Source organism: Bacillus sp. FJAT-45350 (assembly GCF_002335805.1).
In the GTDB taxonomy this organism is placed as follows: Bacteria; Bacillota; Bacilli; order Bacillales; family NISU01; genus FJAT-45350.
The window spans coordinates 1,351,838-1,467,180 of sequence record NZ_NISU01000001.1; the positions used below are offsets into that span (position 1 = coordinate 1,351,838).

Below are 115,343 nucleotides of genomic sequence, written 5' to 3' on the forward strand. Positions count from 1 at the left end.
CTTGTTCCATAATGACTAACAGATGCGGCTGTGAGTGCAGAAATATGAAACATGATCAACTTATCAGAAAACGTACGTGCAGTTGATGAAGTAGGTAACGTGTCCCAAGTCATTGGTGACGGAAGTTCGCCTTCACTTAGAATGGAACCAAATATTTCAATATGCTTTGATGAAATTTCCACGCCCCTTAATAAGTATTTCACAACTTCTTCCTTTTCAGCCACTTGACTAAAAGCTGTAATTAGAGATTTCCCAAGCTGGTTTCGTTCGATATTAAAAAATAAGTTCATGATCTCAATGCTCGTTAATGGTCGACGTTCACCTAACCAACCCGTTAGGAAGTTCTGTTTTTTTACATAATCTACTTTAGTTGGAGCTTCTATTTGTGGTGGTCTTAAAAATAGGCCCTTACTCAGCATAGTATTTGCACATGTATTAAATAACTTCATCGTTTTTTCTCCACACTTAGTGAAAAAATGTCTGATATCATCACGTGCTGAGTTTGCAAGAGCAAGTGTAAAAGAGTTTCCGCCAATTTTAGCCATATTATGTACATAATACAAGCAGAAAGTATCTGAAAATAGTTTTGGAGCTTTTAAATTAACATCATCTTGTAAATTAAATCCATGTGGAATTGCAATATGTTCTTTATTAAATATAACTTCAATATCTCGCACATGTTGCTCTGATATTTGTAAGGCAACCTGAACATTTTCTTTAATTTCTAGATCTTTAATATGCTGCAAAAAATGATGTAGTACACATATCGCCATACTGTCATTCATATATGCAGTCCAAAGATTTCCAATTTCTGACGTAGAAAGCTTAATGTTAGCTTCCAATATCCACACCCCTTATTTAAGCTATAGATTTAATGTAACCTAAGTAGTAAAACTTATGAATTATCGTGTATGTTTTATAAAAGATATCTGTTTGAAACATAAATTATGAAAATAGACTGAAAAATACACCTTTTATACTTACATAAGTGGTAGTAAAGTTTGGCATACTCAAAAGAGCAATGTAAATTAAAAAACGCACGATCGTTTTAAATTTAAATAGTTGTTAGAGGTGACCACAGTGGATAATGTATTTGATTACGAAGATATTCAATTAATTCCAGCAAAGTCTATAGTAAATAGCCGTACTGAATGTGATACATCTGTAACATTAGGTGGACATTCGTTTAAATTACCAGTTGTACCCGCAAATATGCAAACAATAATAGATGAAAAAATCGCCATTTTCTTAGCGGAAAATGGTTACTTCTATATTATGCATCGTTTTGAACCGGATAAAAGGATTTCATTTATAAAAGATATGAAATCAAGAGGTTTATACGCATCAATTAGTGTCGGAGTTAAAGAGGATGAATATGAATTCATACAACAATTATCAGAAAAAGATCTTTCCCCTGAATTCATCACAATCGATATTGCGCATGGACACTCTAACTCGGTGATTGAAATGATTCAATATATTAAGAAGTACTTACCTAAAAGTTTTGTGATAGCTGGTAACGTAGGAACTCCACAAGCTGTAAGAGAATTAGAACATGCGGGAGCAGATGCTACAAAAGTAGGTATAGGCCCAGGTAAGGTTTGTATCACTAAAATTAAAACTGGATTTGGTACAGGTGGTTGGCAATTAGCCGCGATTAGGTGGTGTGCAAAGGCTGCTAGTAAACCTATTATAGCTGATGGGGGTATTCGTACAAATGGTGATATCGCTAAATCTATTAGATTTGGTGCTACTATGGTAATGATTGGATCACTTTTTGCTGGACATGAAGAATCTCCAGGTGAAACTATTGAAAAAGATGGAAAGCTCTGCAAAGAATACTTTGGCTCAGCATCGGAATTTCAAAAGGGTGAAAAAAAGAATGTTGAAGGTAAGAAAATGTATGTAGAACATAAAGGAATGTTACAAGATACTTTGATAGAAATGGAACAAGACCTTCAATCTTCAATCTCTTATGCAGGAGGGAATAAGCTAGAGGCCATAAGGACTGTCGATTATGTAGTCGTTAAGAATTCGATATTTAATGGTGATGCAGTATATTAGAGGTTCATTTATGAATTTTATTTAGGAAACAATAGCAATGGTCACTTCTAGGTTTCTTTTTCAATAACAATAATAAGATAATACTTATATAATCTCTAAAGTCATATAATTAAAAACATATATCTTTTTCCACGCTGGAAGGGATATATGTTTTTTTATCTGTATTCTTACATTATCTATAAATGAGTTATTTATGATAAGGTATAGTAGATACTTGCAAGGTAATTATGTTGAGAGCTAATAGGATTTTTTAGTAAGATAAAATAAATGCTAAACATTAAGCTTAAGGGGGATTTGCGTTGAAATTAATTAGCCCTTCCGAAGTACAAAACAAACTAAATGAGTTCAATGAACAAGATCTATACTTACATTTAGAAACTACAAATGGAGCGTATGCTTCACACCAAAACAAATCTGTAATGACAGTTGGTGCTTATATTCGTAACGGTGTTATTCGTTATGAACATGCTAAAATTACCGGCAATGGACCATATCGTGTTGGGATGAAGATGAAGATCGGCTGGGTATACGCTGAAGGCTTGACTCATTGGGAAGTCGATTCAGAGAATAGACTATTATTAGCAGGGCATGATGCTGATGGGAAGCTCGCTGTCGCCTGTCAAATTAGTACGCAACCATTTTAAAGATTAAGAATGTAGCAAAGGAGTGTGTATACATGGAGAACCGTATTTTAATCATTTATCCTCATCCAGATGATGAAGCTTTTAGTGTTTCTGGGACAATTGCCTTACATAGAGAAAAAGGGGCGGAAGTTACATATGTTTGTTGTACACTTGGTGAAATGGGACGTAACATGGGCAATCCACCAATTGCTACACGCGAATCCCTACCCTTAATTCGAAAAAAAGAACTTATGAATGCTGTTAAAGCTATTGATGTTACCGATGTACGGTTGCTAGGCTTACGAGATAAAACATTAGAATTTGAAGATTTAGATGAATTAGCGAATCGCTTTCGCGCATTTATTGATGAACTAAACCCATCACTAGTGATTACCTTTTATCCTGGATATAGTGTACATCCTGACCATGATGCGACAGGTCGTGCGGTTGTCCATGCCATGCAACAGATGCCAGAAGCAACACGTCCTAAGCTACATTGTGTAGCATTCTCACATGATTGTGAAGAAAAACTGGGCAAACCAGATGTTATTGTAGATGTATCCGCTGTGCAAGATAAAAAAATTGCATGTTACAAAGCACATAAAACACAAACAAGTGGATTTATTAGCGGACTACCAGAAAAACTAAAAAATAAGGACCCGCAAATTCTTGCATGGATTAATACAGAACGATTTTGGACTTATTCATTTGATTAATATTTTTGTCGAGATAAAACAAAACCGACACTAGCGTACGAGTCGGTTTTGTTTATTTGATGGTATTTTTACAAATAAGAATAATCTATTTTCGGTTCTGTATCGATTAACAGTTTACCTTCTTTCTCGATTAATCCCATTCTAAAAGTGTTTGGATTTCCTGATATTGTTATATCGACAAATGTAGGTACGGAATCATTTTCGGTAGTTACTGTATTGTATTGAAGATATGTATGAGTACCAAAATTAAACCGCCGTAAAACTTTTTTATGTTTTTCCTCGCAAAACAATGCTTCATGGAGGTTTTTACTAGTTAACTCTTTGCCAATCAACGGATTTAATCTATCTAAAACATCAGCTTTTCTTATCATAATCTTTTCCCCTTCATTAATCTCTCTTTTATACTTGAACTTTAAGTAAAACAACATCATACATTAATTATAAGCATAGAAATTACTGACGCAACTAATTCAATATTTTCATTCGATTAGTGTAAAATATGATGGATTTTCAAAAGTGTGTAATAATAAAAGCAGACAGTTCTTACTGAAAAAATGAATACACATTTTTTATTGTCCAATTTGTTAGAATATTATACAAGACGTTTTCGTGAACGTTGTGAGATTTTCTACCAAGGTTTTTTAAATTTTTTAATTTTGGCTATCCAAAAATGTAATAAAAATGATAGAATTTATTGTGGATATAATTAGTGTATAATTGACAAATTCTTGGTGAGGTGAAAAATATGAATAGCACAGAGCAAAACAAAACAGTTGCAACTGCGTATTCAAGAACAAATCCGTTTCATGCAGAGGTTCTTGAAAATATAAATTTAAATGGAGAAGGCTCAAGTAAAGAGACTAGGCATATTGAATTATCATTAAAAGGGTCTGACCTGTCTTATGTACCAGGTGACTGCCTTGGAATCCTTCCTGAAAATGACCCTGAACTAGTAGCAACTCTTATTAATGAAATGAACTGGGATGAAGCGCAACCAGTAACAATTAATAAGCAGGGTGACACGCTACCACTTAAAGAAGCTTTAACAACACATTTTGAAATTACACTTCTAACAAAGAAAGTATTACAAAATGCTGTGGAATTAACAGAAAGCGAGAAACTTAAAGAGCTTGTTGCTGTTGAAAATGTAGTTAAGTTAAAAGAATATATTGATGGACGTGACTTACTTGATTTCTTACGCGATTTCGGACCGTGGAATGCAACAGCTGAGCAAATTGTAGCTCTTTTAAGAAAAATGCCTCCACGTCTATATTCAATTGCAAGTAGTATCGCAGCTAATCCAGAAGAAGTTCATCTGACTATCGGTGCAGTTAGATACACTACGCATGGTCGTGAAAGAAATGGCGTATGTTCTGTACAGTGTGCGGAGCGTCTACCTGAAGGTGATACACTGCCTGTATTTATCCAACAAAATAAACACTTTAATCTTCCCGATTCACGTGATACCGATATTATTATGCTTGGACCAGGAACTGGAATAGCACCGTTCCGTTCATTTATTCAAGAACGTGCTGTAAATAAAGGAGAAGGTAGATCGTGGTTATTCTTTGGTGACCAACATGCAGCAACTGATTTCCTTTATCAAGATGAGCTAGAACAATATCAAAAAGATGGTGTTCTAACAAAATTAGATGCTGCATTCTCACGTGATTCTGACCAAAAAGTATATGTTCAACATAAAATGCTTGAACATAGTAAAGAATTATTTGAATGGTTAGAAAATGGTGCTTACTTCTACGTTTGTGGTGATAAGCAATATATGGCGAAAGACGTTCATAGTGCACTTCTTGAGATTATTGAAAAAGAAGGTGCGATGAGTCCCGAGGCAGCAGAAGAGTACCTAAGTGATATGCAAAAACAAAAACGTTACCAACGTGACGTATATTAAGAAAAATAAAAAAGATAGGTGAGTAGCAACTGCTTTCCTATCTTTTTTAACTATACATCGTGTTTTGAATTTACCTTATACTTATAATTCACTTTTTTTGTGTTCCTTTCTAAAGGTATTATCATAAAGAGCCTGAAATCCATACATTAATACTGATTTTATAAGAAACACAACCGATAATTGAACTTTAGTTAATCTAACAAGTGAAGCGTAACCAATTTTCTTAAGCCAGTCCATAATAAAAAAGGTAAAAACGGAATCGATTAATAAATTAACTAAAAGATATAATTTAAACTTTCCAAAAGTATATTTTAAAATCCAAAGAGAACCAACAAAAAATGGCCCTATGATTAGAGGGATTTCTCCTAGTACATTAGGTTTTACATTGAAATGAAACCACCACCATTTTTTCTTCTCTCCTAATCGACCTTCATTAAATACATATAGGCACATGAATAATGCTCCAGGAAGAAATTTCTTTAATGACTTTGAACCGATCAGTGGAAAAGTAAGCCATGGTAAAATAGTCATTAAAAGAATATATTTATTAGTATTCTTCACCACAAAATCCCCCTTTTAACTATCATAGTAAAATTTTCCCCCTTTAAAAGAAAGTTATGTATTACTAATAGACTGATTTTAAAAAAGATACTAATGAAGGGATATTATAAATATAGAGATAATAAGGAAAGTGATTTGAAAATGGATATAAAAACAGGCTGGGACAATGTCATTATGACCTTTTGTCCCAGCCTCTAAGTTAGTTTGTTTCAATTTAAAAAACGTACATGAGTAATTAAACCATATTCAACTTTGTAAACAGCGACAACATGTTTTTCTTCTGTTAAGCCACGAGACCCAGTAACTCTTTCCTCATCGAGTACATAATTTTCAAGGATAATTCTTGAAACTAGTTGACAATGGAGATTGGGACTTTCGTGAAAAAGTAATTCATACCGCTTACGCATTGCTTCTTTATTCTCCATTAGCACATTACCTGCACCGTCTTCAACGAAGCAATCTTCTGAATAGCATTCCAAAAATGTTTCTAAATCTCTGTTATTATAGGCTTCTAATTGCTTTTGTGCTGGAGCTGATATATCACTCATCAAATAACCTCCAAAATGTCTTTTACATGTAGATTATACATTACGAATAGTTTGTACTAAGAGGGTAGGATGGTCAAGCTAGAATAACATCTCAACTTCTAATTGCATATTAATTTCAAAACTAATTTTACTACCTATCTATTATCCTATTAGGGTAAACTTAAATTACCAGTGTGAATTCTAGTGTTTTCAGTTAAAATTAAGTAGAATGAATATATGATAATCTGTAGTTCAAATAGACAGAGGGGTGAATACAAAGTGAAAAGTACAATCTTTACTCTTGTTGCACTCATTTCCATATTGTTATTGACAGCTTGTGGAGGAAACGAAGATAGTGCAAAAGATATTAAGGAATTGGTGAATGATTATAGTGTCACTAATATGGAAGGACAAATTGCTTCAATCACTTCCCATGAACTTATTGTCACTAATAGTGATGAAAGTCAGTTAACTTATGACCTTCCTGAAGATGAGTTTTTTGTTTCTATCGCGCCGTACCTGAACAATACCCATCCTTGACTTATCCATAACTTGACAGGTTGTCAAGGCGAATTAACAAATGAAGAGTTTGCTTTATACATTGAAGACAAGGAAGGCAACGCAATACTAGATGAAACCGTAACTTCATTAGCGAACGGTTTTATTGATTTATGGCTACCAAGAGACAATAATTATACTGTTAGAATTGAATATGACGAAAAAACAGTGGAGTCAGAGATTTCTACATTTGAAGGAGACGCCACTTGTATTACAACGATGCAGTTGATGTAGAGAAAACAAGGATTCATCACTAAGCGTTTCTGGAAAAAACAGGAGCGCTTTTTAAATTTTAGTCAAATTTGTAAAAGATAACGTGAAACTTATTTTAAGTATATTCGTATATTAAAATGATAGGTTGATAAAATATGAAATGTAGTTTTCAGAATAGAATAAGAGGAGAGATTCATAGTGGCATTAAAGCTAGAACGAGTAACGAAAAAATTTGGAGAGTTTACGGCAGTTGATGATTTGTCCCTTTCTATTCCTGAAAAAGAAATGTTCGGCTTTTTAGGAGCAAATGGTGCGGGGAAAACGACGACATTTAGAATGATTCTAGGACTGTTAAGCCAAAGCAGCGGATTAATCACGTGGGACAATAAACCGATTAATTATTCTACTAGTCACATAATTGGTTACCTTCCAGAAGAAAGAGGACTTTATCCTAAGTTAAAAGTAAAAGACCAAATCGTTTATTTAGCAAGACTTAGAGGGATGCAAAAAAAAGAAATTCTAACAGAATTGGATTATTGGTTAACCAGATTCAAAGTACCGGAAAACGGTGAAAAGAAAATAGAAGAGCTTTCAAAAGGGAATCAGCAAAAGATACAATTTATCACTGCTATTATACATAAACCAAAACTATTGATTTTAGATGAGCCTTTCAGTGGTCTTGATCCAGTGAATGTAGAAATGCTAAAAGAAGCAGTACTAGATTTAAAAGAAAAAGGGACGACGATTGTATTTTCAAGTCATCGAATGGAGCATGTAGAGGAAATGTGCGAGCATTTATGTATTATGCATCATGGTAAGCCGGTTGTTCAGGGTTCTTTAAAAGCAATTAAACGGTCATTTGGAAAGAAGAACTTAATCATTCACGCAGACTTTCCTTTAGATGTTCTAAAGAATTACTCTGGTGTCACAAAAACTAAACAAACTACTCAAGGGATTCATTTACAGATAGAAGGAGAACATGTGGCAGAAACCATTTTAAAGGATATTGTAGGCAAAGGATTCATTAGAAAGTTCGAACTTGAAGAACCTTCTTTGAATGATATTTTTATTGAAAAAGTAGGTGCTTCCTATGAATAATTTTTGGATTATTTTATTTCATACGTACTTCAGCAAGTTAAAAACAAAACAATTTATCATTTCTACAGCAATCACATTAGCAATTATTATTGGTTTAACGAATATGACGAATATCATTGATTTTTTTAATAGGGATGATGGAAAACAAACGATTGCAGTGATTGATGAAACAACAGTTTTATTCGAAACACTTGAATCAAATTTACAAGAGACGAATACTCAAATTGAACTCATTAATTACAATGGTGATGAAGCACAAGCACAAACGGAAGTGGAAGAAGGGGAATATACTGGATTACTTCTTCTTTCTACTGATTCAGAAAACCTTCCTGTTGCCACGTATAAATCGATGACAATGTCAGATTCCTTTTTACCTATGGAGTTACGTAATAGTTTACAGCAAATTAAAACAGAGATGATTGCTTCACAAATCAATCTGAGTAACGAGCAATTAACGAAGCTTTATGAGCCTGTTGTATTTGAGCAGGTAGCACTTGAGGAGAATGCAAAAACAGCTGAGGAATTAAATCAAGCTAGAGGCTTAGTCTACGTCTTATTATTTGTTATTTATTTCGCCGTTATTTTGTATGCTAATATGATTGCGATGGAAGTGGCGACGGAGAAATCATCTCGTGTCATGGAAATACTAATCTCGAGCGTGTCTCCAATTAAGCAAATGTTTGCTAAGATACTAGGGGTTGGTTTACTTAGTTTGACACAAATGTTCTTGATGTTAGGGGTAGGATATTTTTCTATTCAACGAAATCTCGCTTCAATGGAAGGTGGTTTTTTCGAATTTTTTGGATTTAACAATATCCCTATGAGTACAATTATTTATGCTGTTGTATTTTTCGTATTAGGTTACTTTTTATATGCAACATTAGCGGCATTTTTAGGTTCATTAGTGAGCAGGATTGAGGATGTTCAGCAAATGATTACACCGATGACATTAGTCGTAGTTGCTGGGTTCATGATTGCGATGTTTGGATTAGGTCAGCCTGATACAACATTTATTACGATAACGTCTTATATTCCTTTCTTTACACCGATGTTAATGTTTATGCGTGTTGGCATGTTAAACCTACCTGTGTGGGAGCCGATTTTAGGAATTGCTATTCTTATCGTAACTATTTTTATCCTCGCTATTTTTGGTGCAAGAGTCTACAAAGGTGGAGTACTCATGTACGGGAAATCTAGCTCCTTTAAAGATATTAAAAAAGCTTTAGATTTCACTAAAAATAAGTAAGTCAGTAACAAGAGTAACGATTGATGACGAACTTCTCATGAATCAAATAATAGAAGATTTTTCTACTATTAGACTCAAAGAAGATAGGGGAGCTCGTTTTCTAGATAGAAGGTATACAATTGCAATAACCACAAACAATGAGATTAAAGAGAATTTCTCAGAAACGAAAACTCTCTACCTATATATATTGATGAAGATTATATTAATAATTACAAAATTATAAGTGAAATATATCATTTAGAAACAATCGAATCACTCGTTGATAAGGATGATGTAGATTGGGAAATAATGAATGATAGGTAGAAATAGAGGGCCTGTTCTTTTGTACAGTAATGTACTAAGAACAGGCCTTTTTCTATAAAAAATACTAGATGAAATGTAGTACTGCTCGTCAAAATGATGAATTTTATTACAACAAGATCTCCTACAAATTACGTCTAAGAAAATTCGTTTTTTCTTAGTGCATGATTTGTCCAAATCCTGAATAGCTATTAACAAAGAAGTAGGACTGGCAAGTGCTCTTCAACAATTTGATTTTATGCTAACTAAGTTTTGACAGGAGGGATTTTCATGGTTGAAGCGATTCTTAAACTATTTACAAGTGAACAACAGGCCCAGTCGATTTTATCTAATTCCTTGATTGAATTAATTTTCATGGTACTATTTGTCACATTTATTGTGGCTATTCTCATTCATTTCATTTTGTTTAGTAAGTTAAGGAGAATTCGAAATTTTATAACTGATACGGGTTCTTTGGATATTGATCCGTTAAATCGGTTTCAAGCAGAGTACGAGCATAAGGCCAAAGAAGAATCTGTGAAAGCTGAGACATTTGTGCAAAATAAATTCTCTAGTTGGCGTATGTTTAACGTACCAGTTGTCAGTCTGATTAAAATGATTCAGATGACCGTCTCTGTTTTTATCCTAGTTGGGGTACTTGGAACATTCATAGGTCTTGCTATGTCTCTAGGAAGCATCGATGCAACTGGGGACCAGCTAGTCGAAAATGTAGCGTTGGTACTTGCGGGTATTGATGTAGCGTTCTATACAAGTATTGCGGGTATGGGATTATCTCTAATTATGACAGTAGTTACGAAAGTGGCGAATACGGAATTTATGCTAACCGATATTATGTTAAAGACAGAATCCCATTTAGAAGAACAGGAAGAAGATGGGATAAGTCGTCTTATTGATGTCTCAGAATCAATTAATTCTTCAATAGTTGAACTAAAAGAAACGAATCAGGAATCGTTAAACGAGGTCGTTCAATCGTTTAGAGGCTTTCAAGAATATACGGTTGGTTTGCAGCAATCTGCTCGAGATTTGGCAAAGTTTAATGAAGGTCTATCTAATAATCTCAAGGACTTCACAGTCATTTTTGATAGCATCAAAGAAGTTACAAATGACTTTGATAAAGGAGTAGGGAAGCTCAATAAGAACTTCGATCAGTTATTTTCTTACTTCCATAAAATGGACCAGAGAAACGAGCTCATGACAAATACTTTTACTGAAACATATAAAAATATGAAGCAACTATCAAACTCCCAAGTGGAAACATTAAACCAATTCCAACAAACAACAGTCGATTTAAAAGACTATTTCTCTTCCATTGCAGAAAGGCAGGAATCCATACAAGGGGCATTTGATAGAATGAACGCACAGAGCGAACATCTTGTAAAAGTAATGAAGGAAAACAATCAACAGTTTGAACGCATTTTTGGTAACGATCTTACTACTCAATTAACTGGAATTACCACACATTTAAGAGCATTGAAGAATGACTTTGATAAACTAGGAAACTCTATCGTTCGTCTTCCAGAAGCATTAGAAACGATTAACACTGTACAAGGGGAATATAAGAACCTGTTATCGGATCGGTTTGATGAATTGAAAGAGTTTAATAGGGAATTTAATACCCATTTAAAAACTCATGCTGCAGATTCACAAAATTTTGAGAAACATTTAAATGACGCAACTCGATCTTATGAGCAAATAGGTATGAAAAATAATCAATTACTAAATGAAATCAATCGTACGATAGCCCATATGACAGATTCGTTTAATCAAAGAGAGAATCAAATTGAAACAAGCGTTGGTGTACTCAAAGACACTTTATCTAGATATGTCGGCAATTTAGAGGGTACGCTTGGTGATAAACTAGATAAAGTGAGCAGAAGCATTGGCGACTATGTAGTTGATATGAATGACACAGTGAAGAAAGAATTTAAACAAATAGGAGAAATTACAGAAGATAACCAACAAAGAAGTGCTCGTTACATGCAACAAACCGTCAGTGATTTGAGTCAAGAGCTTCACCAGTTAAATCGCCAGCTTCAAGCTCTATACCAAGAAGCAATGAGACAACAACAAAGTAATCGTGTAAGGGTTGGAAGCAATGATTAATAAATATAAAAAGCTATTTAACGGTGAACAGGAGGAAGGACATTTTTGGCCATCATTCACTGACTTATTAACGGCGATTTTACTTTGTTTTATCTTGATTTTTATAATCATGATGGTTATTAAATCATTTCAAATTGAAGAAATGAAACGAACAATTGATCAAATAATGGGTGTCAGAGTCCATTTAATTACGGAGTTGAATGAAGAATTTAGTGATTCTACGTTAAGCATTGAAATCGATGAGCAAACAGGTGCGATGATTTTTAATACAGATATTTTATTTGAATTTGATTCAGATGTTTTAAAGCCAGAGGCATTTCAGTTTTTAGATGAATTTGTTCCCGCATATTTAGATGTCTTATTAGAAAGTGGGTATGAAGACTATATTTCAGAAATCATAATAGAGGGTCATGCAGATAGTATCGGTAGCTATTTGTATAATCTAGAGCTTTCTCAGCAAAGGGCGTTTAGTGTAGCAGAATATATTCTAAGCGACCAATTTCCATATAAAAACATCCAAGAACACCTAAAAGAGAAACTAACGGTAAATGGAAGGTCTTATACGGATGGACGTACCGATGAAGATGGGAATTACAGTAATCAAGCCTCTCGTCGTGTTGAGTTTAAATTCCGTTTAAAGGATGAAGAGATTTTAGAAAAGACACGGGAATTATTGGGAGGAACTTGATAACCTGAAATTGCTGAAAAGATAGAATAAAATGGATTCAAGAAGTGGTAATGGCTTCTCAGATTGCGCGCTTACAATGATTAAACAAATCATAGCAGCCACTAAATGATGTAACGGCTTCAAGCATTACTTAATAAGACTGCTGGAAAAGTGAAAATCACACTTTTTCAGCAGTCTTCATGTTCCTTAAGGGTTAGTAGAGGTTACAGAATATACACAGGAAAATTTACCTTTCATTTATTGATTATTCTACACGATTACTTTTTTCTGATTTTTCTGATTTTTAAATAAAAAAATAGTTGACAAGAAAAATAAATTTATGATATTATTAAAAATTTGATAATAAATAATTTACATGTTAAGATTAAGAAGGTTACGATATATGGGGGTGGGTTATTTGTTTCAAATTGGCGATAACATTGTTTATTCAATGCACGGTGCAGGTATAATAAAAGCCATAGAAGAAAAGGAAATCTCAGGGGACAAACGACAGTATTATGTCATAAAAATGTTAATCGGTAATATGCAAGTTATGATTCCTACGGGTAAAATATTGAGTTCATGTTTACGCCCTGTTACTGACATAATTGCATTAAAACAGATCATACACATTTTTCAGCATGGAGAATCAGATAGATTACTGCCGTGGAAACAAAGGTATAAAGTGAACATGGACAAAATAAAAACCGGTAAAATACAAGATTGTGCTGAAGTTGTACGTGATTTAATGCGTATGAAAAAAGAAAAAGCACTTAATACAAGCGAAAAAGAAATGTTAGATAACGCACATAAATTTTTGATTAGTGAACTAGGATTAATTAAAGGGATTACTGAAAATCAAATAAAAAGTTTCTATTAAGGTTAACTTTTAAATAATGTATTGCATCTCCCTACTCGAACGTTGAGTAGTTTTTTTATTGATATGCAAAAAACAAAAAAAACAGGCCCTATATAAAGAGGGCACTGAAAAAGTCCAATCAAGACGATTCGAGAAGCAGTAATGACTCCGAACGTTGCTCGCTTGCTATGAGAAACCCACTCATTGCAAGCTTTTGAAAAGAGGCAACGACTTCGCACATTACTTCAAGGCTACTCAGCATCCTCTATATAAAGAGCTTGTTTGTATATACGATTTAAGATTAAGCAACTTTTTGAACGTTAGCAGCTTGATCTCCACGAGCACCTTGCTCAACGTCAAATGTTACTTTTTGACCTTCGTCTAATGATTTGAAACCTTCACTTTGGATAGCAGAGAAGTGTACGAATACATCGTCTCCAATTTCACGTTCAATAAAGCCAAAACCTTTTTCTGCATTAAACCATTTTACTGTACCTTTTTCCATCTTTGTTGCCTCCTAGTGCGTTACCACACATTTAATACTACCCTTGCCCAAAGTATCATCAAGACGAAAAGTCGATATTCATACTATCCTTTACACCGAACAAAAATAATTCTTCTTTATTATAGCAGAAAACGGAAATAAATGCAAAAAATTGAAATTAAACTAAAATAGGTACAAAATCCACAAAGAAAGAAAGGCTTTATTCCATAGAAGCTAACACCTCATCTATTTTACCGGAGATAAGTGGATAGAAATATTTCTTTGCACTGGATGTTGAATTTCCACCGAAAAATCCTGTACCAGGGCAAGTTTTCACATTATAATCTGGCCCATTATCTAATACCTTTTCTCCTGTTTTTAAATCCCACCAATGATGGTATGTGATACTGTCTATGGAAGGAGATAAGCCGAACTTAATACAAAGTAAGGCATTAATATACACAATCGTTTCCTTTTGTTGTTCCGTCATTACATCATTCCCGATATCAAAGTTCCCAACATGTTCAATCGAAAGAGCTCCTGTGTTAGCAGTAGCACCAATTGAACCTTCTGGGGCTACATTAAAAGGTCTAGATACGGCTATTTTCCCATCTGGGAATGTCGTAATGTTTTGAGCGATATTACTCCAACCCATCTTGTTTATATGATGATTTTCCATCCCACTTAACATTCTAAAATGGTTTGAGCCATCAAAATGTTTGTATGACGGAACCCATGTGTGATGTTGCTGGATCTTTGTAATCGGTCTGTTGAATTCATTGTGAAATAACCAATCTTTAAATTCCTCTCTTGTCATAAGAATATGCTGTCCTTGCATGGTCATTTTTTGTGGAACAATTTTGATTATTTGTCCAGTATACAGCTCTTCTGATGACAGTCCGTTTATTGTTTTTATTAGTTCTATTGATGAATTATGTGTTATAGCAATGTCCTTTAATGTGTCACCAACGACAACTTCATAAGTTACCGGTACCCACAATTTTTGTCCGGCTAATAACGTATTAGATTGCAATCCATTTGTTATTATTAGTTCATCAACTGTCGTATCAAATCTTTCTGCGACTTTGGAGATTGTATCGCCTGTTTTAACGACATAAATATTACTAGGACCAGATTCTGCCGAAAATACAGGAGAATACGTAAGCAACACACAAAAAAACAAACAAATTATGAACACAATGTTTTTTTTCATATTCAATTTCCTTTCTTAAAAATCGTATTCGTAGCTTTGCGGGGTTTTGGTCATTCCTTAGTTTGTTGTACGATCATAAATATATTCTCCATAACATTTTTTTAATCTCCATTGTTATGTAAAAAACTACTTCTAGAAGAGAGAATTCTTCCAGAAGTAGTAATGTTTAAATCTCTATTGTAATGAGCTATTGTTTTGGTTTTGATATGAAGAATTTTGGAATTGATTTTGTTGTGATTGTTGGCCTTGACCTTGACCTTGACTTTGGTTTGTACCTTGACCTTGCTGTTGTTGTTGTTGTAATTGTTGCTGAGATTGGTTAATTTGTTGAGTAATTTGGTTAAGCATGTTAAATGATTGAAGTGACTGTTCAACACCTCCTAATGTTTGTGTAGCTTGTTGAATTGATTGTTGCAATTGCTGGAATGTTTTTTGTTGTTGCTGTTGTGCTTGGCTACTAAATTGTTGCATTTGTTGTAGTAATTCGTTTGAAGATTGCATTGTTTGGTTTGAAGCCGTACCACCCATACCACTTTGTTGTTGAGTAGACTGCATTTGTGTTAATGCATTTTGCATCGTTTGTAATTGATTTCTTAGAGGCATTAACTCATCTCCAATTTCTTCCTCGACTTTTGATTCAGTAATTCTTTCAATAACAGCCTTTTCAGCAGCAGCCTTTGTTTTTGCATCAACGTCTCTAAGTGTTTTTGTGTCCTTTTCCATAGCGAATTCCTCCTGAAATTTGTTTTGAGTGATTGGGACTGGTCTAACTAGATGGTAGTTAGACTCTGTTTCTCGTTTGCGACCTGTAGCATAAACAATACCAATTGCAACAGCAAAGCCCAAAAGTACTAAGAAGAATAACATTCCAAAAATGGTAATGCACCTCCAAGTTGACTGCACCATTTAAAATGTTTGGTAAAGCAGTACCTGAGTTATTATGGTCTTAATTGCGGTATGTATTACTTGAATTAATTTCCATAAATAAAATAATCTAATAAATCTTAAAATGAATTTTCCAGATAATTTGTGCAAAATCATTGGAAAAATGAGGCTAAGTCACTACACCAGTAATGATATAAGTGTTTTAATTTACGGGGGTGACTATGCTGACTGTAGACGAAGTAAAAATAAATCCAACATTCAATACATTGACTACTGTTTCTAAAAAATGTTTTCATTAATCAGTGAGCGTTTGAATGTACAGACAGCTTATGTAACAAAAAGAGGCGATACAGCTATGACTGTATTAAGTTCTTATAATAAAGAAGAAGAGATCATTCCAGAAGGTTACAGCGTTGAATACGGTGATACATACTGTAGACTAATTATTAGTAACAAAGGTCATGCTATGCACACAACTAATTTAGCAATAGATGAGTTAACAAAAGAATTAGAAGTAACAAAGCTTTTAAACACAAAAGGTTTTCTAGGTGTTACGTTAAAGGATTTAAAAGGGAATGTATTTGGTACATTATGTGTAATGGATCGTAGAGAAAGAACGTTTTCAGCTGAAGACATAGTATATCTAAAAAATATGGCTAATATTTTATCTCATATGATAGAGTTGGATTATATGAATTACAATATTGGTTTTTTTAGCGTTCCAATTATTCCTATTACTGAAGATGTTGCACTACTTACTTTGCAAGGTATTGTCGATGAGAAACGTACTGAACAAATCATGGTAGATGTGTTACATAGTGTCGCTGAAAAGGAATTTGATTATTTCATCATGGATTGGTCAAAGCTTCGTTTAGAAGATGATTCGTATAGTAATGTTCAAAATGTGCTTTTTAATATTATTAATGCCCTCAAATTAATGGGTGTAGAAACAATAATAACGGGGGTTACTCCAACTTTTGCAAGAAAACAAGTAAATAATTTTGATGTCAAAGAATTCAAAACAAAAATGGTAAAAGACGTACAAAGTGCACTTGAATACGCGGGTTATACATTAACAAAAAAATAATTATAAGTACGAGACGCTAGAAGCAATTCCTTACTAACTAAGGGGTTGCTTTTTCTATTTTCCTATCAAGAATAGATTTGATAGTATTTTTATTAAGAATAGGTTTATTTTTTTTTGAATAGGGTATTTAAGACAATTAGGTGTATAAAAAATAAAGTGAGGGAAACGCATGCTTACATTCAACACAATTATTTGTAAACTAACAAATAGTCCTTCCGTCATCAATAGTGGGGCACATATCCTTTACATGTATAATGATATTGATACATATATAGAGAATGCGATTAGCTTCATTTATGAAGGTATCCTACAAGAAGCATTCGTATTTTTAATTGAAAACGAAGAAATAACAATTAGAATAAAAGACCAATTGTCATTAATGAACTTGACAATTGAGCAAATGAACTATGTTACATACATAAAATCTGATGAGTTTTATCTTATTGATGGAAAATTTGACGGAATAGAAGCAGGAGCTAATCTGAAATCACTTGTACAACCTCTTATTGATAAAGGAGGTTCCATACGAACATGGGGGAAAATACCTGTTGCAACGGATAACATACTGGATTCAATTAAATTTTATGAATGCTCAAAGGATAAATATATTACCGAAAGAAACATGATTTCGGTCTGTTCATATAGCAATATATCTTCTCCAGCTTATTTACAAAATGAGTTACTCAAAACACACACACATATTATGACAGACGATGATTATAATCTATCACCTTTTTACAATCGGAAACATCATGATTATTCTTCCGTAGAGGTAGTAAGGTCACAGCTAGTAAGAAAAAAAATTAAAGACCTAAAATATCAAAAAAGCCATTTAGTATTTGAGAATAATAAATTTAAAATAAAAAATGAAGTAATTAGGAAAAGTGAGTTTAAACTTCGAACGATCATTAATGAACTTCCAATTCCTGTTATTATTAGAAGTAAATCAAAGATTCTTTATACGAACGATGTTGCGGAAGAGAATTTCTCTATTGCTTCCATAAATACAATAGGTAAAGATACGCTTGAGGATTTCTTTTCTAGTTATGAATTAGATGTACCCAATGCGTCAAATCAAACGGTGCATGAACATCAGTTTATTCACGAAAACGGTAAGAAGAAATTTTATTTAGTAAAGTCAATCAATATTATATTTGAGGAAGAACCAGCGATAATGCACTCTTTTGTTGATATTACTCAGGAAAAAGAAAATGAGAAACTCATTATTCGTTCTGAAAAAATGAATATAGCAGGTGAACTTGCAGCTAGTATTGCTCATGAATTAAGAAACCCACTAACAGCTATTAAAGGGTTCTTCCATATGTTAAGAAATACAAATGAAGATAAAGAGATGTATTATGATATTATTGAAGACGAGCTTTCACGTATTGAGCAAATTTCTAGTGAATTATTAACACTTGCGAAGCCTCATTCTGAGAACCGAGGTAGTCATAATATCATTCAAATTGTAGAAGACGTTATATTATTACTTACGTCCCCATCAAATATGAAGAGTATTGAAATAATCCTTGAAACTACTGAAGAAGAATTAAACATAAATTGCGAAGTAACAAAAATTAAACAAGTCTTTATTAACTTGGTCAAGAATGCAATTGATGCGATGAAAAATGGCGGTATTATCAAGATAAACGTTAAGAAAATTAATAAAAATATTGAAATAAAAGTCATTGATCAAGGTTGCGGGATTCCGACAGAATTAATTAATAAAATCGGAGAGCCTTTTTATACAACGAAAGAAAAAGGGACTGGAATCGGACTAATGATTTGCTATCAAATAATTGAAAGCCATGAGGGGACAATCCAGTTAGAAAGCAAAGTTGGTTGTGGTACGACATTCACTATTACTTTACCAGCAACCAGTGAAAGAGTAATTGCCTAATAAATATTATATCAATTACTCATTAAACGCTCAGTTTACTTATTGTAATAGAGCGTTTTTTGTGCTGAGTTTGAACAAATTATTAATTAGATCTATTAATGAAGTGGCATTATATGTAATATGAATGATATACAATTCAAAAAAATTGATGTTAATTGTTATTTGATAATTTGGGAGGTCTTTATTATGACCATATTAGAAACTAGAAATTTAACAAAAGAGTTCGGAAAATTTACTGCATTAGATGGAGTAAACATGAAAGTAAACGGTGGAGAAGTGTATGGTTTCATAGGACCAAACGGCTCAGGAAAATCGACTACGATCCGTATCTTGCTAGGAATTTTGAAACCGACTGAAGGTGAGGCGAAAATTTTTGGCAAAGATGCATGGAACGATGCAGTCGACATTCATAAACGACTGGCGTATGTACCTGGCGATGTAAATCTTTGGCCAAATTTAACAGGTGGAGAAGTGATAGATTTATTCATGAAATTGCGTGGCTCGAATAACAGGAAGCTTCGAGATGAATTAATCGAAAAATTTAAATTGGATCCTTCCAAAAAGTGTAGAACCTACTCAAAAGGAAATCGTCAAAAGGTTGCATTAGTATCAGCTTTTTCATCAGATGCAGAACTCTATATTTTAGATGAGCCTACATCAGGTCTAGATCCACTAATGGAAAAATTATTTCAAGAATGTGTTCTCGATGCGAAAAAAGCTGGGAAAAGTGTCCTACTTTCTAGTCATATTTTATCTGAGGTTGAAAAGGTATGTGACAAGGTAGGAATTATACGTGAAGGGAAAATGATTGAAACTGGTACATTAAATGAATTACGTCATTTAACAAGGACGAATTTAATAATCGAAACAAAGCAACCAATTCTTAATCTAGAAAACGTAAAAGGAGTTCACGAAATACAAAAAAATGAACAAACAATTTCCTTTCAAGTTGATGTTGAAGAATTAGATGAAGTGATCAGGCATGTTAGTCAATTCGGTTTAAACAAACTAGAAAGTTCACCACCTACATTAGAGGATTTATTTATGCGTCATTATGAGAATGTAGGAGGCGAATAACCAGTGTGGATGCAAACAGGAAGTATGATACGCTTCATAGTACGACGTGATCGAATCCGAATAACCACTTGGTTAATTGCATTGATAGCAATTACCGTTATTACAGCTTCGGCTTTTACTGGTTTATATCAATCAGATGCAGAAAGACAGGCAATTGCTGAAACAATGAAAAATCCTGCAATGATCGCAATGGTTGGTCCAGGATACGGATTGGATGATTATACTGAAGGACCAATGATGGCACATCAAATGTTATTATTCACTGCAATTGTAGTAGCGATTATGAGTATTTTACTCGTTACACGACATACTCGAGAAGAGGAGGAAGAAGGTCGAGTAGAATTAGTTAGATCTCTCCCGGTCGGTCGACTTGCAAATATAAGTGCAACAATAATTGTTTTATTCTCTATCAATACGCTATTAGCTATAATGATTGGATTTGGTCTTTTTAGTTTACAGTTAGAAAGCATGGATTTAGCTGGCTCCCTATTATATGGAGCAGCATTAGGAGCTACAGGTTTTTTCTTTACATCTATTACTTCGCTATTTGCACAACTATCGGAAAACTCTAGAGGTACGATTGGTTTTTCATTTGCAGTATTGGGAGGAGCCTATCTGATTCGAGCTGTTGGTGATGTTAGTAATGAAGCTTTATCTTGGCTTTCTCCATTAGGGTGGATTGTTAAATCAGAGGTATATGTCAATAATTACTGGTGGCCTATCATATTAACAATAGTTTTTTCCATAATACTAGCGGGTATTGCTCTTAAATTAAACGAAATACGTGATGTAGGATCAGGGTTTTTAGCAGCTAAACCAGGGAAAAAGTATGCCTCACCTCTTTTACAAAGTCCTATCGGGTTAGCCTTTCGATTACAACGTACAAGTATCATATCTTGGGCAATAGGTATGTTTGTGTTAGGTCTGACGTATGGTTCGGTATTGGGAGATTTAGAATCCTTTTTTGCAAATAATGAAATGCTACAAAACATGTTAACTCCTGTAGAAGGGTATTCATTAACGGAACAATTTTTGACTATGTTGATGGCAGTTATATCAATGATGTGTACTGTCCCTGCTTTGTTGTTTATGCTAAAGCTTCGCTCAGAGGAGAAAAAGAACCGTACTGAAAACTTGTTAACTAGAGCAGTATCAAGAAATAAATTAATAGGGAGTTATTTATTCCTTTCTGTTTCATTTGGTTTTGTCATGTTATTTCTTGCTTTACTTGGATTGTGGTCAGCAGGATCACTAGTGATGGAAGAGGCTATTTCTTTCACAGTTATATTTAAAGCAGCAATGATTTATTTACCAGCTATTTGGATTATGACTGGCATAACTGTATTACTTATTGGTGTTTTTCCTAAACTTATTAATATTAGTTGGCTTTATTTAGGATATTCATTTTTGGTTGTCTATTTAGGGGGCTTACTAGACTTTCCTGATTGGTTAGGAATGTTATCGCCATTTGGACATGTACCTCAGTATCCAGTGGAAGAGATTTCGATAGTTAAGCTGTTCATCATAACTTCTATTGCGATAGCACTATGTATCGTTGGATTTACTAGCTATAAAAATCGTGACCTTGAAGGGTAAATCAAGATAGGTCTCAGGATAAGTAATAGCCCATTGAAAAAAAGCATGCAATTCGCTTTTTCAGTGGGCTTTTGGTATTGCTTAGCGTAAATATAGGTAGTTCAATGTGGATAAATGAAAGCAAATTCCTCTTTGCGGATTTTATTCTTCAGTATTGAGATTCAACTGCCATATGACGCCAAACTTATCAGTGACTTGCCCATAGCATTTACTCCAAAATGTCTCTTGAAGCTCCATGCCAACGTTTCCGCCTTCTTTAATTTTATCGAAATAAGATTGAATATCTTCTTTGTTTTTACTTACCACCGCAAGACTTATATTGTTTCCCGTAACAAATGGAGTCCCTGGGAATGTATCAGAAAACATAACGGTACTTCCATTTATCGTTAGTCGTGCGTGCATGATTAAATTCTTGGCTTCTTCTGGTAAAGGGTATTCAGGATTCGGTGGAGAATCTCCAAATATCATAATTTGTGGTACTTCTGTTTTGAAAACATCTGAATAAAATTCTACTGCTTCACGGCAATTCCCATTAAAAGTAAGGTACACATCAATAGCCATAAAAAAATATCATTAAAAAATGATTTATCACAAGTTTATCCAAAATGTTTCATAAACAAAAGTTTTTACTTATACCATCATTCATTTTTAATAATTTGACTATACTTATTAAACTGAATTGAGGTGGCCTTACTCGAAAAAACTTATAAAGTCATACGAAAAAGGCAAGTACAGAAATTGTACTTGCCAACAACAATGTGAAACAGATACTTATTGAATAGCTAAGGCTCCACTCATAGAATGTATTCTTAATTTATTGTTTATCGTAGAAGTGATTTTTTTTATTAAGAAGACGATTCTCATTATCCTAAAAAACAAGGCTGGAAATAAGTGAAGTACTATGCTCAAAGGAATCCCTCCACATTGAAGTATAGTGCTTATTAAAAACACTATTACTATTGTTTACAAAATGTAAACTAATTATAGCTATTTTTAAAAAGTTTTATATAGATAGTTTATGTATTGTCTTTTCCTATTTGGGACATATTATTTTAGATGTTAGGAGGTTTCCTTATGGAAGATAAATCAAGTATACGTTTAACCGCTGCTGAAATGTCTACATTGTGGACACAGTATATTAACGATACACTAGCAACTTGTATGAATACATATTTTTTAGAAAAAGTAGAGGACGAGGAAGTACGTCCAATCATTGAATATACATTAAATGAAGCTAAAGAAAATCTGTCTCTCATGAAAGAGATATTTACAAAAGATAACTTCCCTATCCCAATAGGATTTACAGAGCAAGACGTTAATCCCGAAGCTCCGAAGCTTTTCTCTGATACATTCATGCTTGTGTATTTACGACATATGTCTATCCTCGCTTTGGCAGCAAGTAGTGCAGCACTAGGACTAGTAACACGTCCTGATGTAGTGACCTTCCACAAACGGGTACTGTCCAAATCGATAAAGCTACAAGACTTGACCCGTGACTTGTTGCTGAAACAAGGGACATATATAAAACCACCTTATATCTCTGTACCAGACCAAGTTGATTTTGTGGAAAGACAGCAATTTTTAGCTGGATTTTTAGGTAAAAAGCGTCAGATCTCTTCAATAGAAGTAACTCACCTTTATTTAAATGTACAAGGGAATGCGATTGGAAAAGCACTTATATCTGGATTTGCGCAGATTGCTCAAACACCTGAAGTTAAGGAATATATGGTAAGAGGGATGGATATAGCCCATAAACATATTAAGAGTTTTAGTAATTTTTTAATAGAAGAAGACTTACCAGCCCCAATGACTTGGGATTCAGCAATATTAGATTCGACTTCTAAAATTTTTTCAGATAAACTCCTTATGTTTCATATTTCCGCTATGAACGCTTCTGGAATTGGTAACTATGGTATGGCGTTAGCTGCTAGTCCAAGAAGAGATTTAGGATTGAAATATGCGTCATTAATTCCCGAGATATCGTTGTATGCTGAAGATGGAGCTAATCTTATGATTAAATATGGATGGTTAGAAGAACCGCCACAAGCAGATGATCGAGATGAATTAATAAAGAAGTAAAGCAATAAATAACCAGTAGGAAGCAACTCTATTTTTTGCAGTTGCTTCTATTAAATTCCATAAATAAAAATATGCGACCTCGTTACTTCAGTGAAGTTAAGGTTTGTAAGTTTAAAACTATTGATTAAATACCGATAGGGGTAGTAATATAATAAGTTATATTCTCATGAAGGAGGACAAAGCATTGATTAAGAAGTATTGGCAAGTCATTATACCTATTCTCTTAATAGTTGGTTATTTAGGATATCAATTTACGCTAACAACAGGAATTGCACAAATTAGTACAGAAGAATTAGCAACTCTGTTAGATGAAAAGCAAGATGAAGAAATTTTCTTTGTAGACGTTCGTGAAGTTAATGAATTTAATGACGGACATATACAGGGTATGGTTAATGTTCCTCTTAGCCAGTTAGAACAAACTCATCATCAAATACCTACGAACCAACAAGTAGTCATCTTCTGTAGAAGTGGAAATAGAAGTCTTCAAGCTGCTAATCTACTAAAAGATTTAGGATATACCAATCTAACCAATGTTAAAGGTGGCATATTAGCTTGGGAAGGGCATGTTATAAAGTGATAGAATGTAAGTATCTCAAAAGGAGGCAGTCTCTTTTTGAGATACTTACTATGTAATATCATCTACTCCATTATTATATTTTCCAACTATTATGAATTATCTCTTTTAATCCGCATGTAAAAATTTAATGTTACTATAGTAATGTAATGTTTATAGCTTTTGTAGGATGTGGATGTAATGGATGGATTTAAAGATGAATTGGCGATTTTTCTTTTAAATATTTCATTTGTTGGAACGTTATTCTTTATTTATTATAAATATATTGAAGAGAAATATACACAAAATTATAGTTCTGTTTTTATTACGTTTGTATCGGGTATTTCAATTATTTTGTGTATGATTTTTACGATTAATCCTATCGAAGGTTTTATCTTTGATATGAGACATATACCTTTTATTATAGGTGCATTATATGGTGGACGGACTGTTGGATTTATTTTATTAGTCATTTTACTAAGCTTTCGCATTTACATAGGTGGAGTTGGTATTTGGTTTACAGCCTTAGAGTTTTTCTTTATCTATAGTTTTCTATGGTTTTGTATCCCACGTTTTCAAAAATTAACAAACCTGCGACAGAAAATCAAATTGGCAACGAATATTTCATTAATTACTCCAATCATGTTTATCATTGTAGTAGCAGTCTATAATTTAAATTTAACACCACCTTTATTAATAATACTTATCTTTTTACATACTGTACCAGTATTTGGGGTCATTTTCTTCATTAGATTTATTGAAAAAGTACGTGAAGAAAACCTGCTTTTAAAAGAAGTAAAAGAATTAGAAAAAATGAAAATTGTGAGTGAAATAGCAGCTAGTATTTCACACGAGGTTAGAAATCCATTGACGGTTACAAGCGGGTTTCTTCAGCTTTTAAAGGACCCAGATATACCTCCAGAAAAAAGAAGTGAATATGTTGATTATTCACTAAAAGAGCTAAAACGTGCTGAAATCATTATTAATGATTATCTCACATTTGCAAAACCTTCATTAGACAATATCCAACTATTACATATTGAAGATGAGATTGAATATGTAATTAACATCGTGAATCCATATGCAGTGATGAATAACGTAGAGATACTCTTTGAAAAAAATTCAAATGTTGTGATAGCTGGAGAAAGACAAAAGCTTCATCAGTGTTTGATAAATTTAATGAAAAATGGAATTGAAGCGATGCCCGAAGGTGGTAGGTTAGATATAGAATTAATACTCAATGAAAAAACTCGGCAGGCAACCATTTCAATTTCAGATAGTGGTGTTGGCATGGACCAGGAACAACTTGAGCGTTTAGGTACGCCATATTACACGACAAAAGGTTCTAAAGGGACCGGTCTTGGTACGATGGTTGTTTATAGTATCGTTAAGGTTATGCGAGGTCATATTGAAGTGGAAAGTGAAAAAAATAAAGGTACGCGGTTTGTGATTACGTTACCTTGTCCTGAAATCCAAAATTAATGACTGTACTACAATCTGGAAAATCTCCTTATCGTGAGTAATCAATGTGTTATTGCGCAAAATAGTAACTCATCGGGATAATCATTAAGGAGGTTTTTCAACATGCCTAAAGTAGAAGTGTCATGTTCAATCGCAAACTGTTCATTTTATGGTGAAGGAAACGTATGCACTGCTGAAAAAATTATGGTCGAGATTGATAACCATGCAAATTATAATACAGAAATGTCATCAGAGCTAACTGAAAAAAATCACATTGATAAAGTAAATTCTTCAGCAGAAACATGCTGTAAAACATTTAAACCGAAAAATAAATAGCTTTTCGAGTGAGGAGTTGTCGATGAGACAGCTCCTTTTTACTTGGAATTTAGAAATTTTACGAGAACATGATGTAAAAGGGACGTTTTACTTAACTGGTCATGAAATTGAAAATTATTTTAAAGAGGCGATACAAATTGTAGAGGAAGGACATGAAATTGGAAATCATTCCTATTCACACACTCGTATGGTGTTTAAATCTCCATCGTTCATTAAAGACGAGATTGAACCTGGATCTATCATTCTATTGCATGTCATGTTTGAAAGCAGACGAGAATCACTAAATTCCGTCAGTCCAATGATAACAACACTACAAGAGCAAGGATATAGGTTTACAACTGTTTCAGAGTTATTGGGGTATAAATAATAACAAGATTATTCAAAAAGATTAGACACGTTTAACTACACTTTAGTGCTTTAGACTGTCTCAATTTCATTTATATGTTGAGACAGTCTTCAGTTGTTTTTAATCCCAATCATAAAAACAGTAAAAGGTTCCAAAAGTTTTCTTCGCCTCATACATTGCTATGTCTGCTTTATGAATTAATTCTTCAGAAGTCCTTCCGTGTCGACAAGAACAGGAGATACCAATACTAAATGTTGTTATATATTTTGTGTTAAGGGAGGGTATCTGGAATCCTGAAGTAAATGATTCAATAATGTTGGTCACAATCGTGTAAATCTCCTCTTTATCTTCAGTTGATAATAATACAACGAACTCATCTCCTGCTAATCTCGCAGTAAAATGGGATGGGACTGCTTGTGTTATTCGTTGCGAAATCTCTAATAACAATTCATCTCCGGCAATATGTCCGTACGTATCATTTATTATTTTAAAATCATCAATATCAAATAGCATCAAAGTTACATCATCTTCGTTTTTCAATCGTTCTTCTAATGTCTTTAATAAGTAGCGACGGTTTGGGATTGAGGTGAGGGGGTCGTAATAAGCCATTTCTAATGCATTTCGTCTAATTGTTACATCTGTTTGAATGCCTACGAAATAAAGAAGTTCGCCGTAATCATCAAAAATAGGACGAATTTTTAGCTCATTCCAAAATGGGGTTCCATCTTTTTTATAGTTTAATAGTTCCGTTGTAATAGGCTCTTTATTTTTTATCGCGATTCTAATATCTTCCATTGCTTGGCTGTCCGTATCTTTACCACGTAGAAACCTACAATTTTTTCCTATTACTTCTTCACGTGTATATTTTGTTAATTTCGTAAAACCAGGATTCATGTATATGACCGGATTGTCCACTTGATTAGGGTCAGTAATAATCATACCTTCATCAAACTGTTCAATAATATGCTGAAGCTTTCTGTATTCATTTCGTAATTGGTCCAGTTGAAAATCAAAAGTATGATTACTTATCATTTTTCTCTTTGATTGATTTGCATTGGTAGGCAAACCTGTGCTTTTTGAAAACTTCTCCATAGTAATCACCTCTTGAACATTTGAATTAGGACTTTATTAGTATATTAATACGTTATAAAGCTCGGGAGTATCACACATTACTTTTATTTTATACAAATAGTTATATTGTTGACACTCCCTATTCAGTATGTAATAACAACTAATTTTGTATCTTGTCACATCACCATTCAAAGAAATATTTTAACGATAGGGTAATAGCTGTATAGGAAATAACTCCAAAAGCGAAGGTACCGAAATGAGCTTCTTCATCAGGGGGTAGCTCGTATTTCAGTACATTCAAGATCATTGCCCCTGAAATAAATGCAAAAATTATCGATTCAGCCAGTGGTGTCAAATTTACAGTCATTCCCATAAGCCAACCACCAATAATTCCAAGAGCAAGTACATATCTTCCGATGCTATTATAAATATCTGCATACTCTCTCCATAAATCATGGGCAACTGCAACGAAATGAAGACCAACAGCTATGCCATAAAAAACAGCCTGAACACCAGCAACATCATGAGAAATAATTGTATAGGCAACGAGCATATTGTATACACCAAAAAACAGGATTTGTAGCCAGAAGAGGGTTCTTGCTTTACCAGTTTTATTCTTTGCCTGTGCCTTACGAACAACTTTTTGAATCCCATAAAATATTAAAACACCTAATAAACCAATAAAATATAACTCAGATTCCATCGTAAATAAATTTCTATGCTCCTTCACTAGTGTTTGCTCTTTGTGAAGGGAGGGCAGGACATAAACGAATACGTACGATACTGCCAAACCACCAGAAAATGAGAACCATTTTAACCTCTGAATTCTATCTGATGGGATTAACGTATTTGCAAATAAATGAATTAGTATAAAAGCAAAGCCCATAATTAAGGCATCGTAAGACATAGCAAATCTCCTTACTATCTAAATTCCTTTTTAGAATATCCAAACCTACAAAAAACATGAAATACTTGCCAAAGCATAAATAATAATACTTCTATTTGAAGTTACTGATTCCTTTAGTTTGTTGGATATTTTGTAATGTAATTTATTGGATAGGGAAATGTGGAAGGTAAATAATTTTTAATTTAATGGAAAACAATTTAAAATGGAATGATATAGCAATGTAATAATTTTAATATTTGGAGGACTTCGAATTGAACAATAAATATGAATCACTATTCGAAACAGTTACACTTGGCAACGGAACGAAATTAAAAAATCGTTTGATAATGGCTCCAATGACTCATTTCTCATCAAATCCTGATGGTACAGTGTCAGATGATGAGCTGAATTATTATGCTCGTCGCTCTAGTGGCGTAGGTATGGTAATTACAGCATGTATTTATGTTTCAGAAAATGGTAAAGGATTTAAAAATGAATTTGCTGGTAACAGTGATGAAATGGTACCTGGCTTAACTAAGTTAGCTTCAACAATAAAAGAACAAGGTGCCAAAGCTGTATTACAAATTTTTCATGGTGGGCGTATGTGTCCTCCTGAATTAGTACCGAATGGAGACATCGTCAGTGCTAGTGCCGTAGCAGCTGAGCAACCGAATGCCGTTACACCACGTGCATTATCAGAAGAAGAAATACAGTCTATTATCAAGGATTTTGGTGATACGACTCGTCGTGCAATTGAGGCTGGTTTTGATGGTGTTGAAATTCACGGCGCAAATGGATATTTAATTCAACAATTTTTCTCACCTCATTCGAACTGTCGCGAAGATGAGTGGGGAGGCAGTGTAGAAAAACGAATGAAATTCCCTCTTGCGATAGTTGATGAAGTAAAGCGTGTAGTTACTGAACATGCTAAAGAACCATTTATCGTGGGTTATCGCTTCTCACCTGAAGAACCAGAGACACCTGGTATTACAATGGGAGATACATTAGAGCTAGTTGACGTATTAGCAAGTAAGGAAATAGACTATCTTCATGTTTCTTTAATGGACTTCTGGTCTACTGCAAAACGAGGAGTAGAAGGTGAGCTGTCCCGTATGGAATTAATTAAAGAAAAGGTTAATGAGCGTGTACCAGTTATGGGAGGGGGCTCAATTCAAACAGCTGACGATGCACTTAAAGCACAACAAACAGGTATCCCGTTACTTGCATTAGGAAGAGAGCTAATAATTGACCCCGATTGGGTTCAGAAAATAGAAGAAGGAAAAGAAGCTGATATTGTTACTGAACTCAACCTTACTGAACAAGAGCGTCTAGTTGTACCAGATGGTTTATGGAATGTAATCGTGAATACACCAGGATGGTTTCCAGGGGTAAAGTAAAAGGTTTTAATATAAATCATTACAGATTTGAACTGCTCTCTATTGTTAGCTTCTTTTAACAATGGAAGGGCAGTTTTTCTGTTCATTAAAACTTCGTCATAATGAATCAAATGAAAATCACTCCGTCACAGATTATACAAACATCTGTAACAAAACTGTTTCTTTTGTGAATAAATTCACAATGTAATAAGGTATATACTGTGAGTATAGTATTTATGTTAAAAATGCGAGTTGTGAGGTGGAGAATATGGATTCAGTTGAATTTAGCCGCTATTTAACAATGTTGACGCTCTCGGTACATGTGATTTTTGCAACAGTTGGTGTTGGGGTACCACTTTTTATCATGCTAGCACACTGGCTTGGTTTAAAAAAAAATGATCCTCATTATTTATTAATGGCAAAACGTTGGGCTCGTGGTTATGTCATTAGTGTAGCTGTTGGGGTAGTAACTGGTACTGCCATTGCCCTGCAACTAGCATTATTATGGCCACGGTTTATGGAGTTTGCCGGTCAGCTAGTAGCATTACCGTTATTTATGGAAACATTTGCCTTTTTCTTTGAAGCTATCTTTCTAGGAATTTATTTATATACGTGGAATCGATTTAAAAATCCGAAACATCATTTTTATTTACTAGCTCCAGTAGTAATTGGTGGAGCAATGTCAGCACTATTTATCACATCAGTAAATGCGTTCATGAACACACCACAGGGCTTTGTCCTATTAAATGGTGAATTAACAAATATTCAACCATTACTAGCAATGTTCAACCCTGCGATGCCGACGAAGGTAGCGCATGTGTTAACGTCTGCCTATATGACATCTGCCTTTGTGCTTGCTTCGATTGCAGCTTTCCATATGATGCGTGGGAACCGTCACGAGTATCACCGAAAAGCATTGTCTTTAACAATGAAAGTTGGATTTATCTTCTGTATTGCGACTGCTCTTGTTGGTGACTTATCAGGTAAATTCCTAGCAGAATACCAACCTGAAAAACTAGCAGCTGCAGAGTGGCATTTTGAAACAGAAGGGGAAGCACCACTTGTACTTTTTGGAATATTAACAGAAACGAATGAAGTCAAATATGGAATCAAAATACCTTATGCACTAAGTTTCCTAGTTCATAACAACTTTTCTGGAGTCGTAACAGGCTTAAATGATATTCCAGAAGAATATCATCCACCATATATCGTCCATTATTTCTTTGACATTATGGTATCGATTGGGATTGGGCTTACAGTATTGTCGATGATTTACCTGTTAGCACTTAAATTTAAGTGGAAGTTTATAAAAACGAAAATGTTCCGTTATTCACTAGTAGCTTCTGGACCATTAGCAATGCTAGCGATACAAGCTGGATGGTGGTTTACAGAGCTAGGTCGTCAACCTTGGATTATGAGAGGGTTCATGACGACAGCAGAAGGTGCGACAGATTCTCCTTATGTTTGGGTCATGTTTATTGCCTTTGCTGTACTTTATTTCATCTTACTGGCTGGTACTGCCATTGTGTTAACTCGTATGTTTAAAAATAATCCAGTAGAAAAAGAGTTAGAGAAGAGCGCTGAACAAGGGAGGGATGCTGTATGACAATCGAAATTCTAGGAATCTCAGTATTATGGCTATTCCTATTCGGATATGTTATTGTCGCTTCCATTGACTTTGGGGCTGGTTTTTTCAATGCTTCTACGATTGTGACAAGAAAACATCATATCGTTAACTCTGTTATTCAGCGTTATTTATCTCCAGTTTGGGAGATTACGAATGTTTTCCTTGTTTTCTTTTTCATTGGGATGATTGGATTTTTCCCACAAACAGCCTATTATTTCGGGACAGTGCTGTTAATACCGATTAGTATCTCAATTATTTTACTAGCGTTGCGGGGAAGCTATTATGCTTTCAGTACGTACGGAACGAAAGGGCATTTCGGATATACGTTGATGTATGGTGTGACAGGGGTACTCATTCCTGCTTCATTAACAACAGCATTAATCGTTTCACAAGGTGGTTTCATTCGTGAAATGCCTTCTGGAAGAATTGACTTAGACTATGTAGCATTGTTCACTAGTCCATTTGCGTGGTCAATAGTAGTACTAAGTTTAGTGAGTGTCTTGTTTATCTCAGCAAGCTTTTTAGCGTATTATTCATCTGTCGCTGAGGACTGGAAAGCACTTAAATTATTTAAGAAATACACATGGATTTGGAGTTTTCCTACCATAATCACAGCCGTAGGAATCATCATTGAAATGAAATGGCATAACCCTTCTCACTTTGAAGGTTTGGTATCACTTTGGTGGCTATTCGCATTATCGTTTGTATCTTTTCTAGTAAGCTTATGGTTCTTGAAAAAAGGACAGTACGGATGGTCATTTATTTATGTAGTCTTGCAGTTCGCGATTGCCTTTTACGCTTACGGAGTATCACGATATCCGTATTTACTGTATCCGTATTTGACGATTTATGATGGCTTTACGAATGAAACAATGGCGTATGCATTAATCGCTGTATTTATTTTAGGTCTAATGTTACTCATCCCTTCTTTGTATCTCGTTTTCAAGCTGTTTATTATGAATAAGCCTTATATAAAAAAAGGAAAAGTGTGAGGAGGACGTAACGATGCATAATTTCTTATTATTCTATGCACCACTCCTAATTGTCTTGGTGGCGGTGGTTGTTTCTTTTATCGTCGCAACAAAAAGCACGAAGTTTGAGGAGTAATAAATGAAAACACTACAGAAGCTAGCACGTGCACAGAAGGGATGTTATTATGCGCTTTATGGCATGGCAGTAGCTTTCGGTCTTGTCGTTATTTCACAAGCTTATTTGATTGTTTCCATTGTAGACGATCTATTTCTTGGCAAATATGCTTTTCAGCAAGTAGTACCACTATTAATCGGATTATTATTCGTGCTGCTTTTACGCGCTCTTTTATCATATGGAACTGGAATGATTGGGGTAAAAATGGCGTCCGTAGTCAAAGCTGATTACCGGAAGAAGCTCTTAAAGGCCTATTCCTGTCAGTCGGTTCTTACCTCTTATAAGGAGCAGTCAGGTAAAAAAGTAAGTGTTATGTTAGATGCAGTTGACGAGCTTGATAGTTTCTATAGTAAGTACATTCCACAAAGAATTGTTTCATCGATTGTCTCTGTCATGATATTGATTGTTGTCTTTTCACAACATCTCTATTCTGGGTTGATTATCCTTGTGACAGCACCATTTATACCGATTTTTATGATTATAATCGGAAAAGCGACTCAGCAAAAATCCGAGGAGAAGCTCGATAGTTTATCATCTTTTTCAGGCAGGTTTTTAGATACACTACAAGGACTAGTTAGCTTGAAATTATACGGACGTTCTGGTCATTACAAAAATGTGATTGAATCTAGTAGTCTGAATTTCAGAGATTCAACGATGAAAATATTGAAGATAGCATTTACTTCTTCATTAATGTTGGAATTCATTTCGATGCTTAGTATTGGCCTTGTTGCATTGGAGCTTGGACTTCGACTTGTTGTATTTGACCAAGTTAGCTTTTTTACAGCCTTTTTTATCCTGTTACTAGTTCCTGAATTCTTTCATCTGTTAAAAGAGTTAGGAAGTGCCTTTCATGCTGGTCGTAGTAGTACAGGAGCAGCCTCTAAATTAGAAGAAGCACTTGATAAAGATACAAAAGTTGTATCGTGGGGGAATGAGTCATTAAAAACTAGCCCTCTAAAACTCGAGTTAAAAGATGTGAACTATAGCTATGAAAATACAAATTTCTCATTAACAAATGTAAATGCTAGTCTTCCAACTGTTAGTCAAGTTGCGATCGTCGGGAAGAGTGGAGCTGGTAAAACTACATTACTTCATCTAATTGCTGGTCTATTAAAGCAATCCTACGGTAATATTTTGGTGAATGGTCGTAATCGTTCAGATTACAACGAGAAGGATTGGTTTAACAACGTTAGTTATATTACTCAGCATCCGTATTTGTTTTCTGGTTCGATCGCTGAGAACATCTCACTCGGACTTGATGTATCAAGACAAGACATCCTAATTGCAGCAAAAAAAGCCAAACTGATAGAGCTAATTGATTCTTTACCGAATGGGTTAGAAACAATAATCGGTGAAGATGGGAGAGGACTATCTGGTGGTGAAAAACAACGAATCGCCTTAGCACGTGCCTTTTTAAAGGAGCCATCAATCATCCTATTTGATGAACCAACATCGGGACTTGATTTAGTGACCGAAAGAGTGCTTCATCAGTCTATTAAAGAATTATCTACTTCTTCAATAGTTGTGACTGTTGCACATAGGTTACAAACGGTGAAGCAAGCGAATCATATCCTACTTCTTGAAAATGGAAAAATTATAGCTCAAGGAACACATGAGCAGTTAAGCAACTCGGAACATGCTTATCGTCAGTTATTTTCTAGAGAAAGGGGAGGAGAAGAGCAATGAAGGAACTCATCCAAATCGTTCGCGTAATGATTAACAAAAGAAGAGATATGGTCTTGTCAATTGTTTTCTGCTATTTAGCAGGAATAACAGCAGTCGGTCTATTTGCAGCGAACGGTTACTTAATTTCTCAAGCTGCTCTTCAGCCTCCATTATATATATTAATTGGGATGGTCGCTGTAGTAAAAATAGGTAGTATCATTCGTGCTGGTAGCCGATACGGTGAACGTTATTATTCACACCGAGCGACCTTCACAATGCTCAGTGATTTACGTGTATTCTTTTTTGAAAAACTAGAAAAAATGTCACCTAGTACTATTCAGCAGTATAGAAGTGGTGATTTACTTGCTCGAATCGTAGGGGATGTCGAAAGCTTACAGAACTTTTTCCTTCGAGTGTTGTATCCACCAATCATAATGGTGACAGTGTTTCTAAGTACGATTCTATTCATCTCTTTCTATACCATAGAGGTTGTCTTGTTACTGACAATTGGTTTACTTCTAACTGGACTCATCATTCCAGCGTGGTTTGCAAAAAGACAAAGAGCAGTATCTACTAACATTATTGAGGAAAGAGCAAACCTGTCTACAGAGATTACAGAGTGGTTCCAAGGATTTCGAGAATTGAAAATTCATCAACTGGTTAACAAGAAAGAAGAGCAATTAGTTCGAGCTTCAAATGCTTATATTTCTGAGCAAGAAAGGGCGAGTAAGCAGGCAACAGTAAACCACACTGTAAACCTCGGGACTTCCTTTCTCATTTTTTGGTCGGTCATAGCCGTTAGTGGATATTTGGTAGCAACTGGTCAACTAGATGGACTATTCTTAGCAATGATTGTAATGATAAGCCTTACATTATTTGATCACTCTACACCGATGGCGACATTGCCTATCTATTATGAAGAAAGTGAAAGAGCGGCAAAACGACTTCATTCAGTGGCAATGGGACAGAAAGAACCGGAACAGAAGAAAAAAACTGTATTATCAGAAGATTTTTCATCAATTACGTTTGATAATGTAAGCCTCACTTTTTCAGGAGAACATAGGGAAGCAGTTAAAGGAGTTACATTTAATTTACCAGCTGGTAGTAAGACAGCAATCGTTGGGCCAAGTGGTTCTGGTAAATCTACAATACTGAAGCTACTCTTGAACTTGTACCCACCTACTAGTGGAGAAGTATTGTTAGGTGGAATTGCTGTTAGTGACGTAGAACATGAGCAACTATGGGCCAAAACAAAGGTCGTCTTACAAGAAAATCATTATTTTGCAGGCACAATAAAGGATAACTTACTATTATCAAATGACTCACTAACTGATGCTGAACTTGAAGAACTGCTAGCGGAGGCTCAGCTTTCACATTTCACTCTATCTGATCAAGTAATGGAGAAAGGGGAAAATCTTTCTGGCGGAGAAAAGCAAAGACTTACGATAGCTCGTGCAGTCGCAAAAAAAGGCTCGTTGTGGTTACTTGATGAGCCTACATCTTCACTAGATACTTGGACTGAGCAACGAGTATATGATCTTCTTTTCAGTCGTGGGGAAGACGATACAATGGTAATAATCAGTCATCGCCTATCTGGTCTTGAGAAGATGGATCAAATTATCGTCATGGATCAAGGGAGTATCATCGAGCAGGGAACATTTTCAGAGCTAATGGAGAAGAATGGCTATTTTTATCAGTTGAAGCAAATAGAAGACTCTTATTTGGAGAATTAGATTATCGTAATTATGATGATTTTTATCAAAATGTAAGTATATTCAAAATACCCTAAAGAAATCGAATTTGACAAAGAAAAATTAATAACCACTTAGACTTACTAAGCTCTAAGTGGTTTTCTCATTAACTCTATTCATCTTCAATCAATACAGCTGTCCCGTATACTAATACTTCTGATGAACCATCCATAATCGAAGAAGTTGTATAGCGGACATTAACTATTGCGTTAGCTCCAAGCTTTTCCGCTTCTTTTATCATTTCACTTTCCGCAAATTCTCTTGATTCGATAAACATTTCTTCATATTCTGTCATCCTACCACCAACAAGATTTCGTAATCCACCGATGATGTCCTTACCAAGATGCTTTGCCTGTACAGTGTTTCCTTTGACGACTCCTAGAGCCTTCACAATTCTTTGCCCTGGTACCGTTTCAGTATTTACAATTAACATGTAAAATTCCCCCAATCTTTCACTATCATAACATACCAATTCTTATGTAATTCAGAACTTTGAATTATCTTCACAATTTCACAAAAAATAAAGCTACCAACAACTAAGAACAATTTTTTAAAAGAATTTGAGCTACATAAATTATGTGAAATATTCAAATAATACCCTTGACATTTCAAGAAAGAAGGTACAGCTATTGGAAAACGAAATGAATTATGGAAAAGATTATAAAGTTATTCCTGCTACTTCAGTAGCAAGTGGAATGAGCTTGGAGTTAGTCCCAGATATTACTTGTCATACAATTCAAATCGTAAACATTAGTTTAGTTGGAAATCCTGACGAGAAAGACTTTGTATTGGTAGATGCAGGGATGCCCGGCTCAGCTAACGAAATTATTTCAGTTACTGAAGAGAGGTTCGGCACTAAAAGTCGTCCCAAGGCTATTATTTTAACTCATGGGCATTTCGATCATGTTGGGGCAATCCTGGAGTTAGTTAAGCATTGGGATGTTCCGGTGTACGCACATGAGCTTGAGATGCCATTTTTAACTGGAAAAATGAAATATCCTGAACCTGACCCTTCAGTAGAAGGTGGAATGGTAGCTAAAATGTCTCCAATGTTTCCAAATGACCCTATTAACCTTGGTTACCATATTAGGCCACTTCCTGCTGATGGTACTGTACCTCATATGACAGGATTCCGTTGGATTCATACACCAGGACATACTCCTGGTCATGTATCATTTTTTAGAGACCGGGATCGTGCATTAATTGTCGGTGATGCTTTTGTTACTGTAAAACAAGAATATCTCTACAAAGTATTAACTCAAGAACAGGAGATTAGTGGTCCTCCAAGATATTTAACCCCTGATTGGGTTGCTGCACGTGAGTCAGTTAGAAGGTTAGCTGAATTAAACCCTTCAATTGCTGTTACAGGACATGGTTTACCGATGGCAGGGCAAGAGTTAACAACGAACTTAGATAAATTAGTAAATAATTTTGATGAAATTGCCATTCCTGACTACGGTAAGTATGTTGACCAGAAGTTAAAACATTAAATTAATTAGAACCAGTTAAGGCGACTGTAAAGTTTTCAGTCGTCTATCATGCATAGTTACTGAAAATTTGTCTTACTTCCTTTTTAAATTATTTGCATGAGCCTGGTAAAAGTTTGTAAAACTAATCTCAATTACTAATGGGGTGAGAAAATAAATGACGGTATTAGAAATCTTTATCAGAACAACAGTTAGCTTTGTTATCCTGTATATACTGTGTCGTTTACTAAATAAAAAGCTCATTGCACAAATGACATTCTTTGATTTTGTAGCTGGTATTACAATTGGGTCCATTGTAGCAAGTTCCATGCTTATGAATGATATCCCTATATTAATAGGGATGACTGGATTAATTCTATTTTGTTTCTATACCTTTCTTAGTAGCATTGGGGCATTAAAAAGTTTTAGGGGAAGAAAAATTTTAGAGGATGAAACAACCTACCTTATAAAAGATGGACAAGTCCTTGAGAAAGGACTTAAGAAAGTAAGAATGACCATGGATGGACTTACCACCAATTTGAGAAAAAAGGGATTTTTTTATATTGACCAAGTTGAAACCGCAATTATGGAAACAGACGGTACTGTATCAGTACTTGCCAAACCTCCATATTTAAGGGCCATGCAAAAAGACGTTTTTAATGTCCAAATGAGCCGAGGAATAGCACAGGCTTTTATCATTGATGGAAAAGTACTACAAGAAAGCCTAAAAATGCTCGATAAAGATATGGACTGGGTAAATCAAACACTTCAAAATTTTAATATTTCTAAGGTGGATGACGTCTTCTTTGCCCAAATAGATCAACTAGGCAACATCTATATTGATAAGCGAGAAGATATTCTTACAAGTCGATTTGATTAATCGTACATATCAATTTAATTTAAGTTAAGTTTTAAAGAATTACGTTAAAAGAGTGTCTCCAATAAACTTTGGAAACACTCTTTTAACGTATAACCCCACCTACGCTAAATAACAAAAATAGCCCCTGTGATAAAACAGGAGCTATTAAGCGGTGTTAAGTATTAATTGTTGTTGTTATTATTGTTATTGTTGTTGCGATTATTGTTGTTTAAGTTTACTGCTTCATTCTCACTAGCAAATTCAACGTTTGCATTTTCTACGTTTAATTCTTGATTGTTATTGTTATTGTTGTTGTTGTTGTTGTTGTTGTTACGATTACGGTTGTTTCTGTTATTGTTAGCCATTGTTTTCACCTCCTAGAAAGTAGAATATCCCATTTATCAAATTAATATTAAAAATAAAAACAGTATATTTTCACTTAATGTGTTTATTGTTATCGATGTATAAATATACATACGTGATTCAAAATACTATCAATATAAATTATCTTTGTCTTAAATTGTTATAATTTTTGAGAGGTGTATCATCATAAAACCAATGGCATTAACCTTGTTACTAGATAAAATATTTTTCACCCCACAAATTCCTCAATTGGCAGAAATGGAACCAGTGACATGGTGGAAAGGTCTAATTGCAGGAGTGCTATATGGAGGAATTATTGAAGAAATAGGTGTACGTCTTTTTATCATGACTTTAATTATATGGGTACATGTCCTTTTGTATGTGATTTTGTATAACATTTTCAACTTAATAAATTGAAAGTGAGGACATTGATTCCAGGCTATTCAAAGTTCTAGGGTTTGTCACAAAAGGTTGTTCTACCTTTTGGACAAACCCTTTTTAGGTTAAATCGATTCATTTTCAACAGTACCTAAAGTTTGCAAAGCTGGTTCAAAGAGTGAATCAGGAATTCTCCCCATCATATTCCCTTTTATTCGGGTGTACATGCGGTTTTTCTTGTAATTAAAATAGACGATTAACTAGAATAGGAAGATAGTGTAGCAATGAGAATTACTCCTTAATATATATATCTTACACACTAAAAAAGGAGTGATTTAATTTGGCTAAACTTTCTCCACCGTGGATTACATTATGGAATGAAATAAAGTATTCCATCGGTAAAGATAATGAGGTAAGTGTTTTACCTATAGATACAGTAAAACAGCCTTATGTGATAAAAGTCATTACCGCTAATGAAGAAAAAGGGAGAGCTCTAGCTACGATACTAACACAGGTTCATCAACTAGGTAACATACAAATTCTAGTTGTTGTTGAAAATGGCAACGGGTTATCTTATGAAGGACTACCACTGTATGCCCATGATGAAATTCCTTCTATTATAAGAAAAGCGCTAAAAAGTAATCAATGGTTTGTTGACGTTATTGTTAAGCAAGTTGCGCCATACCCTAATGCTCCCACCGTTTTCTATCCGGTTTTTAAGAAAAGTGTAATTCAATTTTTTAATGATGATCTGACGGATGTATACAACAACTACAATAATGTAGTGGCTGATGTTTTCTCGAAGGTTTTAATAGATGCAATCAGTGGTATTTCGATTAATTGCTCTACTAGTAATAGCTAAAAAGTACAAGGTGTCTTAAATGAAGTACAGAAATCCCTTCTTTGTGACACCTTTTTTAGTTTAGCAGACACTGGTTACCTGTGTGAAAAATGTAAGTTACATATATATTTAACTGGATGTTCAAAAAGGGTACTAAAAAGTGATTTTCACTTTTTAGTACCCTTTAAGTAAAGGTTGTAATTCACCTTTTTTAACAACTCTACTCCTCAATTAAAAGTACTTTTTTGCCAGCATCTCAGCGGTTTTCGTTGCCAGTGCTTGTGTCGTTAATGTTGGATTGACACCACCGATCGAATTAAAATGAACACTATTATCAGCAATATAAAGACCCTTCACTTGATATGCTTCACATGACGAATCCACAACATAGCCCATTCGCATCGTACTTTCTAAATGGATGTAGAGATTTGGTGGTAAATCACTTCGGATAATCTTTCTAGCTCCAGCTTTTTGTAACATCTCTGAAGCGATGTGGGTCAACTGTTCTCGTTTTTCTTCGTCAGCTTTACTTGGTCTATAGATGACTCTAGGAATATAACCATGCTCATCTTTAATAGCAGGATCTAATTCTACTCTATTTTGATACTGTACTTCATCTTCCGTAATAACTAATAAGGAGAGTGTGTTTCGGTAATCTTTCATACCTTCTAATAAATCATTCCCAATAACTCTTCCTCTCTTATCAGCGATAGGATCAATTTGGCGGCTGAGTTCACTATAACCTGCTTGACTAAAGCCAAATAAAAACTCGGCAGATAAGCCAGGACTATTACCGAGGTTTTCTATCATACCGAGTCCCGGATAGTCGAGTCGTGCTCCAGATGTGTGACCGACAAAAGGATTGATAGAGGAGCTCCCTAGAATCTGTTGCAGTACATGTTCATCAAATATACCAGTTACAGCATCCATATAATGATTCGTCAAACCTCTACCGACCCAGGGATTGTAAGGTAAGTCAGAATTTAACCAAAGACGAGGTGTTTCAATACATCCAGCAGCCATAATGACCACTTTTGCATATAACTCTTCAATTTCTCCGGTCCACGTATCTCGAAACCGCACTCCTTTTGCAATTTGATCACCTTCAGGCGTCATTTCAGTTAAAACTTTTGTTGCAAAGGCGTTTGGGCGAAATGTAACATTCCCAGTTTTCATGGCAAGCGGTACATAGCTTACGTTTGTAGAACGTTTTGCCATTCTTTCAACGGTTGGCCCATAAGGACAACCATGTTCACAATGTCCACTGAGCGTACACCCCTCCATATGGCTTAATTCTTCTAATGAATAGCTAGGATCCATGAGATGTTCATTAGGAGGTAATATTGCATTTGGTTGAGGTCTGAAGCCAACACTCATCACGTCTAAAGTAGGTAATAGTGAAAAGCCTGCTTTTTCTGCACCATAATAAAAAAGTTCTTCTTTAGCTGTTGTAGGTGCAAATTCAACAGGAAGCGTTTCTTCAACTTTTTGATAATAAGGGATTAATTCCTCATAGCTAATCGGCCATTCTTCAATAGAATGTGGGTAGGCTCTAGGACAGTTCCCATAATAATGAAGCGTTGTACCGCCAACACCTGCATTTTGCCAGAGCAAGGCTTGATCTGGTATGTTTCGGTGCCAAGGGGAACGTCTTCGATCAGCTGGACCCCAACGAAACTTCCCAGAAACAAGGTCATTCATATCATTTTCTAGTCGTGTTAACTGTTTTTTATATAGTGAAGCGTCTAAGTCACTGGGATTAGCGCTTACCTTTGCCCCGTGTTGAGAATTAGGTTCTGGCCACTGTTTGTTTCCGTACCATGGACCAGCTTCAAGTACTGTCACCTTTAGCCCTAATTCTCCAAGTTCCTTTGCTGCAACCGCACCACCGCCACCTGCACCAATAATAAGTACATCTGGATTCTTCATCACACACCTCCTGTTCTATTCATTTTTAATAGAAATCCACGAAAATCTCGATAACCGTATGAGGGACCAGGGTAACCAACCTCACTCCAACTAACAGGAAAATGTTCTAGTTTTCTATTTTGGGGAGGATACAGTCTAGTAGTACCATAGGCTGACCACTCAGAATAGTAAGCAAACATTGCAAATCGATTGAGAGCATCTATTATATGTTTTACAAGACCTCCATCGTTATAGTATGGATTTGGAAGTAAGAACAAATCTACATCAAGGTTCTCTAATAGAGCCAAGGTATGAATTCGATCTTCACGAGAAAGAGAAGCGTAAAGACCAACGTTTAATTGATTCGTGTTTATTAAACGGGCTGCCCCTATATCAAGCATTTGCGCGGTAGGTAGTGCAAGTGGTACACGGCAACGATACAGTTGTTGTTGAATTGAAATGTAGTGTTCTAACGAATAAATGATATATTCCGCAACTAACTCAGCATGATTGTATTGTACTGATGATGAATAATCAGTTTGCAATGTAGTTGGGATTATAGCGTCAGCAAGAGCACGGAAAGTTATTCGTGTATAGTCTTGTTCAACTGGAGGAATTAACATATTTCACCTCGTTCCAAACATTTCCTGTCACCATTATCTTATTTTTTCCAATTCTAGTTTATGATTAGTAATAAAAGTAAGGAGTTTGGTTGGAGTTGATATTATCAAAAAGGATGAGATACTAAAATAAAGGAAAAGGGGGGTGTCGAGTGACGAAGCATTCTACTATAGGAAAAATAATATTTTGGCTTGGATTTCTTTTTTTTATGTTGGGAATTGGATTTAACGAGAGGGTCGAAATTATAACAAATGCACCTGACTTGTACACGTCACTTTCTACACCAGCAATTATAGTTGGTGTAGTGTTATTAGTTCTATCAAATTATTTCAAAAGTCATTAATAATATACAAGAAGTAGGATGCTTTTTTACCGATTGAGATTGTGTATGAAAGATTTCCTTTGCTTACGAGTACCCCTTGATTTCATTAGTTGTTCATTTATTTGATCTAATGCAATGTTTTTGACGGGATAGTTTGTGCTGGAATGCTTTTTGTAGAAATCGTATAAAAAACGAGCAATTCCTTATTGTGCAATTCTACGCTTTTTTAAGCTTCATTAACCCAACTGATTGAAATGCTACGAGCTCATGAATTTCCAACGTTTCATGCCATGCTAAGTACCTCGGTGTTCACATATGCTTTTTCTCCAATTATAGATAACCTCCTAAAAAGCACCCTGTTTCCATTGACAAGGTGCTTTTCTAATCGTGCCTATGCGAAATTCGGTGGTATATTTGGACCTCTTCCAACCATTGTATTATGCATGTAAGGAGGTGCTGGCTTAAGTTTCGGTTTAGGAGCAAAAGGATAAGGTTCTTTAATATATTGGAATTGCCCAAGAGAGTCCATACTAGGACCACTTGCCCAACGCCCAGTACTAGCCTCATCACCAACAGAGAAGCTAAAATACGAATATGCAACTTCTTGTTTTTCTAACTCGCGAGGAAAAGTGCTGGGTACGACAATATTTTCTTTTGCTTCTAACTCACAAATAGCAGCCTTCCACATATTTTGATGCATTGTATCTCGTGCGATTAGGAAAGAAAGCATATCCTTTACACCAGGATCATTTGTCATTTCATAAAGGCGAACAGCTTGAAGTCTACCTTGTGATTCTGCATTTAAATTTGCACGGAAATCTGAAAGTAGGTTTCCACTCGCAATAATATAATCAGCTGTCCAACGGTTACCATTACTATCAGCTGGAAGTGCCCCTAGGCCTGAAACAATTGCATGTTGGGGGTTCATCCCCCCAAGTATTGCTGCAATGACAGGATCCTTTGCTGCTTCCTCAAGGTCACCCACAGGTGCACCTTCTAATAAACGTGCAATCATCGTTGCAAGCATTTCAATATGAGCTAGCTCTTCCGTACCTGTATCCATTAGTAAATCCTTATACTTTTCTTCTCCGCGAAAACTCCAACCTTGAAATAAGTATTGTAGGGCAACTGATATTTCACCAAATTGTCCACCTAATACTTCTTGAAGCTGTCTAGCAAACAAAGGATCAGGCCTACTAGGTTTTGCATGGTATTGTAATTCTTTTACATGATAAAACATAGAAAACACCTCCTATAGAAGATATTTCATTTGGAGGTTGTTCTATAACTATATAGTTGAACTTTATAACAAACAAGAAAAAAGCCCATTGAAAGAGTGAAATTCACTTTTTCAATGGACACGAGTACTTTTACTGTTCCCTAAGATGTCTTGTTAGCATTCTTCGCCTTTATTATGATTTAATGGAGGAGGAATTAACCAGCCTTTTTCTTTATTTAGACGAAGTACTTTAGCTCCAAGTGCAGCCTTTTGCAGATGGAATTGTCCAAACATCATAGCAACGTCCTCTCGAATCGATTGACCAATAATCTGGCTACAAGAAACTAATCCAGCAGCAATATCCATTGATAAACAAGATGCAATAGCCGGATCTTGAAAACGTGCTCCTGTTGGGATATCTTCAAGACAAGCCTTTGGAGGTTCCGGTGGAGTTGGTGGTAAGCCGATTCCATTTTCCTTTAATAATGTCTCAATTTGTTTGATTTCTTGTTGCCCACCCTGAATTGCTTCTTCTAATAATTTTTTTAAATCATCATCACCAGCATGATTAAGCTTAGTTTGATATGCTGCCACCATACCTTTAGCAGTTAAAAGGTATGACCACGTACCAAATACTTCACCATAATGCAACGGTTCATTTGTTGGATTCCCACTTAAAATACCCATAACAGCACCCCTTATCGTTTTTGTAAGTTCCATAAGCAACTCCTTATTGAATCAGACAACAAGTAAAGTATTTGTACTGCTGCGTAGGAATATTCGAAGGCTCAAAAATAAATGCTATATGCTATTTAACAAAAAATATTTTTTGTAAATACTTCCTTTAGATGTATTATTTTTTAAAATTTTGAGTTATTATTAACTCAAAAAATTATTTTTTTTATATAGAAGGGAATCTAAAAGAGATGCCAAATTACATTGACATTTTATTATTAAATGTGTTGTTCCTCTTATTTTCTTAATATTTATTCCACACTTAATTAATACAAATTCTAGAAGTTTATCAGCCAGGCAACGGTATTGGTCATTAATAATGTGCTGTGTAGGTGCAATAATTGTCTGCATGTCCTATCCTATCCACCTCAATGACGATATAATAATGGACTTGCGCTCAATTCCTATTATTGTTGGAGGGTTGTATCTAAGGCCTTTAGCAGGTGCAATTTTACTTATTATATCAGTTTTGTATCGTTTCATATTATTTGGTTTTGGGGTAGGGTTTTTAACGAGCATCTTAGTTAGTGTCGTCACAGTTATTGCACTGATTTTTGTTCAAGTAAAATTTAGAACTGGAACTACAAAAGCAAAACTGAGGTCCGAAATCCATTAACTGTTGTTAAGGGATTTTTGCAAGTATTAAAACAAAACGATATACCAGCAGATAAAAGGGAAGAGTATATTAATATTTCTCTACAAGAGATAGACCGAGCTAATGACATTATCGGGAATTATCTTACATTTGCAAAACCCGCACCAGAACGGGTTATTGTAATGGACATTAAGCATGAATTGAACCGGGCGATTAATATTATTATGCCGATGGCTAACATGAATTGTGTTGAAATTCAAACGACACTTAACTCGTATTATATAAAAGGAGAATCACAGCTATTACAACAGTGCCTATTGAACATCACAAAAAATTGTATCGAAGCAATGCCTGAAGGAGGAAATCTTTCCATAAGTACAAATAAGGAAGGGTCAGGTAAGCTTGTGATTAAGGTAAAAGATACTGGAAAAGGAATGACTGATGAACAACTTGCAAGGATAGGTGAGCCTTATTTTACAACAAAAGGTAGAGAAGGTACTGGTCTTGGAATGATGGCTGCAATACAAATCATCTCAATTTTGAATGGTACACTCGAAGTAAAAAGTGTAGTAAATAAAGGTACAGAGTTTACGTTATATTTTCCTTTAATAAATTCTTCACTTAACGAAGTAGCAATTACACAAGACTAAACGAACATGTTTGGAGGACTCATAATGATAATTTATCAGGCCACGATGGAACAGATGTCCTTAAAGTGTCTTTCTTAATAGCATTGTTTGGAATAGTAGCTGGTGCAGTTGTATTACCATTGCAATTATATTTAAATAATACATGAAAGGAGTTAGCTGAATTGGTTAAAAATATAAGGATGCTAAACAGTGATGACTATCCATACCTAGAAGCAATGGATACTGGATTAGAAGACGATTATGTAGAACGTATATTTGATAGATTAACTTCAGAAAAAGATCATCACCGCTTGTTTGGATTATTTCTTGATAATCAAATGGTCAGTATGGGAGGATACTCAATCTTTGCAGGACGTTATGCGATGTTAGGTAGATTACGAAGCGATCGAAGGTTTAGAGGTAATAATTTGGGCACAGAACTGATATCTTACATTATGAACGAAGCATTAAAGCTGAATGGCATTCAGTGGGTCGGTGCAAATACACAAGAAAGTAACAATCCCGCACGTCGTGTCGTTGATAAGCTTGGTTTAAAGCCTTATGTCATGTTACATGGTGCGATTACAAAGGATACATCTGCACTTGTATCAGGTGCAAAGCAATGGAGCCCGGTCGTTTCAAGCGAACGAAAGTTGTTTTGGATTAGAGAAGTCTTTCTTAAACCGAATGCAGTTTTCCCTTATGAATGCTATTATTCATTCCCGGCATCTGATGAATTATTTCAAAGACATGTTATAGAGAAATGGTCCTTTTATGAAAATGAAGACCAGACGAGAGTACTTATAACCAAGTACGACCAAAAAGGCGATCATTATCTACATGTAGTTTATCCTTGGAGCGATATCGCGTCACAAAAAGGGTTGTGGGAAACGATATCTGATGATTACGATAAGTTAAAGCAACAAACAGAAGGGGATACATACATATGGATGGATTTAACGAAGGAGGATGCGGAATCACTCCCAGTAGGACACAAATTTGAACTACCATCTCCTTGGATATTATATGGAAGAGAAGTATAACCTCCTCAGATAGTTGAGGAGGTTTATTTGAATTCTTCTGTAATCTTATAAAGTCATTTCTTTGGAACGTCACAATGTGATTTCTATGATTCTTAATACATATGGAAGATATAACTTGAATAAAGTGGATCATACTAAAATCGTTCTGAAGGGAAGTCGACATTTTGTGGAATCATCCAATTAACCATACCGGTCCGTTTAATACGTATAGCTACTTTGTAGGTTTTAATCCTCCAACTTCATTTAATCCATATAGTAAATTCCCGATGATAGATCAATCCGTATTTTTAAGTCCTTTTACTTATATTGTTGGGGATGTCATGATCCAGAAAAATGTTTATATTGCACCTTTTGTTAGTATAAGAGCAGATGAAGGAACTCCATTTTTTATTGGAAGTGATTGTAATTTACAAGATGGTGTAATCTTACATGGATTAAAAAATGAATGTGTGGTCGTGAACAATGAAGAATATTCGATTTTTATTGGCCGTAATGTTTCTTGTGCACATAGTTCTCTAATTCATGGACCGTGTTTAATTGAAAACGATGTATTTATTGGGTTTCAAGCAACAGTATTTAATGCTTGGATCGGTGAAGGAAGCTTTATATCGTCTGGTGCAGTTATAACGAATGGGGTACAACTTAAACCAAAAAGTTTTGTACCACCTGGTGCAAGTATTGATACACAAGAACAAGCGGATTCTCTATCAACAGTACCAAAAGATAAAGAAGAGTTCGCAAAACAGGTTCAAAGAGTGAATCAGGAATTCCCTCCATCCTATTCCTTGTTATTTGGTAAAACAAAGTGTACATGCGGTTTGTCCTGTAACTAAAAAAAAGATGATTAATTTCTAAAAAGTATAAAGACATAGATGTTCTTTTATTACAAATTGTTGGTCAGGAAAATATAGTTGCACAAGTACATTAACAGGTATTTTGTCATATAACCACTAGTTTAGTCGAAGCACTTTATTTTTAGGTTAAAAGTTTGCATAATGATTAAGGGAAAAGACAAACTGATTAGTCGTTCATTTAAGGAGTGGAAACTGTAGTATGTCAGAGCTTAATAATTTATTTTTAATTGAGTGTTATCAAAGAGCAATTAAAATAGACAAAATAGATAAACATTTTATTTCATTGCTCAAAAAGGAACTAGAAAGAAGAAATATAAATATATAAACGTAGTTTGAAAGTTGTGATGTCTCAGCTATTTGCTGGGGCATTTTTTTATGGCTTAGCAGGAAATTAAAAAACACTTAAGCTGTGGATAAGGGTGAAGCTTATTCAAAGAAGGGCAATGGCTCCGCACATTGCTTTAAACAAAAGACCGCTTTGCCTTTTTTGTTCCTTAATGCACTATTCTTATAGCGACTAGAAAACGACAATAAGAAATAGTATTCAAAAGATTAAGGCTTCAGGCAAAATACTTGCATAAACAAGTATTTTGCCTGTAAGATTAAAAAGGTGTTACATCAGGGGTATTAGTGAAAGATGTCGCGACAATTAAACTTGTTTATATTAGAGTGAATTAAAATAGTGAAAAATAATATATAGAGAGTAGGGGGATTATGAATAAAGTCTTATTAAAAATGGCGATTCTTTCCGTTTCGTTATTAACAGTAATGGCTGGAGCGGCAATATCGCCAGCATTAGGAGACATTGCCCTTGCTTTCCCAGATGTCAATGAAACTACCATAAAATTAATTTTAACGTTACCTTCAGTCATGATTATCCCCTTTATCTTTGTTTCTAGTAAGCTAACAAGCCGTTTTTCAAAAAAACATATTTTGTTTGCAGGAATGCTTTTTTACTTAGTTGGTGGTCTAGGGGGAGGCTTTGTATCTAGTATTGAACTCCTTTTATTTTGTCGTGCCATTTTAGGTATCGGTGTTGGATTGATGATGCCGATTTCAACCTCATTAGTGGCAGATTTTTTTGATGGAGAAGAGAGAACTACGACAATGGGTCAAGTAAGTGCTGCGAATAATCTAGGTGGAGTAGCTTTGTTCTTAATGTCAGGAGTGTTAGCAGCAATAAGTTGGAGAATGGCGTTCAGCGTATATACGTTAGTTATTGTTGCTGCTTTAATTGTGTTTTTCTTTCTACCAAACAAAAAGCCAGATTTTCATAGTACGAGTAATCCGTCGGCACCACTCCCGAAAAAGTTATATGCTTATGGTGCGGCGATGTTTTTAATTGTATTAGCATTTTATTCAATTCCAGCCAATATGGCTTTGTATATCCAACAAGAAGGAATTGGAAGCTCTAAAAACGCAGGAGCAGTTATTTCTGTAGCAACAGCAGCGGGATTTTTTGCTGGATTATTATTAGGTAGGGTAAAGAGATTATTGCAAACGTATTTTATTGCATTCCAATTAATGTTAATGGGACTCGGCTTTTTAATTACTGCAATGACTAATAATCTTGTTTTTATTGGTGTAGGTGTTGGGTTTATGGGCTTTGGATTTGGGTCAATTCTACCAATTGTATTTGACCAAGTGTCACGCCAAGTACCAAGAACACAAACAGTTCAAGCGATGGCGATTGTGACAAGTATGCTGTTTTTCGGACAATTTTCTTCTCCTATCTTTCTCGATGGTATTGGTTTGTTATTCTCCAATGATTCTATTCGCTTCATGTATATGTTTCTATCTGTCGGTATTTTTATTGTAGCTAGTATCTTTTTCGTAATCGCATTCAAAACAGCACTCACTCAAAAGAAAGTTTATGAAGAAGTAGAAAATACGACATTATGATTTATGTATTGGTGCAATTTCCTAAGTGAAATTGTGCCTTTTTGATTTGCATTAACATTTTATTACACTATCGGAACTGGGTGCTTAAATTATTACGGATAACGTACTTGCGGGCGGTAGTGTAGCAGATGAAACGGTTAAACTCTAGACAATACACTGATTTAATGAAAAAATTTAATTAGTCAAAGCTCTTAGTAATTATTTCCACAGGGCATTTAATCCAATTTTACGGGCTTTCCAAAGTGCATATAGTGAATATTTGGAATATAATGATAAATAATTGCTTGTGCTCATAAAAAGTTGAGCTATAATTAAAAAATGGAATATGTAGTAAAGAGATTAATAGGAAATAATATCTTTTTTAAAATTATTATCTAAAAAAATAATTGGAGGACGAGCCGATGGATAATTTTATAAAATCTGAACCGCTTCATCTTCAAGCGTATACTATCATTAAATCCTCCATATTAAATGGAGAATTCCCGAATGGAGAACGGGTGGTTGAGTCTAAGTTAGCAACCAAATTTGGAGTGAGTAGAGGACCGATTAGGGAAGCGATTCGGATGTTGATTCAGGATGGGCTTCTCATTCAAAATGATGGAAGTATCCAAGTGTTTCAACCAACTACTCAAGATATTGTAGACATTCTACAATGTCGAAAAGGATTAGAAGCCATAGGGGTAAGGTTAGCTACGAAAAAGTTCTCTGCTAATGAACTTAAGAAACTATCGAAATGTATCGAAAAAACTAATCAAGCATACAAACGAAATGACTTTAAAGAATTAGGGTTATTAGACCAACAATTTCACGAACTAATCATTCAAGGATCAAGAAATAAACAACTAATTCAACTGATGGAGGTCATTAAGTCAAAGGTTATCTACATTCGCAATACGATCGTACCGAATGAGTATATTCAATCGATTGCTGATGAACATGAACGGATTTACCAGGCGATCCTTGAAGGGGATGAAGAAAAGGCAGAAAGAGAAATGAACTACCATATCCGAAAAGGAACTGAAAATATGGTGAAAGTATTACTTGCTAATAAGAGTGGTTAATAGACTTGATTACATCAAACCTCGGATGGAGCAACACGATATTAGGTTTGATTATATTTTGATTGTTGACTGTTAACAGTTGACATTATATCTCAATCTATGTTAAATTCTGAATATATTAATTATTTAGGTTTGTTTGATTTTTATAGATAAATAAATTCATTATTTAAGAGGAGGAAGAATTATGGGAGTAATGTTAAAGGGGAAAGTTCAAGGAGCATCAGCATGGAAAGGAAAGGAACTTTTAAAGGACGATTCATGGATTTATTTCTGGTCTGAAGAAGCGATTGCTTCTCTTGAAAGCGCTTTAAAAAATGTAGAACAAAAAGGATTACAAGCACCGGATTTTACGAAAGAGGATTTCCCGATTCCAGATCTTGCGGATGAAATCGCTTACTTTGTCGATGAATTAGAAAATGGAAGAGGATTCCTATTGCTTCGTGGATTACCGGTTGAAAATTATACAGAAGAACAAGCAAGCATCATTTATTATGGTATCGGGCTACATATGGGTATACCTGTTTCTCAAAACATTAAAGGGGACCTATTAGGTCATGTAAGGAATATTGGGGCAATTGATACTTCAAATGTTCGTGTGTACGAAACGAATGAAACTCTACCTTATCACGCAGATTTATCTGATGTCGTTGGTTTACTTTCTCTTCGTAAAGCGAAGTCAGGTGGCTTAAGCAGTCTAGCAAGTGCGATGACGCTCTATAATGAAATTCAAGAAAGATATCCAGAACACCTAGGAATTCTTTACCGCTACTTCCTAATGGAACATCTTGGTGATGGTGAACCTGCTTTTACACCAATCTTTAGCTACCATGATGGTAAATTAAGCGCTCGCTATTTACGTAAGTATATCGAGATTGCACAAGAAATTGCAGGACATCCGTTATCGAAAATTGAAGTGGAAGCTCTTGATATTATAGACTCGATTCTTCATGATAAGGATATTCGTATCGATATGATGCTTGAACCAGGTGATATTCAATTCGCGAATAATTATACGGTATTCCATTCTCGTACACAGTTTGAAGATCACGAGGACCTAGAACTAAGACGTCATTTATTACGATTATGGTTAAAAATGCCTAACGCAAGAGAACTCGCTCCTGACTTCCCAGGTCGAAATGGAATTGCGAAACGTGAAGAAGCAGCTGGAGTGTAATAGCTGAACATATGAAATAAAAAAGCATAATATGAGATGACTTCTGAATTTATAAAGACCGCTGAAAAAGTGTGATTATCAGCGGCCTTTTATTTATAAAGAGTCATCTTTTTTGTATAGTTTACTATTTTGCGCTAATTACTTTTCTACTAACTTGTATGAAAGTATTTCATGGTGGCAATCTACATAGAATAGTTTCCACTAGAAAAACAAACATCCATTCGCTAAAATAGAGAGAGTATGTTTTATGAAATGGCTGAGGTGAAGAAGATGCAGTTCCGAAAGAGTCTACCAGAACTGATTAAAGATATTAAAAATGATGAACTAATTAGTAGAAATATTGTTCACTGGCATGAAATAGAACCGGTAGAAGGGAAAACGTCTCCTTTTCCGATTGAATTAGATGAAAGAATTGGCTTTGCGTTAAAAAAGCGTAGTATCGAGGAACTTTATACACATCAAGCAACCGCGTTTGAAACGGCAAAACGAGGTGAGAGTTTTGTTGCGGTTACACCAACTGCTTCTGGGAAAACACTCTGCTATAATTTACCTGTTCTTCAGGAGATAGTTGAGAATGAAGAAAGTCGGGCATTGTATCTTTTTCCAACAAAAGCATTGGCTCAAGACCAAAAAAGCGAAATTAATGAATTTATTGAAGAGATAGGACTCGATGTAAAGTGTTTTACATATGATGGGGACACAGCTCCAAACATTCGTCAAGCTGTTCGAAAAGCTGGTCATGTCGTTATTACAAATCCTGATATGCTGCATTCTGCGATATTGCCTCATCATACAAAATGGGTTGCTTTTTTTGAAAATCTTAAATACATCGTAATTGACGAGCTCCATATTTATAGAGGCGTTTTTGGAAGTCATGTCGCGAATGTGATTAGGCGTCTAAAGAGAATTGCCAACTATTATGGTAGTAATCCTGTCTTTATATGTACCTCAGCGACGATAGAGAACCCGAGAGAGCTTGCACAAGAGTTAACGGGTAATGAGATGACATTAATAGATAACAATGGTGCTCCACGAGGGCGGAAGCATTTCGTTTTTTATAATCCACCAATTGTAAATGAACCTTTGAATATTCGAAAAGGTGCTACTTCAGAAGTTAATCGATTAGCAAAACGGTTTCTTAAGGAGAAGGTTCAAACGATTGTGTTTGCAAAAAGTAGAGTAAGAGTTGAGATTATACTTAGTCATCTACAGTCCTTAACGAAAAGGGAAATTGGAAAGAAAACAATCCGTGCGTACCGAGGTGGATATTTACCGAAGCAACGGAGAGAGATTGAAAGGGGATTACGAAACGGGGAGATTATTGGAGTAGTTAGTACAAATGCGTTAGAGCTTGGTGTAGATATCGGTCAACTTCAAGTGTGTATTATGACTGGCTATCCTGGAACAATTGCCAGTGCTTGGCAACAGGCGGGCCGAGCAGGGAGAAGACAGGATGAGTCGATGATTATTATGGTCGCGAACTCGACTCCAATTGATCAATATGTTATTCAAAATCCTGATTATTTCTTTAACAAAACTCCTGAATCAGCACGAATTAATCCTGACAACTTAGTAATTTTAGTCGATCATTTAAAGTGTGCTGCTTATGAGCTACCATTCAATCAAGGTGATCCCTTTGGTGGTATTGAGGTTGATGAGATTTTAGAGTTTTTAACTGAGGAAAATGTTTTGTATCAGAAAGGGCGTAAGTGGTTTTGGATGAATGATGCATTCCCAGCTCATAACATAAGTCTCCGTTCGGCTTCTCAGGAAAATGTAATTATTATCGACCAATCTGATATTGCCAACGTAATGGTTATTGGTGAAATGGATCGGTTTAGTGCGATGACACTACTTCACGATGAAGCAATTTATTTACATCAAGGTGTTCAATACCAAGTGGAAAAGCTAGATTGGGAAGAAAAGAAAGCCTTTGTCCGAGAAGTAGACGTCGAATACTTTACTGATGCTAATCTGGCTGTTCGGTTAAAAGTCTTAGAGGAAGATAAACATAAGGAGAGAGCTCGTTCAACGATTACGTATGGTGATGTAATGGTGAATGCGATGGCAACAATTTTCAAGAAAATAAAGCTATCTACGTTTGAGAATATTGGTTCAGGTCCTATTTCTCTTCCAGAGGAAGAACTCCATACAAATGGAATGTGGATTTCCTTTTCGGCGGATGTACTAGAGGAGTTTGGGAAGGATCCTTTGGAACAAGCGTTAATCGGTTTTGCAAATGTATTAAATCATGTCGCTCCTGTCTTTGTCATGTGTGATCGAAGTGACTTACATGTCGTGCCACAAATTAAAGCTGATCATTCTGAGTTACCGACAATTTTCCTTTATGACCGCTATCCCGGTGGTGTAGGTCTATCTGAACAAGTTTTTAAAAATAGTGAAGAGATTGTAAAAGAAGTAGGGAACCTGCTAGATCGTTGCCGATGTGTAGATGGGTGCCCTTCCTGTGTTGGTTCAACTGATGAAGTAGGCAAGAATGTAAAAATCATGGTAAAAAAACTACTGTCGATAACAACGAAAGAAGGAGATTGATGTGTCTCTTAAGGCGAAACTATCTCGGATGAAAAAACACCTTGGCTCAGAAACAACTGAAAAAGAGGTCAAACCATACGTAATAGAAACTCCATCGCTAGACGTTCCTTTTCTATCAAAATGGGAGGAGCTAGACGCAAAGCCTTTTTTTCTAGAAGATAATTACTCAATAATCCGGGAAAAAAGCTACCCGATTGACCATGTTCATGGAAAGTATGCCTTTTCAGAGCTACATTCAATTCAAGAGAAATGGCAGAAGTTGAAGGCAAGCCACCCTTTATCGTCGTCTGATATTTCGGTTTCCGAAATGGTCTTTTTTGATACGGAAACAACAGGACTAAGTGGAGGCGCAGGAAACTATATATTTTTACTAGGCTATGCAAAAGTGTTAGAGAACGAGGTTATTGTTAAACAGCATTTCCTTCCTAACCCTGGTGCAGAGGTCCCTTTATATTATGGCTTTTTAACAGATATAGGAGAGTCTATTAATCTGCTAACTTCATTTAACGGAAAATCATTTGATTGGCCTCAAGTTAAAACTAGACACACGTTTGTAAGAAATGAAGTACCGAACTTACCTAAATTTGCTCATTTTGATTTATTGCATGGTTCGAGACGACTATGGAAGGAGATTCTTCCATCTTGTAAGCTTTCAGTCGTTGAAAATGAAGTCATTTCATTTAAGCGTGAAAATGATACCCCGGGCTATTTAGCTCCAATGCTTTATTTTGATTTTTTAAGTGAGCAAAATCCAGAGTATGTTGAGGGGGTAATTCAGCATAATGAGTGGGATGTACTATCGCTTATTAGCTTATATGTTCATATTTCATCTTGTATATTAGAAATGAACTCTAATTTGACGACGATTGAACAGTTTGAGATAGGTCGGTGGTTCGAACAGGTGGGGGAGATAGCTCTTGCCAAAAGATACTATCTACAAGTGAGTAACCAGTTAGGTACTAAGCAAGTACCAGCGTTAATGCAGTTAGGGGTCTTATCAAAAAAAGAACAGCAATATGATGATGCCATCCGTTACTTTGAAATGGTCATTGATATAAAGGATTATGGAATAGAAGCACTTATTGAGCTTTCGAAAATATATGAGCATCAGAAAAAGGATTATGAAAAAGCTCTTTATTATGCGTACCTTGCCTCTGAAGTCTTTGAGTCAAAAGCAATCATTGTGAAAAAGCTTGATAAAGAGGAAGAGACATTACAAAAAAGAATTGAGAGATTGGAAAGAAAATCGAAATAACCAATACATAGAGGGCAAAGAAAAGTAGTCTCACCTTTTTTGTTTGCCCTCTAACATAATGATAATTGATTGGTTAAGTATTATTCCTCAGGACGAGGGCCAGCGTCTTTGCCAGTTTCTTTAACTGTCATCAGTGGCTTTACAGTAGCGTCCCCTTGAACTTTTACCTGACAGGAAAGTCGAAGGTCTTCAGTTACACCCTTTGCTGTAAAAGCATCTTTTTCAATACTAGTATGCTCTCCAAAATCACCATCGATTACTTCAACACGACAGGTTGTACATTTCGCTTTCCCACCACAGCGATGTAGGATATCAACTCCATTATCCTCAAGAACATTAACAAGCTTTTGTCCTTCTTTTACATCAAATTCACCATAACCCGGTACTGTTAATTTCGCCATATTATCCCCTCCTATTTTAGACTATGTTACCCATTAAACTAAGATGATAAACAGAAAATACTTAATGATTTATTCCCCGAGGAAGCGCAAAAAGAACGATGATTCGAGCGAAGATTCTGATAACTTTGTCATATGTATAAAATTTAGTTGGGTTTTGTCGAAAGTAGGTGTAAGGAGCTAATAAAAATTAGATAAAGTCCTTTTATAAAAGAAAATCTATCAATATTCCGTCAATAGTAGTGAAAATAATTAAACTATCGGAGAAAATGTTTCATTTAAAACTTTTATTTGGTAATATTATAATAGATAAATATTCACAACATTTTTAATTATTGAAATGTAAGCGTTATATTATAAGGGAGGGTGTTATATTACAAATCAACATATGAATAAAATGAGCGCTCGTTCAGTCTCGGAAGAGTTTACAGAAATTATAATGGCTTCGTCATTAAAGAGGGTAATAAAAGGAAGATTCTCTTTTCTTTGCCTTCTGACATCGTAGTATATATTTGGGGGGAATATTGATGAAGAGTTTGCGTTATAAGTTATTAATTGTTGTATTACCAGTTTTATTTATCGCACTAGTGTCAGTTGCCTTTATTAATCACAACAAAGCAAAAGAGTTCCTTGAAGTTGAATTTAATGAAAAAACAGAAGTAAGCCTTGAAAAGGCGCGCAATGATATTAATAATTTCTTTGTTCAGAAAATTAAAGAAGTTGAAATGATGGGTAACACAGACATTATTTTGAATCTAGATATCGAGGAAATAGTCCCATATATGCAACGTGAGAATGAACGTTTACAAGACTTTGAAATGTTTCTTGTAGCAGGCCTTGATGGAATCGCTACTTCTCATGCAGGTACAGAAGCTAATGTTCTAGACCGTAATTATTTCTCTGATGTTTTGGAGATAAAACAAACTGTTCTATCCGAACCTATAATCTCTAGAGCAACTGAAGAAATGGTAGTAGCAATTGCAACACCAATTTTAAATAATGGTGATGTTGAAGGGGTATTGATAGCAACGGTTCCAATTGAAGAAATTGTTCAACTTGTTTCTGAGTTTCGTATTGGAAACGAAGGGTACGCATTTCTAGTAGATGATAATGGAATTGTTATCGCACATCCAAATCGTGAGTTAATAATGGATGTTAGTTTATTAGAAAGCTCAAACAGTGACATACAAACGATTGTAGCTAGTTCGTTAAATAATGAAACAGGTTCGACTACATATAATGACAATACAATTAACAGTTTTGCTTATTATACAATGATACCATCTACATCATGGGGTTTAGTAATTTCTGCACCTGTAGCTGAAGTTACTGGAAATTTATCATACTTAGCAATGTTGTCTTTTGTTACAGCTGCTATTGTGTTAGGTTTTAGTGTAATTGTCGTGATTATTTTTGCTAGACGTCTAATTGCCCCAATTCAACACTTAAGTGACCTAACATCAAAAGTAGCATCTGGGGACTTAACCGTACAAGCTTCCGCGTCAAACTCGAATGATGAGGTTGGTGTCCTAAGTAAAAACTTCGATCGAATGATTTTTCGGATTCAAGAGTTGTTAGGGAAAATCGATTCTGTATCGGCAACGGTAAAAGAGTCTTCAGATACGTTACTATTGACTAGTAAAGAAACGAAAGAAGCATCAGAGCAAGTAGCTATAACAATTTCTGAGCTTGCTTCTGGTACTACGGATATTGCTGATTCAGTTACGAATGCAACCGATCGTATGAATACGATGATTGGAACTGTTCAACAAATATCTACTTATACGAATGAGGTCGTAGATACTTCAACAAATAGCAAAGTTTCTGCTAAAAAGGGTCTAGACGCTGCGCAATCAGCGTTAGAGAAGATGGAAGAAGTAAGACAAACGGTACAGGATACGACACAGACGATTATGAATCTCGACCAGCAATCCAAAGAGATTGGAAACATCATTCAGATGATTACTAATATCGCCGAACAAACAAACTTACTTGCATTGAATGCTTCAATAGAAGCAGCAAGAGCTGGAGATCACGGCAGAGGCTTTGCCGTAGTTGCTGATGAAGTGCGAAAGTTAGCAACTGAAACGAGTGAATCAGCAGATAAAATATCAAATCTCATTAACGACACCCAATTAGAAAGTCAGCGTGCTGTTACTTCAATAAAAAAGGGAGCTAAGGTAGTGGAAGAAGGTACATTAACAGTCCACTCAGCAAGTGATGCCTTTACTGAAATTGCCTTATATATAGATGAAGTATTAGAAAAAAATAAATCAATTTACCAATCAGTACGTGAACTAGAGGAAGTTGGTTCTGAAATAGGATCTACAATGGAAAGTATTTCTGCAGTGACACAAGAAGCATCGGCGGGTGCTGAAGAAGTAAGTGCAACAACTGAACAACAATCCGCAGCAGCAAATCAGATTGCTTATGATGCTGAGTCACTTGCTGAATTAGCAGAACAATTGAGAGAAGTAATGTCAGTATTCAAAACAAAATAATGTTTTTGAGAGAATGAGTCAGAGCACTTAACGAAGTGAGTTGATTCAAGGCTGCTGAAAAAGTGTAAAATCACACTTTTCCAGCAGCCTTTTTGAGTAATTAGTGAAGCCGTTGCATCTTTTAAAGCTTGCTATGAGTGATTTTCTCAAAACAAGCTCACAACGTGCGGAGCCATTACCGCTTCACTGAATCCACTATATTTGAAAATATTTAATTATAGTAAATAAAATCATTGTCGGATGATGTAAAAAGAAGTAAAATAGCGTTTGGAAGTTAAATAAAAGAAACATACATGTAAGTACAATTAATGATAGTAAAAGAATTCGATTTTATATAATGGAGAGATGGAAAATGATTCGCTATATGGTTGTGTTATTTTTTGTGATGATTGGTTTAACCTTTTTTATAATGTCTGGTATCAGTGAATCCATATAATTAATACAAAAAATAGGTGAAAACCCTAGTACATGTACTAGGGTTATTTCATACGTTATTAGTGTACCAAATATTAAAGGAGGAATTAATTATGCATCATTGTCACAAACCACAAATGCATCATAGCCACCAACCAGTAGCGAGACCAACATCTCAGGTTATGCCTGCGGTCGTACACCCAACACAACACCAACAGGTTCAAAAATGCTGTGAATATATTGTTCCAGAAGTACACCCAAGTCACACTGACTATATTACTCAACACCACTATAAGCACGTTCACAGCTTCCCGCAAACGTACTCTCAACAGCAATTTGTAACGAACCAACAATTCGTTCAACCACCAACTCCACCAAGACCAGTTCCAGGCCCAGGTATGGGACCAGGCGCAGCAGGTATGGGACCAGGTATGGTAGCAGGTGCAGGAATGGGTCCAGGTATGGCTCCAGGTATGGCTCCAGGTATGGGAGCACCAGGCGCATGGGGTGCAGCTGGTAGATCACGTCGTTTTTGGTAATTATATGTAGAAAGCGGGCTGCCATTGCAGCTCGCTTTCTACATATTATAATACAGATGTGATAGGATAGAAGATATCTCTCTATGTAAAATGAGGTGACATAGTGATAAAAGTAGTTGCTGTATCTGGTTATAAAGGTCATGAATTAGGTATTTTTAATCAAAAACATGAAGGTATTCGGTATATAAAAAAGGCAATTAGACAACGTATCATCTCATTAATTGATGAAGGATTAGAATGGGTTATTATTAGTGGACAACTTGGTGTTGAGCTATGGGCAGCAGAAACTGTATATGATCTGCAAACAGATTACCCAAACCTTAAAGTAGCAGTGCTTACCCCTTTCTTAAATCAAGAAAAAAATTGGAATGAAGAGACACAGGAATATTATCAGCATATACTAGGACAAGCAGATTTTGTAGAAAGTATATCAAAAAAAGAATATGAAAACCCTACGCAATTACGGATGAAAAATGAATATATTATACAAAAAAGTGATGGACTTCTTCTATTATATGATGAAGAAAAAGAAGGTTCCCCATTATTTTATCTAAAACCAGCTAAAAAGAGGCAAGCACAAGAGAACTATATAATCGTTATGATTACACCGTATGATTTAGAATTAATAGTTGAAGAAGAAAGAGAAGCTCAACAGGACTTTTGGTAATTGACAATCATTGATTCTTTTGAAAGAATAAGAGAAAGTCTGTATATTCGTTAGATAATAGAGGTGTTTAATATGAATAGCCAAGTTCGATTAAAAACAAAAGACATATTAGAAAAAGAATTTAAAACAGCATTAAAAGGATACAATCAAGAAGAAGTAGATAAATTTTTAGATCTAATCATACAAGATTATGAGATGTTCGAAAAAATAGTTGAACAACTTGAGTATCAAAATCAACAATTACAAAAGGATATGAAAAAGTTATCAGAAAAAACAACCCGTCAAAGTCCAGCTCCTATTGCTGCAGGTAATACTAATTATGATATTTTACAACGTTTATCAAATTTAGAGAAAAAGGTGTTTGGTAGTAAGCTGTATGAGTAAGGAGTTACATAAATCGTGATAATTTCTGCTATACAAATGAAGTCTGAGCAAGGAAATATTTTAGCCAATTATGAAAAAATGGAGTCTATGGTGCGAGAAGCTGCATCTAACGGAGCCCAAATAATTTCATTACCTGAACTATGGAGCTCAGGCTATCATTTAACAAAGGAAGAATTTTTTCGTTTTTCGGAAAGTAAGGATGGACCGACTACCTCATTAGGTATGAAGTTAGCAAAGGAGTTAAGTGTTGTATTAATCATTCCTTTTCCTGAACTGGATAATTCCAAACATAAAGTATATATTTCGTGTGCCGTAATCGATGCAAATGGAGAGGTAACTGGCATTCATCGAAAGGCATTCCTTTGGGGAAATGAACGTGAACGGTTTTCACCTGGACCGTTCTCTTTTTCTGTTTATAACACATCCGTTGCGCGAATTGGCGTGTTAATTTGCTATGATATTGAGTTTCCAGAACCAGCACGATTATTAAGCTTGGCTGGTGCGGAACTAATTGTCTGTCCATCAGTATGGAGTATAGAGGCAGAACAAAGGTGGCAGATCCAGTTACCAGCTCGAGCTTTAGATAATACCTGTTTTGTAATGGGAACAAATACGGTCGGTGAGGGTGCTTGTGGGCGCAGTATGATTGTTGACCCTTCAGGTAAGATTCTAACGGAAGGATCTGTAACCGAAGAAATGATTGTAACATCACAAATAGAATTTGATAAGATAGAAGAAATCCGTCAAAGAATACCTTATTTAAAAGATTTACCAATTGAATTAATTCCTCGTGGAGCAAATATACTAGAATAATAGGTATATTTGCTTTTTTAGGTAGAAAATAGTGTATTTATTAGTTTTTACTAGCTATTACTCTTAAATCATAAACTAGAGTGATTTTTTAGAATATTTCTTTTTATGTTATAATTTACCTTAATGGAGCATAGATACATACATAGATTTATAGTCTACTATAAGCTCTATAAAAAAATTAGGGGGTATTACACAATGAAAAAAGGTTTATTTTTTCTGTTCCTAGCATTCATGCTGATGGTAATGGCTGCTTGTGGATCGACAGAAGATGCTTCAGGTGGAGATACTGAAGAAGCTCCAGTAGAGGACACGACAGAAGAAGCACAAGAAGAAGATGGTGATGCAACATCTGATGCTGATTTAGAAACATATCAAGTTGTTACAGATAACAACTACAGACCATTTGAGTTCCTTGACGAGAGTGGTGAACTTGTAGGTTTTGATATCGATTTAATGAATGCAATTGCTGATGAGGCTGGTTTCGTCGTTGAGTTTGAACAAATGGAATTTGCAGGTATCGTAGCTGCGATTGCATCAGAGCGTTTTGACGCAGCGATTGCTGGTATGACAATTACTGAAGAAAGAAAAGAATCAATTGATTTCTCAATTCCTTATTACGATGCTGGTTTAATTCTAGCTGTTCAATATGATAATGAAGACATAACGTCAATTGACGATATTACTGCTGACCATTCTGTAGCAACGAGAACTGGTTCGACTAGTGAGAACTTCTTATCTGAAAACACAGACGCTTCAATTGAAGCATTCCCAGAAATTACAGAAGCATACCAAAACACAATTCAAGGACGTTCAGACGCTGTATTGTATGACTTACCAAACGTACTTTACTATGCAGAAACTGCATCTGAAGGTCAATTAAAAATTGTAGGTGAGCTTTTAGCAGGGGAGCAATATGGTATTGCATTTCCACAGGGTTCTGAATTAAAAGCAAAAGTTGACGCTGCATTAGAAACGTTAATGGAAGATGGTACTTATGGTGATATCTACGAAAAATGGTTTGGTTCAAGACCAGAAGGAATGTAAGTCCTAAGTAACTAATATGTATAGAAAAGAAGCGTGACAAATTAATTGTTGTCACGCTTTTCTTCTAAAGATTACGAAGAAATATTTCAGAGAAGGGCAATGGCCTAGTATTGCTTTTATGGGAAGGCGCATAGCGTTTTTCTTAGAGAAAAAGAGGTGAAAGAGAATGTTAGAGAATTTTATTAGTCCCCATTTCACTAATGTCATTCCCTTTTTATTACAAGGGTTAAAGTTGACATTACTTATTACATTTGTCGGTGTTGCATTAGGGTTTGTTATCGGTGTATTCGCTGGTTTTGGGAGATTATCTAAGAATAAATTAATTTACGCCATATCAACAGTTTATGTTGAAGTAATACGTGGTACACCAATTCTTGTTCAAGTATTGTTCCTATACTTTGGTGTTTCAGATCTGTTTGGTGTGAACCTTGATAAAGTAACAGCATCAATTATTGCGATTGCTTTAAACGCAGGTGCATACATTGCTGAAATTGTGCGTGGTGCAGTACACTCTGTTGAAAAAGGACAATCAGAAGCAGGACGTTCATTAGGGTTAACTAAGATTCAAACAATGCGTTATATTATTTGGCCACAAGCATTTAAACGTATGATTCCTCCATTAGGTAATCAATTTATCATCAGTTTAAAGGATACATCGCTATTTTCCGTCATTGCTGTTCATGAAGTCTTGTACCAAGGTCGTATGTATTCTAGTAACACATTTACGTACTTTGAACCGTATATGATGGTCGGTATAATGTATTTAATGATTACAATACCAGCTATGATAATATTGCGTCGTATTGAACGGAGGTTAGATGTTTAATGATAAAAGTAAATGATTTACGTAAGTCATTTGGTGATACTGAAGTATTAAAGGGAATTACAACTGAAATTCATGAAAAAGAAGTAGTCTGTGTTATAGGACCTTCAGGCTCAGGAAAAAGTACTTTTTTACGTTGCTTGAACTTACTTGAAGAAGTGACAAGTGGACAAATCATTGTTGACGATTCCGATTTGACAGATCCAAAAACAAATATAAACGATGTTCGCTCAAGAGTAGGAATGGTGTTCCAGCATTTTAATCTATTTCCTCATATGACAGTCCTTCAAAATGTGACATTAGCACCGATGAAAGTTAAAGAAATGAAAAATGAAGAAGCAGAAAAAGTGGCGTTGCAGTTATTGGACAAGGTAGGATTGGCTGATAAGGCAAACGTATACCCAGGTAGTCTATCAGGTGGTCAAAAACAACGGGTAGCGATAGCAAGAGCGCTTGCTATGAATCCTAAGATTATGTTGTTTGATGAGCCAACATCTGCCTTAGATCCTGAGCTAGTTGGAGAAGTTCTTAGTGTTATGAAGGACCTTGCAGAAGAGGGGATGACGATGGTTGTTGTTACTCATGAGATGGGGTTTGCTAAGGAAGTTAGTGATAGAGTCTTTTTCATTGATGAAGGGATTTTTATGGAAGAAGCTCCCCCAGAACAATTTTTCGAAAATCCGACGCACCCACGCTTAAAAGGGTTCTTAAGTAAGATCCTATAAAAAAATCAGATTCTATGATACTATAATAACGGAGCAAGCTTATGTGAAGCTTAGCTTCGTTTTTCTTCTGTTTATACACCCTTTTATCGGAGGTGTTTTTAATGATTGAAATTTCTATAGATGGTGCAAGCGCAGGTAATCCTGGTCCATCTGGGGCAGGAATTTTCATAAATTATAAAAATGGGCAAGTTGACAGACATTCAATTCCACTTGGGGAAATGTCTAATCACGAGGCTGAATTTTTGGCACTAATACATGCACTCGATATTTGCATTGAAAAAGGAATTACTTCTGTTTCTTTTCGTACGGATTCTAAATTGCTAGATGACGCTATAGAAAAGCAATATGTAAAAAAGTCACTTTATCAGCCGCTATTAGAGCAAGTGTTAGAGCGTATAAAAAAGTTCGATATGTTCTTTATGAAATGGATTCCTAGTAATCAAAATAAAAATGCAGATGAGCTATCACGCCAGGCAATTCGCAAAAATGACAATACCAATGATTAACAGTTGAAATATGATAGAAAACAGTGTAATATAATAGTTGTCTCATTGATGAGAACCGATAGCGTTCAGGTAATCGCTGCATCTTTAGGATGTAGAGGAAAGTCCATGCTCGCACGACCTGAGATGGTCGTAGTGTTCGTGCCTAGCCAATCAATAAGCTAGGGTAATCTGGTTTCGACTGGATTAACGGCGAGGTAAGCACCTAAGTCCAATAGGATATGGTGTGATGCTTCTGAAAGTGCCACAGTGACGTAGTCCGTGAGGAAACGAGCGGAGTGGAACGGGTAAACCCCTCGAGCGAGAAACCCAAAATATGGTAGGGGCATCCTCTTCATGGAAATGAACTGAGAAGAGGGCCAGGCGAAGTTACTTCGTCTGTAGACAGATGATTACCACCGGAGTACGAGGCTCATCACCGTTTGCAGTACTAAGGTACAAAACATGGCTTATCGAACGCTATAGGGATGATAAAAATCGCCACTTGATTGGCGATATTTTTATTTTGAATACTTGCCATAGGATTATACCTCTCATTGCAGAGGTTTTTTTGGTTTTAGGAAACTATAAAATACATATTTGTGGATAATCATAGATGAGCAATGACCACGCACACTACACGCTTAACACAAGTAGTGACTCCGCACATTGCATCAAACAATACCGCTTTTGCGGTTTTGTTCTTACTTAAGAATCCTTAATCTACGTCAATGGTATACGTGAAATCATAGTTGTTAAAAACCGAATCTTCAGAAATAGGGACAACCCTTTTCATTCAATGTATTTATCTATATAATTGACAGAGGTATTTTATTCCTAAAGGAAGTCTCACAAATAAAAAGAATGTCAATAATACTAACAAAAGTTATTATATTATGTAGTATTTATTTCTAAATTCAAGGAGTTTTTTATATGGGAAAAGTTACACTAATTGCAACAGCAACAATGGGACTTGAATCACTTGTAGCACGTGAGGTAAAGGACCTTGGTTATGAAGATGTTCAAGTTGAAAATGGTAAGGTTACATATACCGCAGACGAAGCTGGGATTTGTCGTTCTAATTTATGGTTACGTACATCTGATCGAATTAAGTTGAAAGTTGGAGAATTCAAAGCTTTTACATTCGAAGAGCTTTTTGAAAAAACAAAAGCATTACCTTGGGCAGATTTAATCCCAGCTAATGCAGAGTTTCCTGTCATTGGACGCTCGGTAAAATCAAAATTATTCAGTGTTTCTGATTGCCAAGCTATTGTAAAAAAAGCGGTAGTAGAAAGTATGAAGAAAAAGCATAAAACCGACTGGTTCAAAGAAGATGGACCTCTTTGTAGAATTGAAGTTGCCTTACTTAAAGATGTTGCGACTTTAACTATTGACACTAGTGGAATAGGATTACATAAGCGTGGGTATCGTTATTTACATAGCCAAGCTCCAATTAAAGAAACGTTAGCATCAGCAATGATTATGCTTACAAATTGGAGACCAGAAATGCCGTTTATTGATCCATTCTGTGGTTCAGGAACACTTCCAATTGAAGCTGCTTTAATTGGACAAAATATCGCACCAGGCTTTAACCGTGATTTCGCTTCTGAGGATTGGCCATGGATCAGTAAAGACGTATGGGATAAAGCGCGTCAAGAGGTTGAAGATGTAGCAAATTATGATCAAAAGTTAACGATATTTGGTTCGGATATCGATCATAAGATGGTTGAGTTAGCAGAAAATAATGCAATGGAAGCTGGCTTTGGCGACATGCTGAAGTTTAAGCAAATGCAAGTAACAGATTTACGAACGAAGCTAGAATACGGTACTTTAATCGGAAATCCTCCATACGGAGAACGACTTGGGGAAAGAGATGAAGTTGAGCATATGTACCGTAATATGGGGAAACTATTTAGAGAAGAATTACCAACGTGGTCTGTATATATGCTAACGTCACACGAAGGCTTTGAAGAGCTATACGGAAAACCAGCTTCAAAAAGACGCAAGTTATACAACGGAAATATTAAGACACAATATTATCAATATTTTGGACCAAGACCGCCAAAGAACTAATCAGAGAAATTAACGATACGAGACACATCCTTTCAATTATCTAAGGATGTGTTTTTGTTTTTATACACTCAAGGTATAATAGTTTCAATAATATTATTATGTTAACTAAATAATATGGATAAGATCCAGATATTTTTCATATGCTAGTACTGTTACTAATGAAAGGTGGTATGGATAAATGTCTGAGCCATATAATGATTTAAAACAAGTAGAAATGGCAATAAAGTCTGCCCAACGCATGGTAGGACAAGCTACTATGAGCATGGATGAAGACCAATTACAAGCAGCAACTGATGCACTTAACCAAGCAAAACAGCAATATCAACACGCCCTAAGTCATAAGACAGGGGTTGATGAGCAATTCTTTGAGTTCTCTTCTGAACTGATTGAACGAATCGATCATCAATTAACGGAAGCAAAGGATTAATAATTATCCAAAAGAATTAGTTTCTTTTGGATCTAAAGCAATGAGTATTACGGCTGTTTTTTCCGTACATTCATGACGGAAAGTACAGTCTAATGCCATTGCTTATTTTGTTATTTACCACTTCTGTAGCTATTATTAGCATACATAAGCCAAGCACTGTATAATATGTAGTTACATGTACATAATTATTTCATATTGAATTGGGGGAACTTTCATTGACTGGTAGTAAACAAATTGAACAGGATTTTCTTCAGTACGTGAAGAAAATGGAGAACTATAATGAAGCTACATCTTTATTGTTTTGGGATGCTCGTACAGGTGCACCTAAAAAAGGTGGAGACCAACGCTCTGAGGTAATTGGTACCCTATCAACAGAAATTTTCAAAATGTCTGTCTCAGATGAAATGAAACAATTTCTAACTCAGCTACAAGACCAAGCTATTCAAGGTGAGCTCTCAGAAATCACAAAGAAGACGGTAGAAGAATGCAAAAAAAACTATGATCGAAATAATAAAATACCAGAAGCAGAATATAAAGAATTTGTTATTTTAAAAGCAAAGACAGAAACAGCATGGGAAGAGGCAAAAGAAGCTTCAGACTTTGCGATGTTCCAGCCATATTTAGAAAAAATCGTAGCTACAACAAAGCGTTTCATCGATTATTGGGGCTATGAAGATAACAAATACAATACATTATTAGATGATTATGAGCCGGGAATTACAGTCGATATTTTAGATGATGTATTTGGAAAATTAAGAGATCAGTTAATTCCGCTTGTTAAAGGAGTTACTGAATCAAACCATAAGCCGAATACAAAATTTTTATTTGAACATTTTCCTAAAGAAAAACAACGTTCGTTTAGTTTAGATATTTTAAAGCAAATGAACTATGACTTTGATGCAGGACGTTTAGATACCACAATGCATCCATTTGCTATTAGCTTAAATCCAGGGGATGTTCGTGTAACAACAAAGTATGATGAGAAAGACTTCCGTACGGCTGTGTTCGGAACAATTCATGAAGGTGGTCATGCTTTATATGAGCAAAATATTTCGAAGGATTTGATTGGAACACCTCTATGTGACGGGACTTCAATGGGAATTCATGAATCTCAATCACTTTTCTGGGAGAACTTTGTTGGACGTCATGAATCATTCTGGAAGTGTAATTATGACCTACTTAAGAATCACTCAAATGGACAGTTTGATGATGTGAGTCAGGAAAATTTTTACCGTGCCATTAATGAAGCCAAGCCATCGTTAATTCGAATTGAAGCCGATGAGATGACGTACGCTCTTCATATTATAATGCGTTATGAAATTGAAAAAGCTTTAATTAATGATGAAATTGAAGTGAAAGACTTACCCGCTATTTGGAATGATAAGATGGAGGAATATTTAGGGGTTCGTCCATCTAATGATGGAGAAGGTGTACTTCAGGATGTTCACTGGTCCTTTGGGGCATTTGGCTACTTCCCTTCATATGCATTAGGCTATATTTACGCAGCGCAAATCAAGAATGCGATGGACAAAGATATTTCTAATTACAGTGACTTACTTGAAAAAGGAGAACTGATACCTATTAAAGAATGGCTTACTGAAAAGGTCCATCAATATGGGAAAATGAAAAAGCCAATTGAAATATTAGAAGATACAACGGGTGAAGGAATTAATCCTGAGTATTTGGTGAAGTATTTAGAGGAAAAATATAAGAAGCTTTACCAGTTTTAAGAGCTTGTTAGGTCGGAATTTCATTAAATTCCGACCATTTTTTTATGTTAAAATAAATATGAGGTGAAAAGATGGATTGGTATATTTACGTACTTTTATTTTTAGCAGTGGCTTATTATTTAACGGTGTATATTCGGTTAAAATATATGATCGTTGGACATGCCTTATTAGTTCGACATGGTTTTAAGCGAGTGTCTATTTCAATTGATGAAATTACAGCAGTAGAGCTAGCATCGAATGAAGAAATTCAGCAAGGGATAATCATAATAGGATTGCCACTTAAGAAAAATGAAAAATTAATTATCCGAACAAATGAAAATGTATATATGCTAGCTGGAAAGAACATTTCTTCTTTAGCAGGAAAGTTAAAGGAACAAAATAAACGTATAAGAATGAAAATGTAACCTTTTTTATTTTTGCTAGGAAATAAGTAATCCTACTAAATTAAAATTAAATACTATTTTGAGTTGCTAGGGAAAACAAACTAGTGATTAATAGTAGAGAACGTTTGATTCATATGAAATCCCGGATAATTTTAAGCTGAAAGGCATAAATTTCAGCTTTTTCTTTACTTAGAAGATAATTAGTTCGTATCTTGTGACTGCTTCTCTATTTTCTTATGATGGTAGTAAGAAAAAAGGAGGAGCAGCCTTTCATGAATACCTTAGATATTTTACCCTATTACGAGAAAGAGTGTACTTGTCCCGTATGTAGCGGTGCTTTTACAACTAGAAAAATTAGAAGTCGTTTTGCACGTGTGGTGAAGACTGATTCGGACTTTGCTCCTGTCTATGAAGATAAATATAATCCAATCTATTATCGCGTGAATGTTTGTCCTCATTGCGGTTATTCTTATAATGATCATTTTAATGACCGGTTAACAGCAAGAGATAAAGAAATTATTCAAGTGAAAATTTCTGATGGGTGGAACAATGTTGATTATGGTCATGAACGGACTTCAGATCATGCTATTGCAACACATAAGCTTGCACTGTTATCGGGAACGTTGACTAGTGAGAAATCACTTGTGATCGGTGGTATATGTTTACGCTTAGGATGGTTATACAGGGAAATCAATAATCAAAATCAAGAAAGGCGATTTTTGAATCATGCTCTATCTGAATATAAAAAAGCTCAAAATAGTTTTGAGATTTTTGAATCAACTATGTCAGAAATTCGTTTAAAGTATTTAATAGGGGAATTGCACCGAAGACTTCATGATGATGAAGCAGCTATACATTATTTTACAGGTGTTTTAAAGCATAGAGACCTTTCGAGCGAACGAGATGTTATGACATTAGCAGAGTTACAGATGAGAGAATTAACTAAGGAAAGTAAAATAGCATTGTAGGAGGACCCACTATTTTCAGTGGGTTTTTTATTTTCGAATAATCTAATAAAATAGCGTAAACACCATAATTATAGTGGTAAATATCACTTTATAGATTTATAATATTTTATATACAAAATAAATCAATTATTTGATTCATTATAAAAATTCAGTATGTTTCTTGTATATATAATTAAAATAGGAGGAAAATGAATGAAATGTTCTGTAATAGATGTTACCAACGAAGGGGTCTTGGAACAACTAAGATTTTTAGATTTAACTAGCGAAGATTTGCTTGTTGTGAAAAGAATGCAACCATTTATTACGAAGCATATTGACCTACTAGTAGATTCCTTTTATCAAGTTATTATTCAAGTTGAAGAATTAAAAGAAATTATCGGTACTCATAGTTCAATGGAAAGGCTAGAAACTACGTTGAAGGTACACTTAATTGAATTATTTAACGGAAAAATTGATGAGCAATTTATTAATAAAAGATTAAAAGTTGCAGAAATTCATTTTAGTATAGGATTAAAGCCTAGATGGTATATGGGCGCCTTTCATAACTTACAAAATAAGTTATTTAGATTAATCGAAGAACAAATCACTGACCCAAAAGAAAACACACTTTACATAAATGTTGCAACTAAAATTCTTAATTTAGAACAACAGCTAGTATTAGAAGCATATGAAAAAGAAAGTAAGGACTATCATACAAGACAAAATGAATTGTTAATAAAAGCTGAAAAATTATCGGTAGTTGGTCAGCTTGCAGCGGGATTTGCTCATGAAATTCGAAATCCATTGACAACTCTTAAAGGCTTTACACAATATTTTAAAGCGGAAGCAAAAGAAAAGCACTTACCTATTTATGATTTACTACTTTCGGAATTAGATAGACTGGAATCGATCACGAATGAATTTATGATCGTCGCAAAGCCACAAAAAAATAATTACAAAGATGCTGATGTTAAACAAATATTAGTGCAAGTCTTATCTCTCTTAAACCCACAAGCTTTAATGAATAATATACAATTTATCATACAAACAGAAAAAGAAATTCCTATTATTAGCTGCAATGAAAATCAACTAAAACAAGTTTTCATAAATCTATTAAAGAACGCCATGGAAGCAATGCCAGATGGTGGCGATATACTATTACAAATGGAAACTTGTGAAAAGAAAGTGATTCTAATTAAAGTGATAGATAGTGGGATAGGTATTTCAAAAGAATGTATCAGTAAAATAGGAGAACCGTTCTACTCATTAAAAGAAAAAGGCACAGGACTTGGATTGATGGTTACTTATAAAATAATTGAAGCTCATAATGGAAAAGTAGAGTTCTTTAGTCAACCTAATAAAGGAACTACAGTTACTATAACTCTTCCATTTCTATAGACACATTCTAAAATGTAAAAAGGGTGAACATAAAATTGTTCACCATATAAATATTATGTTAACTCGAGAGCTTCTATGGCTAGTTTCTTTGCGTCCTTTTTCACATGTGAGTAAATTTGTGTAGTCGCAACCGATTCATGACCTAGTAAACTTTGAACTGTTAGTACATCAATTCCTCTATGAACAAGTTCCGTCGCAAAACTATGTCTTAATTTATGAGCACTTATATTTTTATAGCTTAAAAAGGGAAGATAGGTTTTCGCACGCTCGATATGACGTTGAATCATTTTTTGAATCGCACTCACTGTTACTTGCTCAGTATATTGATTTTTCTTGAAATCATAGCCGACAAATAATGATTGCTCATATGATGTAGGGCGGTGTTGCTTAGGTAGGGATGTCATGTATTGATTAATAATCTTCAATGTTCCCTCATTTAATGGAATTGTTCGTTGCTTATTTCCTTTACCAATAACGGATAGCTCTCTTTCTTTTGTGTTAAAGTCTTTTACTTTGATTTGACAAAGCTCTGAAATACGAAGTCCCGTCATAATCATTGTGTGAATGATCGCCCCGTCTCTTTCTTTTAAAAGAGTATGATACTTTATTTGCCTCTTTGACATACCTTTGTCAGAAAGAATAATAGAAAACAGCTCCTCGTATTCATCACGATTTAAATAGATAGGATCTTTCCGTATGACTTTTGGTCGTTCCACATCATTTACTGGATTCAAGGTTGTGTACTTTTGTTGTTTAAGAAAATCGAAAAGAGACTTTAATGCTGATAGTTTTCGATTAATTGATTTCCCATTATTCTTTGCATGTAATGAAAGGAATTGTATATAGTCTTCTATCATTTCACGATCAATATCTATAAAATCCTCTAACGTAATATCCTTTATTTGAAAGTCTTCACCAGTCACTTCATGAACATAATCAAAAAAACTTTTAAAGTCATATATGTAACGTTGCAACGTAGTCATAGAATAGCCAAGTGCCATTCTACTAATTACATACTCTTGGATGAAGGGAGGCATTTTCTCAACGTAGCGAAATTCAGCAAGGGCAGATCTCGTTGTATGACCTAATCTATGGCTGTTTTCCTTTTGCGAGTTTTTTAGCTTTTTTAAGACCGACATAGGCAGAACTCCTTTCAGTTTCATTATATCACGTTCTGTGAAATATATGTTTCACAGAAGGTAAAATATCTTTATTAGTATGTAAGTTTCATAGAAGTGTATTACTAGAGCTTGAATTATAAAAATGTTGAAAAACAAGTTACGGGCACAGCTTTAAAGTAGAAAAACATATTTAGCAGTTTAATTTAAAGTAGTTTTAACATACTGTATATAAGAGGCAGTTTAGTGGATTGGTGATAACAAGCAGAAACTATGTCTACAATGTGATATTATAAATAAAAGAAGTAGGCGTAAGGAGGAATTATTATGGCTGTGAGAAGAGAAGATTTGTATAAAATCATTGACAAAGTTTCAGAAAAAAATTTAGAGAAGGTAAAAGAAATCCTTGAAACCTTAACTAAATATGAAGAGGAATTTGATGAAGTTGAACCAACTAAGGATGAAAAAAAAGCAATTGAAGAGGCAATATATGGGGAATTTCATTCTTTTGAAGATGTTTTTAAAGATGACTTAGATGTTTGAAATTAAAGTTTCAAATAAAGCCAGGAAGTTTATTCAAAAGCAAGATACTCCTACAAGGAAAAGAATAAAAAATGCTTTAGTGCACTTAGCAGAAGACCCCTATAACCGAAAAGAAAATGACATCAAAAAGATGAAAGGGTACACCGATACATTTAGACTCAGAGTTGGCGATATAAGAATGATTTATAAGATAGAAGATGAAAAAGTAATATTATACGTATTAAACATTGATTTCCGAGGTGACATCTATAAATGAATACAAGGATAAAAGGTTAGGAGGGAGTATTCTTAACCTTTTTTTAATTATATTGTTAATTTTAATTTTCTCTCCCAAAACCGACCCGTTGAAAAACAAGTCTCATTTCTTTATTTTTACCTTGTAATAGGAGATAATCTTTAGCAACTAATAAAAGGAGCTGATTTAAATGAATGAAACTATCGAGATGCTTTTAAAGCATAAATCGATTCGAAAATTCGAAGAACGTTCACTGACAGAAGAGCAAATACATACAATCGTTCAAAGTGCACAAGCTGCTTCTACTTCAAGTTATATTCAAGCGTATTCGATCATTGGTGTGAAAGATGTTGCGAAAAAGGAAGAGTTGGCAGAGCTTGCTGGGAATCAAAATTATGTAGCATCAAGCGGTCATTTCTTTATCTTTTGTGCGGATCTTCATCGACATGAAATTATTGGTGATATGAAGGGAACAGATTTGAAAGAATCATTAGATAGTACAGAGAAATTTATGGTTGCTGTCATTGATGCAGCACTTGCTGCGCAAAATGCAACTGTAGCAGCAGAGTCATTAGGCCTTGGCATTTGCTATATAGGTGGAATTCGTAATCACGTGCAAGAGGTTAGTGAGCTATTAAATCTTCCTCATCGTGTGATCCCATTATTTGGACTAACTGTCGGTTATCCAGCTCAAGACCCAGGTGTAAAACCACGTTTACCACTGGAGCATATTTATTATGAAGATGAATACCCACAGGAACAAACTCTATATAAACAGCAATTAAATGAATATGATAAAGTAGTTTCAGCTTACTACCATGAGAGAACAGGTGGAAAGCGCGCTAATACATGGTCCGAGCAAATGTCACAAATGCTAGCTGAACCGAAGCGAATGTTTATGAAGGATTTCGTAGAGAAAAAAGGGTTTTCAAAAAAATAAGAGTTAGGTACTATTATTGAAATATGTTTTTTGGAGCAAAACATATAACACTTACACTATATAACGTGATGTAAGCGTTATCATTAATTTGAGAGAGGTATTCTAGTAAAATAGATAAGAAAAGTATTGATTGATATTTTGGAGTTTATTCGAGCAGAGGGACGTATTTTCTCTCTGCTTTTTTGTTCTTTTTATACAATAAAGCCTGTAGCTACTGGATTCCTTTTTCGCTTTTAGTAGTAATTCCCTTTATATCCTTAGAATGATGCAAAAACGACAAACTTCTTATTAAATTCGACTATATTCTCTGTTTTTCTAAATATTTTATATTTGCAGAAAGTTCTATATTTTAATATAATGAAAACGTTTACTATAACTAGATTAGAGATAAAAGTGATATATCTATTTGTAGTATTTACAAGATGGAAAAGTGTAAGTAGGAGAATAATTTGGAGGAGGGAGAATGTTATGAAAAAAGAAAGAGAACACGGTGGTATCCAACCAGGTATTAAGTGGGGACCATTTACAATGAGAATTCCTGGGGTGCATGTTGGGTTATACCCAAGCCAACATCTACAAGGAGGGCTCTTGCTATTAGCAGCAGGGGGAGCAACAGCCCCATTGTTAATGCAATATTTTGATGTATCATTTGAAATTGCATGGACAGTGATGTTAGTTTTATTCTTTTGGGTAATCGCACAGAATGTGTTGTTTGGGGATGTGTATGCGGGTGGAGCAATTACTGCTGCATTACCATTAACGATTGTATATTTAAATGGCTACAGTGTTGGGACTGAATCTATTCAAGCGATGATTGCAGTCACGATCGTTGTAACTTTATTGTTCTTGTTCTTTGGGGTAACCAAATTAGGAGAAAAATTCAATAATACGGTTCCTGCCCCTTTAAAAGCAGGTATTATCATGGGTGCCGCTATCGCTGCATTTCAATCTGAAATAAACCGAGTGGAGCAAATGCCGATTACACTAGTGACAGCATGGATTATCGTCATGGTGTTAATGTATTCAATTCCATTTGCGAAACTTCCGAATACGAAAACAAAAGTTTTTATAGGTGCAAACGCATTAGTATTGACATTTGTTATTGCTGGTATTGTTGGTTTTATAGTAGGTGAGATTAGCTTCTCGCTTGAGTGGGGTATTTTTATTCCACCATTTGCTGAAACATTAGGAGCGCTTGCACCTTGGTCTGTTGGACTACCTTCGTGGAGTATGATCGTTGCAGCTATTCCGTTAGGTGTAATGATTTATATTCTAGCATTTGGTGATATTTTAGTAGCCGATACATTATTAAAAGGTGCAACTAAAAAGAGACCTGATGAAGAAGTGGAACTAAATACGACTCGCAGTCACTATGTTTTAGCAATTCGTAACTTTGTTCAGTTACTAACTGCTGGTCCACTTATTACGTTACATGGTCCAATTTGGACTGGTGCTCAAGTATTTTTAGCTGAGCGATATAAACAAGGAAAAGAAGTTATGGATTCAATTCATACAGGGACAATTAACTTTTATATTGCTGCAATTCCTTTAGGGATTTTATTACCAATCATCACACTGATTATGCCACTACTTCCCGTTGCCTTATCAGTTACGATGTTATTAACTGGTTTTGCTTGTGCGTATGTTGCAATGGAAATGGTAAAAGACAATATTTCAAGAGGGCTAGTGATTGCGATTGGTATGTTAACGGCCATGATGGGACCCGCGTGGGGAATCGGTGCAGGTATTGTTTTATACTTACTATTAATCGGTAAGAGTTCAAATAAAGATGAAAGCTTTAGTGAAGAAAGCGCAAATACAGAGTCTGAACATAAGGTTGGATAATAAAAAGTATAAATTAGGTTAGTTGAGGGGGAGTAGAAGATGAGTTTTAAAAAGGTCTTAGTAGCAATCGACGGCTCTAATAACGGCTATCGAACTCTACAAAAAGCAATTGAGCACGTACAGGATGTTTCAGGAGAATTAACTCTTGTTCATATCGCCAAATCTCATGACCAAGCTGCACCAATTATGTTGGGACATTCGACAGCTGTTGAATACAATCTAAGAGAAAAGATGCAGGAAGCAGAGCAAGAGCAAGGAAAAGAAGTGCTAAACATAGCAGTAGAAGATGTTAAAAAAGCAGGTCTTACTTGTGAAACTGTTCTATTAGAAGGTGATGCAGCTAGAGAATTAACAAAATATGCTGAAAACGAACGTTTCGATATGATAATGATCGGGAGCCGTGGTCTAGGAACATTTAAAGAACTGATGCTAGGCAGCGTCAGTCATAAAGTTTCACAGATTTCTACTATTCCAGTATTAATAGTTAAATAAGATATGAAAAGAAGTTCACACTAGTTTGTGAGCTTCTTTTCTTTTCAGTCGGCTCGTATACCCTTTAATCTTGTAAGATACATTAGTGATGATATAGTCTGTTTTTTTACTTTTCTGGATTCTACTTATAGTAGAATTCAATTATTTTAAGAAAATTTTATGAATAATAAATTTTCAATATTAAATATTGTTGAAAATTGTGATAATATTAGTATAATTCTTATAATAAGAGTTTAAGTAGAGTTAGAAGACAGTTTTATAGCTTTGGATATAATATTTTAATTGTGTAACGATTAATTTATGTACTCTTTTATGAAGGTTCATATGGTCGATGCCCTTTTGAATACTCTCTAAACAAAGAATAGTAAATAGAAGAAATTTAACTTTAGTACACGGAGGAACAAACAATGTCAAATCCAACAATTGAAATTCAGCTAAGTGAACAGAAGAAAACAAAACCACAACCGGAAGAGTTGGTGTTTGGTAAATTTTTTAGTGATCATATGTTTATGATGGATTATACAGAAGGTACAGGATGGCATGATCCAAAAATTGTACCCTATCAACCAATTTCGATGGATCCTTCAGCAATGATTTTACATTACGGACAGTCTGTATTTGAAGGTTTAAAGGCCTACTTATCAAATGATAATGAAGTATTACTATTCAGACCAGAAAAAAACTTCGAAAGATTAAATCGTTCGAATGAGCGTTTATGCATTCCAGAGGTAGATGAAGAATTTGTACTTGAGGGACTTAAAGAACTTTTGAAAGTTGATAAAGAGTGGATTCCAACTGCGGAAGGAACTTCTTTATATATACGTCCTTTTATTTTTTCAACTGAACATAATTTAGGCGTTGCTCCTTCAAAGAACTATAAGTTTATGATTATTTTGTCACCAGTAGGTGCTTATTATAAAGAAGGAATTAACCCTGTTAAGATAGCTGTTGAGCATGAATATGTTCGTGCTATTCGTGGTGGAACAGGCAATGCGAAAACTGGCGGAAACTATGCTGGTAGTTTAAAAGCACAAGTAAACTCAGCTCAGCAAGGCTACTCTCAAGTTTTATGGTTAGATGGGAAAGAGAAAAAGTATATTGAAGAAGTAGGAAGCATGAACGTATTTTTCAAAATTAAGGGTGAAGTTGTTACTCCTGCTATTAATGGTAGTATTTTAGAGGGGATTACAAGAGATTCAATCCTTCAGCTGTTAAAACATTGGAACATTCCTGTTTCGGAACGTAGAATTTCATTTGATGAAGTGTACGAGGCGTATCGAAATGGTGAATTAGAAGAGGCATTTGGTACTGGTACAGCTGCTGTTATTTCTCCAATTGGTGAATTTGCTTATAATGGTGAGAAGCTAATCATTAATGACGGAGTAACAGGTGATTTATCAAAGAAATTATATGATACATTAACTGGTATTCAAAAGGGACTAATTGAAGATCCATTTGGCTGGCGTGTAACATTATAATCTGCAAATAATAATACTAAGTCCAAATTTGAGGCCACTGATTAGAACGGAAATCACCGTTTTTCAGTGGCCTTCTTACTAGATTCAATATTATCATGTGCTTTATCAAATATATTTTACTTAAACTAGTAAAAAAATAGTAACTTTCACACATATAGTTGTCCGACTCTGAATATATTTTGAAGGTAGATTTAGTTTTACATATACAGCTCAGCAAAAAAAAAGCAGGATATACACTTTTAAAAATCTAGTAAACTATAGGGGGATTTAATTATGAGAGAAGTTGTTATTGTAAGTGCGGCGCGTACACCGGTTGGTGCATTTGGAGGGTCACTATCATCGCTATCAGCAGTAGATTTAGGAGTAGTAGCAGCGAAGGAAGCAATTAAGCGTGCTTCTATTCCAGCTGATATTATTGATGAAGTATTAGTAGGGAATATTCTATCAGCTGGTTTAGGACAAAATATAGCAAGACAAGTATCAATTCATTCTGGTTTACCAGAAACAACACCTGCTACAACGATAAACAAGCTATGTGGATCAGGGTTACGTACTGTAAGCATGGGAGCTCAGTTTATTGCGTTAGGTGATGCAGATGTAATTTTAGCAGGTGGGACAGAAAGCATGAGTAATGCTCCGTATATATTACCTAATGCTCGTACAGGGTACCGTATGGGACATGGGGATATTGTAGATACAATGATTCATGACGGTTTAACAGATGCTTTCAACAATATTCATATGGGAGTCACTGCAGAGAATATTGCTGAGCAATGGGAGCTGACAAGAGAAGAACAGGATGCTTTTGCACTCGAAAGTCAGCACCGAGCTGAGAGAGCACAAAAAGAAGGGCGTTTCCGTGATGAAATTGCTTCAGTTGAGATACCTCAGCGAAGAGGAGAGCCAATTGTAGTAGATACGGATGAACATCCTAAGCATGGACTTACAATTGATAAACTTGCAAAGCTACGTCCTGCATTTAAGAAGGATGGCACTGTAACCGCTGGAAACGCGTCTGGAATTAATGACGGTGCTGCGATGGTTGTCTTAATGGCAAAAGAAAAAGCTGAAGAGTTAGGCTTAACTCCGCTAGCAACAATTAAGTCTTACGCAAATGCAGCTTTAGATCCTAAAATTATGGGTTATGGACCAGTACCAGCTACGAAAAAAGCATTAGAGAAAGCAGGCATGAACGTTGCTGACCTTGATTTAATTGAAGCAAATGAAGCCTTTGCTGCACAATCACTAGCAGTTGTAAAAGACTTAGAGTTAAACCCTGATAAGGTGAATGTAAATGGAGGGGCAATTGCTTTAGGCCATCCAGTAGGAGCTTCTGGAACAAGAATCCTAACAACGTTATTGTATGAAATGGAAAAACGTAATGCGAAAACAGGTCTAGCAACATTATGCATTGGCGGCGGACAAGGTACGTCACTAATTGTTGAACGTGGATAAGGCGTAACAACTAAATTTTAAAAAAGCGCAAACACTAAGCTTATTACCATAGGCCATTAAAAGACGGAAAATTCCCGTTTTTTAATGGCCTATATTTATTTTTTATAAAATTTTTATAATGGTGTTTAGGACAATCTTTGTATTGGGAATAACGATACTACTTCTTCTTACTATTTACCAAATGAGGTATGGTAAAATGAATCTAACTTAAATAAATCGGACTTACACACATTCATACCGAATAGGATATATTTGTAATGTAGTATTGAATGGCAATTCATTTGATGTGTGGTGGGTAGCTCCTTCTTGTTGTTCAGTTTGGAATGATATTTTGTGAATTTATTGGTTATATGCAGATGGAAGTATGTTGAGTGACCGCTTAGCGTTTTCAAAAACAAAAGACCGCTTTGCGGTTTTTGATCTCAGGAGGGGATTAACGATGAGATTACAAGATAAAGTTGCAATAATTACTGGTGGCGGACGTGGAATCGGTGAGGCAACAGCAAAGAAATTTTCACAAGAAGGAGCTAGGGTTGCTGTAGCTGATTTAAATGATGAAGATATCAAACGTACGGTGGACGAGATAAATGAATCAGGAGGTAACGCGATTGGATTTAATGTGAATGTAACAAAGCGTGAACAGGTAAAAAGCTTACTCGATAACGTTTCTGAAAAGTTTGGGAAAATTGACATTGTTGTCAATAATGCAGGTATAACAGCAGACGCCCAGTTACTCAAGATGACAGACGAGCAATGGGACCGAGTCATTGATGTTAATTTAAAAGGAGTTTTCATTGTTGGTCAAGAAGCTGCTACTTACATGAAGGAACAAAATGGAGGGGTCATTCTTAATGCATCTAGTGTCGTTGGACAATATGGAAACTTTGGTCAAACAAACTATTCAGCGACGAAATTCGGTGTAATCGGTATGACAAAAACATGGGCGAAGGAATTAGGACGCTTTGGTATTCGCGTTAATGCAGTCGCGCCAGGCTTTGTATTGACACCTATGACAGAGAAAATGCCAGAAAAGATTCTTTCTATGATGAAAGATCAATCACCACTGAAGGACCTAGCATCTTCAGAGGATATTGCAAATGGCTATGCTTTCTTAGCATCTGATGAAGCACGATTTATAACAGGTACTGTTTTAAATATTGACGGCGGTGTCGTTATTTAACGCTAAGTGTGTGCTCAGTCTTATTAATATCGTGAAAGTAGTAAAGCCCACTATCCAGATTAGTGGGCTACTTATGGTGTATCTTTATTAATTTCATCAGACGATTCAATTAATATCATTAAAGCTCCTCCATGAGCTTTTGCACGAATAAGGATGGGCTGATTATACGTATTCTTAAACATAAAGTCAGAACCGTACCAACTAACATTGGCATCACGTCCAGGGGGCACATAGGGTACAGGTTTACTGTGTGAATGACGTTGAACTATTTGTAGCCCTGCCTTATCGGCAGCATTATATAGCGTCGAGGATACTTGACAAATCCCACCACCAAAATCTTGATAAATCTTCCCTTTAATAATGATCGGAGCTGGGAGATACCCCTTTTCTTTCGTTCGTTTACCAACGACTTCGTTAAAAGAAAACACTTCGCCAGGAAACACAACGTGATTGTTAATCGCCTCTGTTGCGAGCGAAATATTTTGTGCTCGAGCTTTTTTTCTTGAATTAAAATATGTAGTAAATTGGCCAATTCGCTTTACTCGTATTCTTGAAAGTAATTCACTATCTACACGGGGATAATTTCCAACGATTGGCACGTCAATAGTAGCAGGACCCTTTTTAAAAAAACTACGATAAAACTGTTCTCGAAACCTTTTTTCGTCAAGTTTATGTCCGGCTTCTTCTGCAACAATGCCACCATTTTCATTAATGGTAGCGTTAATTGGCTCTTTATATATTTGTTCATTTATTTGACTCATCAGTTGTTCTAAATTTTCATGTTCAGGTAGCTCTTTTCCTAGAACGGATTCAAAATTAGATCGATCTATCTCCATTAATTTCTCACCGTCAAAAACGATAGAAATGCCTATAGATTGGGAAAAAATTTGTGTGAAAAGCAAAAGGATACTAACGATTTTCATGGTGGTAATCCCCCTTTCTAAGAGTCGACTGAAATAGTGTGGTTTTCACTTTTTCAATCCACTTAAAGTAATGCGTGCAACGTGCGAAGCCAATACCGCTTCTTGAATCATCTAATTCGTACTTTTTCAGTGTCTTGCTTTCTATTAGTATGACTTGAAGTAAGCTTTTTCATGTGAATAAGGGAAATTCGATATGAAATTAGCTGGAAATCTTGTAATTAAGTTGTAGCAAGGGTAGGTATTATTTAGAAGAAAGTTCAATTTCATGCAGGAATTTCACATTTCATTTAGAAAATGTATAGGGAAATACTAATTGAGTACAAAATGACAGTAAGATATAAATTCAGGATAATTGGAGGAACTTACATGGCAATTGAAAATCCAACACGAGAAGAAATTGGTGAAATTTTAAAGAAAAGCAAACGTATTGCAGTCGTTGGCTTATCAGCGAATCCAGAGCGGACCTCTTATATGGTATCAGAAGCGATGCAAAATGCTGGCTATGATATTATCCCAGTAAATCCAACAGCGGATGAAATTCTTGGGGTTAAGTCAGTTAAATCATTAAATGATATTGAAGGTCACGTAGACATTGTGAATGTTTTCAGACGAAGTGAGCACTTAAATGATGTGGCAAAAGAAGTTGTCGCAATGAAAAATAAACCAGATGTATATTGGGCTCAGTTAGGACTTGAAAACGAAGAAGCGTATGATTTGCTACAGGAACATGGGGTAACGTCAATTATGGATCGTTGTATAAAAGTGGAGCAAGCACTTACAAAATAACGGTTAGAAAAGTCCCTTACATCATCCAAATGTTAGGGACTTTTCAGTTCTTAAGACACAAAAAACTAGAATAATGGTTGCTAAACCAAAATATAAAGATACAATGAATAAAAGAATGTACGTATGATATTTGGTGAGTTACTTTCTGCTATAGCACAAAACGATACAGAAACATATGTTCTTTTGTGCTATAGTAGAATGAACTGTACGTGTGAAAGGGGTCTCCCAACTTGGCAACGAAAAAAAGAGAATTTGAATACAACGATGATGCAATCCAAGTACTTGAGGGGCTTGAGGCTGTTAGAAAACGACCAGGGATGTATATTGGTAGTACCGATAGTCGCGGGCTGCATCACTTAGTATATGAAATTGTAGATAATGCCGTTGATGAAGCGTTAGGTGGATACGGTAATGATATTAATGTGACAATTCATAAGGATAATAGCATTAGTGTAACGGATGAAGGTAGAGGTATGCCAACAGGGATGCATAAGATGGGTAAGCCAACTCCTGAGGTCATCCTAACGATCCTTCATGCAGGAGGGAAGTTTGGACAAGGCGGTTATGCGACAAGTGGTGGTTTACATGGTGTAGGTGCCTCTGTTGTTAATGCCTTATCAGAATGGCTTGTCGTTGAAATTAAACGTGATGGTCATGTATATAAACAGCGTTTTGAAAATGGTGGAAAACCTGTTACTACTCTTGAAAAAGTAGGAACAACAAAGAAAACAGGAACGAAAATCCATTTCAAACCTGACAGAACCATTTTTAGCACAACAACGTATAATTTTGAAACATTAACTGAACGCCTAAGAGAAGCAGCATTCTTATTAAAAGGCTTGAAAATCGAGTTAATCGACCTACGTAAGAACAAAGAAAATACTGAACTATTCTGCTATGAAACAGGAATTAAAGCTTTTGTTGAGTATTTGAATGAAGACAAAGAAACGCTACATCCTGTTGTATTTTTTGGTGGAGAGCAAAATAATTTTAGTGTGGAATTTGCTTTTCAATTTAATGATGGATACACAGAAAACTTCCTCTCCTTTGTAAATAACGTACGAACTAAGGACGGCGGTACTCATGAAGCTGGGTCAAAGAGTGCAATGACTCGGGCAGTTAATGAATACGCAAGAAAAGTGAAAATGCTAAAAGAAAAAGATAAAAATCTTGACGGTTCAGATATACGAGAAGGGTTTACAGCAATTGTTTCGATCAGAGTTCCTGAGGCAAAGCTTCAATTCGAAGGTCAAACAAAAGGTAAGCTAGGTACTCCAGAAGCTCGTTCAGCTGTAGATGCGGTTGTTTCAGAGCAACTTTCCTACTTCTTTGAAGAAAATCCAGATATAAGCACGATGCTCATTAAAAAAGCCATCAAAGCAGCTCAAGCAAGAGAGGCAGCACGTAAAGCAAGAGAAGACGCTAGAAGCGGAAAAAGAAATAAGCGAAAAGACGTTCTTCTTAGTGGAAAGCTGACACCAGCTCAATCAAAGAATCCGAAGCGCAATGAATTGTATTTAGTCGAGGGTGATTCTGCCGGTGGTTCAGCTAAACAAGGAAGAGATCGTAAATTCCAAGCTGTTCTTCCATTACGTGGTAAAGTAATTAACACGGAAAAAGCAAAAATCGATGATATCATGAAAAACGAAGAAATTCGTACGATCATCCATACAATTGGTGCTGGGGTAGGGTCAGATTTTACAATAGATGATATTAATTACGATAAAGTCGTGATTATGACCGATGCCGATACAGATGGAGCTCATATTCAAGTACTATTACTAACATTTTTCTATCGTTATATGAAGCCTCTTGTGGAAGCAGGAAAAGTATATATTGCCCTTCCACCACTATATAAAGTTAGTAAAGGCTCAGGTAAAAAGGAAGTAGTAGAATACGCATGGGATGAAGATGGAATGAAAGAGGCCATAAAGAAGGTTGGAAAAGGCTATACAATCCAACGTTATAAAGGTCTTGGTGAGATGAATGCAACTCAACTTTGGGAAACAACAATGGACCCAGAAACAAGAACACTCATTCGAGTGAAGATTGATGATGTAGCTAGAGCGGAGAAGCGAGTATCTACATTAATGGGTGACAAAGTAGAGCCTCGCCGTAAATGGATTGAGAGCCATGTAGCATTCGGATTAGAAGAAGAAACGAATATACTAGAGAACGAAAATCTAACGGTAATTGAGGAGGAGTAAGCTTGTCACAAACAGAGCGCTACTTAGATCTTCCTTTAGAAGACGTAATTGGTGACCGTTTTGGTCGATACAGTAAATATATAATTCAAGAACGAGCTTTACCTGACGTAAGAGATGGCTTAAAGCCGGTACAGCGTCGTATTTTATATGCGATGTACAAAGATGGAAACGTTTCCGATAAACCTTTCCGTAAGTCAGCAAAAACAGTCGGTAATGTAATTGGTAATTACCATCCACATGGTGACTCATCGGTATATGAAGCAATGGTACGGATGAGCCAGGATTGGAAGGTTCGAAACGTACTAATTGAAATGCATGGGAACAATGGTTCAATTGATGGAGATCCACCTGCAGCGATGCGTTATACTGAGGCGCGTCTTTCATCAATTGCTTCTCAATTATTACGTGATATTGATAAAGAAACAGTTGATTTTATTCCGAACTTTGATGATTCTATTGAAGAGCCAGTCGTGTTGCCTTCGATGTTTCCGAATCTACTTGTAAATGGTTCAACAGGGATATCTGCTGGGTATGCTACTGATATCCCGCCGCATCATCTAGGAGAGGTTATCGACGGTGCTATCTTACAAATGGAGAAGCCTGATTGTACCCTTAACGAATTGATGGATCATGTAAAAGGACCTGACTTTCCAACAGGTGGGATTGTGCAGGGGCTCGATGGTATCAAACAAGCCTACCAAACTGGTAAAGGAAAAGTAGTCGTACGTGCTAAAACAGAGATAGAGGAAATTAAGGGTGGTAAGAAACAAATTGTTATCACTGAAATTCCATATGAAATTGTAAAAGCGAACCTTGTAAAGAAGATGGATGAAATACGCTTTGATAAAAAGGTAGAAGGTATTGCTGAAGTACGTGACGATACAGACAGAACAGGTCTACGAATTGTTGTTGAGCTGAAAAAAGAAGCTGACGGAGAAGCAATTTTAAATTATTTATTTAAAAATACCGACCTACAAGTTACATATAACTTTAATATGGTCGCAATTTGTAACAAAACACCTCAATTACTTGGCTTAAAGAAGATGCTAAGTGCTTATGTCGACCATCAGAAAGAAGTTGTGACGAAGCGCTCTCAATATGAGTTAAATAAAGCGTTAGAGCGTGAGCATATTGTAGAAGGTCTTATTAAAGCAATCTCCATTCTTGATGAGGTGATTGCAACAATTCGAGCTTCAAAAGACAAACGAGATGCAAAAAACAACTTAATCTCACAGTTTGAGTTTACAGAGGCTCAAGCAGAGGCAATTGTTACATTGCAATTATATCGTTTAACAAATACTGATATTACAACACTCCAAGATGAAGCTGACGAGCTAGCAAAAGAAATTAGCAAGCTTCGTGAGATTCTAGGTAGTGAGAAGAAGCTTATTCAAGTCATTAAAAGAGACTTGTTAACAATAAAGAAAACCTTTGCTGATTCACGCCGTACTGTTATTAAAGAAGAAATTGAGGAACTTAAGATTAATCTTGAAGTACTTGTTCCTTCTGAAGATGTTATTGTAACAGTAACAAAGGAAGGCTATGTGAAGCGTACGAGTCTACGTTCCTTTGCAGCTTCAAATGGAGAAAAGCCAGGTATGAAGGAAACTGATTATCTACTATCTCAATTTGAAATGAATACAACTGATACTTTACTAGTATTCACTAATAAAGGGAATTACTTGCATATTCCTGTCCATCAATTACCTGATATTCGTTGGAAAGATAATGGTCAGCATGTGGCCAACATTGTTCAAATTGACCGTGAAGACGATATCATTAAGGCAATGCCTATTAAGGAATTTAATGAAAAAGAGTACCTCTTATTCATTACTAAATACGGTATGGTGAAGAAATCTCAGCTTTCCCTATATAAAGCACAACGTTTTACAAAAGCACTAGTTGCGGTGAAATTAAAGGAAGCTGATGAAGTTATTAATGTCATTCGAACAGATGGCGGCAAAGAAGTATTTCTTGCAACTCACCAGGGCTATGGATTAAGGTTTAGTGAAGAAGAAATTAATATCGTAGGTCAACGTGCAGCTGGGGTAAAAGGAATAAATTTAAAAGAAGAAGATTATGTAGTAAATGGTGATGTCTTTACATTGAATGAAAAGGTTCATTTCCTCGTAATTACACAACGTGGAGGATTAAAAAAGGTGCCGATTTCTGAGTTTGAAAAGTCATCTCGTGCCAAACGTGGCTTAGTATTGCTAAGAGAACTGAAATCAAATCCACATCGAATCATCTATTTCGAAAAAGTAGTAGAAAATATTCAATACATCCTCCAAACAGAGAAGGGTACTGTCGTGTTAATAGAGCCTCCTACTCTTAGAAATAGCGACCGCTATAGTAACGGCTCCTTTGTTGTAGATATTGATAAAGACGGAGCAATTGTCGCGTTAAATAAAGAAGAAAAAAATACTGAATAAATAAATACCGCTTTGCGGTATTTATTTATAAGCAATGTGCGGAGCCACTACATGTTTTAAAGTATAGCGACAAGCGCTTTTGTTGTCGCTATACGAGTAGTGCGCGGAGGCATTGCCCTTCTTTGAGTCTACTACTTATACTTATCTTAAAAAAGGTGTCTCATAAGGTCAACAATACCTTAAGGGACACCCTTTTACTTTGAAACAGAATTTTTTAGGCAGCATGACGTTTTTCTTTCTCCTGAACAAATTTCTTCTCTAATTTTACAACATAAGGCATGAAGAAATTAATTACAGCCCCACTGAAAAAGGTAATAAGGATCGTTCCAATTCCGATAGGCCCATTAAACAGAAAAGCTAAAATAACAAAGCCAATATTCATAATTCCTCGTGAATAAAAGAGATTTAGTTTTGTCAAATCACGTATGATAAGCATAAGTCGATCCATAGGTATCGGTGCAAAATTAGCTTGTAGATAGGCAGCTATTCCAAATCCACTAATGACAATACCTACTAATAAAATAATAAATTGACCTATTAGAGTCGTAGGTTCAACCCAACCAGATAAGGTAAATAACCAAAAATCAATCCCTATTCCAGTAATAATCGCGGTTACTAGCGCTAAAAACTCCGGTCTATTTCGAAGCAAAGCAGCATTGAAAAAGATAAGAATAAGAGCAAGAATGACTTCCCAGCTCCCAACAGTTAAACCAATCGTACGATATAATCCAACTAGTAGGGCATCAAATGGGGAAGTACCAAGCCTCGATTGAATCGTTAATGCAATTCCGAGTGCTAAAAGGAAAATCCCAAGCACATAAAATATAAATCTTCTAGGTGATATGTGCATGAAAACCCTCCAAATTAAAACTAATTAAGACACATACGAGTAGTATAAACGAAAATATTGGAAGTGTGAATGGGTAAATGAAGTGAAGTGATTATAAGCTATAATAATATTATGTTAACTAGAATTTAGTTAATGATAGAAGAGTGGAAAGTGTTTGTAGAATTATGAATTATGGGTTATGAGTTATGAATTGCTAATTGATAATTGTTAGTTGTTAATTAACTTTGAATCTTAGTTAGTTGGGGTTAGGTGTGAATTAAAAAGTAAAATGATATTAAGTTTAATAATTCATTTAGTAATCTAAGAAAAATGGTTTTGTTTAAATCTCATTAAATTTTTATTCTGTCTCATTATCAAAAGTTTACTTATCAATTGAGACAGAATAAGGTGATAGTAAGTAGTTGTATATAAGGAGGTATGAAAGCTTCTTTATTGTAGCTTTCTTTTTTATGTTTATTACGTCAAAACTATATTTTACGTAATAATGTATAGCACATCAGTACAGCTAATTATTACTATAAAACAACAATAATTAGTACTACCTACACCCCTATCTTTCCCAGTACATATATATAATTAATAAAGGTGGTGTTTTCGTGAAAAAAGATAATATCATTCCCTTCCCTCAGCGAAAAGTAAAGCTATACGAAGATGAATATATAGAATTTCAGTCTCATATGGAAAAAATGAAGCAAGCTCGTACGTTAGCCGAAGTAAACTATTATTACTCCCTTGCAAAAAGCGTCATTGAAAAAGCAAAAAATCGAAATATATAATGGGTCATGTATTGGAAAGACAACAACTCCCTCCCCTTTCTCAAATTCCGCATAGCGGATTTTGTTAAAAGCAATGTGCGAAGCCACTACCAGTTTGAAAGTACAGTGGCAAGTGGTTTTCTTGTCACTGTACGAGTAATGCGCGAAGCCATTGCCCTTCTTTGAATAAGCTTTCACTTATCCACATTTAAGTATTTTAAAATTTCCTGGTAAACAACAAAAAAGTCACATCTAACTGTGACTTTTTCAACCCATATTTATTCCTCATCCTTAGGCATATCCATTTTATCAACGGCACTTTTTAAATCGTCGTTTCTAATATGAGTGTAAATCATCGTAGTTTGTATTGAAGAATGTCCTAATTGCCTCCTTAATTTCGGTACATCGTTAATTTCTGTATGATACCTAGTAGCAAATGAGTGTCTTAGCTTATGTACGGATAATGAAGGCTTACCAAATGCTGTCGCATACTTTTCTATCAGTTTTTCGATTGCTCGTGCTGATAGCCTCCTGGACGTCCCTTTAGGTCCCATTGGAGCGGATACAAACAGTGACTTGTTGGTTTTCTCTACCTTGTATCTATTGGCTCGTATAGATAAGTATTCTTGAAGATCATCCATTGCTAGACTACTAAAGTACACATATTGTTCTTTGTTTCCCTTACGAACAACACGAGCTGAAGACTTGGTAAAGTCGATATCATCTATATCTAGGTTTACAACCTCTGATAAGCGAAGGCCAGAACCTAATATTAAGGAGACTATCGCTGTGTCACGTTCTCGGTTAAAAATATGAAAGTTTAAGAGCTTTTTGTTATCTTTATTCAACTGACCGTAATCATTTGCTATAAATAATCGGAAGCTTTCATATTCATCACCTAATAAAATCTTCCCTTCCATCTTATTAGCAATTGTTTCCATACTATCCTTTAATTCATTAAATTCTACCTTAGCCATTACATTTCGCTGTAGATAGGGTTGTAAGTCATTTGTTTCAGCAATGTTTTGAAGATAGTTAAAGAGAGATTTAAGTGCTGATAGCTTACGATTGACCGTTATTTCTTTGTTATTTAGTTGGTACTGAAGGAAGTTTAAGAAGCCCTCCACTTGCTTTATAGTGAGTGATTCAAGTAATTCAAGGGGTATATTTTTTATTTCATCAGTATGTAAGCTTTCTGTTAAAAGCCAATTGAAAAAGATTTTGTAATCATGAGCATAGTTAAGTAAAGATGCTGCAGAAAGCTTTCTCTTCTTATGATCGATGTATTCTTCTACATACCAAGGCAATTCTTTAAGTAAGCTTTGTAGTTTTATATAGTATTTCTGTTGGGCTTCGTTAGCCATTGGATAATTCACCTCAATATTTCTGTTAACTATCTCTTAGTTTAGTATATGATAAATTTAAATACCATGCTATTTCTTGATAGCCAGCTACTATTTATATTTTGCTATAAGGTGTGTAGAGCATTTTATTTTCATGAACACTTAGCCCAATTGTTACATACCTTATCTATATAAACTTGGATTAAGGATGGTTTTTATGCCTGCAATTGTAGGAGCAATTAAACTAATAAGTGTAGGAAATAGTGGAGTTTTTAATATTGGAGATGTATATAACATCTCACCGGTGAGTACGGCGAAAACATTTGCCGGTGCAGGCTCTTTTAATACGGGAGATGGATTAAGAGTTAATAATCAGTATAGTTCAACTAATACGTATGACCGTGATCTTACTGATTCAAATATTAGCTCATTTTTATAAAGCGAGGTCATAAATATGAATTATTATATTAACCAAAGTATTGTAATTAACAACTTAAGAGTAGATGGAATTACTAACTCTTCAGTGCTCCAAATCGGGAGCGCTGGAGTTATAAAAGCATTATCAAACCTTTATAATACAGGAGGATTCACAGAGCCCGCTCCTGAAGCTGAAGTACCAGTACCACCAATAACTCAAGCTAGTCTTGTGCCACTTGCACCTCCTACACCTTGAAGGACTATTAATTTGTTAAGAGGGAGGAAGATTCATGTATTATCCTAATCAGCATAATCATTATAGTCACATAGAAAATAACCAAAACATATATGATTATTTTCATTCTCAAGAGGAAAAAATTTCAAGGTTAGAGAATGTGATTCATCAACTTCAAAATGAAATTAATATGATTAAATCTCACCCCCCCTCTGTTAACTATAAATTTGATCAATTAAAAGTTGAAAGATTGGAAGGAACTTTAAATATAGGACTTTCACCAAATCACGCTGGTGGGGAAAACTCAATAGAGGATTTCAATGTCAATCAAGATAATCAAGTACTCCCTTCTGTTAACAATCCTAATCCATACCCAAAAATTAAACATGAAATTAATGAGTATTTAAATGGCGAGTGTTACCAGATATTAGAGTCGATTGAACAGAAATACAATTACCAATTGGACCTTCCCTATCGGCAATTTATAATTAGTGATGTTAAGAATCAAATTGATAACCGTATAACTCACTATTTAAATCAAATACCAACAGAAAATATGAATGAACAACAATTATTGGACGTTGAACAAAGAACAACCAGTAAATTAAAAGAAGATATTAATAAAACATTTGAAGAGTTTATAAGACATTTACCAAGAGAGGGGTATTAGTTAATGAATTTTAATGTAGTTAATCGAGAGCTATCTGTTGGAGATATCCGTATTATGGCTGTGGCTACTTCTTCGGTGTTTTTAGTTGGGGATACTGATACGATTAATTTATCGTCAATTTTTGATACACCTCCAGAATCTTTAATAATCGGGCCGTTCGTTCCCCTAGCACCAGAATAAGGAGACTATTATTATGAGCAAACGAGTTTCAATGGTTAACAACATCAAAGTTACAAATGTTTCAAGTAGCTCGGTATTTCAAGTTGGTGACAGTAACAAGGTATCCCCTCGCTCCCGAGCGTTAGCTGTTCAACGCCAAGTGGAGCTCTTTTTTTCAGACGAAGGAAACTTTGAAATGTTTCCTCTTTTTACAAGACCAATTCCGAAGATGAGTTTTTTTGAACCAATTTCTATAAATAGATACAATGATTCACGCTTTATAAACGTAAAGAATATCAATATTATTAGTGCAGCCTCTTCAGGTGTGTTGCATATTGGTTCTACTAATGATATTCATGCAGAGGCAAGAATAAAGCATATAAGACAATTACAATCAACTGAATAACAAAACGAATCTATGAGGTGATTTAGCAGCTTCTTAGAATGTATTATAATAAATACGAAAAGGGTGTTTATATGCCTTCAATAGTTGGTGGACCATTTAAAATTAATGAAAATAGTGGAGTTATTAACTTTGGTTCCTCCATAAATATCTCTCCCAAAAGTACTGCAAAAGCGTTTTCTGGCTCTGGTGCTGGGAACACAGGAGACTTTATTGTTACAAATAATGGAGTAAATGCTAATAATACATTTGATCCTGATGTTGTTGATCAAAGTCAGGGTGCAAATGTTTAATGGTTTCATAAGTGAATAACCAGCTAATACTCACCAAAAAAAGCGCTTCTATTGAAGTGCTTTTTTTGGTCCAGAAAAATTATTAAGTACTATACTTGATTTTTATCATAATGTTCAAAATATGGATTTGAACATTATCAAATAATTCAAGTAATCTTTATAAATAATTTTGGAAGGTATTACTTTCCCTCTTTGTATTCCCTCTTTAAAATAGAAAATACGAATACATCATCATATGTTCCATTTAGAAGTTGATGATCTCGAAGGATGCCTTCTTGTTGAAAGCCATGTCTATTTAATAGTTTTAAAACATTTTTGTTTTTTGCATTTGTATAACCATAGATTTTATTTAAATACATTTTAGTAAACCCGTAATCAAGTAAAAACTTCAGTGTCTCTGACCCATAACCTTTACTCCAATAATTACTTGAGATATTGCCACCTATTTCTGCATGGTGAGATAATCTATCCCAATTTTTAAATCCACAAGACCCAATTACTTTTTTTGATTCCATTAATTCAACCAACCAAATAATTGAGTCATGCCTTTGATTCATTTGCTTAAAAACTCTTATCAATTCTTCTGCTTCAATCAAATTCTTAAAAGGTTCACTGCGGTCTAAACTTAGAACGCCAGGATCTGAATAGAGACAAAAAATATCGGATGTATCCTCTATTTTCGGCTCCCTAAAAAGCAACTCTTTCGTTTTAATAGGTTGTATGGAAAACTGTTTCTCGTTCATCCTTTGACACATCCTTATTGATCTGTACACAAAAGACAATGGCTTCACTCTTTATGGACTAAAGTGACTCATTGATTTCTTTAGCTGTCCGTGCCATTGTTGGCATATTAATTTTAGACTTCAGTCAAGTCATTATTATTAATTATAAAATACTTCAATGTGGATAAATAATAGCATATTCGAAGAAGGGCAATGACTTCGCGCACTACTCGTTCAGTGACAAGAAAATCACTTGTCACTGAACTTTCAAAAAAACATGTAGTGGCTTCCCACATTACTTTTAACAAATTCCGCTATCCGGATTTTGTTCTTTAATAATAATATGGTCCATGGTGGTGGTGATGAAAGGGTCTTCTGCGAAAACGAAAAGCTGCAATTGATACTAATGCAACGGCAGTTAATGCAGCAGCAGCAAAGAAATACATCCCATGTCCGTGATCAGTTGACGTAGGTCCTATCGGACGAAGATAAACAAATTCAGGATCTACTCTCTCAATTGTACCTACATACATTTTTCCATGATGGTCCCTAATCTCAACTTCTGCACCTACACTTTCTTTACACAAGTTATAATAATGTTGACAAGACATTCTTGTTACCTCCCTCTAATAAGAATTAAAAAGGCTAGCCCTCTTAACTACTAACTTATGTAAAGAACAATAATTTGGTATAGGGATTTTCCCTAGCTCTCTAAAATTTGTATTATTAATAGGTTCTATTTCTTCTTTTCCATACATAACATAGCTTTGGTTGAAAAATTTAAATAAAGTCATACTCTTTCTATAAAGGAATGTAATGATTTACAAATAGAGAAGTTTCATTAAAGGGAGGGTCTAGATTGAAACAACAAGTAAAATCATCGATTGACTACCTTTCAAACAATTTAAGAACGATGCAATCAAATGATGGTTCTTGGCGTTTCTGCTTTGAAGGTGGGCCAGTAACCGATGCATATATGATTATTTTGTTACGCTCTTTAGAGTACAATGACGAATGGCTTATTCAAAAGCTAGTAGAAAGATTGCTTAAAACTCAAGATAAGAACGGAACTTGGAAGATATTTCACGATGAGAAAGAAGGAAATCTTTCAGCGGCTGTAGAAGCATATTATGGACTACTATTTTCAGGTTATGTTGATAAATCATCAAGCACCATGCAACAAGCAAAGAGATTTATTAACGAACAAGGTGGTCTTACAAATACAAATAGCCTCACGAAAACAATGCTTGCTCTAACAGGACAAATACCATGGCCAAAACATTTACAACTCCCGATTGAATCTATACTTCTCCCTCCTTCTGCACCAATTAATTTTTATGAATTTGTGGGTTACACTCGTGTTCATATTGCTCCTATACTTATCACCTCTAATTTAAATTACCAATATAAAACGATACGAACTCCTGATTTATCAGACTTAATTAACGACCGTTTTCCAAACGATATAGAATTTAATTCAGAAAATACCAGGTTTATCTTAAGCACAATAAAGAAAGAAATAAATAAGTTACTAGAATTGCCTCAAAATATAAGGAAACTAGCGATAACAAAGGCTGAGCAATATATGTTAGAACGTATCGAACCAGATGGGACACTTTACAGTTATTTCGGAGCAACTTTCAATATGATTTTTGCCTTACTAGCACTTGGCTACCCTAAAGACCATTATTTAATTAAAGGTGCAATAACCGGATTAAATAATCTACTATGTCTTTCTAATAAAACATATTTAATTGAGTATAGTACATCGACTGTTTGGGATACTTCATTAACTAGTTTCGCACTTCAAAATGCTGGAGTAGATGAGTCGGACGACATGATTCAGCTAGCATCGGAATACCTACTTTCTCGGCAACAAATCAAGTTTGGAGATTGGGCTTTAAATAATCAAAACACCCTACCTGGTGGATGGGGATTTTCTGATATTAATACCATTCAACCGGATGTGGATGATACGGCTGCTTCGTTACGAGCACTAAAAAAAACAATCCTACATCAACCACAATTTAAAGAAAGCTGGTCCCTTGGGCTAAACTGGGTATTATCCATGCAAAATAATGACGGAGGTTGGGCAGCTTTTGAAAAAAATATAGACAACAAACTAATTTCACTTCTACCTTTCGACGCTGCTAGTAGAACCTTAATCGATCCTTCTACTATTGACTTAACAGGACGAACGCTTGAATTTCTCGGAGACGATGCTAATTTACGCTTACCTCATCCTCAAGTTGAAAAAGCGTCTCAGTGGTTACTTGCAAATCAAGAAAAAGATGGCTCTTGGTACGGACGTTGGGGAATTTGTTACATTTATGGCACCTGGTCAGCGATAAAAGGTTTGATAGCGTGTGGAACTAGGTCCACCCACCCATCTATAATAAAAGGGGTTGAATGGTTACTCTCTATACAAAACGATGATGGAGGTTGGGGGGAATCCTGCTATAGTGATTTGGAAAAAAAGTATATACCACTTAATGCGAGTACTCCTTCACAAACAGCATGGGCATTAGATGCATTAATTACAGCTCACGACCAACCAATAGAAGCTATCGATAAAGGAATATCTAATTTGATAACGTCAATTGATAAAGATAAATGGACTAAAGAATACCCAACAGGGGGGGCATTCCAGGGTATTTTTATATTCGTTATCATAGTTATAACTACATTTGGCCTTTGCTCACTTTAAGTAACTACAAGAAGAAATACCTATAGTTTGTACACACTAATCTTATACTCTTTCTTATACGTTTATATTTATTAAAAACGCGTTGGTACTGTCACGTTTGGGGTAATGCCTAATATAATGAAATGGCAAACTTCTTTCAATGTTTCAAATTAACAACGAAAGGATGATGAACATGACCGACAGAAAAAAATTTATTAAGAAATTAACGAAAAGAGTACAGAAGCAAAAAGAAAAAGAAATGCAACGGACATTAAAGAGGTTGGAAGAGTTTAAAGAATTAATTTATAAAAACTAGACATAGACATCGACTGCCTTTCAAATTTCGCCCAAGGTTGAACTACTCATTCTCCTTGGGCATATTTAACTAATTCAATTATTTTACTTATAAATCAAAACTTTTATCATTAAAGTTGTAAAATTGTCCAAGAGTCATGGTAAAGTTGTGGATTCCATATACTTCATAAAACAAATAGAATACGATGATATGGTATCTATTACATAGTGAACAATAATTAAGATTTAAACATTGCTAGGAAAGGTGGTTGGTATACTTGAGTAGAGATTTAACCTTACAACAAATTGCAGAAGGTCTTCCAAAGTCAGTATTAAATGCATCTGAAAAAGATTTAGAAGGGTTTCAAAAGATTATTGAAGCAACCCTTGAGATAAGAGAAGCGCACAAAGACTTACAAAAAATGATTCAAAGCTATTCATCTTCAGGAATCCAACGCTCGTAAAACTTTATTTGTGGATTACGTGAACGGAACTATTTATTCTTACAGTATATATTAATATATATCAATATAGTTTTATATTCAGAAAATGAAAAATATCACGGGGTTATACAAATTTATAATTATATTAATATAATTATAAATCCAGTAAACACTTTTTAATCAAAAAAACATTCACCAACTATAGTGAATGTTTTTTTGATTAAAGTTTGTATGATTCGTTAGGAAATTTTCGCTTCTTCCTCATTCCCCTTCAATAACTCTTTTTTATTAGTAATTAGATGTAAATCGTTTTTCTTTATTAAATGATGTAAGTGCTCGATAGGCATGGCACCATGGCCTTTTCCTTTATCAAGTATGAATTGTACAGTGTGTCCAAAAATGCTGATAACTGTGAGCGTTTCAGCTGAATTAAAATGACTAGTTGTATCTGTAGAAATACGGTATGCAGTTCCTTTTGCAATTGACATAAGTATACTCCTTTTTGACTTCTTTTCTTTAGTATTCCTTATATCAATTTTATACATACATATATTTACCAACTAACTTTAAGAGAACTGATTACCACTAATCAATTTCTCATGATATCTGGAAGCCATGTTACGATTGTCGGGAATAAGATTACAAGAACTAACAATAGTACTTGCAACAAAATATACGGAACTGCAGCCGTATATATGTCTAACATTTTTGTTCCTTTTGGAGCAACACCTTTCATGACAAATAACCCAACACCAAAAGGTGGAGTGATGGTACCTATTTCAATCGTAATCAATAAAAGTACTGCAAACCACAACAGGTTAAAATCTAACGCTGCAACAATCGGGAAAAAGATCGGAATGACTAACATCATTATTGATAAAGACTCTAAAAAAGTACCTAATACAATAACGGTTAGAAGAAGGATTAGTAAGATTATTACTGGTGCAAACTCAAACCCTCCCACTAAATTTACTAAATTTCTAGTTGCTCCCGAGAATGATAATATTTGACTAAAAGCAGTAGATGCAGACACAACAATTAAAATCATTACAGTTATCTTCATTGTTCCAGATAGGGATTGAATGAGTACGTCCAATGTAAGTTTACGATAACATATAGCCAGAATCATACTAGCAATGACGCCCATCGCAGCAGCTTCTGTAGGAGTAGCAATTCCTAAAAACATAAACCCTATCACAAAAAATACAATTAGTCCTAAAGGTAAGATATATTTCATTGTTGCTGTTACCTTTTCAATAAAAGGAGTTTCTTGTATATCATAGGCTGGTGCTAAGTGAGGGTTCATTTTAGCCCAAACAATGATAAATATCGTGTATAATACTGCCATTAAAATGCCTGGAATGATAATAGCAATTAAGAAAGCACCAACTGATATTTGCCCCATAGAGGCAAGTAACACACCCAGTGCACTCGGTGGGATCATAACTGCAAGTACACCACTTCCTAGTATAGGTCCCATTGCCATTGATTTATGATATTTTTGCTTTTCCATCTCTGGAATCAATGTTGAACCTAACATAGCTGTACTCGCCATGGTTGAAGCCGTTAGTGTAGATAGGAGCGTACCACCACCTACCGCTAGCAAACTTAATCGTCCTGGAAGCTTTCCGAGCCATTTATCAACTGTTTCTATCATTCTAGGAGCTATACCCGCACGAAACATAATCTCTCCCATTAAGATAAAAAGTGGAATAGGGAGAAGTGAAAAATTGGTTAACGAGTTTTCAATACTCGTAATTAATAGTGTTAAACCTTTTTCTCCGCCCCATATAAAAAAAGAGGCTACAATATTTACCATTAAAAATGCAAAAGCAACTGGCACTCTTAAAAACATCAAACCTATCAAACTAATTAATATGACTAATAAAAGTTGCCACCACTCCACTTTATCCCTCCTCTATCTCTATTAATCTCTAAACTACTTAAGAGGTGAACCTAAAATGGTCAAATTACCTTTTAGTTCAACCTCTAAGTAGTCCATCAATGAAATAAGTCAGCTCAGCGAACTACCCTGTTTAAATAGATTTATGAGTTTCCCCTACACTTTTGTATATCGATAAGAAGTTTCCGAGTAAATTCTAACCCTAAGACGAAGGAACCTATTGGTATAATTAAATAGACATAGACTTGGGGGATACTTAAGACAGATATACTCGTTACACCACGTTTGTAGAGGTCAAGAGTGGTGACCGTCCCAAAGTAAACTAAAATACAGCTGATAAACAATCCTACTAGGGATACAAAAATACTTATTATACGTTGTACTTGAGGATTAGTAGCCATGTCGATTATGTCGATTGTAATATGTCCATTTGTACGCAATAACCACGCTGCACCTAAAAAGGGAATATATAACAAACTATATTCTGTTATTTCTTTTGTCCATAGAAAAGAATGACTGAAAAAATATCTCGAGAAGATTTCGAATACGACGGAGAAAGTCACAAATAGTAACAGTATCGCACCAATTGCTGCGAGAAGATTTTCAGTGATATCAAGAGCCTTTGATACTTTAGTAAGCATACTAACCCTCCTTTCAAATCCAGTGTGTTAATTAGTTAAAAGTTTCTTAAGCGTTGTTACTTGGTCCGGAGACGTTTTTTCTAACATATCCCAGTATACTCTTTCTACAGTGTCTTGAAATTTTTGACTATCCTCGGAACTTAATGTTAACCTTTCAACTCCAGCAGCCTCTATCGCTTTCCATTCACTATCGTTCATATCGTTAAAATATCTAACCATCTCTTGTTCAAATTTTACAGTTGTTTCAAAAATAATTTCTTGTAATTCTGGTGAGATTTCATTGAACGCATCTTTGTTGAACAAAATCGTCGCATTTTGATTTAAAAATGGTTCATCAATAATATATTTAGTTACTTCAGTCCAAGCTGAACGATGAGGACCTAATAAAGGAAATCCAAATCCATCAACCATATTTCGTTCAAGAGACGTGTACACGTCACTAGGTGTTATCTCCATTGGATTTACACCTAACTCAAGTAAAATTTCATGATAAGTAGGATTTGATCTGAAACTTAACCCTTTTAAATCATCCAAATTCTCTATTTTTTCATTACTCCAGAAGTAAAACGGGGAAGGACTCAACCATCTTCCAGCATAAACAAACCCTTCTCCTTCAAATCTCTCGCTTAAATAATCAAAATACCCATTATCTCTTTCTTCAGCAGGTGTATATGGAGAAATATGCAGCGAATGCGACTCAGGCATTAAGTGTCCATAATAGGAACTAACATTAAAGCCGACATCTACAATCCCATTCCTAACTGCATCAAACTGGTCAGTAATTGGAACCGATTCATCGCCTCCAAGCCAGTCAAATGTAACAGAACCATCAGTAGCCTCTTCAATCATATCCATCCACATTGGAATAATATCTTTAGTAAACGCATGGTCCATAGCTAAAAAACTGACAACAGAAAACTGGACTTGTTCTTCTGATTCATGGGAGTTACTTTCTATTTCCCCTCCGTTCCCAGCATTCTGAGAACATGCAACACTAAACAGTAGAAGACTAATAAAACCTAAAGCAACTGTAAGTTTTCTTTTCATCCATATTGCCCCCTATTTAAAGTGATAACCTTTAGTTAAATAAAATCCAATTATTACAAAAACATTGGTAAGAAAAGAAATTGGTAATTCCACTCTTTAGAAAAAAACATATCAGCTTCAATCTAATGAACGAATTACCAATTCATACATATTAGTAACTTTATCGAGGAACCAGAGCTTTGACTCTTAGTGGACTTACACTTCCACCTGTTATCTTAAAAGGAGTTGTGATAATGACAGATCCTCTTGGTGGTATTGTTCCAAGTTCGTCAAATGTGCTAATTCATATTTGTTCGCTGCATGCATTTCCCCTTTTTAACCAAATTTTAAATTCATCTTCATTAGAGAAGGACTCAACCATTCTTTCAATTTCTAATTTTCGGTACCATGCCTTTTTTCTTGATTTACCATAATATTCTTGATGGATAATAGATCCCTTGTTGTCTTTCACATAAAGAGTGGTCTTTCCAAGTTCAATAGCATCGCCAGCTCTAAATAACGTCTCAAACAGTTTCACAAATGGCTTTCTCCAAGGATGAGAAGTGACTTCGATATCAACTTGATAGATTCTACTTTTAATCACATTTTGCATAGCTTCAGTAACCTCTTATATTTAGAATCAACACTCTCTTGTAGCTCATTAATATCCCTCTCAGTCAAGTGTGAATATTTTTGCATTGATTTCGTATAATCACTTATCGGTCTTCGTTTTCGTACTTTATGAGTGAGTTTAAATTTACCATTCTCGCATTCCCATAATGGGTATAAATTTGTCTCCACAGCAATATTTCCAATTTCTATTGTTTTTTCTGTTGGGAACTTCCAGCCTGTTGGACAACCAGAGTATAGGTGTATATAAGACATACCATTCTTAACTTTCATTGCTTTTTTAAGCTTTTCAATATAATCAGGAAGGTACGATGGATTCGCCGTTGCTACATATGGAATTCCATGCGCTGCCATAATCATTGGCATATCCTTTCCTTTTTGTGATTTCCCACTACTTTCTTCCCCAATAGGTGTGGTTTGTGTCCAAGACCACTTTGGAGTTGTACCACTTCTTTGTACCCCTGTATTCATATAAGCTTCGTTGTCGTAGCATATATAAATGATGTTTTCTCCCCTTTCCGCTGCACCTGAAAGGGATTGGAAACCAGCGTCAGCAGTACCTCCGTCTCCAGCAAATGTCACAACATTTATATCTTCTACTCCTCTTCTTCGCCATGCACGTTTTATCCCACTTAACATGGCTGCGGTATTATCTAGTAACGGAAAGAATACAGGTATCTTAGCACCAGAACCACCTTGGAACCCTACAACTCCAACTCCACCCATACATCCAGGCGGAATAGCAAGAATAGTATTTGGACCTAATACCCGAAGTGTAGTCCTTAGAGCCAGCTCCGCATGACACCCAAGACAAGCGGAGTTCCCTGGAGAAAGTAAATCTTCTACTTTCGTTACTTCCTTATAAGCATTTTTTATATCCTTTTCTTCATTGAAAATAAAGCCAAAACGCTTCTTCGTGAAAAATGCATCATTTTTAACAAGTGTAGGTTTAGCCCCCTTTGGTATAGTTGAATAATTGGTATTATCCCTTTTTCCATCCTGTGTTCCCATTAACCTATCACTCCTTTTAATTTCGAATTTAACTGAGAGTCTTCAACGATGATCCGCTCGATGTCAATATCACCATCTTCTAAACCAAACCAAGTTACATCCTTATATGAACCACCATTTGCTACGTATTGAGTAATGATAATCGTTTGTTTTATATGTTCTATCGTCACATCTGAGCCTCCAAGTCCGCCAATAAAGTCCATCATTGGAGGCATTTCAATCCCTCCAAAACTATTTTTCAACTCTATATAACTAGTTCCATATCCACTTGCAAACGAGACATTTCGATCAATGACACCAATTGCTTTCATATCTTTAAGCAAACCCCTTGCTTCCTCAGATGGGAACGGACGAAGAACACGAATACGTAACATCCCAACTTTTATCCCTTGTTCTCTCATCTCATCGATGACAACACGTGCCGTACCTGCTGGACTCCCCATGCATACAATCGCAATTTCTGCATCATCCATACGATATAAATCAAGAAGTCCCCCATGGTCTCGCCCAAAAAGCTCAGCCCATTCTTGGCGAACATCCTCAATAACCTCTTTCGACTTTCTCATAGCTGTGACCTGTTTATGTCGGAACTCTGTCAACATCGGTCCTGCTGTTAAAGGGTCAACAGACATTGGATTTTTCGGGTCCAATAATACATGAGTGATATCTGGAGGGGGTAAAAACTCATCTACTTGTTCTTGTTCTGGTATTTCAACTCTTTCTGCCATGTGTGATAACGAAAAGCCATCGTAACAAACATTTACAGGCAAAAGAACGTCTTTGTTCTCAGCAATTTTGTATGCTTGCACGACAGTATCTAGCACTTCTTGATTACTTTCACACCAAATTTGAATCCAGCCGGCTTCTTTTACTGTCACGGCATCTTGTTGACCTCCCCAGACTGTTTGTGGAGAAATGACCTCTCTTGTTACTAGTGCCATTACGATAGGCAAGCGCATAGTACTTGTTCGAATATAAGGTTCATACATTAAGGCCAACCCTTGTGAACTAGTACCCGTAAACGTTCTAGCTCCTGCAAATACTCCCCCTTGTAAAACACTGAGAGCCGTATGTTCACTCTCTACCTCAACCAAATCAGCATCTATTTTTTCCTCAGCTACAAATTGAGCTAAATACTCTACTAAAGGGGTTTGAGGAGTTATAGGATACGCTGCTAGTAAGCTAACTTTTGCTAATGAAGCTCCCCATGCAGCAGCTTTATTTCCGTTTAGAACATCTATTTTTCCCATTACTCATCTCCCCTTTCTTCGTACATTGTAATTGCATTTGCAGGACATACCTCAGCACATATCCCACATCCCTTACACCAATCTAAGTCTGTGTCATAATGTGTAGTTAATTCGATTTTACATCCTACTGGACAGTACATATAACAGGCAGAGCAGCGTTTGCAAAGGTCTGGGTCAGTCACTGGACGTTGATAACGCCATAAACCTGTATTAACGACATATAACCCTTTTCCAACTGATGCAACGTCATCACCGGTCTCTTTATAGAGCTTTTTCGCTAAATTTAATAACATTTTTACTCACTCCACTTTGTTAGACTTTACTTCTAGACACAACAACTGCTTCTCTGTAACCTCTCTCGACTGCAAGTAGATTTTTTTCAATAATTTCTTTAGGAAAATAGTTAGATATCGCTTCTTTTAATGATTCAATAGTAATTAGACTAGTTGTTGAAGCAAAGGCACCAAGTAAAATAGTGTTTGTAATTGGAGCTTTAAATATATCTAAAGCAATTCGATTAGCATCAACAAATCCTAACGTATCTATCATGGAATCTACATTTTCTAACAGAATGTTTCTACGGGAATTAATTATCGCAAATGATCCTTTTTTCATTCCTTCATAAATAGGGATTTGCCCTAGTAATGATTCATCTAAAACAATAATACCGTCTGGTTCCACTACTTGAACTCTTTCTCTAATCGGCTTATTGTCCATTTTTACAAAAGCTTGTAGCGGAGCACCTCGTCGTTCAAATCCATATGCAGGAATGGATTGACCATACTTACCTTCCATAATAGTGGCATGCACCAAAAGTTCAGATGCCATTACCGCTCCTTGACCACCTCTACCATGAAAACGAATCTCTTTCATTTGCCTCACCACCTTCTAAAACGAGTGTTGTATAACTTAATAGATAACGAAAATAAGAGTCTCAAAGCAGTTATAAACAAATAGTCAATTTATTGTAATACTTTGACTACAAATCACCTATCGTTTATAATGTAAGCGTTATCATAAAGTAGTTTCTAAGCTTTCCATATTGGCAATTATATAATCTTTTTATATATTTAAATATTAACCAATTAACATTGTTAACTTTTTTCTTTAGGAAGGATGATTGTATGCAGAAAAGCCTACATCATAAATGGGAACCATTTTTGAAATATGGCAGAAAGAAGTTTATAAAAAAGAACACTGTTTTATTTCATCAAGAAGATATTGGAGATGGCTTCTACTACTTAAACAGTGGCGAAGTGATTATTAAATTAAACCTTGAAAATGGTGATGAAAGAATCATTGATTTTGTAACATCGAGTGAATTATTTGGTGAGCAGGGAATAAAATCAGATCCATATTTTGCTACAAGTATCGCGAATACCTCTTGTGTAATCTATTACTTTTCAAACGATACATTTAAGCAAATGTGTAAAGATAATCCTAAAGTGTCCGAACTAGTCATGCTTACACTTATTAAAAAAGTTCGGTTATACGGAGAAACTGTTTCCTTATTAGAAACACCAATTGAATATCAATTATCACATCTCTTACATAAACTCTATCAAAAGCGCGGGAGTTTTGAAATTACACTAAATCAAACCGCATTAGCACGCTATATCGGTACTTCTAGAATAACAATTTACAAGATACTAAAAAAGTGGAAAGAAAGTGGGATTATTACTATAATAGACCGAAAAATAATTATCACGGATATAGAGAAACTGAAATCTATTTTATAAAACGAAAAAACGGATTGAACACCCGTTTTTTCGTTTTTTTTTATAAATTTCGTATTACACATGCAATTTATTGTGCATTCAAAAGTTTTGTCTGTAAAATATTTGCTAAGTATTGAGGATTTTTTATGAAAAAAGTTCGGTTTTCTACAAAGACTGCCTCTTCCTCCTTCCATTTTTTTAGCGTTTTATACACTGTAACCCTAGTTAGACCAGTATAACTAGCCAACTCTTGTTGGGTAAAAACTATCTTATTTTTTCCGGTTATATAATAAAGCTTTAATAAACAGTAAGCAATACGTTGTTCTGATGTAAACATTTTGGAAATCATTTCTTTTAACAAATTTACTTTTTGTATCACAGAATCAACAAAAAGTGCCAGTATATCAGGGTATTTTCTAGTTAGTTCCTTAAATGTCTCAGCGGAAATATAGTATACAGCTGAATCTTCTAATGCAACTGCCGAGGTAAAATAATGCTGTTCGTCTATAGCTTGTTCACCAAACACGCGTCCCGACCCACTTACATCCAATATTTTATCTTCTCCACCTACAGTTGAGGTGACAATTTTTATTAACCCTTTTTCAACATAATAGAACCCTGTCCCTTTATTCCCTTGAAGATAAATGGTCGATTTTCTTCTAAAAAACAACCTTTTTCCATATTTAAGATAAGGCCCCCATTTATTCTCGATATTATAAGTCTGCTTTAATAATCCTTCCACAAAATCCTCCTCCAATAACTTATAATATATTTGAAGACGTTTCATAGATTGTAATAATAAGTTCAAAAGCTCTATCTTTATTATACTAAATATTCCGAATTTAATAACTGTATTTAATTATCAAATGGTTAGTTTATTTGTCAAATACTAGGAGGGGGAAAATGCATAAGTATCAAGCAATGGAAAGTTTTGTCGATCAAGTAGAAGCTACTAAAAATGGAAAGCTAGAGTTAACGAAAGCAATTTGGGAGGATTTCAAAAACAATTTAAAACATTACCATGAAGAAGAAGTAGCCGATGTCTTAATGCAAATCGAGTTGAGGACAAAAGTTAATCCGGCTTTTATAGCTTTTCACTTTGATAATCAAGAACTATTAACTCGAGATGACATTGAATCCTTTATCTAATTAATTAAATAAAAGAAGCTGCCGATAAAGTTGTTACCCTTTATCAGCAGCTTCTTTTTTTGAAGTTCGTACATTTTTATTCTTTTACAGTAGAAGTGACACCTAATAATTTATCACGAGCATATTTTGGAATTGTATGTGCTTTTAATTTTCCATCTTTACTAAAATGTACCCATCCTTTTATTTCATAACCTTTACCAGTGAGATCGTCGCCACGGTATAATTCGTGTTCCATCCGAAACACTTTATCATTGACTTCCGCTATTCTCGTCACTATTTTAATTTCATCAAAATAATAAAGTGGCAATTTAAATGTTCCGTTCGTATCAATAATAGGATGGGCAATTTTTTCGTTTACCATCATATCTTTGGGAGGTAAGCCAATTAATTGAAGTAATGTTTGGCTGCCTGTATCAAACCATTTAAAATAATTTGGATAATATACAATCCCAGCCATATCAGTGTCTCCCCAGGTAACTCTATAAGTAAGTGTATTTTCTACCATAGAACTCTCCTTTCAGAACTTAATTATTTAAGTTTGCTATTTAAATTATATACGGCTTATCTTTTAAAAAATGTTAACTAGTTAATAGTTCCTTCAACCTTTTATGTATTTACAAATTTTAGAATGGTTTAGGTCTTTATCATCATTAAAAGAGGCTAACATTTTTCAAAAAACTGAATGTTAGCCTCTAGAAAACTTTTGTTTTTATTCTGGTTGATTTGGTACATTTGGATCTAGTTCAAAATTTGGCTCATATCCCTTATAGATAACAGATGCAACCATTCCGCCGTTTGCGTGATGGAATTCATGGCAATGGAACATCCAATTACCTGGATTTTTCGCTTCAAAGACAATTTCATATGTTTCATCAGGACGAACGTTTAGTGTATCTTTTTTTATTGGAGAACCTGTAATTGGCTTGCCGTCTTTAGAAATCACATAGAAAAACTCACCATGTAAATGCATCGGATGTTCAACACCAGTATCGTTTGTAATAGTAAACTTCACGACATCTCCTTCTTCTACTTCATACACTTCTGGGTCAGGATACTGTTTCCCATTAATTGTGAATGTTTCATCTCCATCTTCACTGCCTAGTAACATATCAAATTCTTTTGTTACTTCACCTATTTCTATGTCTCTCGCTTCACCGTAAGATGTTATATCAAAGAACGTTTGGTCATAGCTCGAAGTTACTAAAGACTCCTCTTCATATCCTTCATAAACTAGTGGTACTAATCCTTGTAGATTTTTCTTATTTTCTTCTGCAAAAATTTCAATTCCCCATGCTCCTGGCTGGTCCATTTCAATCTCAACTTCAAACCGCTCTGCTGGGGCAATTCTGAATGCTGTATCTGTTAGGAACTCTGGTTCATTTACTTTTTGCCCGTCATAATGAGTGATTTTAAATGAATGCCCTGGAATTGAAACAACTTGCGTAAATAATCCAGCATTTAAGAAGCGTAACTTAACAACATTCCCCTCTTTCACAACAACTGGCTCAATTGCTGGTGTTGCCTTACCGTTAATCACTAGCGTATCATACATCATATTCATCATATCAGCATGAGACATTCCGTGATTCATATCACCATGATTCATATGCCCACCGTGCCCACCGTGACCGCCATGACCTACTCCGGCAGATCCATGAATATCATTCATACTATCCATCATTAAAGACCATTCATCAATTGCAATCACTTTATCTACATCATAAGCTGGTTGATCTTTAGGCTCTACGATAAATAAACCGTATAGTCCCTTATCGACCTGAACTGAACCATTTTGATGAGAGTGGTACCAATAAGTACCTGGTACATCAGCTTGATACTCATAAATAAACTCTTCACCTGGCATAATCGCATTTTGAGTTACCCCAGGAACACCGTCCATCTCATTGGGCACAGGGAACCCGTGTAAATGAACAGCTGTAGGAACATCAAGTGAATTTGTAAACTTCATCACGACATGGTCCCCTTCAGTTACGCGAATTTCTTCACCTGGTAATGTTCCGTTATATGTCCATGCATCGAACATTAAATCGTCATTTAACATCCAATGTTCTTCTTTTATATCAATTGTAAAGGTTCTCTTTCCATCAACTTCTTCATTTTCAACTACTCCTTCCGTATCAGCACTATCACCTTTTACAGGAACTGATTCTGATTTGTCAACTACGTCTGTATTACTACAAGCTGCCACAACTAACATCATAGTTAATGTGAACAAAGGTAATTTTAACTTCTTCATAAAAACAACATCCCCTCATTAAGTTCATTTCTATTTTCATTTAATAATGTAACAAAAATGTTTGAAGAAATTATGGAGGAACGGAAACATTATTATATACATCATTAAAAGCAACATAAAAGCCAGTCATTTGTTTCCTGACTGGCTAAACATCACTCTGTTATACATACTCAATTTCATCTAATTTGGGTAATGAAGTACTGTCGATAGAAACAGACTTTTCCACGTAAATTTGATGCCATATCATAAAAATGATAACAGCCCATAAGTAACGACTATGGTCTCCTACACTATGCTTACTCTTCCAAAATCCACCTTTGAAGTCATTCTTCCCTTGTCGATGTTTTTCTAGTTGCTGTAAGATATACTCTTTATTTAGTAAATAGTCAGTGTTACTTTCCTTAATTAAATCCCTAGCCCATTCGTATAATTCATTCTGAAGCCAATGGCGTGTCGGCACAGGAAAACCAAGTTTTTTTCTATTTACTATTTGTTCAGGGACGATACCTTCAAGTGCTTTTCTTAATGCGTACTTTGTTGTTTCTTTTGTCACTTTTAAACTAGAATGTAATTCGGAAGCAACTTCAAATACTTTATTATCAAGAAACGGGACTCGTAACTCTAGTGAATGTGCCATCGTCATACGATCTGCTTTAACAAGGATATCTCCTCTCAACCAAGTGTGCATGTCGATATATTGCATTTTCGTAACGTCATCTAAATGGGTTATCTTTTCATAATAAGGACTTGTGATTGTCTGGTAGTGGCAAGTAAAGTCATATTCTTTTAAGAGTTTCGCTTTTTCTATCTCACTAAATAATTTTGCGTTACCAATATATCGCTCTTCAATTGGAGTACATCCTCTTTCGATGAAATTCTTCCCTTTAAAATTAGATGGTAAATTATGTGCAATTACTTTAAGGATATCGATGCTATTTTTTGAAAGTGAAGAAAACCTTTTCAATGAGAGTATTTCTTTATAGATACCATATCCACCAAACAACTCATCCGCTCCTTCTCCGGACAACACAACTTTCACATGCTTACTTGCTTCTCTAGCCACGAAATAAAGTGGTATCGCTGCTGGATCAGCAACAGGATCGTCCATGTGCCAAACGATTCTAGGTAACTCTTTAACAAATTCCTCAGGAGTAATTTTATATGATATGTTTTCAACACCTAGCTTTTCTGCGGTTTCTTCCGCTATATCAATTTCACTATAACCGTCTCGCTCAAAGCCAACAGTAAATGTTTTAATTTTCGGGTTAACCTCTTTTGCTAACGCTACAATAGCTGTAGAGTCTATTCCACTTGATAGAAATGAACCTACAGGAACATCGCTCCTCATATGAATATTGACAGAATCCCTAAGTGCATCAATGATTTTTTCAGTACTTTGTTGTAATGACGTAATTGAAGGTGTAAATATAGGTCCCCAATACTTCTCAATCTGTAATGGTTGTCCTACTTTTTTTACAAATAGATTCCCTGGTTCTAACTTCATAATCTCCTTAGAAATGGTTAATGGCTCAGGTACATATTGATAAGTTAGATAATGATGCAATGCTTCTTTGTTCACTGTATCTTGCTTTTCCGTTAGCAAAATACTTTTCTTTTCAGAAGCAACAATTAACTCGCTTTTTTTTTCAAGATAATAGAAAGGTTTAATTCCAAATCGGTCTCTTGCTCCATAAAGGATTTGCTCTTGTTTATCCCATATAACAATAGCGAACATACCTCGTAGTTCTTTAAAAGCTTGCTCTTTTTTTTCGGAGAATAAGGCGATTATTACTTCTGTATCAGAATGAGTTTGAAAAGAAAAGCCCTTCTCTCGTAATATATTTTTTAATTCAATGTAATTATAAATTTCTCCATTAAAGATAATCCAATATCGTTCATTTTCATATGTTAATGGTTGTTTTCCATTTTCTAAGTCAATGATACTTAACCTTCTAAAGCCAAATTTGACATAATCATCTATATAATAACCAACATCGTCTGGTCCTCGATGAGTAATGATATTTGTCATATTTACAAATGTGCTATCGCTTATACGCCCTTCCGCATTACTATTTTGTAAATAACCTACAAAACCACACATTAATTTTCCTCCTAAAAATACTAACTTGCTCGTATTTTTGTTGTATTTAGATTGATAGACAATAGTATTAAGAAGATTTTACTACAAAATTTTGCAAAATCTATGGAGTTTTTAAAAAACATTTGAAATCTTTCATAATTTGACAAAGATTCTAGAAAAAAGTGTTTTCGACTATGAAAGAATTGATTTCTAGCAAGATACTTGTACATATTTAGCTAAACTTTTTAATAATATATACTAATAAACTGGGAAAGGAGCATAACCATTTGTTACTACCAATGATTCTCAGTGTCATTTTTGTTTTATTATTAGTTTGGATAATTTGTCTTTCATATTTATACAAAGGGCAACTTAGTAACATGGTAGGTATGGTAGTTTCGATGACAATTGGAATGATCGTTGGATTAAGTATAGGTACATTATTAGCAGTACTATATCCACATTCATTCTTTGAAGTAACAGTGATAAGTATGTTAATTGGTTCAATACTAGGTGTATTAACTGGCCTCCCCTTTTCATTAGTTGCAATCATTGATGGACTAATGTCAGGAATTATGGGTGGTATGATGGGTGCGATGTTAGGCGTAATGATCTCCCCAGAAAATCATAACCAACTCTTAAACATTATGAGTTTATGGACTGTGGGTGTCTTCTTCCTCACCTATTTGTTACAGGTATCAGAGATAAATAAAATAGGAAAGAACAATAATCTCTTTTTAAAGCCTCTCACGTACTTTATTGTCGTATGTATCTTTATCTATAGCTTTACAAATTATACTTTTGAGCCTACTACTAATAATCTAAATCACCATACACCAGATGGTCATTATCACGAATTGTTTATAAATGAAGACTAATTTCACAAAGTTACTGTACAAATAACTGTATAAAAGAAGGTATACTTATTTAAATAACTCTTGTTCTCTTTTAAATGAAAAGCTTTTCTTTTGGAATGGATAATTGTTTTATATACATTGTCATTTAGAGGTAAAGGAAATGTTATATGCACTATCGAAATACTATATAGTAGTCATACATGGCTAGGTCAATAACAGCCTCGTTTAGCATCTAATTGTGACCTCTAAAGAATTATTCGTGTATAGAACATGTTAAAAACTCAACTTTATAGAGGGAGGAAATTATGAATACAAAAAAAAGCCGAACAGTTATTGTTACTGGAGCAGCGCAAGGTATTGGTTATGCAATTGCTGAATCATTTGTGAAAAATGGAGACTTTGTTGCCATATGTGACTTACAATTTGAGGCTGCAAAAAAAGCAGCTCAGGAATTAAAAAATGCAAAAGGTTATAAAGTAGATGTTACTAATGAAGAAAATATTAAAACATTTGTAGAAGAGCTTGTGAAAGAACGTGGTTCAATTGATGTTTTAATAAATAATGCAGGTATACAACATATTGATAAAGTTGAAAATTATTCTCTTGATAAATGGAACTTAGTACTTGATGTTGTACTAACTGGTTCTTTCCTAATGATAAAGCATACAATCCCTTTCATGAAGGAGCAATTATACGGAAGAATTATTAATATATCCTCCGCACATGGAAAAATGGCATCACCATTTAAATCTGCTTATGTTTCAGCAAAGCATGGGGTTGTTGGTTTAACAAGGTCGGTAGCTTTAGAAACAATAGACTTTGGTATAACATGTAATACGATTATGCCTGGACCGGTACGAACAGAGATAATAGAGAAACAATTAGCTAATCTCGCAAAGGAAGATAATACAACTGAACAAGAAGCACTTGAAAAACACATTTTAGGTAAGCAACCAATGAAGCGTCTGCTGGAACCTTCTGAAATTGCAGATGCAGCTGTATTCTTAGCATCTGACGGTGCTGCTGCGATAACTGGTGATTCCATGAGTGTATCTGGTGGAATGTAGATTAATGGATATTCCGTTGTTGGTTTCCTGTAATAATAAACGCTGTTATACTTAAAATAAGAAGACACCTCAAATCATGAAAATAATGATTTTTTGAGGTGTCTTCTTATTTAGCTTGAAAGTTACTCTACTATATTAGGTGGTTGTTCCCCACATACTCCTTTCACTAGATTTTTAGCTCCACACATTGCCATATCTAAACGGGTTTTATGTGTCGCTGAACCAATATGAGGAACAACTGTTACATTTTCCATTTTTAGCAATGGATTATCTTTTTCAACAGGCTCCTTCTTAAATACATCAAGTCCGGCCCCTTTTATCTTTTTACTTTGTAGAGCCTCAATTAAAGCTTGTTCATCTACTGTACCACCACGAGAAACATTAATAAAAAATGCTGTTTCTTTCATTAGCTCAAATTCTTTAGTACCTATTAGGTTTGTTGTTTCTGGCGTCAACGGTGTCAGTAGTACAACAAAGTCTGAGCGTTTAAGAAGATGCTCCATCGAACAATATTCAGCTTCCGTTCTCTTCTCCACTTCTTCTTTTCTTCTACGATTATGATAAAGTACTTCCATATCGAAACCGTATTTTGCTTTTCTAGCTAATACTTCTCCGATACGTCCCATTCCGATAATTCCTATTGTTGAATGGTGTACATCGACCCCAAATAACTTTTCATCCTGTCCTTTTTCCCAGTATCCATCTTTTACATAATTATTTAGTTCAGGAAGTCTTCTAGCAACGCTTAACATCAAACCAAGCGTTAATTCTGCTACTGTATCATCTAAAACGTGTGGAGTGTTAGTACCTATTACGTCTCTTGCTTTCATTGCCTTAAGGTCAAAGTTATTATATCCTACAAATGAATTACTAACTATCTTTAAACGTGGCGCGTGATCAAGCAACTCTTGATCGATTTTCACAATATCATTTAATAGCAATCCATCTATGTCCTCTAATTCTTTATAAAGAGCTTCTCGACTAATTGGTTCTTTTGAATTCCAAATTCGATAATCGCAATAACTACTAATAAACTCTTCTACTTCCTTTGGTATAGCTTTACTTATAAATATTTTTGGTTTCACTTTTTCAATCTCCCATCATTAAATATTAGGTCACTAAAATCAGCAGTGACAACATGAACAACCCCAATTTCCTTTGCATAGGATAGTAATTCTTGGTAGTATGGATTTATAATTATAGTTCTCTCTAACGATTCTTGTTTTAAAAAACGTACTGTAACTCCAATAATCATATCTTTGAAAACGATGGCTAAAATTTAGCCCTGCTTGAATATCAACAATACCAGGTATTTTCAATTTAAAACCATATGTTTTTTCAATTAGTTTTTCTTTTTCTTCACTGGAAGTGTTTGAATCAAATCTAAATAGAACCATATGCTCAACCATACGTAACCCCCTATTTAATAGCCTCTCCTACTTAATGAACCATTCTAGTGGCACGGTTACTAAAGAAGGGAAAAAGATTAGTAGGATAAGGACTAAGACTTCTACGAGAAGGAATGGCCATATTCCCCGAATAAGATTTTCTATACTTACCTTCCCAACTCCAGAGGCGACGTTCAAAACTGCTCCTACAGGAGGTGTTAGTAAACCAATACAAACTGTTAAAACAAATATAACTCCAAAATATACAGGGTCAATGCCAGCTGCAGTTATAAGGGGCATGAGAACTGGTGTTAATATGAGTATCGTGGGAATAAGATCCATTACAGTTCCGACGATTAATATTAGGAATATAATAGCAAATAATAGAAGTAACTGATTGTCAACTAAAGGTCCTAATAAGCTTGTTACAAGAGTTGGAATGTTTGCAACTGTGATTAACCAGGCTGTAACCATTGCTGCAGCGGCTAAAAACATTACAATACTAGTTGTTCTTGCTGATGATACTAATATTTGATATAAATCCTTTATCTGTAACTCTCGATAGATGACAAGTCCCACAAATAAAGCATATACTGCTGCAATTACTGCTGCCTCAGTTGGTGTGAAGACCCCACCACGTAAGCCTCCTACTATTAATACTGGTAGAAAAAGTGCCCAAACCGCTTGTCTGGTAGCAATCAACATTTCTTTCAACGACTTACGAGAGCTAACCTGAACCTCATCTTTTCTTATTATTATCGCCCAAGCTATTGCCAGCCCAACACCTAGCATGAGACCAGGTACAATCCCTGCCATAAATAATTGAGAAATTGATACACCACTAGTAACACCAAATATAATCATTGGAATACTAGGTGGAATAATAGGTGCAATAATACCTCCAGAAGCTATTAAACCAGTGGAACGCTCTCTATCATAACCAGCCTTTACCATCATGGGGATCAAAATTGCTCCAAGTGCTGCAGTATCTGCAACGGCCGAACCAGACAATCCTGCAAATAAAATACTAGAAATGATAGCTACATATCCGAGTCCTCCACGAATATGTCCTACTAGGGACATTGCAAAATTTATGATTCTTTTTGAAATTCCCCCCGCATTCATTAACTCACCAGCAAGGATAAAAAATGGAATAGCCATGAGAGGGAAGTTATCAGCTCCATTAATAAGGTTTTGTGCAATAATTTGACTATTAAAAATATCAAGATAGAGCATCAATGCAACGCCACTTATAAGTAGTGCTAAAGCAATTGGAACTCCAAGTACCATAACCCCTAATAATGAACCAACAAAAACTGCTAAGGCCATTACCTTTCCTCCCCTACTATTGACTTCTCTTCTCCATGAGAGGGACTTACTACTATTTCATCTGTTTCGGTAACAAAGTCATTTGTCTGTTGTTTTTTTATAAATACAATATAAAGATTATAAAAAACAATAAGAGCCATCCCTAAACTCGTTATTAGACCAATGCCATATACAAAGGACATGGATATACCTGTTGCAGGTGCAATTGTATTCATATTAATCTTGACTAATTTCCAACTTCCCTCAAGTACTAACCATAACGCAAAAAGAATTAATATATTTCTAATTAAATAGACAACTTTTTTTGTTTTTGGGGGTAACCTCTTGAAAAATAAATCAATACCAATATGTTCATTTCTTTTGAATGCAATGATTGCTCCTAAAAAAATCATCCATACAAATAAAAAACGAGACATTTCCTCAGAATAGGTAATACCAGAATTAAAAAAGTATCGTAGAACTACATTTCCAAAAACCAATATAGTCATACCTACAAGTGCGAGTGCCATAAAAAAATTCAATGAATTATTTAACCATTTGAATATCATAATTCGCTGGCCTCCTACTAGAAATTAGTTAGTTTAAAACACCTCACAATATAAGCATAGATGATTTGATTTCTAT

The 115,343-nt window shown here is 35.1% G+C and carries 119 protein-coding genes, 1 other RNA gene and 2 pseudogenes (1 of these 122 cut by a window edge); 82 read left to right on the forward strand and 40 right to left on the reverse strand.

The window, feature by feature from the left end:
* Nucleotides 1-842, reverse strand: the 5' portion of a protein-coding gene (locus CD003_RS06840) for a DUF3231 family protein (RefSeq protein WP_257008236.1). The gene continues 163 nt to the left of window position 1, outside the view; only the first 842 of its 1,005 coding nucleotides appear in the window; it begins with the start codon at nt 840-842; its stop codon lies beyond the left edge, outside the window.
* A 238-nt stretch (nt 843-1,080) separates the two neighbouring features.
* Between CD003_RS06840 and guaC the strand changes: the two genes are divergently transcribed.
* The 3 genes from guaC to bshB2 all read left to right on the forward strand — a co-directional run bounded on the left by guaC (nt 1,081) and on the right by bshB2 (nt 3,403).
* The gene (gene guaC / locus CD003_RS06845) at nt 1,081-2,064 is read left to right on the forward strand and encodes a GMP reductase (protein WP_096200416.1); all 984 of its coding nucleotides are present in this window, start codon (nt 1,081-1,083) and stop codon (nt 2,062-2,064) included.
* A gap of 299 nt (nt 2,065-2,363) precedes the next feature.
* Nucleotides 2,364-2,708 (forward strand): YojF family protein, encoded by a 345-nt coding sequence (locus CD003_RS06850; RefSeq protein WP_096200417.1) that lies wholly within the window; start codon nt 2,364-2,366, stop codon nt 2,706-2,708.
* A gap of 32 nt (nt 2,709-2,740) precedes the next feature.
* On the forward strand, nt 2,741-3,403 hold the full coding sequence (bshB2, locus tag CD003_RS06855; RefSeq protein ID WP_096200418.1) for a bacillithiol biosynthesis deacetylase BshB2: 663 nt from the start codon (nt 2,741-2,743) through the stop codon (nt 3,401-3,403).
* Nucleotides 3,404-3,471: 68 nt separating this feature from the next.
* Here bshB2 and CD003_RS06860 read toward each other — a convergent pair whose 3' ends face one another.
* Nucleotides 3,472-3,774 carry a hypothetical protein gene (locus CD003_RS06860; RefSeq protein WP_096200419.1) on the reverse strand — a complete coding sequence of 101 codons (303 nt, stop codon included), beginning with the start codon at nt 3,772-3,774 and terminating at the stop codon, nt 3,472-3,474.
* A 374-nt stretch (nt 3,775-4,148) separates the two neighbouring features.
* On the opposite strand from CD003_RS06860, the gene CD003_RS06865 reads away from it, so the two are divergent.
* Entirely contained in the window at nt 4,149-5,312 is a 1,164-nt protein-coding gene (locus tag CD003_RS06865) for a sulfite reductase subunit alpha (protein WP_096200420.1), read from the forward strand.
* A gap of 81 nt (nt 5,313-5,393) precedes the next feature.
* On the opposite strand, the gene CD003_RS06870 is transcribed toward CD003_RS06865, so the two are convergent.
* Nucleotides 5,394-5,873 carry a hypothetical protein gene (locus tag CD003_RS06870; protein ID WP_257008237.1) on the reverse strand — a complete coding sequence of 160 codons (480 nt, stop codon included), beginning with the start codon at nt 5,871-5,873 and terminating at the stop codon, nt 5,394-5,396.
* A gap of 209 nt (nt 5,874-6,082) precedes the next feature.
* A complete protein-coding gene (locus CD003_RS06875; protein WP_096200421.1) occupies nt 6,083-6,421 on the reverse strand; it encodes a nuclear transport factor 2 family protein in 339 nt (112 codons plus the stop codon).
* Nucleotides 6,422-6,679: 258 nt separating this feature from the next.
* On the opposite strand from CD003_RS06875, the gene CD003_RS21805 reads away from it, so the two are divergent.
* From CD003_RS21805 to CD003_RS06910, 6 genes are all read left to right on the forward strand, one after another.
* On the forward strand, nt 6,680-7,192 hold the full coding sequence (locus tag CD003_RS21805; protein ID WP_257008240.1) for a CueP family metal-binding protein: 513 nt from the start codon (nt 6,680-6,682) through the stop codon (nt 7,190-7,192).
* Between the two features lie 177 nt (nt 7,193-7,369).
* Complete coding sequence (locus tag CD003_RS06890) at nt 7,370-8,269, forward strand: ABC transporter ATP-binding protein (protein ID WP_096200424.1); 900 nt, start codon at nt 7,370-7,372, stop codon at nt 8,267-8,269.
* Nucleotides 8,262-9,515 carry an ABC transporter permease gene (locus tag CD003_RS06895; RefSeq protein ID WP_096200425.1) on the forward strand — a complete coding sequence of 418 codons (1,254 nt, stop codon included), beginning with the start codon at nt 8,262-8,264 and terminating at the stop codon, nt 9,513-9,515. The genes CD003_RS06890 and CD003_RS06895 overlap by 8 nt, the downstream gene beginning before the upstream one ends.
* A 570-nt stretch (nt 9,516-10,085) precedes the next feature.
* Nucleotides 10,086-11,918, forward strand: coding sequence for a MotA/TolQ/ExbB proton channel family protein (locus tag CD003_RS06900; protein WP_096200426.1), 1,833 nt, complete (start codon nt 10,086-10,088; stop codon nt 11,916-11,918).
* Entirely contained in the window at nt 11,911-12,606 is a 696-nt protein-coding gene (locus tag CD003_RS06905) for an OmpA family protein (RefSeq protein WP_096200427.1), read from the forward strand. Before CD003_RS06900 ends, CD003_RS06905 begins: the two co-directional genes overlap by 8 nt.
* Before the next feature lie 397 nt (nt 12,607-13,003).
* The gene (locus CD003_RS06910; RefSeq protein WP_179295469.1) at nt 13,004-13,465 is read left to right on the forward strand and encodes a CarD family transcriptional regulator; all 462 of its coding nucleotides are present in this window, start codon (nt 13,004-13,006) and stop codon (nt 13,463-13,465) included.
* Nucleotides 13,466-13,745: 280 nt separating this feature from the next.
* Here CD003_RS06910 and CD003_RS06915 read toward each other — a convergent pair whose 3' ends face one another.
* The 3 genes from CD003_RS06915 to CD003_RS06925 all read right to left on the reverse strand — a co-directional run bounded on the left by CD003_RS06915 (nt 13,746) and on the right by CD003_RS06925 (nt 15,864).
* Entirely contained in the window at nt 13,746-13,949 is a 204-nt protein-coding gene (locus CD003_RS06915) for a cold-shock protein (RefSeq protein ID WP_096200429.1), read from the reverse strand.
* A 199-nt stretch (nt 13,950-14,148) separates the two neighbouring features.
* Complete coding sequence (locus CD003_RS06920) at nt 14,149-15,141, reverse strand: LysM peptidoglycan-binding domain-containing protein (RefSeq protein WP_096200430.1); 993 nt, start codon at nt 15,139-15,141, stop codon at nt 14,149-14,151.
* A 174-nt stretch (nt 15,142-15,315) separates the two neighbouring features.
* Complete coding sequence (locus CD003_RS06925) at nt 15,316-15,864, reverse strand: hypothetical protein (RefSeq protein ID WP_179295470.1); 549 nt, start codon at nt 15,862-15,864, stop codon at nt 15,316-15,318.
* Nucleotides 15,865-16,381: 517 nt separating this feature from the next.
* On the opposite strand from CD003_RS06925, the gene CD003_RS06930 reads away from it, so the two are divergent.
* From CD003_RS06930 to CD003_RS06945, 4 genes are all read left to right on the forward strand, one after another.
* A complete protein-coding gene (locus CD003_RS06930) occupies nt 16,382-17,113 on the forward strand; it encodes an STAS domain-containing protein (protein ID WP_257008245.1) in 732 nt (243 codons plus the stop codon).
* A 169-nt stretch (nt 17,114-17,282) separates the two neighbouring features.
* A complete protein-coding gene (locus CD003_RS06935) occupies nt 17,283-19,013 on the forward strand; it encodes an ATP-binding protein (RefSeq protein WP_096200432.1) in 1,731 nt (576 codons plus the stop codon).
* Between the two features lie 186 nt (nt 19,014-19,199).
* On the forward strand, nt 19,200-20,090 hold the full coding sequence (locus tag CD003_RS06940; protein ID WP_096200433.1) for an ABC transporter ATP-binding protein: 891 nt from the start codon (nt 19,200-19,202) through the stop codon (nt 20,088-20,090).
* A gap of 9 nt (nt 20,091-20,099) precedes the next feature.
* Nucleotides 20,100-21,686 (forward strand): ABC transporter permease, encoded by a 1,587-nt coding sequence (locus CD003_RS06945; RefSeq protein ID WP_096202277.1) that lies wholly within the window; start codon nt 20,100-20,102, stop codon nt 21,684-21,686.
* Nucleotides 21,687-21,827: 141 nt separating this feature from the next.
* Here CD003_RS06945 and CD003_RS06950 read toward each other — a convergent pair whose 3' ends face one another.
* Nucleotides 21,828-22,247: a VOC family protein gene (locus CD003_RS06950; RefSeq protein ID WP_096200434.1), complete on the reverse strand. Its 420-nt coding sequence runs from the start codon at nt 22,245-22,247 to the stop codon at nt 21,828-21,830.
* A 513-nt stretch (nt 22,248-22,760) separates the two neighbouring features.
* Between CD003_RS06950 and CD003_RS06955 the strand changes: the two genes are divergently transcribed.
* The 5 genes from CD003_RS06955 to CD003_RS06975 all read left to right on the forward strand — a co-directional run bounded on the left by CD003_RS06955 (nt 22,761) and on the right by CD003_RS06975 (nt 26,482).
* The gene (locus CD003_RS06955; protein WP_096200435.1) at nt 22,761-23,765 is read left to right on the forward strand and encodes a DUF3231 family protein; all 1,005 of its coding nucleotides are present in this window, start codon (nt 22,761-22,763) and stop codon (nt 23,763-23,765) included.
* A gap of 184 nt (nt 23,766-23,949) precedes the next feature.
* Nucleotides 23,950-24,342, forward strand: coding sequence for a rhodanese-like domain-containing protein (locus CD003_RS06960; RefSeq protein ID WP_257008246.1), 393 nt, complete (start codon nt 23,950-23,952; stop codon nt 24,340-24,342).
* A 177-nt stretch (nt 24,343-24,519) separates the two neighbouring features.
* On the forward strand, nt 24,520-25,800 hold the full coding sequence (locus CD003_RS06965; protein ID WP_096200437.1) for an ATP-binding protein: 1,281 nt from the start codon (nt 24,520-24,522) through the stop codon (nt 25,798-25,800).
* A gap of 102 nt (nt 25,801-25,902) precedes the next feature.
* Nucleotides 25,903-26,115: a DUF1540 domain-containing protein gene (locus CD003_RS06970; protein WP_096200438.1), complete on the forward strand. Its 213-nt coding sequence runs from the start codon at nt 25,903-25,905 to the stop codon at nt 26,113-26,115.
* A gap of 22 nt (nt 26,116-26,137) precedes the next feature.
* Nucleotides 26,138-26,482 (forward strand): polysaccharide deacetylase family protein, encoded by a 345-nt coding sequence (locus CD003_RS06975; protein ID WP_096200439.1) that lies wholly within the window; start codon nt 26,138-26,140, stop codon nt 26,480-26,482.
* 99 nt (nt 26,483-26,581) lie between these two features.
* On the opposite strand, the gene CD003_RS06980 is transcribed toward CD003_RS06975, so the two are convergent.
* A complete protein-coding gene (locus CD003_RS06980) occupies nt 26,582-27,553 on the reverse strand; it encodes a GGDEF domain-containing protein (protein ID WP_096200440.1) in 972 nt (323 codons plus the stop codon).
* A gap of 160 nt (nt 27,554-27,713) precedes the next feature.
* Entirely contained in the window at nt 27,714-28,439 is a 726-nt protein-coding gene (locus tag CD003_RS06985) for a hypothetical protein (protein WP_096200441.1), read from the reverse strand.
* Between the two features lie 251 nt (nt 28,440-28,690).
* On the opposite strand from CD003_RS06985, the gene CD003_RS06990 reads away from it, so the two are divergent.
* From CD003_RS06990 to cydC, 6 genes are all read left to right on the forward strand, one after another.
* Complete coding sequence (locus tag CD003_RS06990) at nt 28,691-29,815, forward strand: NADH-dependent flavin oxidoreductase (protein ID WP_096200442.1); 1,125 nt, start codon at nt 28,691-28,693, stop codon at nt 29,813-29,815.
* A gap of 238 nt (nt 29,816-30,053) precedes the next feature.
* Nucleotides 30,054-31,400 (forward strand): cytochrome ubiquinol oxidase subunit I, encoded by a 1,347-nt coding sequence (locus tag CD003_RS06995; protein WP_096200443.1) that lies wholly within the window; start codon nt 30,054-30,056, stop codon nt 31,398-31,400.
* Nucleotides 31,397-32,413, forward strand: a complete 1,017-nt coding sequence (locus CD003_RS07000) for a cytochrome d ubiquinol oxidase subunit II (protein ID WP_096200444.1) — start codon at nt 31,397-31,399, stop codon at nt 32,411-32,413. The genes CD003_RS06995 and CD003_RS07000 overlap by 4 nt, the downstream gene beginning before the upstream one ends.
* A 13-nt stretch (nt 32,414-32,426) precedes the next feature.
* Entirely contained in the window at nt 32,427-32,528 is a 102-nt protein-coding gene (cydS, locus tag CD003_RS22575; RefSeq protein WP_373558534.1) for a cytochrome bd oxidase small subunit CydS, read from the forward strand.
* A gap of 3 nt (nt 32,529-32,531) precedes the next feature.
* Nucleotides 32,532-34,253, forward strand: a complete 1,722-nt coding sequence (gene cydD, locus CD003_RS07005; RefSeq protein WP_096200445.1) for a thiol reductant ABC exporter subunit CydD — start codon at nt 32,532-32,534, stop codon at nt 34,251-34,253.
* Complete coding sequence (gene cydC, locus CD003_RS07010; protein WP_096200446.1) at nt 34,250-35,965, forward strand: thiol reductant ABC exporter subunit CydC; 1,716 nt, start codon at nt 34,250-34,252, stop codon at nt 35,963-35,965. Before cydD ends, cydC begins: the two co-directional genes overlap by 4 nt.
* A gap of 130 nt (nt 35,966-36,095) precedes the next feature.
* On the opposite strand, the gene CD003_RS07015 is transcribed toward cydC, so the two are convergent.
* Nucleotides 36,096-36,416 carry a YbjQ family protein gene (locus CD003_RS07015; RefSeq protein WP_096200447.1) on the reverse strand — a complete coding sequence of 107 codons (321 nt, stop codon included), beginning with the start codon at nt 36,414-36,416 and terminating at the stop codon, nt 36,096-36,098.
* 196 nt (nt 36,417-36,612) lie between these two features.
* Between CD003_RS07015 and CD003_RS07020 the strand changes: the two genes are divergently transcribed.
* Nucleotides 36,613-37,473 (forward strand): MBL fold metallo-hydrolase, encoded by an 861-nt coding sequence (locus tag CD003_RS07020; protein ID WP_096200448.1) that lies wholly within the window; start codon nt 36,613-36,615, stop codon nt 37,471-37,473.
* Nucleotides 37,474-37,627: 154 nt separating this feature from the next.
* A complete protein-coding gene (locus tag CD003_RS07025; protein ID WP_096200449.1) occupies nt 37,628-38,329 on the forward strand; it encodes a DUF421 domain-containing protein in 702 nt (233 codons plus the stop codon).
* 161 nt (nt 38,330-38,490) lie between these two features.
* Here CD003_RS07025 and CD003_RS07030 read toward each other — a convergent pair whose 3' ends face one another.
* On the reverse strand, nt 38,491-38,673 hold the full coding sequence (locus CD003_RS07030) for a hypothetical protein (RefSeq protein WP_096200450.1): 183 nt from the start codon (nt 38,671-38,673) through the stop codon (nt 38,491-38,493).
* Nucleotides 38,674-39,389: 716 nt separating this feature from the next.
* Here CD003_RS07030 and CD003_RS07040 point away from each other — a divergent pair.
* The gene (locus CD003_RS07040) at nt 39,390-39,911 is read left to right on the forward strand and encodes a hypothetical protein (RefSeq protein WP_096200452.1); all 522 of its coding nucleotides are present in this window, start codon (nt 39,390-39,392) and stop codon (nt 39,909-39,911) included.
* A gap of 210 nt (nt 39,912-40,121) precedes the next feature.
* On the opposite strand, the gene CD003_RS07045 is transcribed toward CD003_RS07040, so the two are convergent.
* A complete protein-coding gene (locus tag CD003_RS07045; protein ID WP_096200453.1) occupies nt 40,122-41,819 on the reverse strand; it encodes a GMC family oxidoreductase N-terminal domain-containing protein in 1,698 nt (565 codons plus the stop codon).
* Nucleotides 41,819-42,421, reverse strand: coding sequence for a hypothetical protein (locus CD003_RS07050; RefSeq protein ID WP_096200454.1), 603 nt, complete (start codon nt 42,419-42,421; stop codon nt 41,819-41,821). The genes CD003_RS07045 and CD003_RS07050 overlap by 1 nt, the downstream gene beginning before the upstream one ends.
* A gap of 149 nt (nt 42,422-42,570) precedes the next feature.
* Here CD003_RS07050 and CD003_RS07055 point away from each other — a divergent pair, with 149 nt between their 5' ends.
* Nucleotides 42,571-42,762 carry a hypothetical protein gene (locus CD003_RS07055; protein ID WP_096200455.1) on the forward strand — a complete coding sequence of 64 codons (192 nt, stop codon included), beginning with the start codon at nt 42,571-42,573 and terminating at the stop codon, nt 42,760-42,762.
* Between the two features lie 370 nt (nt 42,763-43,132).
* Here the strand turns inward: CD003_RS07055 and CD003_RS07065 are convergent, their stop codons facing one another.
* Together CD003_RS07065 and CD003_RS07070 are read right to left on the reverse strand one after the other, a co-directional pair.
* Entirely contained in the window at nt 43,133-43,981 is an 849-nt protein-coding gene (locus CD003_RS07065) for a manganese catalase family protein (RefSeq protein WP_096200456.1), read from the reverse strand.
* A gap of 153 nt (nt 43,982-44,134) precedes the next feature.
* Nucleotides 44,135-44,647 (reverse strand): DUF3231 family protein, encoded by a 513-nt coding sequence (locus tag CD003_RS07070; RefSeq protein ID WP_096202278.1) that lies wholly within the window; start codon nt 44,645-44,647, stop codon nt 44,135-44,137.
* Between the two features lie 313 nt (nt 44,648-44,960).
* Between CD003_RS07070 and CD003_RS22580 the strand changes: the two genes are divergently transcribed.
* The 11 genes and pseudogenes from CD003_RS22580 to CD003_RS07120 all read left to right on the forward strand — a co-directional run bounded on the left by CD003_RS22580 (nt 44,961) and on the right by CD003_RS07120 (nt 55,761).
* Entirely contained in the window at nt 44,961-45,311 is a 351-nt protein-coding gene (locus CD003_RS22580; RefSeq protein ID WP_373558554.1) for a LytS/YhcK type 5TM receptor domain-containing protein, read from the forward strand.
* Nucleotides 45,305-45,439 (forward strand): annotated as a pseudogene (locus tag CD003_RS22235) (histidine kinase dimerization/phospho-acceptor domain-containing protein); the annotation flags it as partial. The gene CD003_RS22580 and the pseudogene CD003_RS22235, both read left to right, overlap by 7 nt.
* Before the next feature lie 33 nt (nt 45,440-45,472).
* Nucleotides 45,473-45,940, forward strand: a complete 468-nt coding sequence (locus tag CD003_RS07080) for an ATP-binding protein (protein ID WP_373558555.1) — start codon at nt 45,473-45,475, stop codon at nt 45,938-45,940.
* Between the two features lie 161 nt (nt 45,941-46,101).
* Nucleotides 46,102-46,962 (forward strand): GNAT family N-acetyltransferase, encoded by an 861-nt coding sequence (locus CD003_RS07085; RefSeq protein ID WP_096200459.1) that lies wholly within the window; start codon nt 46,102-46,104, stop codon nt 46,960-46,962.
* A 164-nt stretch (nt 46,963-47,126) separates the two neighbouring features.
* Nucleotides 47,127-47,795, forward strand: coding sequence for a carbonate dehydratase (locus tag CD003_RS07090; protein ID WP_096200460.1), 669 nt, complete (start codon nt 47,127-47,129; stop codon nt 47,793-47,795).
* A gap of 220 nt (nt 47,796-48,015) precedes the next feature.
* Complete coding sequence (sda, locus tag CD003_RS07095; protein WP_096200461.1) at nt 48,016-48,141, forward strand: sporulation histidine kinase inhibitor Sda; 126 nt, start codon at nt 48,016-48,018, stop codon at nt 48,139-48,141.
* Between the two features lie 389 nt (nt 48,142-48,530).
* On the forward strand, nt 48,531-49,718 hold the full coding sequence (locus CD003_RS07100) for an MFS transporter (protein ID WP_096200462.1): 1,188 nt from the start codon (nt 48,531-48,533) through the stop codon (nt 49,716-49,718).
* 401 nt (nt 49,719-50,119) lie between these two features.
* A complete protein-coding gene (locus tag CD003_RS07105; protein WP_096200463.1) occupies nt 50,120-50,779 on the forward strand; it encodes a GntR family transcriptional regulator in 660 nt (219 codons plus the stop codon).
* Between the two features lie 184 nt (nt 50,780-50,963).
* Entirely contained in the window at nt 50,964-51,953 is a 990-nt protein-coding gene (locus tag CD003_RS07110) for a TauD/TfdA family dioxygenase (RefSeq protein ID WP_096200464.1), read from the forward strand.
* A 270-nt stretch (nt 51,954-52,223) separates the two neighbouring features.
* The gene (locus CD003_RS07115) at nt 52,224-54,506 is read left to right on the forward strand and encodes a DEAD/DEAH box helicase (RefSeq protein ID WP_096202279.1); all 2,283 of its coding nucleotides are present in this window, start codon (nt 52,224-52,226) and stop codon (nt 54,504-54,506) included.
* Nucleotide 54,507: 1 nt separating this feature from the next.
* Complete coding sequence (locus CD003_RS07120; protein WP_096200465.1) at nt 54,508-55,761, forward strand: ribonuclease H-like domain-containing protein; 1,254 nt, start codon at nt 54,508-54,510, stop codon at nt 55,759-55,761.
* A gap of 80 nt (nt 55,762-55,841) precedes the next feature.
* On the opposite strand, the gene CD003_RS07125 is transcribed toward CD003_RS07120, so the two are convergent.
* Nucleotides 55,842-56,162 carry a 2Fe-2S iron-sulfur cluster-binding protein gene (locus CD003_RS07125; RefSeq protein ID WP_096200466.1) on the reverse strand — a complete coding sequence of 107 codons (321 nt, stop codon included), beginning with the start codon at nt 56,160-56,162 and terminating at the stop codon, nt 55,842-55,844.
* Between the two features lie 524 nt (nt 56,163-56,686).
* Here CD003_RS07125 and CD003_RS22585 point away from each other — a divergent pair.
* The 17 genes and pseudogenes from CD003_RS22585 to CD003_RS07205 form a co-directional block, all read left to right on the forward strand.
* A pseudogene (locus CD003_RS22585) lies at nt 56,687-57,718 on the forward strand (cache domain-containing protein); the annotation flags it as partial.
* Nucleotides 57,710-58,660, forward strand: a complete 951-nt coding sequence (locus CD003_RS22590; RefSeq protein ID WP_373558556.1) for a methyl-accepting chemotaxis protein — start codon at nt 57,710-57,712, stop codon at nt 58,658-58,660. The pseudogene CD003_RS22585 and the gene CD003_RS22590, both read left to right, overlap by 9 nt.
* A 527-nt stretch (nt 58,661-59,187) precedes the next feature.
* Entirely contained in the window at nt 59,188-59,613 is a 426-nt protein-coding gene (locus tag CD003_RS07135) for a spore coat protein (RefSeq protein ID WP_257008252.1), read from the forward strand.
* Between the two features lie 106 nt (nt 59,614-59,719).
* A complete protein-coding gene (locus CD003_RS07140; protein WP_096202281.1) occupies nt 59,720-60,280 on the forward strand; it encodes a DUF1273 domain-containing protein in 561 nt (186 codons plus the stop codon).
* A gap of 72 nt (nt 60,281-60,352) precedes the next feature.
* A complete protein-coding gene (gene gpsB, locus CD003_RS07145; protein ID WP_096200468.1) occupies nt 60,353-60,664 on the forward strand; it encodes a cell division regulator GpsB in 312 nt (103 codons plus the stop codon).
* Nucleotides 60,665-60,679: 15 nt separating this feature from the next.
* Complete coding sequence (locus tag CD003_RS07150; protein ID WP_096200469.1) at nt 60,680-61,477, forward strand: nitrilase-related carbon-nitrogen hydrolase; 798 nt, start codon at nt 60,680-60,682, stop codon at nt 61,475-61,477.
* Between the two features lie 195 nt (nt 61,478-61,672).
* On the forward strand, nt 61,673-62,521 hold the full coding sequence (locus CD003_RS07155) for a transporter substrate-binding domain-containing protein (RefSeq protein ID WP_096200470.1): 849 nt from the start codon (nt 61,673-61,675) through the stop codon (nt 62,519-62,521).
* Nucleotides 62,522-62,687: 166 nt separating this feature from the next.
* Nucleotides 62,688-63,347: an amino acid ABC transporter permease gene (locus CD003_RS07160; RefSeq protein ID WP_096200471.1), complete on the forward strand. Its 660-nt coding sequence runs from the start codon at nt 62,688-62,690 to the stop codon at nt 63,345-63,347.
* A complete protein-coding gene (locus tag CD003_RS07165; RefSeq protein WP_096200472.1) occupies nt 63,347-64,069 on the forward strand; it encodes an amino acid ABC transporter ATP-binding protein in 723 nt (240 codons plus the stop codon). The genes CD003_RS07160 and CD003_RS07165 overlap by 1 nt, the downstream gene beginning before the upstream one ends.
* 101 nt (nt 64,070-64,170) lie before the next feature.
* On the forward strand, nt 64,171-64,575 hold the full coding sequence (locus tag CD003_RS07170) for a reverse transcriptase-like protein (protein WP_096200473.1): 405 nt from the start codon (nt 64,171-64,173) through the stop codon (nt 64,573-64,575).
* A gap of 61 nt (nt 64,576-64,636) precedes the next feature.
* An RNA gene (gene rnpB, locus CD003_RS07175) (RNase P RNA component class B) lies at nt 64,637-65,029 on the forward strand.
* A 455-nt stretch (nt 65,030-65,484) separates the two neighbouring features.
* Complete coding sequence (locus tag CD003_RS07180) at nt 65,485-66,624, forward strand: THUMP domain-containing class I SAM-dependent RNA methyltransferase (protein WP_096200474.1); 1,140 nt, start codon at nt 65,485-65,487, stop codon at nt 66,622-66,624.
* 178 nt (nt 66,625-66,802) lie between these two features.
* Complete coding sequence (locus CD003_RS07185; RefSeq protein ID WP_096200475.1) at nt 66,803-67,051, forward strand: DUF2564 family protein; 249 nt, start codon at nt 66,803-66,805, stop codon at nt 67,049-67,051.
* A 215-nt stretch (nt 67,052-67,266) separates the two neighbouring features.
* Nucleotides 67,267-68,781 carry a carboxypeptidase M32 gene (locus CD003_RS07190; protein WP_257008254.1) on the forward strand — a complete coding sequence of 505 codons (1,515 nt, stop codon included), beginning with the start codon at nt 67,267-67,269 and terminating at the stop codon, nt 68,779-68,781.
* 71 nt (nt 68,782-68,852) lie between these two features.
* Nucleotides 68,853-69,185 carry a SunI/YnzG family protein gene (locus tag CD003_RS07195; protein WP_096200476.1) on the forward strand — a complete coding sequence of 111 codons (333 nt, stop codon included), beginning with the start codon at nt 68,853-68,855 and terminating at the stop codon, nt 69,183-69,185.
* 251 nt (nt 69,186-69,436) lie between these two features.
* Nucleotides 69,437-70,132: a DUF2225 domain-containing protein gene (locus CD003_RS07200; RefSeq protein ID WP_179295471.1), complete on the forward strand. Its 696-nt coding sequence runs from the start codon at nt 69,437-69,439 to the stop codon at nt 70,130-70,132.
* 192 nt (nt 70,133-70,324) lie between these two features.
* Nucleotides 70,325-71,509 carry a protoglobin domain-containing protein gene (locus tag CD003_RS07205; RefSeq protein WP_096200478.1) on the forward strand — a complete coding sequence of 395 codons (1,185 nt, stop codon included), beginning with the start codon at nt 70,325-70,327 and terminating at the stop codon, nt 71,507-71,509.
* Between the two features lie 53 nt (nt 71,510-71,562).
* On the opposite strand, the gene CD003_RS07210 is transcribed toward CD003_RS07205, so the two are convergent.
* The gene (locus CD003_RS07210) at nt 71,563-72,648 is read right to left on the reverse strand and encodes a tyrosine-type recombinase/integrase (RefSeq protein ID WP_179295472.1); all 1,086 of its coding nucleotides are present in this window, start codon (nt 72,646-72,648) and stop codon (nt 71,563-71,565) included.
* Between the two features lie 306 nt (nt 72,649-72,954).
* Here CD003_RS07210 and CD003_RS07215 point away from each other — a divergent pair, with 306 nt between their 5' ends.
* The 8 genes from CD003_RS07215 to fabG all read left to right on the forward strand — a co-directional run bounded on the left by CD003_RS07215 (nt 72,955) and on the right by fabG (nt 80,795).
* Nucleotides 72,955-73,170, forward strand: coding sequence for a hypothetical protein (locus CD003_RS07215; RefSeq protein ID WP_096200480.1), 216 nt, complete (start codon nt 72,955-72,957; stop codon nt 73,168-73,170).
* Nucleotides 73,163-73,426 (forward strand): type II toxin-antitoxin system RelE family toxin, encoded by a 264-nt coding sequence (locus tag CD003_RS07220; protein WP_096200481.1) that lies wholly within the window; start codon nt 73,163-73,165, stop codon nt 73,424-73,426. Before CD003_RS07215 ends, CD003_RS07220 begins: the two co-directional genes overlap by 8 nt.
* 169 nt (nt 73,427-73,595) lie before the next feature.
* Nucleotides 73,596-74,345 (forward strand): oxygen-insensitive NADPH nitroreductase, encoded by a 750-nt coding sequence (gene nfsA / locus CD003_RS07225; protein ID WP_096200482.1) that lies wholly within the window; start codon nt 73,596-73,598, stop codon nt 74,343-74,345.
* A gap of 468 nt (nt 74,346-74,813) precedes the next feature.
* Nucleotides 74,814-76,190, forward strand: a complete 1,377-nt coding sequence (locus tag CD003_RS07230) for a hypothetical protein (RefSeq protein WP_179295473.1) — start codon at nt 74,814-74,816, stop codon at nt 76,188-76,190.
* Between the two features lie 39 nt (nt 76,191-76,229).
* Nucleotides 76,230-76,682 carry a universal stress protein gene (locus CD003_RS07235; protein ID WP_096200483.1) on the forward strand — a complete coding sequence of 151 codons (453 nt, stop codon included), beginning with the start codon at nt 76,230-76,232 and terminating at the stop codon, nt 76,680-76,682.
* A 407-nt stretch (nt 76,683-77,089) separates the two neighbouring features.
* Nucleotides 77,090-78,160, forward strand: coding sequence for a branched-chain amino acid aminotransferase (locus CD003_RS07240; protein WP_096200484.1), 1,071 nt, complete (start codon nt 77,090-77,092; stop codon nt 78,158-78,160).
* A 273-nt stretch (nt 78,161-78,433) separates the two neighbouring features.
* The gene (locus CD003_RS07245; RefSeq protein WP_096200485.1) at nt 78,434-79,615 is read left to right on the forward strand and encodes an acetyl-CoA C-acetyltransferase; all 1,182 of its coding nucleotides are present in this window, start codon (nt 78,434-78,436) and stop codon (nt 79,613-79,615) included.
* A gap of 439 nt (nt 79,616-80,054) precedes the next feature.
* Nucleotides 80,055-80,795 (forward strand): 3-oxoacyl-ACP reductase FabG, encoded by a 741-nt coding sequence (gene fabG, locus CD003_RS07250; RefSeq protein ID WP_096200486.1) that lies wholly within the window; start codon nt 80,055-80,057, stop codon nt 80,793-80,795.
* 71 nt (nt 80,796-80,866) lie between these two features.
* On the opposite strand, the gene CD003_RS07255 is transcribed toward fabG, so the two are convergent.
* On the reverse strand, nt 80,867-81,718 hold the full coding sequence (locus CD003_RS07255; protein ID WP_096200487.1) for a VanW family protein: 852 nt from the start codon (nt 81,716-81,718) through the stop codon (nt 80,867-80,869).
* A 366-nt stretch (nt 81,719-82,084) separates the two neighbouring features.
* On the opposite strand from CD003_RS07255, the gene CD003_RS07260 reads away from it, so the two are divergent.
* From CD003_RS07260 to parC, 3 genes are all read left to right on the forward strand, one after another.
* Complete coding sequence (locus tag CD003_RS07260) at nt 82,085-82,504, forward strand: CoA-binding protein (RefSeq protein WP_096200488.1); 420 nt, start codon at nt 82,085-82,087, stop codon at nt 82,502-82,504.
* Nucleotides 82,505-82,734: 230 nt separating this feature from the next.
* Nucleotides 82,735-84,711 (forward strand): DNA topoisomerase IV subunit B, encoded by a 1,977-nt coding sequence (parE, locus tag CD003_RS07265; RefSeq protein WP_096200489.1) that lies wholly within the window; start codon nt 82,735-82,737, stop codon nt 84,709-84,711.
* Between the two features lie 2 nt (nt 84,712-84,713).
* The gene (gene parC, locus CD003_RS07270; RefSeq protein ID WP_096200490.1) at nt 84,714-87,143 is read left to right on the forward strand and encodes a DNA topoisomerase IV subunit A; all 2,430 of its coding nucleotides are present in this window, start codon (nt 84,714-84,716) and stop codon (nt 87,141-87,143) included.
* A gap of 214 nt (nt 87,144-87,357) precedes the next feature.
* On the opposite strand, the gene CD003_RS07275 is transcribed toward parC, so the two are convergent.
* Entirely contained in the window at nt 87,358-87,993 is a 636-nt protein-coding gene (locus tag CD003_RS07275; RefSeq protein WP_096200491.1) for a YczE/YyaS/YitT family protein, read from the reverse strand.
* 596 nt (nt 87,994-88,589) lie between these two features.
* On the opposite strand from CD003_RS07275, the gene CD003_RS07280 reads away from it, so the two are divergent.
* Nucleotides 88,590-88,769, forward strand: a complete 180-nt coding sequence (locus tag CD003_RS07280; RefSeq protein ID WP_096200492.1) for a hypothetical protein — start codon at nt 88,590-88,592, stop codon at nt 88,767-88,769.
* A 257-nt stretch (nt 88,770-89,026) separates the two neighbouring features.
* Here the strand turns inward: CD003_RS07280 and xerS are convergent, their stop codons facing one another.
* Nucleotides 89,027-90,112 carry a tyrosine recombinase XerS gene (gene xerS, locus CD003_RS07285; protein WP_096200493.1) on the reverse strand — a complete coding sequence of 362 codons (1,086 nt, stop codon included), beginning with the start codon at nt 90,110-90,112 and terminating at the stop codon, nt 89,027-89,029.
* 196 nt (nt 90,113-90,308) lie between these two features.
* On the opposite strand from xerS, the gene CD003_RS07290 reads away from it, so the two are divergent.
* From CD003_RS07290 to CD003_RS07315, 6 genes are all read left to right on the forward strand, one after another.
* Nucleotides 90,309-90,530: a spore germination protein gene (locus CD003_RS07290; protein WP_096200494.1), complete on the forward strand. Its 222-nt coding sequence runs from the start codon at nt 90,309-90,311 to the stop codon at nt 90,528-90,530.
* A 15-nt stretch (nt 90,531-90,545) separates the two neighbouring features.
* On the forward strand, nt 90,546-90,764 hold the full coding sequence (locus tag CD003_RS07295; RefSeq protein ID WP_096200495.1) for a spore germination protein GerPB: 219 nt from the start codon (nt 90,546-90,548) through the stop codon (nt 90,762-90,764).
* A gap of 34 nt (nt 90,765-90,798) precedes the next feature.
* Nucleotides 90,799-91,413, forward strand: coding sequence for a spore germination protein GerPC (gerPC, locus tag CD003_RS07300; protein WP_096200496.1), 615 nt, complete (start codon nt 90,799-90,801; stop codon nt 91,411-91,413).
* A 3-nt stretch (nt 91,414-91,416) separates the two neighbouring features.
* Nucleotides 91,417-91,593 (forward strand): spore gernimation protein GerPD, encoded by a 177-nt coding sequence (locus CD003_RS07305; protein WP_096200497.1) that lies wholly within the window; start codon nt 91,417-91,419, stop codon nt 91,591-91,593.
* A 13-nt stretch (nt 91,594-91,606) separates the two neighbouring features.
* A complete protein-coding gene (locus CD003_RS07310) occupies nt 91,607-91,978 on the forward strand; it encodes a spore germination protein GerPE (RefSeq protein WP_257008256.1) in 372 nt (123 codons plus the stop codon).
* A 71-nt stretch (nt 91,979-92,049) separates the two neighbouring features.
* Nucleotides 92,050-92,268, forward strand: a complete 219-nt coding sequence (locus CD003_RS07315; RefSeq protein WP_096200499.1) for a spore germination protein — start codon at nt 92,050-92,052, stop codon at nt 92,266-92,268.
* A 179-nt stretch (nt 92,269-92,447) separates the two neighbouring features.
* On the opposite strand, the gene CD003_RS07320 is transcribed toward CD003_RS07315, so the two are convergent.
* The gene (locus tag CD003_RS07320) at nt 92,448-93,011 is read right to left on the reverse strand and encodes a GNAT family N-acetyltransferase (RefSeq protein WP_179295474.1); all 564 of its coding nucleotides are present in this window, start codon (nt 93,009-93,011) and stop codon (nt 92,448-92,450) included.
* A gap of 311 nt (nt 93,012-93,322) precedes the next feature.
* Nucleotides 93,323-93,601 (reverse strand): hypothetical protein, encoded by a 279-nt coding sequence (locus tag CD003_RS07325; protein WP_096200501.1) that lies wholly within the window; start codon nt 93,599-93,601, stop codon nt 93,323-93,325.
* A 248-nt stretch (nt 93,602-93,849) separates the two neighbouring features.
* Between CD003_RS07325 and CD003_RS07330 the strand changes: the two genes are divergently transcribed.
* The 3 genes from CD003_RS07330 (at nt 93,850) to CD003_RS07335 (ending at nt 96,434) form a co-directional block, all read left to right on the forward strand.
* Nucleotides 93,850-95,697, forward strand: a complete 1,848-nt coding sequence (locus CD003_RS07330) for a terpene cyclase/mutase family protein (RefSeq protein WP_306453942.1) — start codon at nt 93,850-93,852, stop codon at nt 95,695-95,697.
* A 172-nt stretch (nt 95,698-95,869) separates the two neighbouring features.
* The gene (locus CD003_RS22240) at nt 95,870-95,992 is read left to right on the forward strand and encodes a hypothetical protein (protein WP_257008257.1); all 123 of its coding nucleotides are present in this window, start codon (nt 95,870-95,872) and stop codon (nt 95,990-95,992) included.
* A 256-nt stretch (nt 95,993-96,248) separates the two neighbouring features.
* On the forward strand, nt 96,249-96,434 hold the full coding sequence (locus tag CD003_RS07335; RefSeq protein WP_096200502.1) for a hypothetical protein: 186 nt from the start codon (nt 96,249-96,251) through the stop codon (nt 96,432-96,434).
* Between the two features lie 218 nt (nt 96,435-96,652).
* On the opposite strand, the gene CD003_RS07340 is transcribed toward CD003_RS07335, so the two are convergent.
* The 9 genes from CD003_RS07340 to CD003_RS07380 all read right to left on the reverse strand — a co-directional run bounded on the left by CD003_RS07340 (nt 96,653) and on the right by CD003_RS07380 (nt 103,747).
* Entirely contained in the window at nt 96,653-96,901 is a 249-nt protein-coding gene (locus CD003_RS07340; protein ID WP_096200503.1) for a hypothetical protein, read from the reverse strand.
* Between the two features lie 101 nt (nt 96,902-97,002).
* Nucleotides 97,003-98,319, reverse strand: a complete 1,317-nt coding sequence (locus CD003_RS07345) for a TRAP transporter large permease (RefSeq protein ID WP_096200504.1) — start codon at nt 98,317-98,319, stop codon at nt 97,003-97,005.
* Nucleotides 98,320-98,459: 140 nt separating this feature from the next.
* Nucleotides 98,460-98,957: a TRAP transporter small permease gene (locus CD003_RS07350; RefSeq protein ID WP_096200505.1), complete on the reverse strand. Its 498-nt coding sequence runs from the start codon at nt 98,955-98,957 to the stop codon at nt 98,460-98,462.
* 27 nt (nt 98,958-98,984) lie between these two features.
* The gene (dctP, locus tag CD003_RS07355; RefSeq protein ID WP_096200506.1) at nt 98,985-100,004 is read right to left on the reverse strand and encodes a TRAP transporter substrate-binding protein DctP; all 1,020 of its coding nucleotides are present in this window, start codon (nt 100,002-100,004) and stop codon (nt 98,985-98,987) included.
* Between the two features lie 283 nt (nt 100,005-100,287).
* The gene (locus CD003_RS07360; RefSeq protein ID WP_096200507.1) at nt 100,288-100,596 is read right to left on the reverse strand and encodes a hypothetical protein; all 309 of its coding nucleotides are present in this window, start codon (nt 100,594-100,596) and stop codon (nt 100,288-100,290) included.
* A complete protein-coding gene (locus CD003_RS07365) occupies nt 100,584-101,624 on the reverse strand; it encodes a thiamine pyrophosphate-dependent enzyme (protein WP_096200508.1) in 1,041 nt (346 codons plus the stop codon). Before CD003_RS07365 ends, CD003_RS07360 begins: the two co-directional genes overlap by 13 nt.
* Entirely contained in the window at nt 101,624-102,874 is a 1,251-nt protein-coding gene (locus CD003_RS07370; protein ID WP_096200509.1) for a phenylglyoxylate dehydrogenase, read from the reverse strand. Before CD003_RS07370 ends, CD003_RS07365 begins: the two co-directional genes overlap by 1 nt.
* A complete protein-coding gene (locus CD003_RS07375; protein WP_096200510.1) occupies nt 102,874-103,167 on the reverse strand; it encodes a 4Fe-4S binding protein in 294 nt (97 codons plus the stop codon). The genes CD003_RS07370 and CD003_RS07375 overlap by 1 nt, the downstream gene beginning before the upstream one ends.
* A gap of 19 nt (nt 103,168-103,186) precedes the next feature.
* Nucleotides 103,187-103,747 (reverse strand): 2-oxoacid:acceptor oxidoreductase family protein, encoded by a 561-nt coding sequence (locus CD003_RS07380; RefSeq protein WP_096200511.1) that lies wholly within the window; start codon nt 103,745-103,747, stop codon nt 103,187-103,189.
* 251 nt (nt 103,748-103,998) lie between these two features.
* Between CD003_RS07380 and CD003_RS07385 the strand changes: the two genes are divergently transcribed.
* A complete protein-coding gene (locus tag CD003_RS07385) occupies nt 103,999-104,613 on the forward strand; it encodes a Crp/Fnr family transcriptional regulator (RefSeq protein ID WP_096200512.1) in 615 nt (204 codons plus the stop codon).
* Nucleotides 104,614-104,680: 67 nt separating this feature from the next.
* Here the strand turns inward: CD003_RS07385 and CD003_RS07390 are convergent, their stop codons facing one another.
* Complete coding sequence (locus CD003_RS07390; protein WP_179295475.1) at nt 104,681-105,334, reverse strand: Crp/Fnr family transcriptional regulator; 654 nt, start codon at nt 105,332-105,334, stop codon at nt 104,681-104,683.
* A 161-nt stretch (nt 105,335-105,495) separates the two neighbouring features.
* Between CD003_RS07390 and CD003_RS07395 the strand changes: the two genes are divergently transcribed.
* Nucleotides 105,496-105,741, forward strand: coding sequence for a hypothetical protein (locus tag CD003_RS07395; RefSeq protein ID WP_096200514.1), 246 nt, complete (start codon nt 105,496-105,498; stop codon nt 105,739-105,741).
* Nucleotides 105,742-105,817: 76 nt separating this feature from the next.
* Here CD003_RS07395 and CD003_RS07400 read toward each other — a convergent pair whose 3' ends face one another.
* From CD003_RS07400 to asnB, 3 genes are all read right to left on the reverse strand, one after another.
* The gene (locus CD003_RS07400; protein WP_096200515.1) at nt 105,818-106,246 is read right to left on the reverse strand and encodes an acyl-CoA thioesterase; all 429 of its coding nucleotides are present in this window, start codon (nt 106,244-106,246) and stop codon (nt 105,818-105,820) included.
* Between the two features lie 204 nt (nt 106,247-106,450).
* A complete protein-coding gene (locus tag CD003_RS07405) occupies nt 106,451-107,998 on the reverse strand; it encodes a multicopper oxidase family protein (protein ID WP_096200516.1) in 1,548 nt (515 codons plus the stop codon).
* A gap of 160 nt (nt 107,999-108,158) precedes the next feature.
* Nucleotides 108,159-110,099, reverse strand: coding sequence for an asparagine synthase (glutamine-hydrolyzing) (gene asnB, locus CD003_RS07410; protein WP_096200517.1), 1,941 nt, complete (start codon nt 110,097-110,099; stop codon nt 108,159-108,161).
* Between the two features lie 266 nt (nt 110,100-110,365).
* Between asnB and CD003_RS07415 the strand changes: the two genes are divergently transcribed.
* Together CD003_RS07415 and CD003_RS07420 are read left to right on the forward strand one after the other, a co-directional pair.
* Nucleotides 110,366-110,956: a hypothetical protein gene (locus CD003_RS07415; RefSeq protein ID WP_096200518.1), complete on the forward strand. Its 591-nt coding sequence runs from the start codon at nt 110,366-110,368 to the stop codon at nt 110,954-110,956.
* 284 nt (nt 110,957-111,240) lie between these two features.
* Entirely contained in the window at nt 111,241-112,002 is a 762-nt protein-coding gene (locus tag CD003_RS07420; RefSeq protein WP_096200519.1) for a 3-hydroxybutyrate dehydrogenase, read from the forward strand.
* 122 nt (nt 112,003-112,124) lie between these two features.
* On the opposite strand, the gene CD003_RS07425 is transcribed toward CD003_RS07420, so the two are convergent.
* From CD003_RS07425 to CD003_RS07440, 4 genes are read right to left on the reverse strand one after another with little or no spacing between them, the layout of a single operon-like run.
* Nucleotides 112,125-113,087 carry a 2-hydroxyacid dehydrogenase gene (locus tag CD003_RS07425; protein ID WP_096200520.1) on the reverse strand — a complete coding sequence of 321 codons (963 nt, stop codon included), beginning with the start codon at nt 113,085-113,087 and terminating at the stop codon, nt 112,125-112,127.
* Between the two features lie 39 nt (nt 113,088-113,126).
* Nucleotides 113,127-113,411, reverse strand: coding sequence for a Dabb family protein (locus tag CD003_RS07430; protein WP_096200521.1), 285 nt, complete (start codon nt 113,409-113,411; stop codon nt 113,127-113,129).
* 27 nt (nt 113,412-113,438) lie between these two features.
* The gene (locus CD003_RS07435; protein ID WP_096200522.1) at nt 113,439-114,719 is read right to left on the reverse strand and encodes a TRAP transporter large permease; all 1,281 of its coding nucleotides are present in this window, start codon (nt 114,717-114,719) and stop codon (nt 113,439-113,441) included.
* On the reverse strand, nt 114,719-115,267 hold the full coding sequence (locus tag CD003_RS07440) for a TRAP transporter small permease (protein ID WP_096200523.1): 549 nt from the start codon (nt 115,265-115,267) through the stop codon (nt 114,719-114,721). Before CD003_RS07440 ends, CD003_RS07435 begins: the two co-directional genes overlap by 1 nt.
* Nucleotides 115,268-115,343: the final 76 nt, after the last annotated feature.

Bases quoted from the DNA above. Each gene is read 5' to 3' on its own strand.
- bshB2 (WP_096200418.1), top strand. From the start codon at position 2,741: ATGGAGAACCGTATTTTAATCATTTATCCTCATCCAGATGATGAAGCT.
- CD003_RS06860 (WP_096200419.1), bottom strand. From the start codon at position 3,774: ATGATAAGAAAAGCTGATGTTTTAGATAGATTAAATCCGTTGATTGGC.
- CD003_RS06865 (WP_096200420.1), top strand. From the start codon at position 4,149: ATGAATAGCACAGAGCAAAACAAAACAGTTGCAACTGCGTATTCAAGA.
- CD003_RS06875 (WP_096200421.1), bottom strand. From the start codon at position 6,421: ATGAGTGATATATCAGCTCCAGCACAAAAGCAATTAGAAGCCTATAAT.
- CD003_RS06895 (WP_096200425.1), top strand. From the start codon at position 8,262: ATGAATAATTTTTGGATTATTTTATTTCATACGTACTTCAGCAAGTTA.
- CD003_RS06900 (WP_096200426.1), top strand. From the start codon at position 10,086: ATGGTTGAAGCGATTCTTAAACTATTTACAAGTGAACAACAGGCCCAG.
- CD003_RS06905 (WP_096200427.1), top strand. From the start codon at position 11,911: ATGATTAATAAATATAAAAAGCTATTTAACGGTGAACAGGAGGAAGGA.
- CD003_RS06915 (WP_096200429.1), bottom strand. From the start codon at position 13,949: ATGGAAAAAGGTACAGTAAAATGGTTTAATGCAGAAAAAGGTTTTGGC.
- CD003_RS06920 (WP_096200430.1), bottom strand. From the start codon at position 15,141: ATGAAAAAAAACATTGTGTTCATAATTTGTTTGTTTTTTTGTGTGTTG.
- CD003_RS06925 (WP_179295470.1), bottom strand. From the start codon at position 15,864: ATGGAAAAGGACACAAAAACACTTAGAGACGTTGATGCAAAAACAAAG.
- CD003_RS06930 (WP_257008245.1), top strand. From the start codon at position 16,382: ATGACTGTATTAAGTTCTTATAATAAAGAAGAAGAGATCATTCCAGAA.
- CD003_RS06935 (WP_096200432.1), top strand. From the start codon at position 17,283: ATGCTTACATTCAACACAATTATTTGTAAACTAACAAATAGTCCTTCC.
- CD003_RS06940 (WP_096200433.1), top strand. From the start codon at position 19,200: ATGACCATATTAGAAACTAGAAATTTAACAAAAGAGTTCGGAAAATTT.
- CD003_RS06945 (WP_096202277.1), top strand. From the start codon at position 20,100: ATGCAAACAGGAAGTATGATACGCTTCATAGTACGACGTGATCGAATC.
- CD003_RS06950 (WP_096200434.1), bottom strand. From the start codon at position 22,247: ATGGCTATTGATGTGTACCTTACTTTTAATGGGAATTGCCGTGAAGCA.
- CD003_RS06955 (WP_096200435.1), top strand. From the start codon at position 22,761: ATGGAAGATAAATCAAGTATACGTTTAACCGCTGCTGAAATGTCTACA.
- CD003_RS06965 (WP_096200437.1), top strand. From the start codon at position 24,520: ATGGATGGATTTAAAGATGAATTGGCGATTTTTCTTTTAAATATTTCA.
- CD003_RS06970 (WP_096200438.1), top strand. From the start codon at position 25,903: ATGCCTAAAGTAGAAGTGTCATGTTCAATCGCAAACTGTTCATTTTAT.
- CD003_RS06975 (WP_096200439.1), top strand. From the start codon at position 26,138: ATGAGACAGCTCCTTTTTACTTGGAATTTAGAAATTTTACGAGAACAT.
- CD003_RS06980 (WP_096200440.1), bottom strand. From the start codon at position 27,553: ATGGAGAAGTTTTCAAAAAGCACAGGTTTGCCTACCAATGCAAATCAA.
- CD003_RS06985 (WP_096200441.1), bottom strand. From the start codon at position 28,439: ATGTCTTACGATGCCTTAATTATGGGCTTTGCTTTTATACTAATTCAT.
- CD003_RS07000 (WP_096200444.1), top strand. From the start codon at position 31,397: ATGACAATCGAAATTCTAGGAATCTCAGTATTATGGCTATTCCTATTC.
- cydS (WP_373558534.1), top strand. From the start codon at position 32,427: ATGCATAATTTCTTATTATTCTATGCACCACTCCTAATTGTCTTGGTG.
- cydD (WP_096200445.1), top strand. From the start codon at position 32,532: ATGAAAACACTACAGAAGCTAGCACGTGCACAGAAGGGATGTTATTAT.
- cydC (WP_096200446.1), top strand. From the start codon at position 34,250: ATGAAGGAACTCATCCAAATCGTTCGCGTAATGATTAACAAAAGAAGA.
- CD003_RS07015 (WP_096200447.1), bottom strand. From the start codon at position 36,416: ATGTTAATTGTAAATACTGAAACGGTACCAGGGCAAAGAATTGTGAAG.
- CD003_RS07025 (WP_096200449.1), top strand. From the start codon at position 37,628: ATGACGGTATTAGAAATCTTTATCAGAACAACAGTTAGCTTTGTTATC.
- CD003_RS07030 (WP_096200450.1), bottom strand. From the start codon at position 38,673: ATGGCTAACAATAACAGAAACAACCGTAATCGTAACAACAACAACAAC.
- CD003_RS07045 (WP_096200453.1), bottom strand. From the start codon at position 41,819: ATGAAGAATCCAGATGTACTTATTATTGGTGCAGGTGGCGGTGGTGCG.
- CD003_RS07050 (WP_096200454.1), bottom strand. From the start codon at position 42,421: ATGTTAATTCCTCCAGTTGAACAAGACTATACACGAATAACTTTCCGT.
- CD003_RS07065 (WP_096200456.1), bottom strand. From the start codon at position 43,981: ATGTTTTATCATGTAAAAGAATTACAATACCATGCAAAACCTAGTAGG.
- CD003_RS07070 (WP_096202278.1), bottom strand. From the start codon at position 44,647: ATGGGTATTTTAAGTGGGAATCCAACAAATGAACCGTTGCATTATGGT.
- CD003_RS07080 (WP_373558555.1), top strand. From the start codon at position 45,473: ATGGACATTAAGCATGAATTGAACCGGGCGATTAATATTATTATGCCG.
- sda (WP_096200461.1), top strand. From the start codon at position 48,016: ATGTCAGAGCTTAATAATTTATTTTTAATTGAGTGTTATCAAAGAGCA.
- CD003_RS07100 (WP_096200462.1), top strand. From the start codon at position 48,531: ATGAATAAAGTCTTATTAAAAATGGCGATTCTTTCCGTTTCGTTATTA.
- CD003_RS07105 (WP_096200463.1), top strand. From the start codon at position 50,120: ATGGATAATTTTATAAAATCTGAACCGCTTCATCTTCAAGCGTATACT.
- CD003_RS07110 (WP_096200464.1), top strand. From the start codon at position 50,964: ATGGGAGTAATGTTAAAGGGGAAAGTTCAAGGAGCATCAGCATGGAAA.
- CD003_RS07115 (WP_096202279.1), top strand. From the start codon at position 52,224: ATGCAGTTCCGAAAGAGTCTACCAGAACTGATTAAAGATATTAAAAAT.
- CD003_RS07125 (WP_096200466.1), bottom strand. From the start codon at position 56,162: ATGGCGAAATTAACAGTACCGGGTTATGGTGAATTTGATGTAAAAGAA.
- CD003_RS22590 (WP_373558556.1), top strand. From the start codon at position 57,710: ATGATTTTTCGGATTCAAGAGTTGTTAGGGAAAATCGATTCTGTATCG.
- CD003_RS07135 (WP_257008252.1), top strand. From the start codon at position 59,188: ATGCATCATTGTCACAAACCACAAATGCATCATAGCCACCAACCAGTA.
- gpsB (WP_096200468.1), top strand. From the start codon at position 60,353: ATGAATAGCCAAGTTCGATTAAAAACAAAAGACATATTAGAAAAAGAA.
- CD003_RS07155 (WP_096200470.1), top strand. From the start codon at position 61,673: ATGAAAAAAGGTTTATTTTTTCTGTTCCTAGCATTCATGCTGATGGTA.
- CD003_RS07160 (WP_096200471.1), top strand. From the start codon at position 62,688: ATGTTAGAGAATTTTATTAGTCCCCATTTCACTAATGTCATTCCCTTT.
- CD003_RS07165 (WP_096200472.1), top strand. From the start codon at position 63,347: ATGATAAAAGTAAATGATTTACGTAAGTCATTTGGTGATACTGAAGTA.
- CD003_RS07170 (WP_096200473.1), top strand. From the start codon at position 64,171: ATGATTGAAATTTCTATAGATGGTGCAAGCGCAGGTAATCCTGGTCCA.
- CD003_RS07180 (WP_096200474.1), top strand. From the start codon at position 65,485: ATGGGAAAAGTTACACTAATTGCAACAGCAACAATGGGACTTGAATCA.
- CD003_RS07185 (WP_096200475.1), top strand. From the start codon at position 66,803: ATGTCTGAGCCATATAATGATTTAAAACAAGTAGAAATGGCAATAAAG.
- CD003_RS07195 (WP_096200476.1), top strand. From the start codon at position 68,853: ATGGATTGGTATATTTACGTACTTTTATTTTTAGCAGTGGCTTATTAT.
- CD003_RS07200 (WP_179295471.1), top strand. From the start codon at position 69,437: ATGAATACCTTAGATATTTTACCCTATTACGAGAAAGAGTGTACTTGT.
- CD003_RS07205 (WP_096200478.1), top strand. From the start codon at position 70,325: ATGAAATGTTCTGTAATAGATGTTACCAACGAAGGGGTCTTGGAACAA.
- CD003_RS07210 (WP_179295472.1), bottom strand. From the start codon at position 72,648: ATGTCGGTCTTAAAAAAGCTAAAAAACTCGCAAAAGGAAAACAGCCAT.
- CD003_RS07215 (WP_096200480.1), top strand. From the start codon at position 72,955: ATGGCTGTGAGAAGAGAAGATTTGTATAAAATCATTGACAAAGTTTCA.
- CD003_RS07220 (WP_096200481.1), top strand. From the start codon at position 73,163: ATGTTTGAAATTAAAGTTTCAAATAAAGCCAGGAAGTTTATTCAAAAG.
- nfsA (WP_096200482.1), top strand. From the start codon at position 73,596: ATGAATGAAACTATCGAGATGCTTTTAAAGCATAAATCGATTCGAAAA.
- CD003_RS07230 (WP_179295473.1), top strand. From the start codon at position 74,814: ATGAAAAAAGAAAGAGAACACGGTGGTATCCAACCAGGTATTAAGTGG.
- CD003_RS07235 (WP_096200483.1), top strand. From the start codon at position 76,230: ATGAGTTTTAAAAAGGTCTTAGTAGCAATCGACGGCTCTAATAACGGC.
- CD003_RS07240 (WP_096200484.1), top strand. From the start codon at position 77,090: ATGTCAAATCCAACAATTGAAATTCAGCTAAGTGAACAGAAGAAAACA.
- CD003_RS07245 (WP_096200485.1), top strand. From the start codon at position 78,434: ATGAGAGAAGTTGTTATTGTAAGTGCGGCGCGTACACCGGTTGGTGCA.
- fabG (WP_096200486.1), top strand. From the start codon at position 80,055: ATGAGATTACAAGATAAAGTTGCAATAATTACTGGTGGCGGACGTGGA.
- CD003_RS07255 (WP_096200487.1), bottom strand. From the start codon at position 81,718: ATGAAAATCGTTAGTATCCTTTTGCTTTTCACACAAATTTTTTCCCAA.
- CD003_RS07260 (WP_096200488.1), top strand. From the start codon at position 82,085: ATGGCAATTGAAAATCCAACACGAGAAGAAATTGGTGAAATTTTAAAG.
- CD003_RS07275 (WP_096200491.1), bottom strand. From the start codon at position 87,993: ATGCACATATCACCTAGAAGATTTATATTTTATGTGCTTGGGATTTTC.
- xerS (WP_096200493.1), bottom strand. From the start codon at position 90,112: ATGGCTAACGAAGCCCAACAGAAATACTATATAAAACTACAAAGCTTA.
- CD003_RS07290 (WP_096200494.1), top strand. From the start codon at position 90,309: ATGCCTGCAATTGTAGGAGCAATTAAACTAATAAGTGTAGGAAATAGT.
- CD003_RS07295 (WP_096200495.1), top strand. From the start codon at position 90,546: ATGAATTATTATATTAACCAAAGTATTGTAATTAACAACTTAAGAGTA.
- gerPC (WP_096200496.1), top strand. From the start codon at position 90,799: ATGTATTATCCTAATCAGCATAATCATTATAGTCACATAGAAAATAAC.
- CD003_RS07305 (WP_096200497.1), top strand. From the start codon at position 91,417: ATGAATTTTAATGTAGTTAATCGAGAGCTATCTGTTGGAGATATCCGT.
- CD003_RS07310 (WP_257008256.1), top strand. From the start codon at position 91,607: ATGAGCAAACGAGTTTCAATGGTTAACAACATCAAAGTTACAAATGTT.
- CD003_RS07315 (WP_096200499.1), top strand. From the start codon at position 92,050: ATGCCTTCAATAGTTGGTGGACCATTTAAAATTAATGAAAATAGTGGA.
- CD003_RS07320 (WP_179295474.1), bottom strand. From the start codon at position 93,011: ATGAACGAGAAACAGTTTTCCATACAACCTATTAAAACGAAAGAGTTG.
- CD003_RS07325 (WP_096200501.1), bottom strand. From the start codon at position 93,601: ATGTCTTGTCAACATTATTATAACTTGTGTAAAGAAAGTGTAGGTGCA.
- CD003_RS22240 (WP_257008257.1), top strand. From the start codon at position 95,870: ATGACCGACAGAAAAAAATTTATTAAGAAATTAACGAAAAGAGTACAG.
- CD003_RS07340 (WP_096200503.1), bottom strand. From the start codon at position 96,901: ATGTCAATTGCAAAAGGAACTGCATACCGTATTTCTACAGATACAACT.
- CD003_RS07350 (WP_096200505.1), bottom strand. From the start codon at position 98,957: ATGCTTACTAAAGTATCAAAGGCTCTTGATATCACTGAAAATCTTCTC.
- dctP (WP_096200506.1), bottom strand. From the start codon at position 100,004: ATGAAAAGAAAACTTACAGTTGCTTTAGGTTTTATTAGTCTTCTACTG.
- CD003_RS07360 (WP_096200507.1), bottom strand. From the start codon at position 100,596: ATGCAAAATGTGATTAAAAGTAGAATCTATCAAGTTGATATCGAAGTC.
- CD003_RS07365 (WP_096200508.1), bottom strand. From the start codon at position 101,624: ATGGGAACACAGGATGGAAAAAGGGATAATACCAATTATTCAACTATA.
- CD003_RS07370 (WP_096200509.1), bottom strand. From the start codon at position 102,874: ATGGGAAAAATAGATGTTCTAAACGGAAATAAAGCTGCTGCATGGGGA.
- CD003_RS07375 (WP_096200510.1), bottom strand. From the start codon at position 103,167: ATGTTATTAAATTTAGCGAAAAAGCTCTATAAAGAGACCGGTGATGAC.
- CD003_RS07380 (WP_096200511.1), bottom strand. From the start codon at position 103,747: ATGAAAGAGATTCGTTTTCATGGTAGAGGTGGTCAAGGAGCGGTAATG.
- CD003_RS07385 (WP_096200512.1), top strand. From the start codon at position 103,999: ATGCAGAAAAGCCTACATCATAAATGGGAACCATTTTTGAAATATGGC.
- CD003_RS07395 (WP_096200514.1), top strand. From the start codon at position 105,496: ATGCATAAGTATCAAGCAATGGAAAGTTTTGTCGATCAAGTAGAAGCT.
- CD003_RS07400 (WP_096200515.1), bottom strand. From the start codon at position 106,246: ATGGTAGAAAATACACTTACTTATAGAGTTACCTGGGGAGACACTGAT.
- CD003_RS07405 (WP_096200516.1), bottom strand. From the start codon at position 107,998: ATGAAGAAGTTAAAATTACCTTTGTTCACATTAACTATGATGTTAGTT.
- asnB (WP_096200517.1), bottom strand. From the start codon at position 110,099: ATGTGTGGTTTTGTAGGTTATTTACAAAATAGTAATGCGGAAGGGCGT.
- CD003_RS07420 (WP_096200519.1), top strand. From the start codon at position 111,241: ATGAATACAAAAAAAAGCCGAACAGTTATTGTTACTGGAGCAGCGCAA.
- CD003_RS07430 (WP_096200521.1), bottom strand. From the start codon at position 113,411: ATGGTTGAGCATATGGTTCTATTTAGATTTGATTCAAACACTTCCAGT.
- CD003_RS07435 (WP_096200522.1), bottom strand. From the start codon at position 114,719: ATGGCCTTAGCAGTTTTTGTTGGTTCATTATTAGGGGTTATGGTACTT.
- CD003_RS07440 (WP_096200523.1), bottom strand. From the start codon at position 115,267: ATGATATTCAAATGGTTAAATAATTCATTGAATTTTTTTATGGCACTC.